General features: G+C 74.2%; 87 protein-coding genes and 2 pseudogenes. 36 read left to right on the top strand and 53 right to left on the bottom strand.

The window, feature by feature from the left end:
• Positions 1-94 precede the first annotated feature (94 nt).
• A complete protein-coding gene (locus tag AB0I11_RS23450; RefSeq protein WP_357324226.1) occupies positions 95-3,520 on the bottom strand; it encodes a hypothetical protein in 3,426 nt (1,141 codons plus the stop codon).
• 148 nt (positions 3,521-3,668) lie between these two features.
• Here AB0I11_RS23450 and AB0I11_RS23445 point away from each other — a divergent pair, with 148 nt between their 5' ends.
• Positions 3,669-4,307, top strand: a complete 639-nt coding sequence (locus AB0I11_RS23445) for a TetR/AcrR family transcriptional regulator (RefSeq protein WP_357324223.1) — start codon at positions 3,669-3,671, stop codon at positions 4,305-4,307.
• 65 nt (positions 4,308-4,372) lie between these two features.
• Positions 4,373-4,600, top strand: coding sequence for a DUF3107 domain-containing protein (locus tag AB0I11_RS23440; protein WP_357324220.1), 228 nt, complete (start codon positions 4,373-4,375; stop codon positions 4,598-4,600).
• Between the two features lie 95 nt (positions 4,601-4,695).
• Here AB0I11_RS23440 and AB0I11_RS23435 read toward each other — a convergent pair whose 3' ends face one another.
• Together AB0I11_RS23435 and AB0I11_RS23430 are read right to left on the bottom strand one after the other, a co-directional pair.
• Positions 4,696-4,827, bottom strand: a complete 132-nt coding sequence (locus AB0I11_RS23435; protein ID WP_357324217.1) for a hypothetical protein — start codon at positions 4,825-4,827, stop codon at positions 4,696-4,698.
• Between the two features lie 42 nt (positions 4,828-4,869).
• The gene (locus AB0I11_RS23430; RefSeq protein WP_357324214.1) at positions 4,870-5,340 is read right to left on the bottom strand and encodes a ferritin-like fold-containing protein; all 471 of its coding nucleotides are present in this window, start codon (positions 5,338-5,340) and stop codon (positions 4,870-4,872) included.
• A 283-nt stretch (positions 5,341-5,623) separates the two neighbouring features.
• On the opposite strand from AB0I11_RS23430, the gene AB0I11_RS23425 reads away from it, so the two are divergent.
• The 3 genes from AB0I11_RS23425 to AB0I11_RS23415 all read left to right on the top strand — a co-directional run bounded on the left by AB0I11_RS23425 (position 5,624) and on the right by AB0I11_RS23415 (position 9,436).
• Complete coding sequence (locus AB0I11_RS23425; RefSeq protein ID WP_357324212.1) at positions 5,624-7,297, top strand: DEAD/DEAH box helicase; 1,674 nt, start codon at positions 5,624-5,626, stop codon at positions 7,295-7,297.
• A 274-nt stretch (positions 7,298-7,571) separates the two neighbouring features.
• Positions 7,572-8,789: an SAM-dependent methyltransferase gene (locus AB0I11_RS23420; RefSeq protein WP_357324209.1), complete on the top strand. Its 1,218-nt coding sequence runs from the start codon at positions 7,572-7,574 to the stop codon at positions 8,787-8,789.
• A 230-nt stretch (positions 8,790-9,019) separates the two neighbouring features.
• Complete coding sequence (locus AB0I11_RS23415) at positions 9,020-9,436, top strand: helix-turn-helix domain-containing protein (protein WP_046562998.1); 417 nt, start codon at positions 9,020-9,022, stop codon at positions 9,434-9,436.
• A gap of 4 nt (positions 9,437-9,440) precedes the next feature.
• Here AB0I11_RS23415 and AB0I11_RS23410 read toward each other — a convergent pair whose 3' ends face one another.
• The 11 genes and pseudogenes from AB0I11_RS23410 to AB0I11_RS23360 all read right to left on the bottom strand — a co-directional run bounded on the left by AB0I11_RS23410 (position 9,441) and on the right by AB0I11_RS23360 (position 19,375).
• Positions 9,441-10,394 (bottom strand): hypothetical protein, encoded by a 954-nt coding sequence (locus tag AB0I11_RS23410; protein WP_357324206.1) that lies wholly within the window; start codon positions 10,392-10,394, stop codon positions 9,441-9,443.
• Positions 10,387-10,617, bottom strand: coding sequence for a heavy metal-associated domain-containing protein (locus AB0I11_RS23405; protein ID WP_357324203.1), 231 nt, complete (start codon positions 10,615-10,617; stop codon positions 10,387-10,389). Before AB0I11_RS23405 ends, AB0I11_RS23410 begins: the two co-directional genes overlap by 8 nt.
• Positions 10,618-10,788: 171 nt before the next feature.
• A complete protein-coding gene (locus AB0I11_RS23400; RefSeq protein ID WP_357324200.1) occupies positions 10,789-12,912 on the bottom strand; it encodes a RecQ family ATP-dependent DNA helicase in 2,124 nt (707 codons plus the stop codon).
• A gap of 95 nt (positions 12,913-13,007) precedes the next feature.
• Positions 13,008-13,757 carry an SDR family oxidoreductase gene (locus AB0I11_RS23395; RefSeq protein ID WP_357324197.1) on the bottom strand — a complete coding sequence of 250 codons (750 nt, stop codon included), beginning with the start codon at positions 13,755-13,757 and terminating at the stop codon, positions 13,008-13,010.
• Positions 13,758-13,886: 129 nt separating this feature from the next.
• Positions 13,887-15,002 carry a branched-chain amino acid ABC transporter permease gene (locus AB0I11_RS23390; protein ID WP_357324194.1) on the bottom strand — a complete coding sequence of 372 codons (1,116 nt, stop codon included), beginning with the start codon at positions 15,000-15,002 and terminating at the stop codon, positions 13,887-13,889.
• A complete protein-coding gene (locus tag AB0I11_RS23385) occupies positions 14,999-15,889 on the bottom strand; it encodes a branched-chain amino acid ABC transporter permease (RefSeq protein ID WP_357324191.1) in 891 nt (296 codons plus the stop codon). The genes AB0I11_RS23390 and AB0I11_RS23385 overlap by 4 nt, the downstream gene beginning before the upstream one ends.
• Positions 15,886-16,671, bottom strand: a complete 786-nt coding sequence (locus AB0I11_RS23380; protein WP_357324187.1) for an ABC transporter ATP-binding protein — start codon at positions 16,669-16,671, stop codon at positions 15,886-15,888. The genes AB0I11_RS23385 and AB0I11_RS23380 overlap by 4 nt, the downstream gene beginning before the upstream one ends.
• Positions 16,668-17,411 (bottom strand): ABC transporter ATP-binding protein, encoded by a 744-nt coding sequence (locus tag AB0I11_RS23375; protein WP_357324184.1) that lies wholly within the window; start codon positions 17,409-17,411, stop codon positions 16,668-16,670. The genes AB0I11_RS23380 and AB0I11_RS23375 overlap by 4 nt, the downstream gene beginning before the upstream one ends.
• A gap of 3 nt (positions 17,412-17,414) precedes the next feature.
• Positions 17,415-18,611, bottom strand: a complete 1,197-nt coding sequence (locus AB0I11_RS23370) for a substrate-binding domain-containing protein (protein WP_357324180.1) — start codon at positions 18,609-18,611, stop codon at positions 17,415-17,417.
• Positions 18,612-18,851: 240 nt separating this feature from the next.
• Positions 18,852-19,085: pseudogene (locus AB0I11_RS23365) on the bottom strand (hypothetical protein); the annotation flags it as partial.
• Positions 19,082-19,375 carry a DivIVA domain-containing protein gene (locus tag AB0I11_RS23360; protein WP_357324247.1) on the bottom strand — a complete coding sequence of 98 codons (294 nt, stop codon included), beginning with the start codon at positions 19,373-19,375 and terminating at the stop codon, positions 19,082-19,084. The gene AB0I11_RS23360 and the pseudogene AB0I11_RS23365, both read right to left, overlap by 4 nt.
• Before the next feature lie 301 nt (positions 19,376-19,676).
• On the opposite strand from AB0I11_RS23360, the gene AB0I11_RS23355 reads away from it, so the two are divergent.
• The gene (locus tag AB0I11_RS23355) at positions 19,677-19,907 is read left to right on the top strand and encodes a winged helix-turn-helix domain-containing protein (protein ID WP_357324244.1); all 231 of its coding nucleotides are present in this window, start codon (positions 19,677-19,679) and stop codon (positions 19,905-19,907) included.
• A gap of 465 nt (positions 19,908-20,372) precedes the next feature.
• On the opposite strand, the gene AB0I11_RS23350 is transcribed toward AB0I11_RS23355, so the two are convergent.
• Positions 20,373-20,816: a helix-turn-helix domain-containing protein gene (locus AB0I11_RS23350; RefSeq protein WP_357324178.1), complete on the bottom strand. Its 444-nt coding sequence runs from the start codon at positions 20,814-20,816 to the stop codon at positions 20,373-20,375.
• Between the two features lie 125 nt (positions 20,817-20,941).
• Between AB0I11_RS23350 and AB0I11_RS23345 the strand changes: the two genes are divergently transcribed.
• The 3 genes from AB0I11_RS23345 (at position 20,942) to AB0I11_RS23335 (ending at position 23,924) form a co-directional block, all read left to right on the top strand.
• A complete protein-coding gene (locus AB0I11_RS23345; RefSeq protein WP_357324175.1) occupies positions 20,942-21,853 on the top strand; it encodes an NADP-dependent oxidoreductase in 912 nt (303 codons plus the stop codon).
• A 78-nt stretch (positions 21,854-21,931) separates the two neighbouring features.
• Positions 21,932-23,266, top strand: a complete 1,335-nt coding sequence (locus AB0I11_RS23340; RefSeq protein ID WP_357324172.1) for a potassium transporter TrkG — start codon at positions 21,932-21,934, stop codon at positions 23,264-23,266.
• Positions 23,256-23,924 carry a TrkA family potassium uptake protein gene (locus AB0I11_RS23335; RefSeq protein WP_357324169.1) on the top strand — a complete coding sequence of 223 codons (669 nt, stop codon included), beginning with the start codon at positions 23,256-23,258 and terminating at the stop codon, positions 23,922-23,924. Before AB0I11_RS23340 ends, AB0I11_RS23335 begins: the two co-directional genes overlap by 11 nt.
• Positions 23,925-23,991: 67 nt before the next feature.
• Here the strand turns inward: AB0I11_RS23335 and AB0I11_RS23330 are convergent, their stop codons facing one another.
• The 7 genes from AB0I11_RS23330 to AB0I11_RS23300 form a co-directional block, all read right to left on the bottom strand.
• Entirely contained in the window at positions 23,992-25,599 is a 1,608-nt protein-coding gene (locus tag AB0I11_RS23330; RefSeq protein ID WP_357324166.1) for a serine/threonine-protein kinase, read from the bottom strand.
• A gap of 71 nt (positions 25,600-25,670) precedes the next feature.
• The gene (locus AB0I11_RS23325) at positions 25,671-27,224 is read right to left on the bottom strand and encodes a fused MFS/spermidine synthase (RefSeq protein ID WP_357324163.1); all 1,554 of its coding nucleotides are present in this window, start codon (positions 27,222-27,224) and stop codon (positions 25,671-25,673) included.
• A 36-nt stretch (positions 27,225-27,260) separates the two neighbouring features.
• Positions 27,261-28,250, bottom strand: a complete 990-nt coding sequence (locus tag AB0I11_RS23320; RefSeq protein ID WP_357324241.1) for a hypothetical protein — start codon at positions 28,248-28,250, stop codon at positions 27,261-27,263.
• Between the two features lie 236 nt (positions 28,251-28,486).
• Positions 28,487-29,296, bottom strand: a complete 810-nt coding sequence (locus AB0I11_RS23315; protein ID WP_357324160.1) for an inositol monophosphatase family protein — start codon at positions 29,294-29,296, stop codon at positions 28,487-28,489.
• Positions 29,289-29,741: a response regulator gene (locus tag AB0I11_RS23310; protein WP_357324157.1), complete on the bottom strand. Its 453-nt coding sequence runs from the start codon at positions 29,739-29,741 to the stop codon at positions 29,289-29,291. Before AB0I11_RS23310 ends, AB0I11_RS23315 begins: the two co-directional genes overlap by 8 nt.
• Complete coding sequence (locus AB0I11_RS23305; RefSeq protein ID WP_357324154.1) at positions 29,738-31,531, bottom strand: ATP-binding protein; 1,794 nt, start codon at positions 31,529-31,531, stop codon at positions 29,738-29,740. Before AB0I11_RS23305 ends, AB0I11_RS23310 begins: the two co-directional genes overlap by 4 nt.
• A 44-nt stretch (positions 31,532-31,575) precedes the next feature.
• Positions 31,576-32,814 carry a fused response regulator/phosphatase gene (locus AB0I11_RS23300; protein ID WP_357324151.1) on the bottom strand — a complete coding sequence of 413 codons (1,239 nt, stop codon included), beginning with the start codon at positions 32,812-32,814 and terminating at the stop codon, positions 31,576-31,578.
• Positions 32,815-33,086: 272 nt separating this feature from the next.
• Between AB0I11_RS23300 and AB0I11_RS23295 the strand changes: the two genes are divergently transcribed.
• A complete protein-coding gene (locus AB0I11_RS23295; protein WP_357324148.1) occupies positions 33,087-35,465 on the top strand; it encodes a M28 family peptidase in 2,379 nt (792 codons plus the stop codon).
• A gap of 90 nt (positions 35,466-35,555) precedes the next feature.
• On the opposite strand, the gene AB0I11_RS23290 is transcribed toward AB0I11_RS23295, so the two are convergent.
• Positions 35,556-36,647 carry a low temperature requirement protein A gene (locus tag AB0I11_RS23290; RefSeq protein ID WP_357324145.1) on the bottom strand — a complete coding sequence of 364 codons (1,092 nt, stop codon included), beginning with the start codon at positions 36,645-36,647 and terminating at the stop codon, positions 35,556-35,558.
• Between the two features lie 206 nt (positions 36,648-36,853).
• Here AB0I11_RS23290 and AB0I11_RS23285 point away from each other — a divergent pair, with 206 nt between their 5' ends.
• Positions 36,854-37,252 (top strand): CrcB family protein, encoded by a 399-nt coding sequence (locus tag AB0I11_RS23285; RefSeq protein WP_357324143.1) that lies wholly within the window; start codon positions 36,854-36,856, stop codon positions 37,250-37,252.
• A gap of 82 nt (positions 37,253-37,334) precedes the next feature.
• On the top strand, positions 37,335-37,646 hold the full coding sequence (locus AB0I11_RS23280) for a CrcB family protein (RefSeq protein ID WP_357324140.1): 312 nt from the start codon (positions 37,335-37,337) through the stop codon (positions 37,644-37,646).
• 75 nt (positions 37,647-37,721) lie between these two features.
• Here the strand turns inward: AB0I11_RS23280 and AB0I11_RS23275 are convergent, their stop codons facing one another.
• Positions 37,722-37,952 carry a hypothetical protein gene (locus AB0I11_RS23275; protein WP_357324137.1) on the bottom strand — a complete coding sequence of 77 codons (231 nt, stop codon included), beginning with the start codon at positions 37,950-37,952 and terminating at the stop codon, positions 37,722-37,724.
• Between the two features lie 93 nt (positions 37,953-38,045).
• Between AB0I11_RS23275 and AB0I11_RS23270 the strand changes: the two genes are divergently transcribed.
• Positions 38,046-38,792, top strand: coding sequence for a GNAT family N-acetyltransferase (locus tag AB0I11_RS23270; protein ID WP_357324134.1), 747 nt, complete (start codon positions 38,046-38,048; stop codon positions 38,790-38,792).
• A 44-nt stretch (positions 38,793-38,836) separates the two neighbouring features.
• Here AB0I11_RS23270 and AB0I11_RS23265 read toward each other — a convergent pair whose 3' ends face one another.
• The 3 genes from AB0I11_RS23265 to AB0I11_RS23255 all read right to left on the bottom strand — a co-directional run bounded on the left by AB0I11_RS23265 (position 38,837) and on the right by AB0I11_RS23255 (position 40,393).
• Positions 38,837-39,091: a Smr/MutS family protein gene (locus AB0I11_RS23265; protein ID WP_046564396.1), complete on the bottom strand. Its 255-nt coding sequence runs from the start codon at positions 39,089-39,091 to the stop codon at positions 38,837-38,839.
• 69 nt (positions 39,092-39,160) lie between these two features.
• Positions 39,161-39,529, bottom strand: a complete 369-nt coding sequence (locus AB0I11_RS23260; RefSeq protein ID WP_357324131.1) for a tetratricopeptide repeat protein — start codon at positions 39,527-39,529, stop codon at positions 39,161-39,163.
• Between the two features lie 93 nt (positions 39,530-39,622).
• The gene (locus AB0I11_RS23255; protein WP_357324128.1) at positions 39,623-40,393 is read right to left on the bottom strand and encodes an ROK family protein; all 771 of its coding nucleotides are present in this window, start codon (positions 40,391-40,393) and stop codon (positions 39,623-39,625) included.
• Between the two features lie 89 nt (positions 40,394-40,482).
• On the opposite strand from AB0I11_RS23255, the gene AB0I11_RS23250 reads away from it, so the two are divergent.
• The 3 genes from AB0I11_RS23250 (at position 40,483) to AB0I11_RS23240 (ending at position 43,381) form a co-directional block, all read left to right on the top strand.
• Positions 40,483-42,120, top strand: coding sequence for an ABC-F family ATP-binding cassette domain-containing protein (locus AB0I11_RS23250; protein WP_357324125.1), 1,638 nt, complete (start codon positions 40,483-40,485; stop codon positions 42,118-42,120).
• 38 nt (positions 42,121-42,158) lie between these two features.
• Positions 42,159-42,479, top strand: coding sequence for a hypothetical protein (locus tag AB0I11_RS23245; RefSeq protein ID WP_357324122.1), 321 nt, complete (start codon positions 42,159-42,161; stop codon positions 42,477-42,479).
• A 176-nt stretch (positions 42,480-42,655) separates the two neighbouring features.
• Positions 42,656-43,381, top strand: coding sequence for a methyltransferase domain-containing protein (locus AB0I11_RS23240; RefSeq protein ID WP_357324118.1), 726 nt, complete (start codon positions 42,656-42,658; stop codon positions 43,379-43,381).
• A gap of 37 nt (positions 43,382-43,418) precedes the next feature.
• Here AB0I11_RS23240 and AB0I11_RS23235 read toward each other — a convergent pair whose 3' ends face one another.
• Positions 43,419-44,429, bottom strand: coding sequence for a LacI family DNA-binding transcriptional regulator (locus tag AB0I11_RS23235; protein ID WP_357324115.1), 1,011 nt, complete (start codon positions 44,427-44,429; stop codon positions 43,419-43,421).
• Between the two features lie 149 nt (positions 44,430-44,578).
• Here AB0I11_RS23235 and AB0I11_RS23230 point away from each other — a divergent pair, with 149 nt between their 5' ends.
• The 7 genes from AB0I11_RS23230 to AB0I11_RS23200 all read left to right on the top strand — a co-directional run bounded on the left by AB0I11_RS23230 (position 44,579) and on the right by AB0I11_RS23200 (position 52,909).
• Positions 44,579-46,090, top strand: a complete 1,512-nt coding sequence (locus tag AB0I11_RS23230) for an alpha-N-arabinofuranosidase (protein ID WP_357324112.1) — start codon at positions 44,579-44,581, stop codon at positions 46,088-46,090.
• Positions 46,091-46,127: 37 nt separating this feature from the next.
• A complete protein-coding gene (locus AB0I11_RS23225; RefSeq protein ID WP_357324109.1) occupies positions 46,128-47,456 on the top strand; it encodes an ABC transporter substrate-binding protein in 1,329 nt (442 codons plus the stop codon).
• A gap of 6 nt (positions 47,457-47,462) precedes the next feature.
• Positions 47,463-48,428 carry a sugar ABC transporter permease gene (locus AB0I11_RS23220; RefSeq protein WP_357324106.1) on the top strand — a complete coding sequence of 322 codons (966 nt, stop codon included), beginning with the start codon at positions 47,463-47,465 and terminating at the stop codon, positions 48,426-48,428.
• A gap of 10 nt (positions 48,429-48,438) precedes the next feature.
• Entirely contained in the window at positions 48,439-49,263 is an 825-nt protein-coding gene (locus AB0I11_RS23215) for a carbohydrate ABC transporter permease (protein ID WP_357324103.1), read from the top strand.
• Positions 49,260-50,276 carry a glycoside hydrolase family 43 protein gene (locus tag AB0I11_RS23210; protein WP_357324099.1) on the top strand — a complete coding sequence of 339 codons (1,017 nt, stop codon included), beginning with the start codon at positions 49,260-49,262 and terminating at the stop codon, positions 50,274-50,276. The genes AB0I11_RS23215 and AB0I11_RS23210 overlap by 4 nt, the downstream gene beginning before the upstream one ends.
• Before the next feature lie 262 nt (positions 50,277-50,538).
• The gene (locus tag AB0I11_RS23205; protein WP_357324096.1) at positions 50,539-52,200 is read left to right on the top strand and encodes a family 10 glycosylhydrolase; all 1,662 of its coding nucleotides are present in this window, start codon (positions 50,539-50,541) and stop codon (positions 52,198-52,200) included.
• Positions 52,201-52,369: 169 nt separating this feature from the next.
• Positions 52,370-52,909, top strand: a complete 540-nt coding sequence (locus tag AB0I11_RS23200) for a phospholipase (RefSeq protein WP_357324093.1) — start codon at positions 52,370-52,372, stop codon at positions 52,907-52,909.
• Positions 52,910-53,017: 108 nt separating this feature from the next.
• Here the strand turns inward: AB0I11_RS23200 and AB0I11_RS23195 are convergent.
• Positions 53,018-55,777: pseudogene (locus tag AB0I11_RS23195) on the bottom strand (adenylate/guanylate cyclase domain-containing protein); the annotation flags it as partial.
• Positions 55,778-55,933: 156 nt separating this feature from the next.
• Positions 55,934-56,155, bottom strand: a complete 222-nt coding sequence (locus AB0I11_RS23190) for a zinc ribbon domain-containing protein (protein WP_357324090.1) — start codon at positions 56,153-56,155, stop codon at positions 55,934-55,936.
• Between the two features lie 56 nt (positions 56,156-56,211).
• Here AB0I11_RS23190 and AB0I11_RS23185 point away from each other — a divergent pair, with 56 nt between their 5' ends.
• The 3 genes from AB0I11_RS23185 to AB0I11_RS23175 all read left to right on the top strand — a co-directional run bounded on the left by AB0I11_RS23185 (position 56,212) and on the right by AB0I11_RS23175 (position 62,053).
• Entirely contained in the window at positions 56,212-57,597 is a 1,386-nt protein-coding gene (locus tag AB0I11_RS23185) for a lytic transglycosylase domain-containing protein (RefSeq protein WP_357324238.1), read from the top strand.
• A gap of 72 nt (positions 57,598-57,669) precedes the next feature.
• Positions 57,670-58,686, top strand: a complete 1,017-nt coding sequence (locus AB0I11_RS23180) for a GNAT family N-acetyltransferase (RefSeq protein WP_357324235.1) — start codon at positions 57,670-57,672, stop codon at positions 58,684-58,686.
• Positions 58,687-58,780: 94 nt separating this feature from the next.
• Positions 58,781-62,053 carry a lamin tail domain-containing protein gene (locus tag AB0I11_RS23175; RefSeq protein WP_357324087.1) on the top strand — a complete coding sequence of 1,091 codons (3,273 nt, stop codon included), beginning with the start codon at positions 58,781-58,783 and terminating at the stop codon, positions 62,051-62,053.
• A 32-nt stretch (positions 62,054-62,085) separates the two neighbouring features.
• On the opposite strand, the gene AB0I11_RS23170 is transcribed toward AB0I11_RS23175, so the two are convergent.
• From AB0I11_RS23170 to AB0I11_RS23145, 6 genes are all read right to left on the bottom strand, one after another.
• Complete coding sequence (locus AB0I11_RS23170; RefSeq protein ID WP_357324084.1) at positions 62,086-62,733, bottom strand: helix-turn-helix transcriptional regulator; 648 nt, start codon at positions 62,731-62,733, stop codon at positions 62,086-62,088.
• Between the two features lie 1,123 nt (positions 62,734-63,856).
• Positions 63,857-64,840, bottom strand: a complete 984-nt coding sequence (gene hemB / locus AB0I11_RS23165; protein ID WP_357324081.1) for a porphobilinogen synthase — start codon at positions 64,838-64,840, stop codon at positions 63,857-63,859.
• A gap of 13 nt (positions 64,841-64,853) precedes the next feature.
• Positions 64,854-66,434, bottom strand: a complete 1,581-nt coding sequence (locus tag AB0I11_RS23160) for a uroporphyrinogen-III synthase (RefSeq protein WP_357324078.1) — start codon at positions 66,432-66,434, stop codon at positions 64,854-64,856.
• Entirely contained in the window at positions 66,431-67,399 is a 969-nt protein-coding gene (gene hemC / locus AB0I11_RS23155; RefSeq protein WP_357324075.1) for a hydroxymethylbilane synthase, read from the bottom strand. Before hemC ends, AB0I11_RS23160 begins: the two co-directional genes overlap by 4 nt.
• Complete coding sequence (locus tag AB0I11_RS23150) at positions 67,396-68,769, bottom strand: glutamyl-tRNA reductase (RefSeq protein ID WP_357324072.1); 1,374 nt, start codon at positions 68,767-68,769, stop codon at positions 67,396-67,398. Before AB0I11_RS23150 ends, hemC begins: the two co-directional genes overlap by 4 nt.
• Entirely contained in the window at positions 68,766-69,536 is a 771-nt protein-coding gene (locus AB0I11_RS23145) for a redox-sensing transcriptional repressor Rex (RefSeq protein WP_357324069.1), read from the bottom strand. Before AB0I11_RS23145 ends, AB0I11_RS23150 begins: the two co-directional genes overlap by 4 nt.
• A 389-nt stretch (positions 69,537-69,925) precedes the next feature.
• Between AB0I11_RS23145 and AB0I11_RS23140 the strand changes: the two genes are divergently transcribed.
• Positions 69,926-71,230, top strand: coding sequence for a sensor histidine kinase (locus AB0I11_RS23140; RefSeq protein WP_357324066.1), 1,305 nt, complete (start codon positions 69,926-69,928; stop codon positions 71,228-71,230).
• Between the two features lie 74 nt (positions 71,231-71,304).
• The gene (locus AB0I11_RS23135) at positions 71,305-71,964 is read left to right on the top strand and encodes a response regulator transcription factor (protein WP_357324232.1); all 660 of its coding nucleotides are present in this window, start codon (positions 71,305-71,307) and stop codon (positions 71,962-71,964) included.
• A 30-nt stretch (positions 71,965-71,994) separates the two neighbouring features.
• On the opposite strand, the gene AB0I11_RS23130 is transcribed toward AB0I11_RS23135, so the two are convergent.
• From AB0I11_RS23130 to AB0I11_RS23120, 3 genes are read right to left on the bottom strand one after another with little or no spacing between them, the layout of a single operon-like run.
• A complete protein-coding gene (locus AB0I11_RS23130; protein WP_357324063.1) occupies positions 71,995-72,645 on the bottom strand; it encodes an HAD hydrolase-like protein in 651 nt (216 codons plus the stop codon).
• Positions 72,646-72,666: 21 nt separating this feature from the next.
• Positions 72,667-72,921, bottom strand: a complete 255-nt coding sequence (locus tag AB0I11_RS23125) for a glutaredoxin family protein (RefSeq protein WP_357324060.1) — start codon at positions 72,919-72,921, stop codon at positions 72,667-72,669.
• Positions 72,911-74,542 carry an AMP-binding protein gene (locus tag AB0I11_RS23120; RefSeq protein ID WP_357324057.1) on the bottom strand — a complete coding sequence of 544 codons (1,632 nt, stop codon included), beginning with the start codon at positions 74,540-74,542 and terminating at the stop codon, positions 72,911-72,913. Before AB0I11_RS23120 ends, AB0I11_RS23125 begins: the two co-directional genes overlap by 11 nt.
• 641 nt (positions 74,543-75,183) lie before the next feature.
• Here AB0I11_RS23120 and AB0I11_RS23115 point away from each other — a divergent pair.
• From AB0I11_RS23115 to AB0I11_RS23105, 3 genes are all read left to right on the top strand, one after another.
• On the top strand, positions 75,184-76,182 hold the full coding sequence (locus AB0I11_RS23115; RefSeq protein ID WP_357324054.1) for an ECF subfamily RNA polymerase sigma factor, BldN family: 999 nt from the start codon (positions 75,184-75,186) through the stop codon (positions 76,180-76,182).
• A gap of 289 nt (positions 76,183-76,471) precedes the next feature.
• Positions 76,472-77,341, top strand: coding sequence for a DUF5667 domain-containing protein (locus AB0I11_RS23110; RefSeq protein WP_357324051.1), 870 nt, complete (start codon positions 76,472-76,474; stop codon positions 77,339-77,341).
• Positions 77,342-77,452: 111 nt separating this feature from the next.
• Positions 77,453-78,331, top strand: coding sequence for an HAD-IB family hydrolase (locus AB0I11_RS23105; protein WP_357324048.1), 879 nt, complete (start codon positions 77,453-77,455; stop codon positions 78,329-78,331).
• Between the two features lie 13 nt (positions 78,332-78,344).
• Here AB0I11_RS23105 and AB0I11_RS23100 read toward each other — a convergent pair whose 3' ends face one another.
• The 11 genes from AB0I11_RS23100 to AB0I11_RS23050 all read right to left on the bottom strand — a co-directional run bounded on the left by AB0I11_RS23100 (position 78,345) and on the right by AB0I11_RS23050 (position 89,106).
• Positions 78,345-79,259, bottom strand: a complete 915-nt coding sequence (locus AB0I11_RS23100) for a lysophospholipid acyltransferase family protein (protein ID WP_357324229.1) — start codon at positions 79,257-79,259, stop codon at positions 78,345-78,347.
• 478 nt (positions 79,260-79,737) lie between these two features.
• Positions 79,738-80,811: an NAD-dependent epimerase/dehydratase family protein gene (locus AB0I11_RS23095; protein ID WP_357324045.1), complete on the bottom strand. Its 1,074-nt coding sequence runs from the start codon at positions 80,809-80,811 to the stop codon at positions 79,738-79,740.
• Positions 80,812-80,931: 120 nt separating this feature from the next.
• Positions 80,932-81,033, bottom strand: a complete 102-nt coding sequence (locus AB0I11_RS23090) for an AURKAIP1/COX24 domain-containing protein (protein ID WP_007465623.1) — start codon at positions 81,031-81,033, stop codon at positions 80,932-80,934.
• 217 nt (positions 81,034-81,250) lie between these two features.
• Positions 81,251-81,460: a helix-turn-helix domain-containing protein gene (locus tag AB0I11_RS23085; RefSeq protein WP_046564428.1), complete on the bottom strand. Its 210-nt coding sequence runs from the start codon at positions 81,458-81,460 to the stop codon at positions 81,251-81,253.
• Between the two features lie 293 nt (positions 81,461-81,753).
• Complete coding sequence (locus AB0I11_RS23080) at positions 81,754-82,938, bottom strand: ABC transporter permease (RefSeq protein WP_357324042.1); 1,185 nt, start codon at positions 82,936-82,938, stop codon at positions 81,754-81,756.
• A complete protein-coding gene (locus tag AB0I11_RS23075; protein ID WP_357324041.1) occupies positions 82,935-83,858 on the bottom strand; it encodes an ABC transporter ATP-binding protein in 924 nt (307 codons plus the stop codon). The genes AB0I11_RS23080 and AB0I11_RS23075 overlap by 4 nt, the downstream gene beginning before the upstream one ends.
• A gap of 34 nt (positions 83,859-83,892) precedes the next feature.
• Positions 83,893-85,287 (bottom strand): HlyD family efflux transporter periplasmic adaptor subunit, encoded by a 1,395-nt coding sequence (locus AB0I11_RS23070; RefSeq protein WP_357324038.1) that lies wholly within the window; start codon positions 85,285-85,287, stop codon positions 83,893-83,895.
• Between the two features lie 56 nt (positions 85,288-85,343).
• Entirely contained in the window at positions 85,344-86,564 is a 1,221-nt protein-coding gene (locus AB0I11_RS23065) for a hypothetical protein (protein ID WP_357324035.1), read from the bottom strand.
• Between the two features lie 853 nt (positions 86,565-87,417).
• Positions 87,418-87,753: a YrdB family protein gene (locus tag AB0I11_RS23060; RefSeq protein WP_357324032.1), complete on the bottom strand. Its 336-nt coding sequence runs from the start codon at positions 87,751-87,753 to the stop codon at positions 87,418-87,420.
• Positions 87,753-88,319 carry a TetR-like C-terminal domain-containing protein gene (locus tag AB0I11_RS23055; RefSeq protein WP_357324029.1) on the bottom strand — a complete coding sequence of 189 codons (567 nt, stop codon included), beginning with the start codon at positions 88,317-88,319 and terminating at the stop codon, positions 87,753-87,755. Before AB0I11_RS23055 ends, AB0I11_RS23060 begins: the two co-directional genes overlap by 1 nt.
• On the bottom strand, positions 88,312-89,106 hold the full coding sequence (locus tag AB0I11_RS23050; protein WP_357324026.1) for an alpha/beta hydrolase: 795 nt from the start codon (positions 89,104-89,106) through the stop codon (positions 88,312-88,314). The genes AB0I11_RS23055 and AB0I11_RS23050 overlap by 8 nt, the downstream gene beginning before the upstream one ends.
• A gap of 77 nt (positions 89,107-89,183) precedes the next feature.
• Between AB0I11_RS23050 and AB0I11_RS23045 the strand changes: the two genes are divergently transcribed.
• Positions 89,184-89,588: a VOC family protein gene (locus tag AB0I11_RS23045; RefSeq protein WP_357324024.1), complete on the top strand. Its 405-nt coding sequence runs from the start codon at positions 89,184-89,186 to the stop codon at positions 89,586-89,588.
• Position 89,589: 1 nt separating this feature from the next.
• On the opposite strand, the gene AB0I11_RS23040 is transcribed toward AB0I11_RS23045, so the two are convergent.
• Entirely contained in the window at positions 89,590-90,510 is a 921-nt protein-coding gene (locus AB0I11_RS23040) for a proline dehydrogenase family protein (protein WP_357324022.1), read from the bottom strand.
• A 126-nt stretch (positions 90,511-90,636) separates the two neighbouring features.
• Between AB0I11_RS23040 and AB0I11_RS23035 the strand changes: the two genes are divergently transcribed.
• From AB0I11_RS23035 to AB0I11_RS23025, 3 genes are read left to right on the top strand one after another with little or no spacing between them, the layout of a single operon-like run.
• A complete protein-coding gene (locus AB0I11_RS23035; protein WP_357324020.1) occupies positions 90,637-90,909 on the top strand; it encodes a hypothetical protein in 273 nt (90 codons plus the stop codon).
• Between the two features lies 1 nt (position 90,910).
• Positions 90,911-92,077 carry a glutathionylspermidine synthase family protein gene (locus AB0I11_RS23030; protein WP_357324017.1) on the top strand — a complete coding sequence of 389 codons (1,167 nt, stop codon included), beginning with the start codon at positions 90,911-90,913 and terminating at the stop codon, positions 92,075-92,077.
• Between the two features lie 19 nt (positions 92,078-92,096).
• A complete protein-coding gene (locus AB0I11_RS23025; protein ID WP_357324015.1) occupies positions 92,097-92,675 on the top strand; it encodes a CGNR zinc finger domain-containing protein in 579 nt (192 codons plus the stop codon).
• A 43-nt stretch (positions 92,676-92,718) separates the two neighbouring features.
• On the opposite strand, the gene AB0I11_RS23020 is transcribed toward AB0I11_RS23025, so the two are convergent.
• Positions 92,719-93,525 carry a sugar phosphate isomerase/epimerase gene (locus tag AB0I11_RS23020; protein ID WP_357324012.1) on the bottom strand — a complete coding sequence of 269 codons (807 nt, stop codon included), beginning with the start codon at positions 93,523-93,525 and terminating at the stop codon, positions 92,719-92,721.
• 76 nt (positions 93,526-93,601) lie between these two features.
• On the bottom strand, positions 93,602-94,546 hold the full coding sequence (locus AB0I11_RS23015; protein WP_357324009.1) for a Ppx/GppA phosphatase family protein: 945 nt from the start codon (positions 94,544-94,546) through the stop codon (positions 93,602-93,604).
• Positions 94,547-94,620: 74 nt separating this feature from the next.
• Here AB0I11_RS23015 and AB0I11_RS23010 point away from each other — a divergent pair, with 74 nt between their 5' ends.
• Positions 94,621-95,430 (top strand): hypothetical protein, encoded by an 810-nt coding sequence (locus AB0I11_RS23010; RefSeq protein WP_357324006.1) that lies wholly within the window; start codon positions 94,621-94,623, stop codon positions 95,428-95,430.
• Positions 95,431-96,011: the final 581 nt, after the last annotated feature.

The following is a 96,011-nucleotide window of genomic DNA, read 5'->3' as shown; positions in this document are numbered from 1 at the left end:
TCAATTGGTGTGGAAACCGTGATCCTCCTGCTCAGGAGCACCCTCATTCACTCGACACGCCCGACACCGAAGCCGAGTACCGGTGGATCCAGGCTCAGGCCAGCAGGGCCTCCAGCCGCCGGTTCACCGCCGCCAGGGTGGCCCGCACCACGGCCTGCCGGGGGTCCCCGGCGACCAGGGCGGACCCGGCAAGCTGCTCCACCCAGCCGTCGCAGACCAGCAGCACCACCACGGTGGCCACCTCGCAGTTGCCGAACGGCACCACGGCGGCGTGCTCCACGAAGCAGCGCCCCCGCTCCCCGGTCCGGACCGCCTGGCCGAGCAACTCGTCCACCGAGGCGGCGGCGGCCACCGCGCAGAGCCGCAGCACGTACCCGTCGACCGCCGGCCCGGTGGCGTGCCCCTCCGCCGTCCGGTCGCCGGCGATCAGCCGTACCTCCACGGTGGCGTCGAGACCGAAGGTGCTGACCTGGACGTGGTCGATCACCGCCCGGGGGCCGGGCAGGCCGCCGGTGTCCAGCGGGCGCGACGGCGCGGTCTCCGTCGTGGTCATCTGCCCACCGGAGTACGACGTGCCGACCGTGGCCGGGCTGCCGGTGGACGTACCGGTCGGGGCCGACGCCAGCGACGACTCCTCCACCGCCGCGCGGCCCCGGTGCGTCGTGCCGGGCCGGCGCCGGCGCGGCGGCTCGCCACCCGGCTCGTCGTCGACCTCGGCGGGCGGCTCGGCGAGCCGGCTCCCGCGCGCCTCGGTGCCGCCGAAGCGCCCCTCGCCGGCCCGGTTCTCCGCGACCCGGCCCTCGGCGGCGCGCCCCGGCCAGGGCCCGGCGGGACCGTCCTCGCCGCCGCGCGACTCGGTCGAGCGCGCCCCGGCGGCCCGGGACTCGGCCGGGCGGGACTCGACGGCCCGGGTGTCGGCGGCCTGGGTGTCGGCGGCGCGGGTGTCGGCGGCGCGCGGCGAGACCGAGCGGCGGCGTACCGGCGGCGGGGTGGCCGGCGTGCCGGGCAGGTTCTGCGGGGCGGCGGCCAGCCCCATCCGCTCCTGGAGCAGGCGGGCCACCATCCGGCTCACGTCGGCCGCGTCGGCGCCGTCGGCGAGGTCGAGCCGGAGGCTGTGCGCGCCGGCCGGGGTACGCCGCAACGCCGCGTCCCGGACGCCGGGCACCTCGCGGACCGCGTCCAGGATGGCGTTGACGTCGAAGCCCTCGGGGCGCTCCCGCAGCGGCGCGGGCTCGTCGTCGCGGCGCAGGTGGGTGGCGATGCGGGCGAGTTCCGGCGTCTCGGCGGACGGTTCCACGGCTGGCGGCTCCGGCACGACGGGCACGTCCGGCTCGGCGGGGACGCGCTGCGGCAGCACCACCGGGGCGGCCTCCGCCGCCTCGGGCTCGGCGACCGGCTCGGCCGGCGGCGCGGTCTCGGGCGCCGACCGGCGGGCCGCGTAGGGCGGGGCAACGGTCGGCTCGGCGGCCGGCACGCGCTCGACGCCGGCCGGGCCGACGGCGGGCGCCGCCGGCTCGCCGGGCGGCTCCGCGACGGCGCGCGGCCGGTACGGGCCGCTGTCGCGCTCCTCGGCCCGCCGGGCGCCGGGAGCGGGCCCGGCCGGCCCGGCGTCGGCGGGCGCCGGGCGAGGAACCGGCGGAGCGCTGGTCGGTGCGGCGTACGGGGGCGCGCCGAACGGGGTCACCGGGACGGGCGGCCCGGCCCAGGACGGGCGCTCCGGGACCTCCCGGGTCGCCGGCTCGGGCACCGGCGCCGGCTCGCCACCGCGGGGCGGCTCGTACGGTCGGCCCGCCTCCGCCCAGGACGGCTCGTATCCCGGGGACGGCTCAGCGCGCACCGGCTCGTACGGCCGCGCCGGCTCGGCGCGCGCCGGCTCGTATCCCGTGGCCGGCTCGTATCCCGTGGCCGGCTGGTATCCCGTGGCCGGCTCGGTCCGGGGCAGCTCGTAGCCCGGAAACCGCTCGGCCCGGGGCGGCTCGTGCCCCGCGGGCTGCTCCGCCGGGCGCGGCTCGTACCCGTCCGGCTGCTCCGCCGGGCGCGGCTCGTATCCGCCGGGCTGCCCCGCCCGCCGCGGTTCGTACCCGCCGGCCGGCTCGGCCCCGGGTGGCTCATATCCCCCGGACCGCTCGGCCCCGGGCTCGTACCCGCCCGACCGCTCCGCCCCGGGCTGCTCGTATCCACCCGACCGCTCGGCGCCCGGCAGCTCGTACCCGCCCGGGCGCTCGGCCCCGGCCGGCGGATATCCAGCGGACCGCTCGCCGCCGGGTGGCTCGTACCCGCCGGGTCGCTCGGGTCTGGGCGGCGCGTACCCCGTGGGCTGCTCGGCGCGGGTCGGCTCGGACGGCTGGGCCGGCCCGGGCGCCCACTCGTCGCGCGCGCGGCGGGCGGCCGGGCCGTCCTCCCGGCCCGTCGCCGCGTCGGCTTCCCGGCCGCCCGGCTGCTGCTCCTCGCCGACGGCGCGGAGCGCGGCCGGTCCGGGCTCGTCGCCGGCCCGGTGGCCGCTGACCGTGTCCGGCCGGCCCCACGGCGGCGCCCAGGCCCCGCTCCTGCTCGGCTGGTTCCAGCTCGGCGCGGCCCAGTCCGGTGCACCGGGCGGGCCGGCCGGCTGCTCGGCGGCCGGGCCGGTGCGCTGCTCGTCGGCGGTGCCGCCCGGCGGGCCGGCCGGGGTCGGGTCGTGCCCCGGCGGGGTGGTGCGGTCGGCCCAGCCCGGCTGGGCGGGCGGCGGGCGGTCGCCCCAACCCTGGGCGGCCGGGGACACCGGAGTGGGGTGCTCCGGGTCGGCCGGCGGCGCGGACGACGGGCGACCGGACCGGTCCGGCTCGGCCGGGGGCGCGGAGGACGGCCGCCCGGCCCACCCGGCGGAGAGCGAGGGCGGCTCGGTCGGGGGCCGGTCGGCCCAGCCCCGGGAGAGCGACGGTGGCTGTTGCTCGGCGGACCGGTCGACGGCCGGGGCGTGGAAGCCGGGCGGCACCTCGAATCCGCTGGCAGCCGCGCCGACCGGCGGCACCTGGAGGGCCGGCGGCGCGGACGACGGGACGCCGCCGTCCGCCCAGCGCCCGGCCGGCGGCTCGTCGGAGGCGTGCCGGGCCGGCCCGGACTCCGCGTCGGCGGCCGGCTGCTCCACCCCGGGCGCCGGCCGCTGGGCCGGTACGACCGGCCGGTCGGTCTCCCGGTGCGGCGGGTCGACGGGTGGGGCACTCACCGGTGCCTGGCGGGTCACGGGCGATTCCTCCCCGGCGTGCGGCACGCCGTTGACGTGTCGACCGTTGACCCGGGCCGACGGCTCCTCGACGGGCAGGGCCGGCAGTGGGGCCGGAAGATCGCCGTAGCGGGGTGAGGAGGCGGCCCAGCCGGTGGCGGGTTCGGACCGGGGCCAGCCACCGGGCGCGTCCGCGCCCCGGGCCCAGCCGGTCGCCGGGGGCGCCCACCCGCTGCCGGTACGGGCCAGGTCGTCCTGCCGACCCGTCCCGTCGCCGTGCTCTCCCGGGGTGGGGGCTCCGGGTTGCCCTGATTCACTCACCGTGCGCTCCTTGGTCGCCCCCGCTGAGGCTACCGTGTGGTGACAGTGGCGATAAGTTACAGCGGCGGGCCAATTCCGGGACGGGTTCACCTACCCCGACCGGTTCGGGTGATAAGTGCCGGCTCGTACTAGGAACTCGGAGGATCCCATGACCGCTGTGGGGAACGGTGCGCAGACCACCGGCCGGCCCACCCGGCTGCCCCGCTCGGCTCGCCGCAAGCAGTTGCTCGCGGCGGCGCAGGAGGTGTTCGTCGCGCAGGGCTACCACGCCGCGGCGATGGACGACATCGCCGAGCGGGCGGGAGTCTCCAAGCCCGTGCTGTACCAGCACTTCCCGGGCAAGATGGAGCTGTACCTGGCGCTGCTGGACACGCACTGCGACGCCATCGTGGCCAAGGTGCACGACGCGATGCGCGGCACCAACGACAACAAGGAGCGGGTCAGCGCAGCGGTGCGCGCCTACTTCGACTTCGTCGACCACGAGAGCGAGGCGTTCCGGCTGGTCTTCGAGTCGGACCTGCGCAACGACCCGGCCGTCCGGCAGCGGGTGGAGCGGGTCGAGCAGGGCTGCATCGCCGCGATCACCGACACCATCATCTCGGACACCGGCGTGAGCCGGGCGCACGCCGAACTGCTCGCCTCGGGTCTGGTGGGGGCGGCCGAGACGGCCGCGCAGTTCTGGCTGGCCGGCGGTCGGCAGGTGCCGAAGGCCGAGGCGGAGGCGCTGGTCGCGGCCCTGTCCTGGCGGGGTATCGCCAGCTTCCCGCTGCAAGGTGAGTCAGCCTGAACATGGGGCCGTCAGATCGGATAGCCTTCCCACGGCGGCACTTTCGCCCCAGTTGAGGAGGCACAGTGGAGGTCAAGATCGGCGTGCAGTACGCGCCGCGGGAGCTGGTCCTGGAGAGCGCGCAGTCGCCGGCCGAGATCGAGCAGATCGTGACCGACGCCCTCGCCAAGGGTGAGGGCAGCCTCTCCCTGACCGACGAGAAGGGCCGGCGGGTCATCGTGCCGGTCGGCAAGGTCGCCTACGTCGAGATCGCGGAGTCCTCGCCCCGCGCGGTCGGGTTCACCGTCCGCTGATTCCCTGCCAGGTGGCCGTGGCGGGGTGACCCGCCACGGCGCCACGGCCCCGCGCCAGGAGTCCTCGCACCGGCCGGGGACGGCGCCACCGGGCCTCAGTTGTTCAGCCCCGCGGCGGTCATCCGCGCGGTGTGCGCGTCGGTGATCCGCCGGAACAGCCCAGGCACGTCCACGCCCTCCCGGCGGGCGATCAGCGCGGTGAGCGCGCCCCGGTCGGCGGCGGCCACCCGTCCGGCCTGCGACAGCGCCTCGCCGAGCAGCCGCCGGGCCTACATCGAGAGCCGGTTGGCGACCCGGGGGTCGGCGGCGATGCCGGCCCGGATCTCGGCGGCGGCGAACTCGGCGTACCGGGTGTCGTGCAGGACGTCGAGGACGAGCCGCCGCTCCGGCCCGTCCAGCCCGTCGGCGATCTCCCGCAGGAAGTCGTCGGTGATCGCGTCCCCCACGTACGCCTTCGTCACCGCCTCCAGCCAGTCCCGCGGCTCGGTCGAGTCGTGGTACGCCTCCAGCGCTTCGGCGTACGGGGCCACGGCGTCCTCGGGCGTGGCGCCGAGCGCGGCGATCCGGTCGGTGATCCACCGGTAGTGGGCGATCCCGGCGGCGGCCAGCTCGCTGAGCGCGGCCCGTCGACGCAGGTCGGGGGCGAGCCGGGCGTCGGCGGCGAGCCGGTCGAAGGCGAGCAGTTCGCCGTACGCCACGAGGCCGAGCAGGTCGACCGCGGCGGGGTCGGGGGCGGGCACGAGGGCAGGCTACCGCCCGGATGATCTGTGGTCCAGGTCACATCTGTCACCCCCGGACGCCGCCCGCTCACCTGGAATGAGGACTGCCCAGGGGTGGTTCAGGTAGGATGAGACAGTTGCCGTGGGCACCGATCCGACCAGCTGAGCTGGTCACCGCCGGTCCCCGGCGCGCGTGCGGCCCGGTCCGGCTCGGCGTACCGCCCCCGACCGTGTGGCCCGCGCCATACCGAACGCGCCCTGAGGACATGAGGGGCGCACCACGAGAGGGCACCCCCACATCCAGATGAGTGAGCAGACTGAAGGCCAGCCACTGGCCCCCACCGCTCCGGTCCGTCCGGAGGCCCCCACATTCGCCGCGCTCGGCGCCCGCCCGGAGACCGTTGAGGCCCTGGCCGCCGCCGGCATCACCCGCGCCTTCGCCATCCAGGAGTACGCGCTGCCGATCGGGCTGCGCGGCGTCGACCTGATCGGCCAGGCGCCGACCGGCACCGGCAAGACCCTCGGCTTCGGCATCCCGCTCCTCGAGCGGGTCTTCGCCCCGGCCGAAGGCAGCGACGGCGTGCCCCAGGCACTGGTCGTCGTCCCCACCCGCGAGCTGGGCCTCCAGGTCGCCAAGGACCTCGACGCCGCGGGCCGCACCCGGGGCGTCCGGGTGCTGCCGATCTACGGCGGCGTGGCGTACGAGCCGCAGGTCGAGGCGCTGCGCAAGGGCGTCGAGATCCTGGTCGGCACCCCGGGCCGGCTGCTGGACCTGCAGAAGCAGAAGCACCTGCGGCTGGACCGGGTGCGCGCGCTGGTGCTCGACGAGGCCGACCGGATGCTCGACCTGGGCTTCCTCGACGACGTCGAGAAGATCCTGGCGATGCTCCCGGAGGACCGCCAGACCATGCTCTTCTCGGCCACCATGCCGGACCCGATCGTGGCACTGTCCCGGCGCTTCCTGCGCCGGCCGGTGACGATCCACGCCGGGCACACCGCCGAGACCGGCCCGTCGCCGCAGACCACGCAGCTCGCCTACCGCACCCACTCGATGAACAAGGTCGAGATCGTGGCGCGAATCCTCCAGGCGGAGGGGCGGGGCCTGACCATGATCTTCACCCGGACCAAGCGGGCCGCCGACCGGGTCGCCGAGGACCTCGACTTCCGTGGCTTCGCGGTCGCCGCCGTCCACGGCGACCTGGGCCAGGGCGCCCGGGAGCGGGCGCTGCGGGCGTTCCGGGCCGGCAAGATCGACACGCTGGTCGCCACCGACGTGGCGGCCCGGGGCATCGACGTCACCGGCGTCACCCACGTCATCAACTACGACTGCCCGGAGGACCAGGACACCTACACCCACCGGATCGGCCGCACCGGCCGGGCCGGGGCGACGGGTGTCGCGGTGACCTTCGTCGACTGGGACGACATGCCCCGCTGGCGGATCATCGACAAGACCCTCGGTCTCGACATGCCCGAGCCGCCGGAGACGTACCACACCTCCCCGCACCTCTACACCGACCTGGACATCTCGCGCGAGATCAGCGGCACCCTGCCGACCGCCGAGCGGACCCGGGCCGGGCTCGCCGCGGAGGTCGAGGAGGACCTCGGCGGCCGGTCGCGGCGCGGTGAGCGCGACCGCGGTGAGCGTGGCGGGCGGCGCGGCGACAGCCGGGGCCGGGAGCCGCGCCGGGGTCGTGGTGGCGATGCGCCCGCGACGCCGGCTGAGGCCCCCGCGACGCCGGCCGAGGCCAACGGTGGCGAGAGCGCCGAGGGCGAGCGCACCCCGCGCCGGCGGCGACGCCGCCGGGCGGGCGAGGCGGTCGCCGGCGAGCCGACCGCGGTGATCTCCAACGACGGCGGTGCCGAGCCGGCCGCGTCGGCCGTCGAGGGCGAGTCGGTGCCGAAGCCGCGCCGCCGCCGGCGCCGTCGTGGTGGCAGCGGATCGGGCAGCGGTACGCCGGCCGAGGCGACCGCCGACTGACAAGCGACAGGTGACGGCCCTCGGACTCCGGTCCGGGGGCCGTCGTCCGTCCCGGGTGATCCACCGTGATCCACCCCCGCCTGCCGCAAATCGGGGCTACCCAACCGCCGGAAGGGCCCGTTCTCCGCGATTCGCGGCCTCCCGACCGGCGGGCAATTCGCGACCTCCCGACCGGGCGGAAGCGCCCGTTCTCCGCAATTCGCGGCCTCCCCACCGGCGGAAGCGCCCGTTCTCCGCAACCCGGGCCGCCCGCCACGACGAGAAAGATCGAGTGATGCCGGAACCGTTGGACGCCGCCCTCACCGAGGTGCGGGCGCTGCTGCTCGACCCCGCCCTGACCCGCGCGGTCGCCGCCGGCCGGCGACGCGGGCAGCGGCCCACCGTGGTCCGGGCCGAACTGCGGCCGGTCACCCTCAAGGCCGGACCCCGGCTCCAGATCTCCACCTCCGACGGCGCCCGCCCGTACACGCGGAACGTGGCGCCGGGCGCGGAGGCCGGCGCGGCGGTCGACGCGCTGCTCGCCGAGCCGTTCGGCAACTGGCACGTGGAGACGGCCGACGCCACGCTCCAACTACGGGTCACCAAGTCCGGCGAGGCGCAGGTGCACCGCGCGGCGGCCAGCCGGCCCGCGCCGGAGCCCGGCGGCCACGACCGGGCCAAGGACTGGCTGCTCGACCCGGGCGACCCGCTCTTCGCCGAGATCGGCGGCTCGGCGGCCAAGCGCCGCCAGGTGGACGCCTTCCTGCGCGCGCTCGCCGCCACCCTGCCGGACGACCTGACCGGGCCGCTGCGGGTGGTCGACCTGGGCTGCGGGAACGCGTACCTGACCTTCGCCGCGTACCGGTTCCTGACCGGGCGCGGGCTGGACGTCGACCTGGTCGGGGTGGACGTCCGCGAGGACCAGCGCCGGCGCAACAGCGAGCTGGCCGGGCGGCTGGGCTGGGCCGAGCGGGTGCGCTTCGTGGCCGGCACCATCGCCGACGCGGTGGTCGAGCCCGCCCCGGATCTGGTGCTGGCGCTGCACGCCTGCGACACCGCCACCGACGAGGCGTTGGCCCGCGCCGTACGGTGGGGCGCCCGGTGGGTGCTCGCCGCTCCCTGCTGCCACCACGATCTCGCGGCCCAGTTGCGGTCCCGGCCCGCGCCCGAGCCGTACGACCTGCTCACCCGGCAGGGCATCCTGCGGGAGCGGTTCGCCGACGTGCTGACCGACGCGCTGCGGGCCGGCCTGCTGCGGCTGCACGGCTACCGGGCCGAGGTGGTGGAGTTCGTCGATTCCCGGCACACCCCGCGCAACCTGCTGATCCGGGCCCGGCTGATCGGGACCGCGCCGACCGACGCGCAGCGCGCCGAGTACCGGGAGCTGGTCGGTCAGTGGGGCGTCACGCCCCGGTTGGCGACCCTGCTCGCCGACCCGCCCAGCCTGACCGCGCCGCACCAGCCCGCCTCGGTCGGCGCCCCGCGTCCCGACTCGCCGACCCGCCGGGCCTGACCGCGCCGGGCCGGCCCGCCTCGGTTGGCGCCCCGCATCCCGACTCGCCGGCCTGACGGCGCCGGGCCGGCCCGCCTCTGCCCACCGCGTGCGGCCGGTACCGCCGGAGCGGCGGATCGAGTCCCGGTCACGGGACCTTCCGACCGATCAGTCAGTTGTTTCCGGGCCCGGCCGTACTACCCTCGATGCGCAGAGTCGAGTGCGCCCGCGGAAGGGGAAGACCCGAAAGGATGGGGTCCGCAGAGGTTTCACCGCAGATGGCCTTCGCGCGGTTCGTGCGGCGCGCGATCGACGACGCCCGCGAGGAGCGCGGCTGGACGGTCACCGACCTGGCCACGCACACCGGCGTGGGGCGCTCCACGGTGTTCCGGTGGCTGGCCGGTGACTGGCAGGACTACCCCGAGCTGGCCAAGGTGCGCGGCTTCTGCGCCGCGCTGGACCTGCCGGTGGCGGCGGCGTTCCGGGCCCTGGGCCTGCCCGACGCCGGCCACGTCCCCCGCCGCCGGGGCGACGACGCGCCGGTGGAGGCGGACGTGCGGGTGATCCTGGAACGGCTCGCCGACCCGACGGTGCCCGCGGAGGAGAAGCACCACATCCGGGACCTGCTCCGCTACCTGGCCCGCCGCCCGGTGCGCCGGGCCGGCTGAGCCCTCAGTCGACGGTCAGGGTGAACGCGGCGGTCCGCACCACGCCGCCCACCTGGAAGTCGAGGAACATCCGGTAGCGACCCGGCCCCGGCGCGGTCATCCAGAACGTCACGCCGCCCGGCTCGGCCTGCGGCCCGGGGTGCACGTGCAGGTAGCCGAGGTCGCCCTCGCGCACCGCGACCAGGTGGCCGTACGAGCCGAGGTAGGGCTCCAGCGGGGCGGGGCCGGTCGCGCCGCGCACGGTGAACCGCACCGGCAGGGTCTCCCCCGCCCGGGGTGTGCCGTCGTACCCGACGGTGAAGCCGTCGACCGTGGTCGAGGTGGCCGGGGCGGGCAGCGGCCGGGGCGCGTACGGGCCGGGCGCGGCCAGGTCGGCGCCGAGCGTGGCGGCGGTCTGCCGGCCGTCGTCGGCGACCACGGTGAAGTCGGCGTACATCCGCCACACCCCGGCCTCGGGCAGGGTCAGCGGCACCGACCAGGTGCCGTCCGCGGCCATCGTCGGGTGCAGGTGCTGGAAGCCGGTGAGGTCGCGGCGCACCACGATCAGGTGCATCGGCTTCTCGTGCACGATCGCGAACCGGGTGGCCGGCCGCCGCCGCGCGTCCCGGATCTGGAAGCGCAGTTCCCCGGCCCGGCCGGGGACGAACCGCACGGTCGACGGGGTCAGCGTGTAGCCGCCCGAGCTGACCGAGAGTCCGCCGGCGTCCGCGCCGCCGGCCTGCGTGACGTCGGCCCCGTCGTGGGAGTGCGCGCCGGTGCCCGGCGGATGGGTGTGCCCCGCGCTCGACGGCGCGGCGCCGGCCGCGCCGGACGCGGCGGTCGGCGGCGGGTTCAGCCGGCCGAGGCCGAAGCCGAGCAGCACCGCGAGCACCAGCCCGCCCACCACCAGCGCGAGCCGCAGCGTGCCCCGGTCCACCCCGAGGGGCGCGTCGGGTGCGCTGGGCGACGGCTCAGGCAATGCCGCCGGCCAGGTCGTAGCCGGCCTCGTCGACGGCGGCCCGGACGGACTCGACGGGCAGCGGTTCGCCGCTGGTGACCGTGGCGGTGCCGGCGGCCAGGTCGATCCGGACCTCCTCCACCCCGGGCAGGGCGGAGAGTTCCGCGGTGACCGCCCGTACGCAGTGCTCGCAGGTCATTCCGGTGACGGCGTACGTCTGGACGACGGGTCGCTGCTCGGTCATGGGACCCACGGTACCGGCCCCCGCCGTGCCGGCTCGCGGACGGTCCGTGACGGTGGCGGCGCTCGCAATCCGGCCGGCCCGGGAACTTCCGCCACCCGTCCGACGACGGATCAGCCGGTCACGGATCAGCCCGGCCACGGATCAGCCGGCCAGGGATCAGCCGGCGACGGATCAGCCGGCCACCGCGAGCGCCAGCGGCAGCACCTCCGGAGCGCCGGTACGGCGCAGCAGCCGGGCCACCATGGCCATCGTCCAGCCCGAGTCGACCAGGTCGTCGACGAGCAGCACCGGCCCGCCCAGCCCGGCCAGGGCGTCGGCCAGCTCGGCGGGCACCGCGAAGGCGTCGTGCAGGGCGCGTACCCGCTGCGCGCTGTTGCCGCGCGGCCCACCGGCCGGCGACGGGCCGGTCGGGACCACCTGGCCGAGCAGCGGCAGCCGGCCCACGGCGGCGATCCGCTCGGCGAGCGACCCGACCAGCGCCGGCCGGGCCCGCGACCCGACGGCGACCACCCCGGCCGGGCGGCGCGGCCAGGGGTCGTCGCCGTGCGCCCACGCCTTCAGCACCTCGACCACCGCCGCCGCCACGTCGTCCGGCACCGGGGCGTCCGGGGCGTCCGGCCCGACCAGGCCGCGCAGCCGCCCGCCCCAACCCAGGTCGGAGAGCCGCCCCACGGCCCGCCCGGGCAGCGCCTGCTCCGCCGGGGGGATGCGGCCCTTCAGGGGTACGCCGACCGCGTCGAGCCCGGTCGGCCAGAGCTTCTTCGGCGGCACCACCACCCCGGGCCGGCCGAGGAAGGTCTGCGCGGCGGTCAGCGCGGCGTCGGACACCTCGGCGGTGAAGAGCGGGCCGGCGCAGGTGTCACACCGCCCGCAGTCCGCCGCGTCGGCGTCGTCCAGGCACTCGCGCAGGTAGCGCAGCCGGCAGCCGGTGGTGGTCGCGTACTCCCGCATGGCCTGCTGCTCGGCGGTGCGCGCCTCGGCGACGCGGCGCAACCGGGCCTGGTCATAGACCCACGGCTCGCCGGTGGCGAGCCAGCCGCCGCGCACCCGGCGGACCGCGCCGTCGACGTCGAGCACCTTGAGCATCAGCTCGAGCCGGGCCCGGCGCAGGTCGACGATCGGTTCGAGGGCCTGGGTGGAGATCGGCCGGTCCGGGTGCAGCGCGGCCAGCACGGCGCGGACCTGCTCCTCGGGCGGAAAGGCGAGCGAGGCGAAGTACCGCCAGATGGCTGCGTCCTCGGTGCCGGGCAGGAGCAGCACCTCGGCGTGCTCGACCGCTCGCCCGGCCCGGCCGACCTGCTGGTAGTAGGCGATCGGCGACGGCGGGGCGCCGAGGTGCACCACGAAGCCGAGGTCTGGCTTGTCGAAGCCCATGCCGAGGGCGCTGGTGGCGACCAGCGCCTTGATCTTGTTGTCGAGCAGGTCCTGCTCGGCCGCCCGCCGGTCCGCGTCCTCGGCCTGCCCGGTGTAGGCGGCGACCGACCAGCCCCGGGCGCGCAGGAACTCGGCCGTCTCGCCGGCCGCCGCCACGGTCAGCGTGTAGATGATCCCGGAGCCGGGGAGCCCGTCCAGGTGGTCGGCGAGCCAGGCCAGCCGGTGCGCCGGGCTGGGCAGGTCGAGCACGGCCAGCCGCAGTGACTCCCGGTCCAGGGTGCCGCGCAGCACGAGCGCGTCACCGAGTTGCTCGGCGACGTCCTGGGTGACCCGGGCGTTGGCGGTGGCCGTGGTGGCCAGCACGGGCGTCCGCTGGGGCAGGTTGCCGAGGAAGGTGCGCAGCCGCCGGTAGTCCGGCCGGAAGTCGTGCCCCCAGTCGGAGACGCAGTGCGCCTCGTCGACCACCAGCAGGCCGGTGGTGGCGGCCAGCTTCGGCAGCACGCCGTCCCGGAAGTCCGGGTTGTTGAGGCGTTCCGGGCTGATCAGCAGCACGTCCACCGCACCGGCGTGGATCTCGGCGGTGATCTCGTCCCACTCGTCGAGGTTGGCCGAGTTGATGGTCCGGGCCCGGATGCCGGCGCGGGCCGCCGACTCGACCTGGTTGCGCATCAGCGCGAGCAGCGGCGAGACGATCACCGTGGGGCCGGCTGGCTCGGTTTGGTCGCGCAGCAGGGCGGTGGCGACGAAGTAGACCGCCGACTTGCCCCACCCGGTGCGCTGCACGCAGAGCACCCGGCGGCGGTCCACCACCAGCGCCTCGATGGCCCGCCACTGGTCCTCGCGGAGCCGGGCGTGCTCACCGGCCAGCCGCCGCAGCACCGCCTCGGCCCGCTCCCGTACGGCTGTCCGATCCTGGCTCATCCGGCATTTCTACCAGGCGCCCGGCCGGCGGCCGGGCGCACGCGGGCTGGGCGGGCGGCAGGAGGAGCAGCACGTCGCGGAGCGTCTCCGCCGGGTCAGCGGCCGAGAACCGAGCCGCCGTTGACGCCGAGGACCTGGCCGGTGACGTAGCCGGCGGCGGGGCTGACCAGGTAGCGGACCGCGGCGGCGATGTCGTCCGGTACGCCGGCGCGGCCGACCAGGGTGGCGGCGACCCGCTTGGCGTGCCCCTCCGAGGTCATCCGGTCGCCGAAGAACTCGGTCTCGGCGACGTAGCCAGGGCTGACCACGTTGACCGTGATCTGGTCCGGGCCGAGCTGCGCGGCCAGGTCGTACGCCCAGCCGTGCAGCGCCGCCTTCGCCGCCGAGTACGGCCCGGCCCCGCCCCGCTGGGCGGCGATCGAGCTGATCAGCAGCACCCGCCCGCCGGGGCGGCGCAGGGCGGGCAGCAGCGCCTCGGTGAGCAGCACGGCGGTGAGCACGTTGGCGTCCAGGTTGGCCCGCCACCAGGTGGCCATGTCGGTGAGCGTGTCGGTCGGCCCGGCCAGGTAGCCGCCGGCGTTGTTGATCACGGCATCGACGGTCCGTTCCCCGACCGCCTCGACGACGGCGGCGAGCTGCGCCGGATCGGTCAGGTCGGCGGTCACCGCGCTGACCGCCTCGGGCCGCCCGGATTCCGCCCCGATCCGTTCCGCGGCGGCCAGCAGCACCTCCGTGCGCCGGCCGACGATCAGCACGTCGTACCCGTCAGCGACGAGTCCCCGCGCGACCGCGGCCCCGATCCCGGTCCCGCCCCCGCTGACAACCGCGAACCTGCTCTCCCCCACGACCCCTCCAGAAGCCCGCCTCGCGCCCGCCGGCGCGCAGCCCGTCTTGATCAAGGAATGTGCGTCATCCTACGGCGGATTCGGACGCAAACTCCTTGATCAACTCGGGCGGCGGCGGGCGGGCGGGGGTCAGCGGCGGCGGAGGGCGGTCAGCAGGGGGTGCAGGCGGGTGCGGAGGCTGGCCAGGCCGCCGGGGAAGAAGTACACCGCCAGGATGAAGACGGTGCCGAGGACGAACAGCGGCTGGGACAGCGGGTGGCTGAGGAACGCCGGCAGGCTGTTCACCGCGTCGCTGCTGCCGAAGGCGGTGAGCCGGTGGTCCAGATACATGTAGAGGACGCCGCCCAGCACCGGGCCCCAGCGGGTGCCGGGCCCGCCCAGCACCACCATGACCAGCAGCGACAAGGTCAGCTCGGAGGAGGTGATGTGCGGGCTGGCGCCGCCGACGATCAGGCAGTAGACCACCCCACCCGCCGCGGCCAGGCCACCGGAGAGGGTGAAGGCGACCAGCTTGAACCGGTACGGGTCCAGCCCGAGCACCCCGATCCGCCGCTCGTCGTCGCGCAGCCCGGCCAGCACCCGCCCGGTCGGCGAGCCACTCACCCGGTGCACCACGAAGACCACCAGGGCCAGGTACGCCAGCGCCAGCCAGTACAGGTTCACCGTGTTGGTGACCCCCACGAGGGCCGCCGGCAGGCCGGAGACGTCCAGCGGCAGCCCTTCCTCGCCGCCGGTGAGCCCGCCGAAGTCCCGGGCCACCAGGATGGCCCCGACCTGGGCGAAGGCGAGCGTCACCATGGCGAACGCGATCCCGACGGTGCGCAGCGCCACCGCGCCGAGCAGCGCCGCGAGGATCGTCCCGCCGGTGACGGTGAGCAGCCCCGCCTGCCACAGCGGCAGCCCGGCCCGGGTGACCAGGATGTCGGTGCCGTACACGCCGGCGGCGAAGTAGAGGGCGTGCCCGAAGGAGAGCATGCCGGTGCGGCCGAAGAGCAGGTCGTAGCCGGCGGCCAGGCCGCCGAAGACCAGGCAGATGGCGAGCAGTTGCAGGGTGCCCGGGGAGTTCAGCGGCCCCTCGAAGATGCCCGGCAGGTTGACCGTCGAGTACGGCAGGATCGCCGCCACCAGCAGCGCCACCAGTGGCGCGTACGGGCGCAGCCCGTGCCAGCGGGCATGCCCGGGGGTCAGCTCGTCGGGCACCCGCGCGGGCGGCGCGGCAACCTCGGGACTCGTCACCTCGGTCATGCGTGAGCCACCTTTCCGGCCAGGCCCTGCGGACGCAGCAGCAGCACCACGGCGAGCAGACCGACCACGCAGACGTCGCCGAGCCCGGAGGTGCCGTAGTAGTTGACGAACTGTTGCAGCAGCCCGACCGCGACCGCCGCGTACGCGGAGCCGACCACCGAGCCCATCCCGCCGATCACCACCACGATGAACGCGAAGATCAGCAGTGAGCCGCCCTGGCCGGGCGAGACCGTGCCGAAGTAGACGCCGCCGAGCGCGCCGGCCAGCGCGGCGGCCGCCCCGCCGATGGCGAAGACCAGGGTGAACGCCTTGCGCACGTCGATGCCGAGCGCGGTGACCATCTCCCGGTTCTCCACGCCGGCCCGGATGATCAGGCCGTACCGGGTGAACTGGAGGAAGGCGAGCAGCCCGGCGAGCACCAGCACGGCGGCGACGATCAGCAGCAGGCCGGCGTTCGGCACGTTGGCGCCGAGCACCGAGGTGACGTTCCGGGTCCAGCCGGGCCGCGGGAAGGTGCGCGCGTCCGCACCCCAGGTGGCCTGGAGCAGCGCCACCCCGGCCAGCGACAGGCCGACGGTGACCAGCACCTGCTCGATGGTGCGGGAGTAGAGCGGCCGGATCAGCACCAGTTCCACCAGCACCGCGACGAGCGCACCGGCGAGCACGCCGAAGGCGACCGCCACCACGAAACCGAAGCCGTCCGAGCCGGCGCCGGGCAGGTTGCCCGCCGCCCACCAGGTGGCGTACGCCCCGACGCCGAGGAACAGGCCGTGGGCGAAGTTGAGCACGTCGGCGAGGCCGAAGACCAGGGACAGGCCGGAGGCGACCAGGAAGTAGAGCGCCGCCAGGCCGAGCCCGGTCAGGGTCAGCAGGATCACCGTGTTCATGCCGCGTCACCCTTCGTTCGTGCCTGCGCGGCGGGCGGACCCGGCTCGCTCCGCGCGCTCACCGGCGCCTCGGAGCCGACGCCGAGCAGGGACTTGGTCAGGGCGGTCTCCAGCAGCAGTTCCTGGGCGTCGCCCGTCCAGGCCACCTGGCCGGCGGAGAGCACCACGGCATCGCGCGCCAGCCGGCGCACCACGGCGAGGTTCTGCTCGACCAGCAGCACCGGCACGGACTCGGCCACCCGTTCCAGCACCTCGGCCACCTCGGTCACCACCTTCGGCGCCAACCCCTTGGTCGGCTCGTCGATCAGCAGTAGCCGGTTGTCGTTGAGCAGCACCCGGCCGATCGCGAGCATCTGCTGCTGCCCGCCGGAGAGCGAGCCGGCCCGTTGCCGCCCGCGCCGGTCCAGCTCGGGGAAGAGCGCGAAGACCTTGTCGTACGCCGGGGTGGTGCCCCGCCGTTCGGCGAGCCGCAGGTTCTCCGCGACGGTGAGTCCGGCGAAGACGCAGCGGTCCTCCGGCACGTAGCCGAGGCCGCCGCGGACCAGCCGGTGGGTCGGGCGGGCCAGCAGGTCCTGCGCGCCCATCCGGACAGTGCCCCGCACCTCCCCGTTGCGCGGCGTGAGGCCGACGATCGCGCGCAGCGTGGTGGTCTTGCCGACGCCGTTGCGGCCGAGCAGCACGGTCACCCCGGTGGGCGCGACGGCGAACGACACGCCCTGCAGGATGTGCAGGCCGGCGATCCGTACGGACAGGTTCTCCACCGACAGGATCGGTTCGGTCATAGCGATTCCCCCAGGTACGCCTCCTGCACGGTGGCGTTGGCCATCACCGTGTCCGGGGTGTCGCAGGCCAGCAGCGCGCCGTGGTGCATCACGGCGATCCGGTCGGCGAGTTCCAGGATCACGTCCATGTGGTGCTCCACCATGAGCACCGCGCGGCCGCTGTCGCCGGTCAGCGACCTGATCACGCTGACCAGTTCGGGCACGTCCTCGGCGCTGACCCCGGCCATCGGCTCGTCCAGCAGCATGACCCGGGGTTCCCCGGCGAGCAGCAGCGCGATCTCCAGCTTCCGCTTCTCGCCGTGGGCCAGGGTGCCGGCGAGCGCCGTACCCCGGTGGTGCAGGCCGACCCGGTCGAGCGCCGCGTCGGCGGCGGCGGCCACCTCCCGGTCGGCCGCCGCCCGCCGCCACAGCTTCATCGAGCCACCCCGGTGCGCCTGTACGGCGAGCCGGACGTTCTCCCGGACCGTCAGCGATCCGAAGACCGAGGACGCCTGGAAGGTGCGCCCGAGCCCGAGGCGGGCCCGCCGGTGCGGAGGGAGGTCGGTGATGTCCTCCCCGTCCAGCAGGATCCGTCCGTCGGTGGGCCGGCGCAGCCCGGTGATCAGGTTGAACAGCGAGGTCTTGCCGGCGCCGTTGGGCCCGATCACGCCGAGGAACTCCCCCGGCGCGAGATCGAGGTAGACGGAGTCGACGATGGCGACCTCACCGATCCGCCAGGTCAGACCGCGGGTGGCGAGCACGGGTCAGCCCTTCATCTGGCCGGCCGGCGGCGCGGCCTCGTCGCCGGTCAGGGTCTTCTGCGCGGTGGCCGTGTAGTTGGTGCCGCTGCCGCTGAGCTTGGCCTGGTACATCGGCTGGAGCAGGGCGTGGTCCGCGGCCCGGATGCTCATCTGGCCCTTGACGCCCTCGAACTGCCAGCCCTCCAGCGCCTTGATCATCTTCTCCACGTCGTCGCCACCCTCCTGCACGGCGCGCACCACCATCTGGGCGGCGGCGAAGCCGTCCGGGTGGAACAGGTCGAGCGTGCCGACCTTGGCCTTCAGCGCCTTGCTGGCCTCGGTGTCGCTGGCCCCGTCGAAGTAGTGCGACAGGAAGGAGATCTTGCTGCCGGCCGCGCCGAAGGTGGGCCAGGAGGCCCGGATGTCGAGGCCGGTGACCACCGTGGTGGAGGCGAGCACGCCCTGCTGGTCGAGGGTCTGCCACATGGCCGGGGCGGTGGTGCCGGCCCAGGCGACGAAGAGCAGGTCGGGCTTGGCCGCCTTGATCTGGCTGGCGAACGGGGTGAACTCGGTCGCGCTGGCCGGGGCCCGGACGCTGCTGACGGTCGCGCCGGCGCCGCCGATGACGGCCTTGACGGCGGCCTCGTTCGCGTCACCGAAGGCGCCGTCCTGGGCGAAGACCACGACCTTCTTGCCCTTCGCGTCGCCGATGAAGGACTTCGCGGTCAGCACGTCCTGGTACGACTGCCGGCCCGAACGGAACGTGTACTTGTTGGCCCCGGTCACCGCGTCGGTGGCCGCCGGACCGGAGATGAACAGCACCTTGTTCTGCGCGGCGATCGGGGCGACCTGGAGGGCCACGCCCGAGGAGGTGGAACCGGCGATGATCTTCGTGCCCTTGCCGATCAGGTCCTTCGCCGCGGAGACCGCCTTCGCCGGGTCGCCCGCGTCGTCGACCTCGGTCACCTCGACCTTGCGGTCGCCGACCTTGCCGGTGCCCTTGGTGGCGAAGTCGAGGCCGGCCCGGAAGCCGTCGATGTACTGCTTGCCGTAGCTGGCCAGCGGGCCGGACTGGGAGTAGACCAGGCCGACCTTGACCGGCGCGGCGTCGCCGCCGCCGGAGGCGGTGTCCTGCGGGCTGCCACAGGCGGTGGCGGCGAGCGCGGCCGCCATCATCGTGGCGGCGGAAAGGAACACCCGTCGCGTGTGCCGGATCGTCATTGCGACTCCAGGTGGGGACAGGGGGATTGTCATGTGACGGCTCACGCTAGAAGTGACGTCACCCACGGGCTATGTGGCCGAAACACACAAGTAACCAGGGTGGGGTGGCCCGACGTTACAGCAGCCCCCGGCCGGTGGATACCTCCCTCACGTCCGGTGGTCGTCGGCCCCATCGACCGGACGGCCGTTGTGTCGCGGCGAGCCATCGAAGGAACCCGACCGGCCGGCACCACGCGGACCGCACCCGCCGTCGTGGTCGGCCGGCAGCGCGCACCGTCGCCCGCCGCCGAGCAACCGGTCACACCAGACCCAGTGGCGTACGCCCTGCGCGTCCTCGGCCGACACGGTCGCGCCGAGCCGTTCGACGTCGGCGAGGAAGCCGAGCGCACGGCAGATCACCCGGGCCAGGCGGCGGGCCCCGTCCAGGTCGGCCGCGAGCACCGGCAGGTGTACGACGAACCGCTTCCGGCTCACCGGTACGCCCCCGGCGTGAACCGGGACTGCCAGCTCTTGAGCGCTCGCTTGATGCGCGTGTTCTCCTCGGCGTGCCGGGCCGCGTCGCGCCGGGCCAGCGCCAGGTCACCGGCGACCCGGTAGAGAAAGGCGTGCACCTCCACCGGGTCCAGCCCGCGCCGGACGGTACGGAACCGCCGCCCACGGACCTGCCCGACGCTCAGCGGCCGGCACGCTTCCGAGCGGTACCAGCCCTCGTTCGGCGGCCGCCCCTTCCCCCGTCGCCGGGACGGTTGGAACAGGTCGAGCACGTTACGCACGCAATCCTCCTCACCGAGCCGTGGAGGCGGCCCGCCCCGCAGACCGAGGACGCCGACCGGGGACGCGGGACGGGCCGCCGGCCCCGCGACCGCAGCCCGTTCGGCGGTGCGACCCCGGAGCCCAATGCGCGTCCGACTCCCGAGGTTTGCCGAACCAACCGGAGCCGGACGCGGGTCAGCCTACCCAAAATACCTGTGTAGGTCGAGCGTCCACATCGGGCGTTCCGCTTGTTGCAGTTACTGGTGTAGGCCCGGCATGATCGGAGGTGCCGAACCGACCGGAGTCCTCACCATGCCTACAGCCGAAGCGCCATACCGTCAGATCGCCAACGAGCTCGCCGCGAAGATCAAGAGCGGCGAACTGAAGCCCGGCGACAAGCTGCCCTCTACCCGCGAACTGGCCGAGACCTACGGCGTCCACATGAACACGGCCTCCCGTGCCCTGTCGCTGCTGCACGATCGCGAGCTGATCACCGGCCAGCCGGGCCGTGGCACCTACGTCGCCGAGCCGCCGGGGCATTAGTCCCCGCCCCCTGTCGAGCTGACGTCAAAAACGACTCACGCACCCGCCAATCTCGGCCTCCCACAGCCAGCGCCACCGCCAAACTGGGCACTGGTGAGTCGTTTCTGATATCAGGTCGAAAGGCAGCAAGCAGGACCCTGCTGTCGCCGCAGAACCGCGACTGGCGCGTGACGGGCGGCAGCTCGCGGCATCCCGGTCCCGGGTAGGCCCGACGTGCCGCAACACGCGAGGCCGCGCATCCCGCGTAGGCCCGACGGGCGGCAGTTCGCGGCATCCCGGTCCCGGGTAGGCCCGACGTGCCGCAACACGCGAGGCCGCGAATCCCGCGTAGGCCCGATGTGCCGCAACACGCGGGGCAGCTCCGCGCGGAGCACGCGGTGTCGGGCTGGTCGGCGGGGGCGCCGGCAGGTGCGCCATGAGGCGTCCTACCACGCGATCGCCCGCCGATCCGGCCGCGATCGACGCTCAGCCGACGCGGGTGTCGTACTTCTCGCGGTTGGCGTGCACCTCGTCCATGTGCGCCTCGGCCCACTCTTTGACGCCGCGCATGAGCTGGTGCAGTGAGAGACCGAGGTCGGTCAGCTCGTACGTGACGGTGACCGGCACGGTGGCGGTCACGGTGCGGGTGACCAGGCCGTCGCGCTCCAGGGAGCGCAGCGTCTGGGTGAGCATCTTCTGGCTGACCCCGGCCAGCCGGCGGGCCAACTCCGAGTAGCGCATCGCGCGCGGCTCACCACCACGGTCCGCCCCGGACCGGCGCGGGCCGTCGCCGCCGAGCGCGGCCAGGATCAGCGCGACCCACTTGTCGGAGATCCGGTCGAGCAGCTGGCGGCTGGGGCAGCCGGCCAGGAACGCGTCGTAGTCCGCCTGCGCCTGCGCCCGTTGCTGGGCCGCGGTGAGCGTTGGCACGGCCGCTCCTTCCTACCCGGTGGTGGCTTACGCACTTCGAGGTGGGTTCTTCCCGGTGGAGAGTTACCCATCCATCGTAGATGCAGCACGACCGTTGCCGACAAGCCGCGAGGAGCCGATCGACCATGGCCACCTTCCGTACCGCCGTCGTCCGTACCCCGGGCGGTCCCGACTCCATCGAGATCATCGACGTTCCCGTCGTCGAGCCCGGACCCGGCGAGGTCCGGGTGGAGATCGCCGCCGCACCGGTCAACCCCGTCGACCTCGGCGTCGCGGGCGGGTTCTTCCACAGCCTGGGGCTGATCAACCAGCCCGAGCGCACCGGCCTTGGCTGGGACTTCGCCGGTGTCGTCATCGCCGGCGGTCCCGGCGTGGACCTGGCCGTCGGTACCCGGGTCGCCGGTGTGGTGGTCGGGTTCGACCGCGACTTCGGCACGTACGCCGAGCAGCTCGTCGTGCCGGCCGCCGACCTCGCCGTCGTGCCCGACGGGCTGGACCTGGTCGCGGCGTCGACGGTACCGCTCAACGGGCTGGCCGCGGCGCAGCTCGTCGACCTGCTCGGCGACGCGCCCACCGGCGGGAACCGGCTGCTGGTGACCGGGGCGGCCGGCGCGGTCGGCGGGTACCTGACCTCGCTCGCGCAGGACCGCGGCTGGCAGGTGACCGGGCTGGCCAGAGCCCAGGACGAGCAGTTCGTCCGCAGCCTCGGCGCCGACTTCACCAGCCGCCCGGAGCCGGGCTGGGACGCGGTCGCCGATGCGGGGGTGCTGCAGGAGCAGGCACTGGCCCTGGTCCGCGACGGCGGCGCCTTCGTCGGCGTCCGGCCCAACGCCGTGCCGGCCACCGAACGCGGGATCACCGTCGCCGTGGTGGTCACCCAGCCGGACGGCCCGCGACTGGGCGACCTGCTCGCCCGTACCGCCTCCGGCGAACTGCCGGCGAGGGTGCACACGGTCCTGCCGCTGGACCGGGTCGCCGACGCCCACCGGGCCATGGCCAAGGGCGGGGTACGCGGTCGCTACGTGCTCCGGCCCTGACCCCCGGCCGGCGCGAGCGGTGCCGGCAGTTGCCCGGTTCCGGACCTGCCGGTGAAGCTCCGGACGGAAGATGACCAGATGCGCCGCCTGCTCCGGAACCCGGTACGGCTGGTGCCGTTCGGGTTCCTGGCGGCGATCCTGCTCGGCACCGCGCTGCTGATGCTGCCCGCGGCCACCAGCAAGCAGGAATACACCCCGTTCGTCACGGCGCTGTTCACCTCGACCTCTGCGGTCTCCGTCACCGGGCTGGCCGTCAACGACACCCCGAACTACTGGAACCCCTTCGGGCTGGCCATGATCACCGTGCTCACCCAGCTCGGTGGCCTGGGCATCCTGTCCATCGCGGCGCTGGTGATCCTGGCCGTCTCCCGGCAGCTCGGGTTGCGCAACCGGCTGCTCGTGCAGGCCGAGACCGCCGAGTTCGGCATCGGCGACGTCGGCTGGCTGCTGGCCCGGATCGCCAGCACGGTCTTCGTCTGCGAGGCCGTGATGACCGCGATCATCGCCGCCCGGCTCTGGCTGACCTACCACTACCCGCCGCGGGTGGCGCTCTGGACGGCCGCGTTCCATGCCATCCAGGCCTTCAACAACGGCGGTTTCACGCTCTACTCCGACGGGCTGCTCGCCTTCTCCCGCGACCCGTGGGTGGCGCTGCCGCTGGCCCTCGGCGCGATCGTCGGCGGGCTCGGCTTCCCGTCGCTCTTCGAGGCGGCCCGCGAGTGGCGGCGGCCGGCCGGCTGGGCGGTGGCCACCAAGCTGACCATCTGGGGCACCGTGGCGCTGCTCCTGCTCGGGTTCGGCTTCCTGCTGCTGGCCGAGTGGACCAACCCGGCGACCATCGGCACCTACGACGCGCCGGGCAAGCTGCTCGCCTCGTTCACCCAGATCGCGCTGAGCCGCACCGGCGGCTTCGACGTGATCAACATCGAGAGGCTCAGGGAGGAGACGTACCCGCTGTTCATCGTGCTGATGTTCATCGGCGGAGGCAGCGCCAGCACCGCCGGCGGCATCAAGGTCTCCACGTTCTTCCTGCTCAGCTTCGTGATCTGGGCCGAGCTGCGCGGCGAACCGGACGTGACGGTGAGCGGCCGGCGGGTCGCCACGGCCAGCCAGCGACAGGCGCTGACCGTCGCGCTGCTCAGCGTGGCACTGGTCGTCGTCGGCACGATCGCCCTGATCCTGCTCGCCGACAACCTGCGCAGCCTCACCGCGATCTTCGAGGTGACCTCCGCGTTCAGCACCACCGGCCTCTCCACCGGCCTCGCCGCCGACCTGTCCCGGCCCGGCCAGTACGTGCTGGTCGTGCTCATGTTCATCGGCCGGGTCGGTCCCCTCACCCTGGGGTCCGCCATCGCGTTGAACACCCGTCGGCGTTTGTACCGCTACCCGGAGGAGCAACCCATTGTCGGCTAGGCGCACGGACGACAGCAGCGTCGTGGTGATCGGGCTGGGCCGGTTCGGTGGCCGGCTGGCCGACTCGCTGCTGCAACTCGGCCACGACGTGCTGGCCGTCGACCACGACCAGGATCGCGTGCAGCACTGGGCCGGCCGGCTGGACCGGGTGGTGCAGGCGGACACCACCGAGGAGAACGTGCTGCGTCAACTCGGCATCGCGAGCTTCCGGCGGGTGCTGGTGGCCATCGGCGCCTCGGTCGAGGCGAGCGTGCTCACCGTGCTGGCCCTCACCGAGTTGCAGGTGCCGCAGATCTGGGCCCGCGCCACCTCGGAGAAGCACGCCAAGATTCTCCACTCGGTGGGCGTGCACCACGTGATCTTCCCGGAGGCGGAGACCGCCGAACGGGTGGCGCACCTGATCGTCAGCAAGATGCTGGACTTCATCGAGTTCGGCGACGACTTCGCGATCGCCAAGGTCCGGGTGCCCCCGCCGCTGGTCGGCCGGTCGCTGCGTGAACTGTCGCCGATGGAGCGGTACGGGGTGTCGGTGGTGGGCGCGAAGCTGCCCGGCGAGCCGTTCCGCTACGCCGCGCCGGACACCGTGCTCCAACCGGACAGTGTGCTCATCGTGGAAGGCGGCATCGAGCGGGTGCAGCGCTTCGCCGCGCTCACCTGAGCGTCACCGCGCTCGGCTGAACGTCACTTCTTGCCCTTGGCCCCGTGATCACCGCCCTTCGGTTGCTTCACCTTGCTTTTCCCTTCGGGTCCTCCTTCGGCTTGCGGGGCTTCTCGGGCTTGGGGTGCGAACCGCCCTTCGGGGCGGTGGCCTTCGGCGGCGTCTTGACGGTCGGCGCCTTGGCCGGGGCCTTCACGGCCGGCACCGTGGTCGGCGCCGAGCCGGCCACCCCCGCGACCTGCACGCCGCAGGTCTCATCGCCGACCTTGAACTCCACCGGCAACTGGTTCACCCCGGTGTACGTCCCGCTCAGCGAGACCTTCTTCGACGCACCGGGAGCCAGCGCGGCATCCGCGGCGGGCGGCTGGAGCAGCACGGTCCGCCCCTGCTGCCGGACCGCCGGCTGGGCCTTCGTCACCGTCTGCTTGCCGGGGAACGTGAAGCTCATCGTCCAGCCCCGCAGTTCCCGCTTACCCGTGTTGGTGAGGGTCAGGTCGGCGGTGAAGTCCTTGCCGGTGTCCCGCCGCAGCACGTAGTCGACGGCGCACGGGGTCGGCTCCGGCAGCGCCATCCGCGCCTCGGTCGGCTCCACCCCGCCGCTGGCCGGGCTCTTCGAGGTCAGCCCCCAGAGCGTGGCGGTGACCGCGACCAGGCCGGCGGCGGCCACCCCGGCCTCCACCCGGCGGCGCCGGGACACGGCCCGACGATTGCGGGTGCGTACGGCCGAGAACGGCAGCGCGTCGGTCGCCGTCGACCAGGGCAGGATCGTGGTGCCGGCGTTCTCCAGCAGCGCCGGGTCGAACTGGCCGAGTGCCGGGGAGACCGGCACGATCGCCGCGATCCCCGCCGCCTCGGCGAGCGTACGGGCCACCTCGGCGGTCGCCGGACGGTCCTCCGGGCGCTTGGCCAGGCAGCGCCGGACCAGCTCGGCGACCTGATCGGGCAGCCCCACCACCGCCGGCATCGGGTCCGGCTCGGTGTACATGTGTGCCCGCAGCATCTGGGTGGTGGTGCTGGCCTGCCAGGGCAGCCGGCCGGTGAGCATCCGGTACAGCAGCAGACCGACCGCGTAGACGTCGGTGGCCGGGGAGACCTGGCCGTCGTCCAGCCGCTCCGGCGCCAGGTAGGCGGGCGTGCCGAGCAGGGCGCCGTCCGGGCCCTTCTCGCTCTCCCCCACCAGCGCCGAGATGCCGAAGTCGACGACCTTCACCCCGGTCGGAGTGAGCATCACGTTGTTCGGCGTGACGTCCCGGTGGACCACCCCCCGGGCGTGCGCGGTGGCCAGCGCCGAGGTCACCTCCGCGCCGATGGTCACCGCCTCCCGCCAGGGCAGCTGCCCGCCGCGCCCCAGCCGGGCGCTCAGCGGGCCGCCGTCCACCAGCTCCATCACCACGTACGGCACGGTCAGGCCGACCTGCTCGGACTCGCCGTAGTCGTACACGTTGGTGATGTTGGGGTGGCAGAGCCGCGCGGCGGCCTGCGCCTCGATCCGGATCCGGTGCCGGAACGCCTTGTCGCTGGCGAGCCGCGAGGCGAGCACCTTGATCGCCACCTGACGGCCGAGCACCTCGTCGTAACCGCGCCAGACCACCGACATGCCACCGGCACCGAGCTGCTCGACCAACCGGTACCGCTCACCCAGCAGCTGCGCGCCGCCCCTGACCGCTGCTCCCATGGTGGGTGCAGTTGCCCCTGGTGAGCCCTCCTACACCTGAAGGGTCGGAATCGGTCAGAAAAGTCACCCGTTCAGGCGGTCGCCAGGAGCTGGTCCACCGGGGCGTAGTCGTCGGTCAGCACCAGGGCGTCACCGACGAACGCGGTCAGCTCGGCGCCGTGCAGCAGCACCGCCTGATCGGGCAGCCGGGGCAGGCCGGCGGCCAGCCGGTCCAGCGGCAGCGGCGCGTCCGAGCCGACGATGAGGAAGTTGGCGCCGGACCGGCCCTCGATCGCCCAGGGCGGCGCGATCAGCGCGACGTTGCGGAACTCGGCCGCCACGGTGGCCAGTTCCGCCCGGATGAACCGGCCCGGCGGGTAGTCGATGACGTTCTGCACGTAGATCCCGCCCGGGCGCAGCACCCGGCGGATGTCCGCGGCCATCTCCCGGGTCGCCAGGTGCCACGGCACCACCAGGTGACCGAAGGCGTCGCCGACGATGAAGTCCCGGCTGTCGGTCGGCTCCCCGCCGAGCAGCACCCGCGCGTCGCCGACCTTCGCCGTCAGCTCCGGGCCGGTCCGCACGCCCAGCTCGCGCCGGTCCAGCTCGACCAGCCCGCCGTCGATCTCGAAGACCAGGCTGCGGGTGCCCGGCCGGGTGGCGGCCAGGTAGCGCGGGATGGTGAAGCCGCCGCCGCCCAGGTGCAGGGCGTCCAGGCGCTGCCCCGGCGCCGCGGCCTGGTCCGCCACCAGCCCGATCCACTGGGTGTACGCGTACTTCAGGTGGCTCGGGTCGCCCAGGTCGACGTAGGAGTGCTCGGCCGAGTTGAGGTAGAGCGTGCGCCCGTCCGGCCACTGCCCGTCCACCTCGACCCGGGCGCAGTGGTAGGCCGTCTCCACGTCGCACGGGTTCGGGGCCACGGTGGCGAACCCGGCGCCGGCCAGGCCGAGCACCGCGAGGGCGGCCTTCGCCCGGGCCGGCGCCGGCAGCCGGGTCCCCGCCCGCCGCCGCAGGTACGCCCCGAGCACCAGCCCGGTCAGCCCGAGCCCGCCGGCCAGCCCGAGCACGATCACCGAGCTGGGCAGGGCGGCCACCAGCACGAAGCCGGTGAGCAGGGTGGCGGTGATCCCGCCGAGGGTGCCGATGCCGGAGAGCCGCCCGACCACCTGACCGGTCCGGCGCAGGTCGGCCAGCTGAAGCTTCACCACCAGCGGGGTGATCCCGGCGAGCAGCGCCGCCGGCAGCAGCACCGCCACCGCGGTCAGCAGCAGCACCGCGCTGACCGCGCCGCCGCGCAGCGCCTCGCCGGCGTACCGGACGACCGGCAGGGTCACCGCGGTGGCGATACCGGCCAGCACCAGGGCCGGGGCGAGCAGGGTACGCGGGTCCCGCCGGTCGGCCAGCCACCCGCCCATCCACGCCCCGTACGCGATGGCGGCCAGCGCCATGCCGATGACCGAGCTGGTCACCTGGAGGGTCACCCCGACGTACGGGCCGACCAGCCGGAGCGAGACGGTCTCCAGCACCAGCACGGCGCCGCTGGAGAGGAAGACCAGGAACGCGGCGAGCCCGTTCGGCAGGGCCCGGGGTGGGGTCGGCGCCGCCGGCGCCGGGTCCACCGCGACATCGGAGGAGGTACTGCTCACCGTCGCGATGCTACGCAGCGTTCCCGGCCGGCAGGGTCAATACATCGAGATGTGAACATGGTTTGTGTGGTCGGCGGCCGGGCTGCCGCCCCCGCTGTACGACCGCCAACCGGTGTTCGGCATCCAGATCTGCCGATACCAGATCACGTACATGATGCCGAGCCGGCTCGCGTTGTTCTTCGCCCAGGTGGCCAGGCGGTCGCCGTACGCCTTGTCCCCGCCGGTGGCCGAGACGTCCTTGAAGCCGCTGGTGGCCGCCGCGAAGTCGCAGGCCCGCCCCTTCGGGTGCTCCCCGTCGCCGCCGCTGCGGTGGCAGGACACGTAGCGCTGGTAGCCGGCCGCCTGGGCCTGCTGGAGCATGTGCAGGGTGCGCGGGGTGATGCAGCCGTCGGCCGGCGTCGGGTCGTTCACCGAGCACGACTCCGACGGCCACGAGCCGTCCGGGTTGCGCGGCGCGGGCTTGGCGGACGCGGAGCCGCCGCCGAAGCCGGCGCCGCTGCCCGAGCTGACCTTGGCCAGCGCCACCTCGGCGTCCCGCTTCTTCCGGGCCAGCACGGCGAGCTGTTTCTGCTGCTCGCGGACCTCGGCGTCGAGGGCCAGCTTGGCCTGGGCCGCCTCGGCCTTCGTCTCGTTCAGGTCGCGCAGCCGCTTGCTGTCCCGCTGCGCCATCACGTCCAACTCGGCGGCGCGCTTGACGAAGGCGTTCGGGCTGGAGCTGGCCAGCAGCATCGACACCGGGGTCAGCCGGCCCACCCGGTAGGACTGCGCGGCCACCTCGCCCACCTGGGCGGTCAGCTCGACCAGGCGTACGTCGAGCTGCTTGAGCTGCCCGGTCAGCGCGGTCTGCCGGCGCTTGGAGTTGTCGAGGCGGGCCTTGGCCTCGATGTGGCCCCGGGCCGCCGCGTCGAGCGCCGCCCGCAGCTGCTTGCTGCCCCCCTCGTCGGGGGCGCTCGGGCTGGGCGCGGCGGCCGCCGGCCCGGCGGTGGCGAGTCCCGCGCCGAGCAGCAGCGCCGTCGCGGCGAGCAGGGCGAGCAGCGCCCGGCGGACGCGCCGCCGGATGAGCCTGGTCCTGGGCACGAAAGCGTCCTTCCGTCGACCGCCGGCCCCCCGGGTCGAACTCTGCGCGGCGGCGGCTCCACCGGCCCCGATCGGCGGCCTGTTGGCGGAAACCGCCGGTCACGATACCGGACCGCGCCCGCCGTGCCAGGCCCACGACCTCGCCCGACGTCGATCGTCGACGCAGCGTGGCGACCCTGTCGCGGTCAGCTGCCGAGCAGGGCCGCGCGGACCTCGTTCCAGATCTCCTCGCTGGCCGCGACCAGCAGGCCACGGCCCTCGTCCGCCGGGTGGTAGTCGGTGCCGTCGAAGCGCCGCGCCACCCCGCCCGCCTCCCGAACCAGCGTCGCGCCGGGGACGTGGTCCCACGGCAGGGTGCGCCAGAAGAGCACGAACTGCTGCTTGCCGGTGAGGATGTCGAGGTACTCCCGGCCCGCGCAGTGCTGGCCGGGCAGCAGCTCGCCGATGCGGGTACCGCCCGCCGACACGCTCCGCCGGGCGTCCGGCGGCAGGAACCGGGTCATCGCGGTGCCCCGCAACGCGCCGACCTCCGGCTGCGCCCCGGTGGTGCGTACCGCCGTCCCGTCCAGCCGGGTGCCTGCCCCGGCGCGGGCGATGGCCATCGTCCCGTCCAGCGGGTCGTACACCCAGGAGGCCACCGGCACGCCGTCGGTCAGCAGGGCGATCATCAGGGCGAACGGCCGCCGGCCGGCGGCGAAGTTGGAGGTGCCGTCGACCGGGTCGACCAGCCAGACGTCGCCGTCGCCGTGCAGGTGGCGCAGCAGGTCGGGGTCCGCGGCGACTGCCTCCTCACCGACCACCACCGAGCCGGGGCGCAGCCGGCGCAGCCCCGCGGAGATCAGTTCCTCGGCCTCGCGGTCGGCGACGGTGACCACCTCGCCGGGTGCCTTCTCGGAGATGTCGGCGTCGTCGAGCCGCCGGAACAGCGGCACCACGATCTCCGCCGCGGCCTGTCGCAGCAGCGCGTCGACATCGTCCAGCAGCTGGTCAGCCACGCGGCGGCAGCTTGACCACGCTGACGAAGAACTCGTCGATCTGGCGGACCACCGAGATGAAGCGATCGAAGTCCACCGGCTTGGTCACGTAGGCGTTGGCGTGCAGCTGGTAGCTGCGCAGGATGTCCTCGTCGGCCTGGGAGGTGGTCAGCACCACCACCGGGATCCGGCAGAGCTGCTCGTCCTTCTTGATCTCCTCCAGCACCTCCCGGCCGTCCCGGCGGGGCAGGTTCAGGTCGAGCAGGATCAGGTCGGGGGTCACCGCGTCCGCGTACTGGCCCTCCTGCCGCAGGTACGCCAGCGCCTCGGCGCCGTCGGAGACGACCGTGAGGCGGTTGCGGAGCTTGTGCTCCTCGAACGCCTCCTGGGTCATCAACACGTCGCCCGGGTCGTCCTCGACGAGCAGGACCTCGATCGGGCTCTTGCCGTCTGCCGGCGCGGTCATCCCACCGTCTCCTTCATGCCACCGGTTGTACCGTGTCCGGCCGCCCCCTCGGGCGGTTCCCCGCCTTCGGCGTGGTCGGCCTGGGCGCCGACGGGCGCCGACCGAAGGGTGTCATCCGCGCCGTCGCCGGTCGTCACCGACTCCCCGCTCGGCTCGCTGGCCGCCCCCGGCTCGTCCGCCTCCGGCTCGTCCGCCTCCGGCTCGTCCGCCTCCGGCTCGGCTGCCGCACGGGCCCGCTCGACGTCCTCGGGCAGGGCGGGGAGGGTGAACCGGATCGCGGTGCCCTCGTCGAGGCCGGTGTCCACCCAGACCCGGCCGCCGTGGTACTCCACGATCTTCTTGACGATCGCCAGGCCGATCCCGGTGCCCGGGTACGCGTCCTTGGCGTGCAGCCGCTGGAAGATGACGAAGATCTTGTCGGCGAACTCCGGCTCGACCCCGATGCCGTTGTCCTGGCAGCTGATCTCCCACTCGTCGTCCACCAGCCGGGCCGACACGTGCACCTTCGGCGCCACGTCGGGCCGGCGGAACTTGATCGAGTTGCTGACCAGGTTGGCCAGCAGGTTGGTCAGCAGCGGCTCCTCGCCGCGGATCACCGGCAGCTGGTCCCAGCTCAGCTCGGCATCGCTGTACTGGCGGGCGGCCTCGGTCTGCCCGGCCACGTCACCCATCACCTTGTTCAGGTCGACCTCGGTGAAACCGGTGGTGAGGCGGCCGATCCGGGAGAACGCGAGCAGGTCGTTGATCAGCCGCTGCATCCGCTGCGCGCCGTCCACGGCGAACGCGATGTACTGGTCGGCGCGCTCGTCGAGCTGACCGGCGTAGCGGCGCTGGAGGAGCTGGCAGAAGCTGGCCACCTTGCGCAGCGGCTCCTGCAGGTCGTGCGAGGCCACGTAGGCGAACTGCTCGAGGTCCCGGTTGGAGCGGGTGAGCTCCTCGGCCTGCTTCTGGAGCTGGCCGTTGACCCATTCGATCCGCTCCCGGGCCTCGCGGACCTCGTCCAGCTCCCGGGCGATCTTCTGCCGCATCAGGTCGATGTCGTCGGCGAGCCGGCGGAACTCCGGCGGGCCGGACCCCTCGATGTGGTGCTGGTAGTCGCCGGCGGCGACCTCCCGCACCTGGCCGACCAGGCCGGCCAGCGGCCGGATCAGGATCCGGTCCAGCGAGAGCAGCATGACCGCGCCGGCGACCGCCACCACCAGCGCCGCGATGATCAGCAGCACCACCAGGACGTTGCTGGTGTCGTTCACGTCGGCGGCGGTCTGCTGCCGGACGATGAGGATCTCGTTCTGGAGCTTGTCCACCGCGACCCGGATGCCGTCGAACCGCTGCCGGGTCTGTTCGGTGATCAGCGCCCGGCCGGCGGCCGGGCCGCTGCGCTCGGTGGTGCTGATCACCGGCGCGGCGACGTCGCGCCGCCACTGCGCGGCCTGCTGCTCCACGACGCCCAGCTCGCGCAGCACGTCCGGGTAGTCGCGGGCCAACCCGCGCATCTCGGCGACGGTGTCCCGCTCCCGCTTCAGGCCGTCCTCGTACGGCGCCAGGTCCTTGCGGTCGGCGTTCACGGCGTACCCGCGGACCGCGGTCTCCTGGTCGAGCAGGGCGCTGAGCAGCTCCTGCGCCTGCACCCGGAGGGGACCGGTCTTCAGCAGGACCGCGTCGATGTTCTGCCGGTTCTTCGCCGCCAGGGTCGCCTCCGCGGCGGCCAGCCCGAGCAGCAGCACCAGCACCACGCTGAGCAGCGCGACGACCCGCCGACGCAGGGTCCAACCCCGCTGGTACGCCTGCACCGAACCACCTTCCGAAGACCGAGAGGACGCCGTCGCGCTCGTGCTCACCGGCCACCGCCGCGGGTGACCAGCAGCATGGCGACGTCGTCGGCGAGCGGGCCGCCGTTGAGCTGCTCGGCCCGGCCGACGAGCCAGGCGGGCAGCTCGGCCAGCGAGACCGCCCGGCTGGCCGGGTCGGCGAGCAGCTCGGTCAGCCCGGACACGTCGAGCCGGTCGTCGCCGCTGCCCACGCGCCCCTCGATCAGGCCGTCGGTGTACATCAGCAGGGACCAGTCCTCGGTCTCGAACTCCAGGTCGAACGCCACCGGCCGGCGCGGCCGTACGCCGAGCAGCAGGCCGCCCCGGGCCGGCACGGGGGCCACCCGCCCGCCGGCGAGCAGCAGCGGCGGCGGGTGACCGGCGAGCCGCACCGTCGCCCGGTTGGCCGCCAGGTCGAGCCGGGTGGTGGCCACCGTGGCGAAGATCTCCTGGAGCCGCCGCTCGCTCATCAGCACCTGCTCCAGGGCGGGCAGCACCTCCTCGTCCGGCACGCCTGCCAGGATCAGCGCCCGCCAGGCCACCCGCAACTCGACGCCGAGGGCCGCCTCGTCGACCCCGTGGCCGCACACGTCACCGACGATCAGGTCGATCCGGTCCGGCCGGGTCTGCACCACGTCGTAGAAGTCGCCGCCGATCAGCGCCGCGTGCCGGCCGGGGCGGTAGAAGGTGTGCACCGCCACCTGGTCGGTGGTCATCAGCGGCTGCGGCAGCAGACCGCGCTCCAGCCGGGCCGACTCGGCCTGGCGCAGCTCCACCTCGCGCAGCCGGCGGGCGTTCACGTCGGCCCGCTTGCGCTCCACGGCGTAGCGCAGGGCGCGGGTCAGCAGCACCCCGTCGACCTGTCCCTTGACCAGGTAGTCCTGCGCGCCCTCGGCGACCGCGACGATGCCCAGGTGCTCGTCGGAGCGGCCGGTCAGCACGCAGACCGCCGCGCCGCTGGCCATGTCCAGCACCTGGCGCAGGCCGTCCAGCCCCTGCGCGTCGGGCAGGCCCAGGTCGAGCAGGACGCAGTCGACCCCCATCACCCGCTGGCGGGCCTCGCTGAGGCTGGTGGCGACGAGCAGGTCGATCATCGAGTTGGTCTCGGCGAGCAGTTCGCCGACCAGGAAGGCGTCGCCCTCGTCGTCCTCGACCAGGAGCACCCGCAGCCGCTCGCCCGGGGGCACGCTCGCGTAGTGCCCGAAACCGGCCTGCGGCACGACCGCGGCGCCGGGCAGACCGGACCCCCGCTGCGGTCGGGTCACCGCCGCGAGACGCGGGAGTTCGCTGGTGATGTCGGGCTCCTTCCGAGTGCCCTGCTGATCCTGTATCAGACAACGGCCGCACACAACACGACAGATACCGGAACGGGCCCGCACCGATATCGACCCACCCGCCGGAGAGCGACCGGGCCGGGTTCCGATGTTACGCGGCCGACCCTGTCCGGCCCGGAACGCACCGGCCGACCGGGGGCTGCCGCGGCCCGCCGCCCGGGGTGCAGGATGATCCCCACCCGACCCATCCCCGAGGAGTTCCCGTGGGCGTACCCCCCTCCCGCCCCGCCGACCGGGCGCTGACCCGGCCCCGCCGGCGACCGCTCGCCGCGCTCGCGGCGCTCGTCGCGCTGCTCGCCGTCGGCGCGGGTGTCCTGGTCGACCTGGCCACCCCGGCGCCGCGCCCGGCGGACGCCCCGGCGGGCGAGTTCAGCGCCGAGCGGGCGTACGAGAACGTGCGGGTCATCGCGACCCGGCCGCACGTGGCCGGCAGCACCGCCAACGACCAGGTCCGCGAACACCTGGTGGGCGTGCTGCGCGGCCTCGGCCTGGAGACCGAGGTGCAGGACGCGGTCGCGCCGGAGGCCGGGCAGCTCAGCGGGGCGGCCGGCGGTGCGACGGTGGCCCGGGTCCGCAACGTGGTGGCCCGGCTGCCCGGCACCGCCTCGACCGGGCGGGTCTTCCTGGTCGCCCACTACGACTCGGTGCAGTCCGGGCCGGGCGGCAACGACGACGCCGCCGGCACCTCCACCATCCTGGAGGTGGCCCGGGCGCTGGCCACCGGTCCGCGCCCCCGCAACGACGTGGTGTTCGTGCTCACCGACGCCGAGGAGGCGTGCCTGTGCGGCGCGTCCGGGTTCGCCGCCGACCACCCGCTGGCCCGCGACGGGGGCGTGGTGCTCAACCTGGAGGCGCGCGGCGCCACCGGCCCGGTGATCATGTTCGAGACGTCCCGGAACAACGCGAAGCTGGTGGACGTCTTCGGCCGGGCCGCACCGCACCCGGTGGGCACCTCCTTCGCCGTGGAGATCTACCGGGCGCTGCCGAACGACACCGACTTCACCGCGTTCCTCGACCACGACTTCGTCGGGCTGAACTCGGCGTACATCGACGGCGGGGCGATCTACCACACGCCGCTGGACACCCCGGCAGCGATGGACCGGGGCAGCCTGCAGATGCACGGCGACAACGCGCTCGGCCTGGCCCGCGAGTTCGGCCGGACCGACCTGCGGCAGCTGCGCTCCGGCCACGACGCCACCTACTTCCCGGTGCCGGGCGGGCTGGTCCGCTACCCCGGCTGGCTGACCCTGCCGCTGGCGCTGGCCGCCCTGCTGGCGGTCGGCGCGCTCGGCTGGCTGCTGCGCCGCCGCGGCCGGGCCACCGCCGGCCGGCTCGCCGCCGGCGTCGGGCTGGCCCTGGTGCCGATCGTCGTCGCCCCGCTCGGCGCGTGGCTGCTCTGGACCGCGATCACCACGGTCCGCCCCGGGTACGCCGAGCTGCTCGACCCGTACCGACCGGTCTGGTACCGGCTGGCCGTGGTGGCGCTCGCCGCCGCGGTCCTGTTCACCTGGTACGCGCTGACCCGCCGCCGGGTCGGTCCGGCCGCGCTGGCGTTCGGCGGGCTGGCCTGGCTGGCCCTGCTCGGGGTGCTGCTCGCCGTGCTGGTGCCCGGCGGCGCGTACCTGACCACGCTGCCGGCGCTGGCCGGCGCGCTCGCCGGCCTGGCGGCGCTGGGCACCCGGCTGGACGGCCCGTGGCCGGTGGTCGCGGCGACCCTGGCCGGCGCGGTGGCCGTGGTGATCCTGCTGCCCCCCGTGGTGCTGCTCTTCCCGGCGCTCGGCATGGCGATGGGCGGGGTGGCCGCGCTCGTCTCCGTGCTGCTCGGCCTGGCCGTGCTGCCGGTGGTCGACCTGCTGCACCCGCAGGCCGGCGGCCAGCGCGGCCTGGTCGCGCTGCGGGCCCGCCGGCTGGGCGCGCTGCCGGCCGGCGCCGCCGCGCTCGCCGCCGTGGTGCTCGCCGGGGTCGGCCTGGCCGTGGACCGCTTCGACGCCGCCCATCCCGTGCCGACCCACCTGATGTACGCCCTGGACGCCGGCACCGGCGCCGCCCGCTGGCTCAGCCACGAGGACGCGCCGCAGCCGTGGACCGACGGGTACGTGGACGGCCGCACCGACGTCTCCGCCGACTTCCCCGGTCTCGGCGACGGCGAGCTGCGCGCCGGCCCGGCCCCGGCCGCCGACGTGCCCGCCCCGAAGCTGGAGACGCTCGCCGACACCCGCGGCGGTGACCAGCGGGTGCTCCGGCTGCGGGTGGTCCCGCAGCGGACGGTACGGCTGCTCACCCTGCACGTGGAGACCGCCACGGCCACGGTCCGGTCGGCCACGGTGGCCGGGCGGGACGTGCCGGTCAAGGCCCGCGACGGGCGGTGGGGTTTCGGGATCGTGTTCCACGCCCCGCCGCCCGAGGGCGTCGAGCTGACGCTCACCCTCGTGCCGAAGGCCGGCCAGGTGAACGTGCGGGTCATGGACGCCAGCGACGGCCTGACCGGGCTGCCCGGCTTCCGCCCGCGGCCCGCCGACGTCGGCGTGGTCGGCTCGCACAGCTCGGAGATGCTCGCGGTGGCCCGCACCTATCCGCTCTGACCCCCGGCCCTGCCGCGGGTCAGCCGGGGCGGCCGCGGAGCGCGGATCGGGTCGGCGACGGGGCCACCGCGTCGCCGACCACCACGCCGGTCAGCACCAGCACGACGAAGGCGGCGACCAGCCGCCCGCCCAGGGGGTCACCGCCGCCAGCGCCAGCAGCCAGGGCACCCGCCGCCACGGGGGCACGCCCAGGACCCGCTGGATGAACAGGCTGCGCCCGATCAGGACCAGCGCGGGCCCGCCGAGGATCAGGACCAGCCAGCGTCCCGGCGTGTCCCCGGTGGGCCGGCCGACGACCAGGTCGAACGCCGCGGCGGTGCAGACGATGCCGGAGAGCATGAGCAGGTGGGTGTACGGCGCCAGCCGGGCCGCCCGCCGCACCAGCGGCGGGGTGGTGGACGCCACGATGGTTCCGGCGCGCAGCACGTAGATCTGCCAGAGCAGCAGCATGACGGCGAAGGCGGCGAGGAAGGCTGCCGACCGGGCGCGGGTGAACTCGGTGGTGTTGATCCGCAGCGTCGGCACCAGCACGATGTCACCGAGCGCGAGGATGACGAACTGCTGGTACCGCTCGGCCAGGTGCTCGCTCGTCTGCTCGTACTGGGCGAGCGGCACCCGGCCGAGTCCGGGCGTCGGGTAGCGCGCCGCGGCCGAGACGTAGTCGGCCACCACCGCGACCGACCAGAGCGCGGTCCGGGCCGGACCGTGCAGCAGCGCGCCGCCCAGCCAGAGGACGCTGGAGGCCAGGAACCAGAAGAGGAACCGGGCCGCCCGCTGCTGGGCCTGGTGCCGGCGCCGGTGCAACACGGTGACCAGCACCAGACCCCGGAACAGGTGCGGGATCACGTACCCGCCGGCGAAGATCAGCGAGTGCGGGTCGGCGGCCAGCGTCGCCGCCATCACCAGGGCGCCGAACATCGTCACCATGAGGATGCTCTGGATCGGCCGCCGGTCCGGGTCGTAGAAGTCGGTGGTGGTCGAGGTGACCGACCAGGTCCACCAGATGGCCATGAGCATGACCGCGACCAGCCAGGTGCCCGGCCATGAGTGCTGTTCGGCGATCCGCATCGAGGCCGCCGCGAGGGCGGCCACGAACACCACGTCGAAGACCAGTTCCAGCAGGGTGGCCCGGGTCGACCCGCCCGGCCGGCGCACCAGTTCGCTGCCGCCTCCGGTCGTCATGCCCGGCCTCCCGCCGCTCCGGCGTCTGCCGGCCCGGTCGACGCCCGCAGCGGGGACGCGCGCCGGGCGGCCGGCCGTACGCGCCCTGCCAGGATTATCGGGGCAGCCGACCCGGTCGCCCGCCGGGCCGCGGGTACCGCCCACCCGATCGGGTGAGACCCTTCCGGCGGGTCCGGCGGCGGCGGACAGCCGTGCAGATTGGAGCGGTGAAGGTTCTCGCGATCCTCCTCGGCGGCGGACTCGGCGCGACCCTGCGGTACGTGCTGTGGCAGAACTTCGCGGCGGCCACCCCACCGCACTTCCCGTGGGTCACCTTCGCGATCAACGTGGTGGGCGCGTTCGCCCTCGCCGCCGTGACGACGCTGGTCGGCGCGCACCTGTTGACCGGCCCCTGGGGCAAGCCGTTCCTCTCGACCGGGCTCATCGCGGGCTTCACCACCTGGTCGCACCTCATCGTCGAGTCCGACCAGTTGATCGGCGCGCGACGGACCGGCTCGGCCATCAGCTACCTGATCCTGAGCATCGTCGGCGGGGTCGTCGCCGCCGCGCTCGGCGCTCGCCTCGCCGAGGTCAAGGTGGGCCGTCCGGCAGCCGGAGGCAGATGATGTGGCTCGGCATCGGGGTGTTCCTGGCCGGCGGGCTGGGCGCGTTGACCCGCGCCGGGGTCGACGCGGCGGTCAAGCCCTGGTGGGCGGCACGGGTTTCCGGCTCCGCCAGGGCGTTCCCGGCCAGCACTTCCTGATCAACGTGTCCGGCGCGCTCGCGCTCGGCATCGTCACCGGCTACGCCGCGAAGCACCTCGGGGCGGGGGCACAGGACTTCGCCACGATCGTCGGGGTCGGCTTCATCGCCGCGTACACCACCTTCTCCACGGAGGAGTGGCACACGCTGGGACTGCTGCGCAGGAACGCCACCGTGGAGGCGGTCAACGTGCTCGGCAGCGTCGGGGTGAGCATGGTGCTGGCCGCGTTCGGCCTCTGGCTCGGCAAGCAGCTCTGAGGGTCGGCACCCGGCGGGGGAGGCCGCTTCCGTTCGGTTCGGTCGCCGCCGCGTGCAGATCGACCAACCGGCAGCTCAACTGTCGAGTTGTGGTGAGCCGAGTTCTTTCCGCAGCTGCCAGACCAGTTTCTGGAAGGCCGCTTCCGCCGCCGCCTCCTGAGCCTCAGCAGAGTCAGGGGTGAGACGGTAGAGCGCCTTCGCGACGTCATTCGCCAGTGACACCGTCGGAGCAACGCAGAGAAGGCTGAGAGTGGACCGAGAGCTCTGCATCCGGCTCCGCCACTCTCGTCGGTCGTCCTGGTCCATGCCCTGCTCGCCCACTCTCCGATACTGAGTGAGCAGATATCGGGTGCTGGTGATGTAGTCGACCGCTCCTCGAAGCTTCTGATCGCGGAGCCAGTGCCGGCGCTCGCGTTGGGCTTGGAGCCAAGCGCCAAGGGCTACGACCACGAGGCTGGCGAGGGCACCGAAGCCCGCCGCGGCAAGGTTCCCCATGGCGGTCGAGACTACGAAACCTTCGATGACAGGGCCAGCCAGCCCTCCATGATCACCTGGCTCGGATCCGGCCCGACCGAGCGGGCAACGGCAAGGATGCCGGAGACCGACGGACGGCGCTTCGGCAGATCCGACCTTGTGTGCGACGCTTCGGCGGTGACCGACCTTGGCATCCGCGCAGCCACCCCGGCTGACTCCGAATTCCTGGCTGACATGCTCGTGGAGGCCGTGAACTGGCTGCCTGAGCGCAACTGGTCTCGCGAGCAGATCCTGACGAATCCCGCACTGGCTCACTACGTCACCGGTTGGATGCGGCCGAACGACTTCGGCCTGGTTGCGGTGGACCCGGCTGATCGGCCAGTCGGCACGGCCTGGTTCCGATACCTGACCGCCGCTGATCCGGGCTACGGGTACGTCAGTGACGACGTACCAGAGCTGACGATCGGCGTGCGGGAAACCTGGCGGGGTCGGGGTGTGGGCCGGATGCTCGTGCGCGCTGTTCTGGACGCCGCCCGAGAACGCGGCATCCGCAGGGTGTCGCTGAGCGTGGAGCGGGCGAACTTCGCTGCGAGGCTGTACGCCGCCGAAGGGTTTCGCACGGTTGAGTCGTTCGAGGACGCGGACACCATGGTCGCTGAGATCGGGGCCTGACACGTGTGGTGCCCCGGTCACCTCACCGCAGGCCAGGCACCTCGCTATTTCCAGCGGAAGTGGACGAAGAGGCGGCCGAAGTTCTTCGAGTCCTTCTCGACCCGGTGGTAGAGCTGCTTCACGTCCTTCTGGTCGAGGAAGCGCAGCACCTTCTTCTTGAGCTGGCCGGAGCCCTTGCCCGGGATGATCTCCACGAGGGTGGCCTTCTTCGCCACCGCCTCGTCCATGATCCCGCGCAGGGCCCGGTCGATGTCGTGGCCCCGGTTGTAGATGTCGTGGAGATCGAGCTTGAGCTTCACCAGCCCATCGTAGAGACGGTGAAGGGCAGCCCGCCGGGCTGCCCTGTCCGTTTCGTACGCTCCTGGGGGTCAGCGACCGCTGCCGACCTTTTCCTCCACCCGGCGCAGGGCCGTGGTGTAGTCGGCGTTGGTCGAGTACATGGCCGCCGCGATGCGCAGGTGCCGCAGCGCGTCGGCCGGCCGGTTCATCCGCTCCAGCGTGCGGCCCAGCACGTGGTGCGCGTAGTGGTCGCTCGGGTCCCGGTCGACCAGCTCGCGCAGCTGCTCCTCGGCCCGGTTCAGCTGGGCCGACTGGAAGTACGCCCGGGCCAGCAGCTGCCGCACCGAGGAGTTGCCGGGCTCCGCCTCGACGATCGGCTCGAGCAGCCGGGCCGCCCCGGTCGGGTCACCCGCTTCGAAGAACATGGTCGCCCGCCGGTAATCCGCCAGAAGATCCACTCGAACCCACCTCCTCGTGTCGCACCGCCCTTAGTCCGACGCTGACACAACACCGGGCGTACCGCGAGTGTTCCTCGGGTGGAAGTTGCGCCCTCAGGGCGTCGGGTCGTACCGGTCGCCCACCAGGTCCCAGGCCCGGACACCACCGACGATGCCGGCCGTGTTCGGCACGACCACGACGTCGTCGCCCATCCGGGCCAGTTGTTCCGGCCGGATCAGCCGGGAGTTGCCACCGCCCAGATAGAGCCGGTCCCAACGGAAGACCGGCCGCAGCCCGTCGACCACCTGCCGGATCCGCCGGGACCAGAACGCGTCACCCAGCCGCCGGCGTTCCGGCTCGCCCACGTACGTGTCGTAGGTGGTGTTCCAGCGCACCGGCGCGTGCGACAGCTCTAGGTGCGGGGCGAGCACCCCGCCGTCGAAGAGGGCGCTGCCCAGCCCGGTGCCGAGGGTCAACACCAGTTCGCAGCCGGTGCCGGCGACCACCCCGGCGCCGTGCACCTCGGCGTCGTTGAGCACCAGCGCCGGCACCCCGAACGCCTCGGCGAGGGCGGTCCGCACGTCGTAGCCGGACCACTCGGCGACCAGCGCCGGATCAACCTTGCTGCGCGGCCCGGACCGGGTCACGTAGTGCGGGGTGGCCACCACCACGCCGTGCCGGATCATGCCGGGCATGCCGACCGTGAGCCGGTCCGCCGCGGGCAGCCGGCCGCCCAGGTCCAGCAGCGTCTTGACGAGGAGCGCGGGCGGCAGGGGGTACGGCGTGGGGACGCGCAGTGGTCGGGCCCGCATGGTCCCCGCGGCGTCCAGCACAGAAGCCTTGATCCCGCCGCCACCGCAGTCGATCGCCAGAGTGGTCACCACGGCTGTGAGTCTCCCTCACCCGGCTTGCGCGCAGCGCCCCGGTTATCCGATTCGCCGCGGGCCGCCCCGGCGGTAGTCTCGATCTCCTGATGAGCGCCACACTGATCGCCAAGGACCTCACCGCTGGGCACGGCGACCGCCTCCTCTTCACCGACCTGGACCTGGTCGTCGCCCCGGGCGACGTGATCGGGCTGGTCGGCGTGAACGGCGCCGGCAAGTCCACGCTGCTGCGTACGCTCGCCGCGCTCCAGCCGCTGGAGCAGGGCTCGGTGGCGTTGAACCCGCCCGCCGCCACCGTCGGCTACCTGCCCCAGGAGCCGGAGCGGCGGCCCGGCGAGACGGTCCGCGACTTCCTGGCCCGGCGTACCGGGGTGAGCGCGGCGCAGTCCGCGCTCGACGCCGCCACCGAGGCGCTGACCGCCGGCGCCGCCGGCGCCGACGACGCGTACGCCACCGCGCTGGAGCGCTGGCTGGACCTGGGCGGCGCGGACCTGGACGAGCGGGCCGAGCAGGTCGCCGCCGAGCTGGGGCTCACCGTCGACCTGGACCACCCGATGACCGGCCTCTCCGGCGGCCAGGCGGCCCGGGCCGGGCTCGCCTCGCTGCTGCTCAGCCGCTACGACATCTTCCTGCTCGACGAGCCCACCAACGACCTCGACCTGGCCGGGCTGGACCGGCTGGAACACTTCGTCACCGGGCTGCGCGCCGGGACCGTGCTGGTCAGCCACGACCGGGAGTTCCTGACCCGTACGGTCACCCGGGTGCTGGAGCTGGACCTGCACCAGGGCCAGGTCAACCACTTCGGCGGTGGCTACGCGGCCTACCTGGAGGAGCGGGAGGTGGCCCGCCGGCACGCCCGCGAGGAGTACGAGGAGTACGCCGACACCCGGGCGGGCCTGGAGGCGCGGGCCAGGATGCAGCGGGCCTGGATGGAGAAGGGCGTGAAGAACGCCCGGCGCAAGGCCACCGACAACGACAAGATCGGCCGCAAGTTCCGGACCGAGTCCACCGAGAAGCAGGCGGCCAAGGCCAAGCAGACCGCGCGGCTGATCGAGCGGCTGGAGGCGGTCGAGGAGCCCCGCCGGGAGTGGGAGCTGCGGATGGAGATCGCCGCCGCGCCCCGCGCCGGCGCCGTGGTGGCGTCGCTCCGCGGTGCGGTGGTACGCCGGGGCGGCTTCACTCTCGGCCCGGTGGACCTCCAGGTCGGCTGGGCGGACCGGGTGGCGATCACCGGCGCGAACGGCTCCGGCAAGAGCACCCTGCTCGCCGCGCTGCTCGGCCGGCTGCCGCTGGACGAGGGGCACGCGGCGCTCGGCCCCGGGGTGGTGGTCGGCGAGGTGGACCAGGCGCGCGGGCTCTTCCTCGGCGGTCAGCCGCTGCTGGACGCCTTCGGCGCCGCCGTACCGGAGCTGACCCCGGCCGAGGTGCGGACGCTGCTGGCCAAGTTCGGCCTGCGGGCCGACCACGTGCTGCGGCCGGCGGCGACCCTCTCCCCCGGCGAGCGGACCCGCGCCGCGCTGGCCCTGTTGCAGGGGCGGGGGGTGAACCTGCTGGTGCTGGACGAGCCGACCAACCACCTGGACCTGCCGGCGATCGAGCAGCTGGAATCGGCGCTGACCGGCTATCCGGGGACGCTGCTGCTGGTCACCCACGACCGGCGGATGCTGGACACGGTGAGCGTGAACCGGCGGCTGCGCGTCACCGACGGGCGGATCGCCGAGGACTGAATCGTGCCGACCCGGTCGCGCGGGGTGAGAATGACGGCATGCTCAAGTGGGAGTACGCGCTGCTGGTCCGCCGCCGCCAGGCCGCCGCCACCGACATCGGGTGGGAGGTCGTCTTCATCTGGTACGGCCCGGACGGCTCGATGGTCGACGTCACCCCGTACGGCGACACCGCGCTGGCCCACCTGAACCGGGCCGGTGACCAGGGTTGGGAACTGGTCGCGATGAGCGAGGACCCGTCCCTGCCGGGCAACAACGAGCTGCACCGGTACCACCTCAAGCGGCCGAAGGCACCGGCTCCCCAGCCGCGCCAGCGGATGCGCGGCGCGGGCCGGACCGCCCGCCGCACCATCGCCGGCTGACCCGCCCGGCGACAGCCGGCCGACCCGCCGGAGCCCCCGGAGGGGCAGCCGGCCGATCTGTCGGAGCGCCCGGAGAGGCAGCCGGCCGATCTGCCAGGGCACCCGGAGGGGCGGCCGGCGGGGCACCCAGGCATACCGGGCGGCGATCCGGGTATCGCGCCGCCCGGAGGTGGCGCATGGTGGTGATGGCGCATTCGGCACCGTCGGCCGAGCGGCTGGCCGTGGTCGACGGGTTCCTCGCCGACGCGTGGACGGACCTGGCCGCGCACGACGACCGGGTGCGTGGCCTCGCCGTCGAGGTGCGCTTCGACCGGGGCGTCGCGCATCTCAGTGGCGAGGTGGCCGACCCGGCCGAGCTACGGCTGGTCCGGGACCTGGTGGGTCGACTCGCCGGTGTGCTGGGCGTGTGGGGCCGGGTGGGCGTGGCCGGGCGGGCGCCGGTGGTGGTGGACCTGGGCTGTGGGGCGACCAAGCAGTGGCCGGGGAATCTGGGGCTGGACATCTACCCGGCGCCGGGGGTGGACGCGGTGGCCGATCTCTCCGGCGCGCTGCCGCTGGCCGACGACTCGGTCGACGTGTTCTTCGCGGTGCACATCCTGGAGCACCTGATCGATTTCCTGCCGCTGCTGGACGACTGCCACCGGGCGCTGCGGCCGGGCGGCGTGCTGCACGTGATGAGCCCCTGGTGGCGGCACGTCAACGCGGTGGCCGACCCGACCCACGTGCGGCTGCTGGACGTGCAGACCTTCAAGGGCATCTGCGGTCAGCGCCCGCCGGGCACCCCGCGCTGGTACCCGCTGCACGTCGGCTGCGACGGCGCCTCCATCTTCGCCGACCTCACTCCCCTCCCACCCGACGCCCCGCCCCCGTCCAAAGCCCACCTGGCCCGCTTCTTCGACTGACCACCCCACCGCTGCGGGGAGCGCGAGGCGGCTGGGGTCAGGGTCGGGCGGGGGCGGATTCGCGGAGGGCGAGGCGGTGGGGGGCGACCAGCTCGCGCGGCGGGGCGTCGCGATCGCCGTCGAGGCGGCCGGCGAGCAGTTCGACGGCGAGGCGGGCGATCCGCTCCTTGTCCGGGGCGACCGTGGTCAGGGTGGGGATGGAGAAGCGGCCGTCCTCGATGTCGTCGAAGCCGGCCACCGCGACGTCGGCGGGCACCCGCAGGCCGGCCTCGTGCAGGGCGCGCAGGGCGCCCAGGGCGAGGGTGTCGTTGAAGCAGAAGACGGCGTCGGGGCGTACGCCGGTGGCCAGCAGGTGCCGGATGGCGGCCGCGCCGTCCGCGCGGTGCCAGGCCGGCGCGGGCGCCACCAGCCGCTCGTCGTAACCGATGCCGGCGTCGGTCAGCGCCTCGGCGTAGCCGGCCAGGCGGAGCCGGGCGCTGGCCCCCTCGGCGGTGCGCTGCGAGCCGATGGCGGCGATCCGGCGGCGGCCGAGGCCGATCAGGTGGGCGGTGGTCTCCCGGGCGGCGGCCACGTTGTCGACCATCACGTGGTCGGCCGGCGCGTGGTCGACCCGCTCGCCGAGCAGCACCATCGGCGTGCCGTGCAGCCCGGTCAGGTCGTCGGCGCTGAGTGCGAGCGGGCTGAAGATGAGCCCGTCGATCAGGTGGTCGCCGATCCCTCTGGCGGCCTTCCGTTCCTGCTCGGGGCCGCCGCCGGTCTGGTCGATCAACACCGTCCAGCCGTGGTCGGCGGCGGCGCTGACCACGTGTCGGGCCAGCTCGGCGAAGTACGGGATGTCCAGCTCGGGCACGGCCAGGGCGATCACCCCGGTCCGGCCCTTGCGCAGGTTGCGCGCGGACAGGTTGGGCCGGTAGTTCAGTTCGGCGATGGCCTGCTCGACCCGGGCCCGGGTGTCCGGCCGGACGTGCTCGTAGCCGTTCACCACGTTGGAGACGGTCTTCACCGACACTCCGGCCCGTTCCGCGACGTCCTTGAGCCTGTGCCGCACTGAGCTTCCCTCCGGGTGACTGCTGGGCCGCACTCTACCGCGTCACGACGATATAACGACCCCTTTACATCGTTGCTTACAACGTTGTAGAAACCAGGGACACCCGGTGGCCCAGCTCACCGGGACAGTACGGAGGAGAGGGTGGGACCGTGCCCAACGCGCAGTTGACGATCGACCCGGCGTTCCGGATCGGGCCGGCGGACCGCCGGCTCTTCGGTTCCTTTGTGGAGCACATGGGGCGTTGCGTCTACGGCGGCATCTACGAGCCCGGGCACCCCACCGCCGACCCGCACGGCTTCCGCCGCGACGTGCTGGAGCTGACCCGCGAGCTGGGCGTCTCGGTGGTCCGCTACCCGGGCGGCAACTTCGTCTCCGGCTACCGCTGGGAGGACGGCGTCGGACCGGTCGGCGACCGGCCCCGCCGGCTCGACCTGGCCTGGAAGACGATCGAGACCAACGCCTTCGGGCTGGACGAGTTCATGATCTGGGCGGCCGAGGCCGGGGTCGAGCCGATGATGGCGGTCAACCTGGGCACCCGGGGCGTGCAGGAGGCCTGCGACCTGCTCGAGTACGCCAACCACCCGGGCGGCACACAGCTGTCCGACCTGCGCCGCAAGCACGGCGCCGAGCAGCCGTACGGGGTGCGGCTCTGGTGCCTCGGCAACGAACTGGACGGGCCCTGGCAGGTCGGCCACAAGACCGCCGAGGAGTACGGCCGGCTCGCCGCCGAGACGGCCCGCGCCATGAAGCTGGTCGACCCGTCGATCAGCCTGGTCGCCTGCGGCAGCTCCAATCGGGGGATGCCGACCTTCGCCTCCTGGGAGGCGACCGTGCTGGAACACACCTACGAGCACGTCGACTACATCTCCGCCCACACCTACTACGACCCCTCGGACGGCGACCGGGCCAGCATCCTCGCCTCCGCCGTGGACATGGACGCCTTCATCACCGAGGTGACGGCCACCGCCGACCACGTCGGCGCCAAGCTGCGGCAGCGGCGCCGGCTGAAGATCTCCTTCGACGAGTGGAACGTCTGGTACCAGTCCCGCATGCAGGCCGACCTGGACCGGCGCGGCTGGGTGGAGGCGCCGGCGCTGATCGAGGACGACTACACCGCCGTCGACGCGGTCGTGGTCGGCGACCTCCTGATCACCCTGCTCCGGCACGCCGACCGGGTCGGCGTGGCCTGCCAGGCGCAGCTCGCCAACGTGATCGCCCCGATCCGGACCCGCGACGGCGGCCCCGCCTGGCGGCAGAGCATCTTCCACCCGTTCGCCCTCACCGCCCGGCACGCCCGGGGCACCGTGCTGCGCACCGAGCCGGTCGGCCCGACCTACGAGACGAAGCGGTACGGCGACGTGCCGGTGCTGGACACCGTCGCCGTGCACGACGAGGAGACCGGCGGGCTGGCCGTCTTCGCGGTCAACCGGGGCCCGCGGGACCTCCCGCTCGACCTCGACCTGCGCGGGCTGCCCGGCCTGCGCGCGGTCGCACACACCACCCTCACCGCCGGGGCCGACCCGGCGGCCCTGAACACCGAGGCGGAGCCCGCCCGGGTGACGCCCCGGGAACTCACCACCCCCACCCTCGACGGCGGCCGGTGCTCCGTGGCGCTGCCCGCCTGCTCCTGGAACCTGCTGCGGTTCGCGCCTCAGCCGTGACCAGGCAATACCGCATCCCGTCCCCCAAGGAGTGAGCATGATCCAGAACGAGATGAGCCGGCGACGGCTGCTCGGCCTCGGCGTCGGGCTCGGCGCCGCGGCCACGCTCTCGCTGGCCGGCTGCGGCGGCGGCAGCGCCACCACGTCCACCGGAGCCGGCAACGGCGGCAAGGACTACACGGGGCCGAAGGTCGACCTGAAGCTGTGGAACGGCTTCACCGGCGGCGACGGCGACATCTTCAAGAAGCTCGTCGAGCAGTTCAACACCGAGCACCAGAACATCGCGGTCAGCGTGGTCACCTACGAGTGGCAGGACTACTACAGCAAGCTGCCCGGCGCGGTCTCCAGCGGCAACGGCCCGGACATCGCGGTCATGCACATGGACCAGCTCGCCACCTTCGCCGCCCGTGGCGTGATCATGGAGCTGGACGACGTGGCCAAGACCCTGGAGCTGAGCGAGGGCGACTTCGCCCCCACGGTCTGGAAGGGCGGCCTCTACCACGACAAGCGGTACGGCATCCCGCTGGACATGCACCCGCTCGGCCTCTACTACAACAAGGCGGTCCTGCAGAAGGGCGGCCTGGACCCGAACAAGCCGCCGACGACGCGGGACGAGTACACCGCGGCGCTGGCCGAGCTGAAGAAGGCCGGCGTGCAGGGCTTCTGGGTCAGCCCGTTCCAGTTCACCGGCGGCATGACCTTCTACAGCCTGCTGCACCAGTGGGGCGGCACCCTCTTCGACGCCGAGGTGGCGAAGGCGACCTTCAACTCGGACCCGGCGGTCGAGGCGTGCAGCTGGCTGGTCGACATGATCAAGCAGGGCTACTCGCCGGCCAACGTCGGCCAGGACGCCGACTACCTGGCGCTGAAGAGCGGCAAGAACGCCTTCAACTGGAACGGCATCTGGCAGATCAACGACCTGAAGAAGAGCCCGGACGTGCAGTGGGGCGTCGCCCCGCTGCCGCAGATCGGCAGCCAGAAGGCCGCCTGGGCGAACTCGCACAACTTCACCATCGTCAAGCAGCGCGCCGCCAACGACAACAAGGCGTCCGGGGCGAAGGTCTTCATCAACTGGCTCAGCCAGCACTCCCTGGACTGGGCCAAGGGCGGCCAGATCCCCGCCCGCAAGGCGGTCCGCGAGGGCGCCGAGTTCAAGGCCCTGCCAGAGATCAGCGCGCTCGCCCCCGAGCTGGAGTACGCGGCGTTCCCGCCGGCCGCGCCGGGCCTCGGCGAGGTCATGACCACCTTCTACAACTCCTTCAACGAGGCGGCGCTGGGCAAGAAGTCGCCGAAGCAGGCGCTGGACGACGGCGTGGCCAAGGCGAACAAGCAGCTCGAGGACAACCGCAAGAAGTACGGGAGCTGATCCGCCGTGGCGGACGTGATCGAGGCCGGGGCGGCGCGTGACGACGCGCCGCCCCCGGCGGGGCGGACCCGCCGCCGGGGCGGGGTCACCGAGCGGGGACACCGGGCGACCCCGTACCTCTTCCTCGCGCCGTACCTGATCCTGTTCCTGGTCTTCGGCCTGGCGCCGATCCTCTTCGGCGCCTGGATCAGCCTGCACCAGTGGGACCTCCAACTGCCGAACCGTCCCTTCATCGGCCTCGGCAACTACCGGGACCTCTTCTCCAGCGACTCGGCGATCTACGGCGACTGGTGGTCCAGCGTCCGGGCAACGGCGATCTTCACGGTGCTCTCCGTGCCGCTGCTGGTGGTCGTCCCGCTCGGGCTGGCGCTGCTGCTCAACCGGTCCTTCCCGGGGCGGACCTTCTTCCGGGCCGCCTTCTTCGCCCCGTACGTCCTCGGCGTCGCGGTGATCGGCCTGCTCTGGCGCTTCCTGCTGGACGCCAACCTCGGCCTGGTCAACCGCCTGCTCGGGGCGGTGGGCCTCCCTTCGGACACCCCGTGGGTGACCGACGTGCCGTGGGCGTGGGTCTCCCTGGTCGGCGTGACGGTCTGGTGGACCTGCGGCTTCAACGCGGTGATCTACCTGGCCGGGCTCCAGGACATCCCGGCGGAGCTGTACGAGGCGGCCCGGGTGGACGGCGCCAACGGCTGGGACCGCTTCCGGCACGTCACCCTGCCGGGGCTGCGGCCGGTGCTGCTCTTCGTGCTCACCACCACGATCCTCGCCTCGGCGAACGTCTTCGGGCAGTCGTTCCTGATCACCCAGGGCGCACCGGGCGAGCAGACCCGCACGGTGGTCTGGCGGATCGTCGACGAAGGGCTGCGCGACTACGACGCGGGCCGGGCGGCCGCGATGAGCGTGCTCTTCGCGCTCATGCTGGCCGTGGTCAGCGTCGTCAACTTCCGGCTGTTCCGCTACCGGGAAGACTGAGGGGGCCACCATGACGACCGTGCGCCGGGTCGGGCGCTACGCCGTGCTGATCGGGATCACCGCGGTGTTCGTGACCCCGCTGGTGTGGATGCTCCTCACCTCGCTCAAGACGTACGCCGACGCGCAGCAGGACCCGCCGAGCTGGCTGCCGGCCCCGTTCTCCACCTACGGCTACGACCAGATCGTCCACAACACCGCCAACCCGGTGCTGCGCTGGTTCGTCAACAGCATGCTGGCGGCCAGCCTGCACACCCTGCTGGTGCTGGCCACCGCGTCGATGGCCGCGTACGCCCTGGCCCGGCTGCGGTTCCACGGCCGGCGGCTGAGCTTCGCGCTGATCGTCGGGACGCTCTTCCTCCCGCCCACCTCGCTGATCATCCCGAACTTCGTGATCGCCGAGCGGTTGGGCTGGATCGACACCCTGACCGTGGTGGTCGTGCCCGGGGCGGCCAGCGCGTTCGGGGTGTTCTTCCTGCGCCAGTTCTTCCTCTCCGTCCCGCGCGAGTTGGAGGAGGCGGCGGTGCTGGACGGGGCGAACCACTGGGAGGTGTTCACCCGGGTGCTGCTGCCGCTGTCGAAGCCGGCCCTGGCCACCCTGGCGGTGCTGTCGTTCCTGACCAACTGGAACGACTTCCTCTGGCCGGTCTACGTGCTGTTCAGCCCCGAGCGGCTGACCCTGCCGGCCGGGCTCGGCCTGCTCCAGGGCGCGTACGTGACCGACTACCCGGTCATCATGGCCGGGGCGGTGCTGGCCAGCGTGCCGGTGCTGATCCTCTTCGTGTTCGCCCAGCGCCACGTCATCCAGGGCGTCTCGCGCAGCGGCCTGAAGGGATGACCGCACCCGGACGGCGGCAAGCCGGCGCGGCGGCGGCCCTCGCCGCCGCGCTGCTCACCGCCGGCTGCGCCGCCGAACCCACCCCGTCGAGTACGCCGGAGGACGGCCCCGTGTTCACCAATCCGGTCATCCGGACCGACGCCCCCGACCCGCAGGCGATCCGGGTCGGCGAGACCTGGTACCTGGTCCACACCAACGCGGGCGGCCGCAACGTGCCCGTGCACACCTCCCCCGACCTGGTCGACTGGACCGCGGCCGGTGACGCCCTGCCGGAGCTGCCGGCCTGGGCCGACCCGGGCCGGACCTGGGCGCCCGAGCTGATCCAGCTCGCCCCGGACCGGTTCGTCCTCTACTACACGGTGGCCGACCGGGCCTCCGGGCGGCAGTGCCTCGGGCGGGCGGTGGCGGCCACCCCGCTGGGTCCGTACCGGGACGACTCGACCGGGCCGCTGGTGTGCCAGGCGGAGCTGGGCGGGTCGATCGACGCCAGCCCGTACCGGGACGCCGACGGCACGCTCTGGCTGCTGTGGAAGAACGACGGCAACGCCATCGGGGTGGACACCTGGCTCTGGTCGCAGCGGCTCAGCGACGACGGCCTGCGCGTGGTGGGCCCGCCGACGAAGTTGCTCAAGCAGACCGAGCCCTGGGAGGGCAGCCTGGTCGAGGGGCCCTTTTTCCACCGGCACGACGGGCGGCTCCACCTCTTCTTCGCCGCGAACGCCTACGACCGGGCGAGCTACGCCGAGGGCTACGCGGTCTGCGCGGGGCCCACCGGTCCGTGTGTGAAGGCCGCGGAGAACCCGATCCTGCGGTCGAACGAGGTCGCCTCCGGCCCGGGCCACGCCTCCATGGTGGAGAAGGACGGCCGCACCTGGCTGCTCTACCACGCCTGGCCGCCGGGCCAGGAGGGCAGCACCGACCCGGGCCGCCAGGTCTGCCTCGACGAGGTGGTGTGGACCGACGGCAGGCCCGTCGTCAAGGGCCCCACCCAGGGCCCGCAGCCCCGCCCCTGACCCGGTGCCGGAGCCGGCGAGCGACCGGATCTCGGCGACGGAAGGTGTCGAACAGGTCACGGATCGGGGTGGGCTTCGCCGCGCCCTCGGATGTTCGGCCCGACCTGCGCATCGATCCGTCACGGGGTCTTGCGCCACCTCCGGATTGATGAAAGTTTCCTACCAGGGACAGATATCGTGCGGCGAATCTTGCCGGATGCGCCGGACGTCCGCCATCACCCGACACCGCCCACCGTGAGCCCCAACGAAGGGACCGCACCGCATGAAGGCAACTCGGCTCAGAGCCGCCGGGCTGGCCGTGGCGCTGCTCGGCACGCTCGTCGCCGCCGCCCCCGCCAGCGCCGCGGAGCGCGACACGGCGACCGATGCCACCGCCACCACCTGCGTCACCGACCCGGCCGTCCCGAAGCGGCAGTTCCGGGCCATGTGGATCGCCTCGGTGACGAACATCGACTGGCCCAGCAAGGACTCCTGGACCGCCCCGGACCAGGTCGCCAAGCAGAAGGCCGAATACCTGGCCTGGCTCGACCTGGCCCAGAAGCTCAACCACAACGCCGTCGTGGTCCAGGTCCGCCCGACCGCCGACGCGTTCTGGCCCTCCCCGGTCGAGCCCTGGTCGGAGTACCTGACCGGGGTGCGCGGCCAGGACCCGGGCTGGGACCCGCTGGCCTTCCTGGTCGAGGAGTCGCACAAGCGCAACCTCGAGTTCCACGCCTGGATGAACCCGTACCGGGTGTCCATGCCGGCCCCCGGCGGCGCGGGCGCCGACATCAGCAAGCTCGCCCCGAACCACCCGGTGCGCCAGCACCCGGACTGGGTGTTCGCGTACCCGCCCGCCGGGGTCGCCGGCAGCCGGCTCTACTACAACCCCGGCATCCCCGAGGTCCGCGAGTTCGTCCAGACCGCGATGATGGACGCCGTCAAGCGGTACGACATCGACGGCATGCACTTCGACGACTACTTCTACCCGTACCCGAGCGGCACGTACCAGTACCCGGACGACGCCACCTTCGCGGCGTACAACCGCGGCTTCACCGACCGGGCCGACTGGCGGCGGGACAACATCAACCTGCTGATCCAGGAGATGGGCGCCAAGATCAAGGCGGCGAAGCCGTGGGTGAAGTTCGGCGTCAGCCCGTTCGGCATCTGGCGCAACAAGTCCGCCGACCCGAACGGCTCGGACACCACCGGCTCCCAGTCGTACGACATCATCTCCGCCGACACCCGCAAGTGGGTCAAGGAGGAGTGGATCGACTACATCGTGCCGCAGCTCTACTGGTACATCGGGCAGTACCCGGCCGCCGACTACGCCCGGCTGGTGCCGTGGTGGGCGGAGACCGTACGCGGCACCAACGTCCAGCTCTACATCGGCCAGGCCGACTACAAGAGCGGTGACCCGGTGTACGGGTCGTTCTGGATGAACCCGCAGGAGCTGTCGAACCACCTCACGCTCAACCGGTCGTACCCGGAGGTGCTCGGCAACGTGCACTTCTCCGCGGTGCAGGTGCGGGCCAACCGGCTCGGCGCCACCGACATCTACGCGGCCGAGCACTACTCCCGCCCCGCGCTGGTGCCCACCATGTCGCAGCTGCCGTCCCGGCCGCTGCTGTTCCCGGTGGTCACCGCGGCGCAGCGGCAGGACGACGGGATCCGGCTGAACTGGCGGCAGCCGGCGAACGGCAAGGGCCCCTTCGGCACCGCCACCAGCTACGCGATCTACCGCTTCGACGGGGTCGTCGCGGCCGGCACGTGCGACTTCGCCGACGCGTCCCACCTGGTCGCCTCGGTGCGCGGCACCGACGACGCCGTGCAGTCCTGGGTGGACACCACGGCTTCGGCCGACAGCCCGTACACCTACTACGTGCGGGCACTGGACCGGTCCTGGAACGAGGGCCCGGTCGGGCCGGCGCGGGTCGTGCGCTGATCCACCGACGAATGCCCCGGACGCCCCGGCGTCCGGGGCATTCGTCTGTTTGGACGCATGTCACCAACCCGTCGACCGGCTCGTCGCCCGGCGCCGGCCATTGATCGACACTGATCGACACCCGGACATCCCCGGTCACCCGTCCCTCGCCCACCCCGCGGAGGTTCCCGTGCCCCGACGTCTCACCACCGCCCTCGCCGCCGGCATGTTCTCCCTGCTCATCGCCCTCGGCGTCGGCTCACCCGCGGCCGCCGCGGTGAGCACCGAACAGAAGCTCTCCGTGCTCTACAGCTGGACCCAGACCAGCGCCGCCAGCTACAACGCCTGGAACGCCGGCCGGCTCAACAAGGCCGCCTGGTCCGAGTACGCCTTCGACTGGTCCACCGACTACTGCTCGTCCAGCCCGGACAACCCGCTCGGCTTCAGCTTCAACCTCTCCTGCTACCGGCATGACTTCGGCTACCGCAACCACAAGGCGATGGGCGTGTTCTCCGCCAACAAGTCCCGGCTGGACAGCGCCTTCTACGCCGACCTGAAGCGGGTCTGCGCCACGTACAACACCGTGGTCCGCCCCGCCTGCTACAGCCTCGCCTGGACCTACTACCAGGCGGTCAGCATCTTCGGCACGGTCGCCGCCGTGCAGCAGGCGGACATCGACCGGGCCGCCCGGATGAAGGCCGACGCCGAACGCCGCGCCGCCGCCCGCTGACCCGCCGGCCACCGCCCCGACCAGGGGGTTCGCGTCCCCCGGGACACCCGGAGCAGGACGCGGACCTCCTGGTCAGCTCGCGCTGGAGCGGCGGGACGCCGGCACGGTGAACCGCGGCGAGTCCGCCGCGAGGTCCGGATGCCCGACGGCCAGGGCCAGCTCGGCGGCGTCCTCGATGGGCAGCTCGGCGCCCGCGCCGTACGCCGCGTCGAACACCTCGTCGCCCAGCGCACGCCGCAGCTCCGCCTGCTGGTGCAGCCAGTACGGCCCGTAGATACCCGGCGTCGCCCGCAGGTACGCCCGGGTGGCCTGGGCCGCCCCGAAGAGCCGGGCCGCGATCAGCAGGTCCCCGCCCAACGCGCAGCGCACCGCGATCGCGTTCAACGTGTCGCAGGCCCGCCCCAGATAGCCGTGACTCATCCGGGACCGGAACGCCACCAGCAGATGCTCGTGCGCGGCGACCAGATCGCCCCGGGCCAGCGCGACCATGCCGAGCAGCATGTCCACCGACCGGCGGCCCCGCTCGACCGGGCGGACCGCCTCCACCGGGCGGGCCGCGCCGAGCAGCTCGGCCGACTCGTCCAGCGCCCCCCGGCGCCAGAGCAGCTCGGCGAGGTTGTAGACGGCGCGCAGCGCATCCGAGACGACGTCCTGCGCGGACGCCCAGTCGATCACCTCACGGCAGACCCGTTCCGCCTCGGCGAACTGTCCCATGTCGACCAGCGGCCCGGCCCGCCCGGCCAGCACCCGGGCCAGCAGCCCCAGGTCGCCGGCCTGCCGGGCGGCCGCCTCCGCGCGCTGCGAGTAGCGCAGCTCCTCGGCGAACTCGCCGTCCGCCCCGGCGTGCAACGAGTGCATGTGGTACGCCGCCGCCAGCTCCGCCTCCGGGATCGCCTCGCCCGTCTCGGCGATCCGGCCGTAGAGCCGGAACAGCCAGAGCCGCCCCTCACGGGCCAGCCCCCGCTCCCGCCACCACTGGTCCAGCCCGCCGGCCAGGTGCAGCCCCGAGCGGGCGCTGCCGCCCGTGGCGCACCAGCGCAGCGCCGCCCGCAGCTCTCCGGCGAGCGGGTCCAGCGCGTACAGGGAGAGCGTGACCGGGCGACCGTCCGAGCCCAGGTGGGCCCGTTCCAGCGCGTGCCGGGACCAGGCCACGTGCCGGTCCCGGGCGGTCCGTTCCTCACCGGCCTCGACCAGCCGGCGCGCCGCGTACGCCCGGATCGGGTCGAGCATCCGGTAGGTGCTGCCCGAGGCGTGCGGCTCGGCCAGCACCATCGACTTGTCCACCAGCACCGAGAGCGGGTCGAGCGGGTCGTCGTCGAGCAGCCACTGCACCGTGGACAGGTCCACCGGCCCGGCGAAGACCGCCAGCCAACGCAGCAGCCGGGCCGAGCGGGCCCCCAGCGTCCGGTAGGACCAGGTGACCGTGGCCTGCATGGTCAGGTGGCGCTCGCTCGCCGAACGCTGCAACTCCCGGCTCGCCGGAGTGGCCGGGGCGGCCCCGGTGGCGGCCGCCACCAGGTCGACGGTGTCCTGCTGGTTGCCGCTCCAGGCGGCCTCCGCCGGCAACGGCTCCGGCTCCGCCCGCCCGGCGTCCAGGGTGCCCAGCATGTCGTCGAGCCGCTCGGCGAGCTGGCCGGCCGAGAGCACCCGCATCCGGGCCGCGGCCAGCTCGATGGCGAGCGGCAGCCCGTCCAGCCGGCGGACCACCCGCCGCAGGTCGGCCTGCTCGGCGGGATCCGGCGCCCGGCCACCCCGGGCGGCCGTCGTCCGGTCCACCAGCAGCGCCACCGCGTCGCTCGCCCCGCCACCCGGGCCCGGGTCGACCGAGAGCGGCGGGATCCGCCAGACCACCTCACCGGGCACCCCGAACGACTCCCGGCTGGTGGCGAGCACCCGCACCCCCCGGCCGCCGGCCAGCAACCGGGAGATCACCTCGGCCGACGCCGCCGGCTGCGCGTCGCAGGTGTCCAGGACGATCAGCATCCGGCGGGCCGCCGCGTACTCGACCAGGGTGTCCACCATCGGGCGGCCCGGCTCCGGGCGCAGCCCGAGCACGGCGGCGATCTCGAACGCCACCAGCCCCGGGTCGGTCACCGCGGCGACGTCGACGAACCACACCCCGTCCGGGTACGCCTCGACGATCCCCGAGGCCAGCTCCACGGCCAGCCGCGTCTTGCCGGCGCCGCCCGCGCCCAGCACGGTCACCAGGCGGTACGTCTCGACCAGCCGGCGCAGCTCGGCCCGCTCCACCTCCCGGCCGACGAACGAGGTGACCTGGGTGGGCAGGTTGTGCGCCACCGCGTCGGCGGTACGCGGCCGCGGGAAGCTCCGCTCCAGCCCGGGCGCCACCAGCTGGAACAGGCGTTCCCGGTCGTCGAAGCCGCGCAACCGGTGCAGCCCCAGGTCCAGCAGGGACGCCCCGTCCGGGAGCGGGTCGGCGTGCCGGGCGGTCGCCGCCGAGCAGAGCACCTGTCCACCGTGGGCGGCGGCGGCCACCCGGGCCGCCCGGTGCACCTCGGGGCTGGCGTACTCGCCGTCGCGGGGCTCGGCGTAGCCGGTGTGCAGGCCCATCCGCACCCGCGGCGCGGCCTCCGGCGTGGGCCAGTCGTGGCTGGCCAGGGCCCGCTGGGCGGTGAGGCAGGCGCTGACCGCCGCGGCGGCGTCGCGGAAGGCGAGGAAGAACGAGTCACCTTCGGTCAGCAGCTCCGCCCCGTCGCTGCCGGCCAACGTGTCCCGCAGCAGCCGGCGGTGTTCCCGCAGTACGGGGCGGTAGCCCGGACCGAGCAGCTGAGCCAGCCGCGTCGAGCTCTCGATGTCGGTGAACACGAACGTCACCCAACCGCTCGGGAGGTGGAACCCTGGCGACATGCGTGGAACCTCCGCCCCTGACGTCGGTCTCATGCTGCCCTATGGTCACGCGGTCACGCATCGTGAGAACGGCCGGGCAGATTCCGACTCAAGGTGCCAAAGGAAAACACCGCCGGCAAGGTACAGATCGACCGGCGAGGGGAGACGGACGGCCGGTCAGCAGCCGCAGGCGCCGCCGCAGCAGCCCCCGCCGGCCGGGGCCGCGCCGCCGCCGGCCCGACCCGCGCCGCCCCGGCCGGTGACCGCGACGGTGGAGAGCAGCTTCACGGTGTCGGTGTGGCCCTGCGGGCAGGACGCGGGCTGGCCGGCCTCGGCCATCGGGCGGTTGACCTCGAAGGTGTCGCCGCAGGCGCGGCAGCGGAAGTCGTAGCGGGGCATGCCCTCAGGGTACGACCGGGCCTGACGTGCCGGCAGGCATGGGTGATACTCGACGGGTGGTGGACGGCGAGGAGCGATCGACGATTCGACCCCTGCGACCGGCCGCGCCGCCCGACGGCGTCGGCCCGGCGCCGCTCCCCCGACCCCGCCGCGCCGACCGCCGCAAGCCGGCCCCCGCCCCGCCGGAGCCGGCCGCCGCTGGTCCCGCCGCCCCCGGCAACGCCCCGGCCGCCGACGCGCCACCGGCCGGCAATACGCCTCCGGCCGGCGAAACCAAGCCCACCGGCACCACCCCGACGCCCCCGGACCCGTCGCCCACCGGCGACCCGGCGGCCACCGGCACCGGGGCCGCCGAGGCGGAGACGGCGGACGACGCGAGGCCCACCGACGCCGCCGCGACCGGCCCCAAGACGGCCACCACGGACGACGCCGCCGCGACCGGCTCGACGGCCGCGGACGACGGCGGGACGGCCGGGGCCGGCAGGGCGGAGAGCCCTCGCCCGGGTCGGCGCCGGCGGGTGCCGTTCGCGCACGCCGTGCGGCTGCCGGGGCCCCGGCAGCTCGTGGTTGGCGCGGCCCGGGCCACCCGGGCCTGGTCCCGCCGCCCGAGCGGGCGGGCAGCCGTGCCGGGCATCTTCCTGCTCGCCCTGGTCGGGGCGACCGCGGCGGCGGGCGCGCTGGTGGTCCCGGCCACCGTGCACCGGTCGCGGCCGGTGGCCGTCGACGTGACCGCGTCCGCCGGCGTACCGCAGGGCGGTCCGACCCCCGGGACGACCGACCTGGGGCTGCCCGGCGGGCCGCTGCCGACCCAGACGGCGCTGCCCGGTGGCGCGCAGCCGACCGGGCCGGGGGTCGGGCTGCCGACCGGCCGGCCGGCGGACGCCCTGGCCGGCTGGGCACAGCAGCTCAGCCCGACGACCGGCATCCCGGTGGTGGCGTTGCAGGCGTACGGCTACGCCGAATGGGTGCTCAGCCAGACCCAGCGCAGCTGCCAGCTCAGCTGGACCACGCTGGCCGCGATCGGGTACGTGGAGTCCCGGCACGGCTCCGCCAACGGCGCGAAGCTCCAGCCCACCGGCGTATCCACCCCGGAGATCGTCGGTGACCCGCTCGACGGCCAGGGTGGCCGGTCCCGGATCCTCGACACCGACCGGGGTGTGCTCGACCACGACACGGTCTACGACCGCGCGCTCGGCCCGATGCAGTTCATCCCGAGCACCTGGCAGGAGATCGGCGCGGACGCCGACGACGACGGCGCGAAGAACCCGCACGACATCGACGACGCGGCCCTCGCGGCGGGCAACTACCTGTGCAAGGGCGGCCGGAACATGACCATCCCCGGCGACTGGTGGGGCGCCATCCTGTCGTACAACGATGTACGCCGGTACGCCCAGGACGTCTTCAGCAAAGCGGACGAGTACGGGCGGCTCAGCGGTACGTGACGTGACGGCTCGCGTACATTCGCGGACTGAGCCCTTCCCCCGGGCACCCGTTACCGGCAAGCTAGACGGGTGATGGTGCGCGAGTGGGACCCCCGGACCGCGTCGTCCGCCGAGATCGCGTCGCTGTTGGACACGCTGAACGCGGTCCTGGCGGCCGATCTGCCGCAGGATCCACCCTGGCGGGAGAGTTCCCTGCGGGAATACCTCTCCGAGGTGATGCCGGGTGAGCGGCGCCTCTCCTGGATCGCCCAGGACGATCCGGCCCCCGACGGCACCCCGGGTGCCGTCCTGGGGCAGGTGCACGTGCTGCTGCTCGGCGGCATCGGCGTGCTGGAGGTGCTGGTCCATCCGTCGGTCCGCCGCACCGGCCTGGGCCGGGAGCTGGTCCGGGTGGCCGCCCGCCGGGTCTGGGACGAGGGTTTCCAGTCCATCGGCGTCGAGGTGGTCGGCGACACCCCGGCCGTGGCGTTCTACGAGTCGCTCGGCTTCGTCCGGGAGTACGTGGAGACCCGCAGCGTGCTCGACCTGGGCGCGGTCGACTGGCCGACGCTGACCGAGATGGCCAGCGGCATCGGGGCCGGCTACCACCTGGAGTTCTGCCCGGGCGGCCTGCCCGACGAGCTGCTCGCGCCGTACGCGCGGGCCAAGGCCGAGGTGCGCGACGTCGACGACGGTGAGCTGCGGCCCAGCTCGTACGACCCGGAGCGGCTGCGGGACAGCCTCGACACCCTGCACCGGCGGGGCATGAAGCCGTACATCGTGCTGGCCCTGCACGAGCGGACCGGCGAGGTGGCCGGGCTGACCGAGGTGGTGGTGCCGGCGCAGCACCCGACCCGGGCCGACCAGTACGACACCATCGTGGTCCGGGACCACCGCGGCTACGGCATCGACCGGGCCATCAAGGCGCGGATGCTGCTGGAGCTGCGCTCGGCCGAGCCGGCGCTGGCCGAGGTGCAGACCTGGAACGCGCAGGCCAACGAGGCCATGCTCAAGGTCAACGCGGAGCTGGGCTACCGCCCCGACCGGGACTGGTGCGAATACAGCGTGGACGTCGCCGAGCTGGTGCATCGGCTCGACGCACACCGATGACAGATATTCACCAAACGGCTGCCCGGGGGATGGACGGCGGGCAGTAACGCCCCTTAACGTGCGTTAGTTCCCGCCCACCCATCGTGGAGGCTTCATGCGCCCGCGCCGCACCCTAGCCGCGCTCGCGACCACCGCCGCCGTCTCCCTGACGGCCATCGGCGTCGCACCCCCCGCGGCCAGCGCCGCGCCCACCGACCTGTTCATCTCCGAGTACGTCGAGGGGTCGTCCAACAACAAGGCCGTCGAGCTGTACAACGGCACCGGCGCCCCGGTCGACCTGGCTGCGGGCGGCTACCAGCTCCAGTTCTTCTTCAACGGCGCCCAGACGTCGACGAACGTGGCGCTGAGTGGCACCGTCGCGGCCGGTGACGTCTTCGTCTTCGCCGCCTCGGCGGCCGCGCCGGCGATCCTGGCCGAGGCGGACCAGACGTACGGCGGCTCGCTCTACAACGGCGACGACGCGGTCGTGCTCCGCAGGGGCGGCACGGTGCTGGACGCGATCGGCCAGGTCGGGGTCGACCCGGGCACCGAGTGGGGCGCCGGGCTCACCAGCACGGCGGACAACACCCTGCGCCGGCTCCCGTCGATCACCTCGGGCGACACCGACCCGTTGGACGCGTTCGACCCGGCCGTGCAGTGGGCCGGCTTCGCCACCGACACCTTCGACGGCCTGGGCAGCCACCACGTCGACGGGGGCGGTCCGGTCGACCAGCCGGCCACGGTGACCTGCGGCGGCGCGCTGACCGTGGAGGCCGGCGGCACGGCGACCCGGCAGGTGAGCGCCACCGACGCCGACGACACCATCACCGACCTGGCGGTCACCGCGGTCGCCCCGGCGCCGGCGGCCGGCTCGGTCAGCCGTACCGCCTTCACCGCCGCCACCGGCGTGGGGGGCACCGCCACCGCGACGCTGACCGCGACCGGCCTCCCGGCCGGCTCCTACGCGGTCACCGTGACCGCGACGGACGCCGAGGGCGGCACCGCCACCTGCACCCTCACCGTGCAGGCCACCGCGCTGCTGTCGGTGGGCGAGGTGCAGGGCCGCACGGGCGACGACGAGAACGGCCGCACCGACCGGTCCCCGCTCGCCCCGGCCAGCGGCAACGGCACCAGCTCCGCCCTGTACGACGTGCGCGGCGTGATCACCCAGAAGTCGCTGACCCGGTCCTCGGCCGGGGCCGACCAGTGGGGCTTCTACCTGCAGAGCCGCATCGGCACCGAGGACGGGGACCCGCTCTCCGCCGACGGCATCTTCGTCTTCATGGGCTCGTTCACCACGCTGATCGGCGGCTACGCGCCGACCGTCGGTGACGAGGTGGTGCTGCGGGGCCGGGTCTCCGAGTACTTCGACCAGACCCAGCTCTCCAGCGCCTCCCTGGTCCGCAAGCTCGACTCCGGCCTGGACGTCGACACCGCGGTGCGGGTGAACGACGCGATCCCGCCGGCCGAGGCGGCGGCCGCCGACCGGTACTGGGAGCGGCACGAGGGTGAGCGGATGCGGGTCCGCTCCGGCAGCGGGGTCTCCGCCCCGCGGCACATCTACGCCTCCACCGCCGACTCGGAGATCTACGTGGTGGACCGCGAGGACCCGATCATGAAGCGGTCCGACCCGTACGCCCGCCGGGTGTTCCGGGACGCGCACCCGCTGGACGACATCCCGGGCACGCTCTTCGACAACGGCAACAACCAGCGGATCCTGCTCGGCGCCGGCGGCGTGAAGGCGACCGCCGGGGACTCGGCCGCGCTGCTGCCCGAGGCCCGCACCTTCGACACGCTGACCGAGGACGCCTACGGCGCCATCTCGTACGCGTTCAGCAAGTACAGCGTGCAGCCGGAGCAGCTGACGCTGACCGGTGGGGTGGAGCCGGCGGAGAACAACCCGCCGCAGCCGGCCGACCGGAACTCCGAGGTCGCGGTCGCCACCTACAACGTGGAGAACCTGTACGACTACCGGGACGACCCGTTCGACGGCTGCGACTTCGCCGGCAACTCGGGCTGCACCGGGGTCAGCCCGCCGTTCGACTACGTGCCGGCCAGCGAGGCGGCGTACACCGAGCGGCTGGGCGTGGAGGCCCGGCAGATCGTGAACGACCTGCACAGCCCTGACCTGGTGCTCGTGCAGGAGGCCGAGGACCAGGACATCTGTACGGTGGCCGACGGCAAACTGGCCTGCGGCGACACCAACAACGCCGACGGCGCGCCGGACACCATCCAGGAGCTGGCGCTGACCATCGCGGCCAACGGCGGGCCCGCCTACGCGGCGGCCTACGACCGGACCGGCGCGGACGCCCGGGGCATCACCTCGGCGTTCCTCTACCGCACCGACCGGCTGACGCTGGCCGAGGCGACCGCCACCGACCCGCTGCTCGGCTCCGCGCCCACGGTCAGCTACCGCTCGGCGGCGCTGCCGTCCAACGCGGACGTACAGAACCCGAAGGCGTTCAACGCGGTGCTGCCGGCCGACGTGGACCGCTCCACCGGCGTGGACGGCAGCAACGTCTACACCCGGGCGGTCCAGCTGGCCAAGTTCACCGTGGCGGCGGCCCCGGGCTCGGCCGAGCACTACACCCTCTGGGCGGCGAGCAACCACTACTCGTCCGGGCCGGACACCCGGGTCGGGCAGCGGCGGGAGCAGGCCGCGTACGGGGCCGCGGTGGTGCAGGCGGTGGAGGCGAGCGACCCGCACGCGCGGGTCGTGTACGGCGGTGACCTGAATGTGTTCCCGCGGCCGGACGACCCGATCGCCACCGGCGAGAACCCGACCCCGTCGGATCAGCTGGGCCCGCTGTACCAGGCCGGCATGCACAACCTCTGGGACGACCTGGTGGCGGACGTGCCGGCGGCGGCCTACTCGTACACCTTCAGCGGGCAGGCTCAGACGCTGGACAACCTCTTTGTCAACGACAAGCTCCACAGCGACCTGGTGCAGGTGCGGGCGGCGCACATCAACGCCGACTACCCGACCGACGCCGAGGGCCTGGGCGACCGGGGGGCCAGTGACCACGACCCGCAGGTGGCCCGGTTCCGCTCCCGCGCGTCGTTGAGTGTGGCCGACGCCGCGGTGGTCGAGGGCGACAAGGGCAACAGCACCATGACGTTCACCGTGACGGTGTCCCGGCCGCTTTCGGTGCCGGCCCTCATCTGCGCCACCACCTACGGCACCACCGCCCAGGCCGGGTCGGACTACGACCCGTACGTGGGCTGCAAGACCCTGGCGGCGGGTCAGACCTCGCTGACCTTCCCGGTGACCGTGCGCGGTGACCGCAAGCGCGAGGCGGACGAGCAGCTCAAGCTGTACGTGGCCGGCGTGCCGGGGCTCCGGCTCGCCGACGTGGTCGGCGTGGGGACCATCCGCAACGACGACTGACGGCTCCACCGCGTATCGGCCCGCCGTCCGGCTCACCAGCCGGACGGCGGGCCGATCTCGTGGACCGCCCGCCGCGGCGTGGGAGGTCGCGGCGCCGCCCGGTACTTGGCCACCCGCACCTCCCACTGACTGAGGCGGCGCAGGGCGTCCCGGACCTCACGGTTGCGGTAGAACGTCTCCGGCGGTCGGGCGAGGCCGTACCGGTCGGCCCACCACTCCCCCGGCTCGGGATCGGTGATGACGTCGAGGTGGGACGGATACCGCCGCTCCGCCCCATCGCGAAGATCGGCACGGTCCCGCATCGGCTTGAGCACCCGACCCGACTCGTCGACCACGACGAGCCGGAGTCCGGCCGCTCCGATGATCCGGAGCAACATCGCGAGGCTCGGAGTGAGCGTGCCCGCCTCGATACGCCCGATGGTCGTCGGATGCACCTGGGCGAACCGCGCCAACTGCCGCTGGCTGGCGTCCGCCCGACGGCGCACCGCACGCACGATGCCGGCCGCCGGCCACGGCACGTCAAGTGGCTCGGTAAGCAACGCCACCGGCTCAACATGCTCGGCCGCCTCGGCGTGCCCGGCCGCCTCGGGCCCGTCGGGCGGCTCGGCCGGCTCGGGCGGCTCGGCCGGCTCGGGCGGCTCGGGCGGCTCGGGCGGCTCGGGCGGGCTGGCCCCGATCATCCCCAGCGCAAGCGGCCCGGAGGGCTCGGCCGGCTCCCGCGGCGTTGGTGGCTCCCATGGTTCGGCCGGCTCCAGCGGCTTTGGCGGTTCCCCTGGCTCCGGCGGCTCCAGCGGCCCGCCTGGCCACGGTGCAGGAGTGGCGACTTCGGTCACCCCGCCACGCTCCCGCCCCGGCCCCACCGACACAACCCCGCACTGCCAAGCTGTGGACAACCCCGGGTCTCCTGTGGAAATCCGACGAGCAACTGCGCCCGAGCGAAGCGATGCCGATCACCTACCGTGATGATGACGCAGCGTTACAGCGCGCGGCTCCCCGGCCTTCCGCGCCGCTACATCAATGCCTTAAACCGGGCAATCCATCCCGTGCGCAGACGGCATCCGACCCACCTCTTCCCGCCTTTGCTCTGCAGCCACCGACGCAGCAGTAACTGAGCGTCCACCGATGCGTGAATGGCTGCAGAGCAAAGGCAGCGAAGGAGGGTGGCCTGCGGGCTCAGGTTCGCTACAGGGAGTGATGGTGGGGCGGTATCGCAGGCGAGGTAGGCGAGGCGCCATCGCAGGGCCCACCGACGTCGCGAGACCTACCTGGCGGCGGCTGTTGGAGCGGGCGGCATCGTTGAGGTGCGTTCGCGTCGCCCTGTCAGCTCAACGGCGCTTTCCTCGGCCCCGGCCGGACCGGCGGCGCGACAACTGGACGACGGCAGAGGCGCACCGTTCGAGGACGTGAGACCCTGCCCGGTGGCACTCACGCGCCGGCGGCGCGTCGTGCGCATCGCTTCCCGGACTGCCGTGACCAGCGGGACTGGCATGGCGATGACCAGCGGGACTGGCATGGCGACCAGGGCCACCGCGGCGGGCAGGGTAGCCACGACGGGCAGGGCGGCTCAAGCCACGGGATCGGCACGGCGGCCGGGACCGGGCCGTCAGCGGCGGCGAGCCGACCGGCGGCCGGTCGCCCCGAATCAGGCCAGCGCGGGTCGCCCCGAATCAGGTCAGCGCCGGTCGCCCCGGATCAGGCCAGCGCGGGTGGCCCTCGACAAGCTGGCGCCGGTCGGGGTGGGTCAGGCCGGTGCCGGGCGACCGGACGAGGGGGTCGAGGCGGCGGGAGCTGGCCTCGCGGCGGTCAGTAGCGGGCGCGGAGCAGCTGGGCCGCCTCGACCGCCCAGTAGGTGAGGATGATCTGCGCGCCCGCCCGGCGGATCGAGGTGAGCGTCTCCAGCATCGTCCGCTCCCGGTCGATCCAGCCGTTCGCGGCGGCGGCCTCGACCATCGCGTACTCGCCGGAGACCTGGTAGGCGGCGACCGGGACGTCCACGGCGGCCCGGACCGCCGACACTACGTCGAGGTAGGGCAGCGCCGGCTTGACCATCACCATGTCGGCGCCCTCGGCCACGTCCAGCTCGACCTCGCGCAGCGACTCCCGCAGGTTCGCCGGGTCCTGTTGGTAGGTGCGCCGGTCACCCTCCAGCGCCGACTCCACCGCGTCCCGGAACGGGCCGTAGAAGGCGGACGCGTACTTCACGGCGTACGCGAGCACCGAGACGTCCTGATGGCCGGCGGCGTCCAGGGCCTGCCGCACCACGCCGACCTGGCCGTCCATCATCCCGGACGGCCCGACCACGTGGACCCCGGCGTCGGCCTGGGCGACCGCCATCTCGGCGTACGCGGCCAGGGTGGCGTCGTTGTCCACTCCGCCGTCGGGAGTGAGCAGGCCGCAGTGCCCGTGCGAGGTGAACTCGTCCAGGCAGAGGTCGCTCATCACCACCGTCGAGTCACCGACCTCGGAGATCACGTCCCGGATGGCGACGTTGAGGATGCCGGCCGGGTCGATGCCCCCGGAGCCGGTCTCGTCCCGCGCTGCCGGCACCCCGAAGAGCATGATGCCGCCCACGCCGGCCTGGACCGCCTCGACGGCGGCCTTGCGCAGCGAGTCCCGGGAGTGCTGGAGCACCCCCGGGAGCGACGCCACGGCGCGCGGCTCGGTCAGCCCTTCCTTGACGAACATCGGCACGACCAACTCGGCCGGGTCGACGCGGGTCTCGGAGACCAGCCGCCGCACGGCGGCGTTGCGACGCAGCCGGCGGGGCCGGATCTCGGGGTACGGCATGAGGAGCCTCCTGTCAGCGGAACCTCAGGGCGGTCGGCCCCTGCACCTTCGAACCGCGGCGCTGCTTGGCCGGCATGGCGGCCAGCTTCTCGCGCAGTTCGACGGCGTAGGCGGCGAGCGCCTCCACCAGGTCGGGCACCGAGGCGTGCGCCGGCTGGACGTCCACCCGCAGGCCGAACTCCGTCGCGGTCTCCGCCGTCTTGGGCCCAATGACCGCAACAACGGTACGCGCGTGCGGCTTCCCGGCGATGCCGACCAGGTTCCGGACCGTGGAGGACGAGGTGAAGAGCACCGCGTCGAACCCGCCGGACTTGATCGCGTCGCGGATCTCGGCCGGCGGCGGCGCGGCCCGGACGGTCCGGTACGCGGTCACGTCGTCGACCTCCCAGCCGCGCTCGGTGAGCCCGGCGGCGAGGGTCTCGGTGGCGATGTCGGCGCGCGGCAGCAGCACCCGGCCGACCGGGTCGAGGATCTCGTCGTGCGGCGAGAACTCGGCCAGCAGGCCCTCCGAGGACTGCTCGCCGGAGGGCACCAGCTCCGGCTGGATGCCGAAGGCGCGGACCGCGTCGGCGGTCGCCTCGCCGATACAGGCGATCTTGACGCCGCCGAAGTGGCGGGCGTCGAGGCCGTGCTCGGCGAACTTCTCCCAGACCGCCCGGACCGCGTTCACCGAGGTGAAGATCACCCAGGCGTACCGGCCGTCGACCAGGCCCTTGACCGCCCGCTCCATCTGGGCCGGGGTGCGCGGCGGCTCGACCGCGATGGTCGGCACCTCGCACGGGATCGCCCCGTACGCCCGCAGCCGCGCGCTCATCACGCCGGCCTGCTCCTTGGTCCGGGGGACCAGCACCTTCCAGCCGTACAGCGGGCGGTTCTCCCACCAGCTCAGCTTGTCCCGGTGGCCGACGCCCTCGCCGACGGTGAGCACCACCCGGCCGGTGAAGCCGAGCGCCGCCGCGACGAAGGAGTCCACGGTCGACGTGGTGGTGTACTGGGTCTCGCCGGTGCCGTCGCCGGTCACCCCGACACCGGTGGTGCCGTCCACCCCGGCGGCCAGCAGCCCGTCCCGGACGGCGGCCAGGTCGCCGGCGTCCACGGCCAGCGCCAACGAGCCCCGGTTGACGGCGGCGGCCAGCGCGTCGAAGTCCAGCGTGGTGACGTCCTCGACGTCGGCCGCGGTCCGTACGCCCGGCAGCGGCACGCCCGCGTAGGTGGCCACCCCCTCGGCCTGGCCGATGCCCGGCACCACCTCGAAGTGGGCGGCGGTACGCGCGACCGCCTGCACCTCCTTGACCACCGAGTCGTGGCCGAACGGGTCCCCGGCGACCAGGTGCACCGCGTTCTGCCCGGCGCGGGCCGCGGAGATCAGCACCTTCGCCACGTCCCCCGGTACGCCCTCGGCCGGGCTGAACTCGGCGTCGGACCGGGCCTGGCCGCGGACGTGCTCGAGCAGCGACTCGGGGACTCCCCGGTCGTAGACCACGTGGTCGGCGTCGACCAGGGCGTCCAGCGCCCGGCGGGTCAGCAGGCCCGGGTCGCCGGGTCCGGCCCCGACGAACGCGATCCGGCCTACGGGCTTACGGGTGCGGGTCATTCTGTGCTCCCAAATTGCTGGGTCCCCGGGCCGGCGTGTCCTTCTTGGCCGAGGATCGAGTCGGCGCCGAGTTCGAGGAGTTCGGCGGCGAGCGCCTTGCCGATCTCCGCCGCGTCGGCGGGCGTTCCGGTGCGGGACAGCCGGAGGTCACGGGTACCGTCCGGGCTGATCACCGCCCCGCGCAGGTAGATCTCTTCACCGGCCTCCCCCTCGGCGAGTTCGCCGTAGGCGGCGACGGGCGCGCTGCACCCGGCCTCCAGGGTGGCCAGCAGGGCCCGCTCCGCGACGACCGCGGCGCGGGACGGTGCGTGGTCGAGCATCGCGAGCAGCTCGACCAGGTCGTGGTCGTCGACCCGGCACTCCACCGCGAGCGCGCCCTGGGCGGGGGCCGGCAGCATCAGCATCGGGTCGAGCGTCTCGGTGATCACGTCGGTCCGGCCGATCCGGGCCAGCCCGGCCCGGGCCAGGACGATGGCGTCGAGGTCGGCGTCCGGGCCGAGCACCCGGCCGAGCCGGGTGTCGATGTTGCCGCGGATCGGGGTGACCTCGAGCTGCAGCCCGAGCGCGTGCAGCTGGGCGATGCGGCGCAGCGCGCCGGTGCCGACCCGCGCGCCGGGCGGCAGCTCGGCGAGGGTACGGCCGTCCCGCGCGACGAGCGCGTCCCGGGGGTCCTGCCGGGCCGGCACCGCGGCGATGTGCAGCCCGGGGGCCGCCGCGGTGGGCAGGTCCTTGTACGAGTGGACGGCGAAGTCGATGGTGCCGGCGGTCAGCGCGTCGCGCAGGGCGGAGACGAAGACGCCGACGCCGAGCCGGTGCACCGGGGCGGTGGAGCGGTCCCCGGCGGTCACCACCTCGACCAGTTCGACCTCGCGGCCGGTGGCCTCGGTGAGGGCCGCGGCCACCTGGCCGGACTGGGCCATCGCCAGGGTGCTGCCCCGGGTGCCGAGGCGCAGGGGGGCGGTCATCGCGCACCTCCGGTGGGCGGGACGTCGACGGCGTCGAACGACGGGCGACCGTCGTTGTCGGACGCCACCACGTCGGGGACGGTGTCGACCGGGGAGGTCTGTGGCACCTCGAGGTCGAACAGCTCGCGGAGCAGGGCCGCGTACTGGTCGCCGCCCGGCTCGGCGGCGAGTTGGCGGACCCGGACGGTCGGCTGGTGCAGCAGCCGCTGCACCACCCGGTGCACGGTGCGGGCGACGTCGGCGCGCTGGTCGTCGCTGAGGTCGGGGCGGCGTTGGGCGAGCCGGCGCAGCTCGGTGCTGACCACGTCCTCGGCGCGCCCGCGCAGGGCGGCCACGGTGGGTGCCACGTCGGCGCCGCGCAGCCAGCTGAGGAACGCCTCGACCTCGGTGGCGACGATCCGGGCCACCTCGGCGGCGTCGGCGGCGGCCGGGCCGTCGGCGAGGATCGTCGCCATCCGGTCGATGTCGATCACCTCGACGCCGGGCAGCGCGGCGACGCCCTCCGCCACGTCGCGCGGCACGGCCAGGTCGAGCAGGACCAGCGGGCCGCGCTCGGCGTCCCGCCGGGCCGACGCCCGGCTCACCACGTCGAGGGTGAGTACCGCCTCGGTGGCGGCGGTGGCGGCCACCACCACGTCGACCGTGGCGAGGGCGTCGACCAGCTCGGCCATCGGCACGGCGTGCGCGCCGTACGACTCGGCCAGCCGGACGGCTCGCTGGGCACCCCGGTTGGTCACGGTGAGCGGCCCGGCGCCCAGCCGGGAGAGGGTGGCCACGCTCAGCGAGCCCATCGCGCCGGCGCCGACGACCATGGCGGGCCGACCGGCCAGGTCCCCGTCGAGCAGCCCGGCAGCCAGGTCGAGGGCGGCGGTGACCACGCTCTGACCGGCCCGGTCGATGTTGGTTTCGGCGTGTGCCCGCTTGCCGACCCGCAGCGCCTGCTGCATCAGCTCGTGCAGCAGCCGGCCGGCGGAGTCGGCGCCGGAGGCGGAGTGGTAGGCGTCCCGGAGCTGGCCGAGGATCTGCGCTTCGCCGACCACCATCGAGTCCAGCCCGGCGGAGACCCGGAAGACGTGGTCGACGGCGGCGGCGTCGTAGTGCACGTAGAGGTGGTTGGCCAGGGCCGCCGGCGGGCAGCCGGCGTGCTCGGCCAGGACGGCGCAGATGTCGCCGAGGCCGCCGTGGAAACCGGACACGGCGGCGTACACCTCCACCCGGTTGCAGGTGGAGACGAGCACCGCCTCGCTGACGTACGGCTGGGCGACCAGGCGGTCCAGGGTGCGGGTGAGGTCCGCGGGCGGGACCGCCAGCCGCTCCAGGGTGGCGACCGGGGCGGTGCGGTAGGACGCGCCGACGACGAGCAGTTTCACGTGCCGATCGCCTCCTGGTTGTCGGTGACCGCGAGGCCGCCGGGCAGGGCGGTGAGGGCGGATCCGCCGGTGGCGGGAAGCGCGGTCAGCGATGCCTTGCGGTGCTCGTGGAAGGACAGGATCTGCAGCTCGATCGCGAGGTCGACCTTGCGCACGTCGACCCCCTCCGGAACCGAGAGTACGCACGGCGCGAAGTTGAGGATGCTGGTCACGCCGACGGCGACGAGTTGGTCGGCGACGCCCTGGGCGGCCAGCGCCGGGGTGGCGATCACGCCGATCGAGATCGACTCCTCGACGGCGACCCGGGGCAGCTCGTCGACGTGCCGGACGACCAGGCCGTTGATCTCCTCGCCGACCCGCGACGGGTCCGCGTCGAAGAGCGCGGCGATCCGGAAGCCGCGGCTGGCGAAGCCGTCGTAGCCGGCCAGGGCGTGACCGAGGTTACCCACGCCGACCAGTGCGACGGCCCGGCACTGGGTGAGCCCGAGCACCGACTCGATCTGGTCGATCAGCAGCGCGACGTCGTAGCCGACCCCGCGGGTGCCGTACGAGCCGAGGTGCGAGAGGTCCTTGCGGAGTTTGGCGGAGTTGACCCCGGCGGAGTTGGCCAGGCCCTCGCTGGAGACCGTCTCGTGTCCGGCGTCGGCGAGCGCGTGCAGGGCACGGAGGTATTCCGGGAGCCGGGCCACGGTCGCCTCGGGCAGGTCCGGGAGCGCCGGTACGGCACCGGCGCGGCCGGGCGCGCCTGGGTGACGGTGCTGACTCATGAGACTCCGTGCGGTGCGATCCTCGACCAGCGACGGTGGCCGGCCGTTCCGGGACTCCCGCTGGCGACCGATGTTGCTGGCTGTGCTAGCAGGGCGCGTCGGGACTACAGAGTAGGCGCTTGTGAAGAGGTGCACAAATCGCGATCTTGCGGACCGGCGACGCGCCTCCACCTGCACCTCCACTCCGACAAGATCGACAACCGCGCTTCCTCGGCGTCGCGTGGCGATTATTGCTCAATCCCGACTTCTCTGACCAATCGCACGTACCTCGTGGCGCTGTGTCACCGGCGCGGCGAGGCGCGTCTCACTCCGGGGTAGGGAGAACCCCACCCCGGAAAGGGCGGCCCGCGGGATGGGTGAGCCGAGGTCGCGGACCATAGCCTCGGGTCATGACCGCCGTCCCGCTGGCCACCGCGCCCGCACCCACCACCCCCGCCCGGGGCCTCGTCCGGCAGCTCCTGCGCGACTCCGGCTACGTCGTGTTCGGCCTGCCCCTGGCGCTGGTCGGGTTCGTGCTGGCCATCGCCGGCATCGCCCTCACCGCCGCCCTGCTGGTCACCACGCTCGGCCTGCCGGTCCTCGCCGGCACCCTGTACGCCGCCCGCGCGCTGGCCGACCTGGAGCGGCTGCGACTGCCCGCCGTGCTCCGCCAGCCCCGGGTCCGCCCGGTCTACCTGGCCCCCGAGCCGCGCTCCGGCTACTGGCGTCGGGTCCTCACCCCGATGCGGGACCCGCAGTCCTGGCTCGACCTGCTGCACGCCTTCATCAAGCTGGTGGTGACGCTCCCCACGTTCGTGCTGGTGCTGGTCTGGTGGGCGCTGGCCGTCACCGGCACCCTCTACGGCGCGTACGACTGGGCGATCCCGCGCGGCCCCGGCGACCAGGACCTGAGCCAGCTCCTCGGGATGGGCGACGGGACCGGGGCGCGGGTCGCCCTGAACACCTCGATCGGGTTGTTCGCCCTGCTCACCCTGCCACTGGTGGCCCGGGCCTGCGCCCGGATCCAGGGCGGCCTGGCCCGCTCGCTGCTGACCGGGGTGGCCGAGATGCGCCAGCGCATCACCACCCTGGAGGACCAGAAGCGCGCCGCCGTGTCCGCCGAGGCGTCCGCCCTGCGCCGGCTGGAGCGCGACATCCACGACGGCCCGCAGCAGCGCCTGGTCCGCCTCGCCATGGACCTCAGCCGGGCCCGCCAGCAGCTCGCCGCCGACCCGGAGGCCGCCGGGCGCACCCTGGACGAGGCGGTCGCGCAGACCCGGGAGACCCTCGACGAGCTGCGGGCCCTGTCCCGGGGCATCGCGCCGCCGATCCTGGTCGACCGGGGCCTGCCCAGCGCGCTGGCCGCCCTCGCCGCCCGCGCCCTGGTCCCCACCGAGCTGCTGGTCGACGACGAGTTGGGCACCGCCGCCGGGCGGCTCGAGCCGGCGCTGGAGAGCACCGCGTACTTCGTCGTGGCCGAGGCGCTGACCAACGTGGCCAAGCACAGCCGGGCCGCCGCCTGCCGGGTCGAGGTGACCCGCAAGGTCGGCCGGCTGGAGATCACCGTGGCCGACGACGGGGTCGGCGGCGCCCATCTGGCCAAGGGGCACGGGCTGACCGGCATCGCCGACCGGGTCCGCGCCGTCGGCGGGACCCTGGAGGTGGACAGCCCGGCCGGCGGCCCGACCCGGATCCACGCGGAACTCCCCCGGTGACACCGCCCCCGGACGGCGCCCCGGAACGACTGCGGGACGCGCTGTGGGTGCAGGACGTGGTAGACACCGGACCCATGCGGATGGTGATCGCGGACGACGCCGTACTGCTCCGGGAGGGGCTGATCCGGCTGCTGACCGAGTCGGGGCACGAGGTGGTGGCCGCCGTCGGTGACGGGGACGCCCTGGTCGAGGCGGTCGTCGCGCACCGACCGGACATCTCGGTGGTGGACGTGCGGATGCCGCCCTCGCACACCGACGAGGGGCTGCGGGCGGCGGTGGAGGCCCGCCGGCGGGTGCCGCGTACGCCGGTCCTGGTGCTCTCCCAGTACGTCGAGGTGTCGTACGCCGATGACCTGCTGGCCACCGCCGGCGGGGCCGGCGGGGGCGGGATCGGCTACCTGCTCAAGGACCGGGTGGCCGCGATCGACGAGTTCCTGGACGCGCTGAACCGGGTGGCCGCCGGCGGCACGGTGCTCGACCCGGAGGTGATCGGCCAGTTGCTGGTCCGCCGGCGGCGCGACGACCCGCTGGCCGCGCTCACCCCGCGCGAGCGGGAGGTGCTGGCGCTGATGGCCGAGGGCCGCTCGAACACCGCCATCGCCCGGGCCCTGGTGGTCAGCGACGGCGCGGTCGAGAAGCACGTCCGCAACATCTTCACCAAGCTCGACCTTCCTGCCGACGCCACCACCCACCACCGCCGCGTCCTGGCCGTGCTGACCCACCTGCGCGCCTGACCTGCGGGCGGGGCCCGGGAGGGACGGGGGTCAGGGGAGGGTGTGGGCGAGGGTCACGGCCTGGGTGAGGGTGTCGGCGGTGGGGTGGCTGGAGGCGCGGAGCAGGGCCGGGTCGGAGAGGCCGCCGGTGTAGAGGACGCAGCGGGCCCCCACCGAGGCGGCCGCGTCGGCGTCGTCCAGCGAGTCACCGATCAGCACCACGTCGTGGCCGGCCAGCCCCAGCTCGGCCAGGTGCTTCTCCAGCCACCCGGCCTTGTGCCCGCCGCCGACCGTGTCCCGCAGCCCGTCCACCCGGGCGAAGTGCGGGGTCAGCCCGTACGTGTGCACGGTGGGCACCAGCTCGTCGTGGAACCACATCGACAGCAGCGACTGGCTGCCCGGCCAGGCGGCGATCGCGTCGGCCGCGTCGGCCGCCAGCGCGCAGCTGGTCAGCCCGGCCCGGTACGCCTCGTGGAAGATCCGGTCCAGCTCGCCGAACGCCGCGTCGTCGATCACCCGCCCCAGCATCTCGGCGTAGTAGTCGGCGATCGGCCGGCGGAACCGCTGCCGGTGCTCCTCGGCGCTGACCGCCGGGCCGCCGGCGCTGGCGAACGCCGTGTTGGTGGCGCGTACCACCAGGTCGAGGTCGTCGAGAAGGGTGCCGTTCCAGTCCCACACCAGGTGGCGCCGTGCGGTGGTCATCGCTGCACTGTAAGGGGCCGCTCAGAGCTGTGGGGTGGTGAGGTCCCCCAGCAGGCGCTCCTCCTCGACCCGCCAGTAGCCGTGCTCCTTGCCGTCCAGCAGCACCACCGGCAGCCGGTCGCCGTACTCGCGCTCCAGTTCGATGTCGTCGGTGACGTCCTTTTCGACCCAGCGGTCGCCGGTCACCGCCACCACCCGGTCCAGTGCCGCCCGGGCGTCCTCGCAGAGGTGGCAGCCAGGCCGGGTGATCAGGGTCAGCCGGGCGTCAGTGGACATCGGGTACCTCCGTGCTTATCTCGGTCCGCGGGGCCGGGGACGGCACCGCGGTCGCCGGGCGGAGCTCGGTCTTGCGTACCTTGCCGATCGCCGAGTGGGGCAGCTGGTCGACGAACTCGACGGCGGTCGGGCACTTGAACCGGGCCAGGTTGCGCGCGCAGTGGCCGAGCAGTTCCTCCTCGGTCACGGTCGAGCCGGCCGCCCGCACCACGTACGCCCGGACAGTCTCGCCGGTCCGCGGGTGCGGCACCCCCAGGACGGCCGACTCGGCCACCCCGGGATGCGCCTCGAGCACCAGCTCCACCTCGTGCGGGTAGACGTTGAAGCCGTTCACCAGGATCAGCTCGCCGAGCCGGTCGACCAGGTAGAGGTCGCCGTCGGCGTCGGCGTACGCGATGTCGCCGGTGGCCCACCAGCCGTCGGCGTCCGGCCCGTCCCGCCCGTCCGGCCAGTAGCCGGCGAAGAGGTTGTCGCCGCGGACCACGATCTGCCCCGGGTCGCTGCCGGACGGGTCGTCGGCCAGGTGCAGCTCGTCGGCGTCCTCCTCGGCCACCGGCACGCCGTCGCGCCACAGGTCCGCGCCGTCCGCGCCGACCAGGCGCAGTTCGACCCCGGGCAGCGGCCGGCCGATCGAGCCGGGCCGGGGTTCCCCGTCGACGAGGGTGGAGGTGAGCACCGGCGCGGTCTCGGTGAGGCCGTACCCGACGTGCACCGGATGCCCGGTGACCTCGGTGAAGCGGCCCGCGACGGCCGGCGGCAGCGGCGCGGCGCCGCAGACGGCGACCCGGACCGAGGCCAGCGCCGCCGCTCCGGCGCGGTCCGCGTCGGCCCAGGTCAGAAACATCGACGGTACGCCGACCAGCACGCTGACCCGGTGCCGGGCGATCTCGGCGAGCGCCCCGGTCGAGCCGAGTTCGTCGACCAGCACCCCGGTGGCGCCGTGGTGCACGACGGCGCCGAGCCCGGAGTTCAGCCCGTACGCGTGGAACAGCGGCAGGGCGAGCAGCACGGTGTCGTCGGGGCCGACCACCGGCGGGGTGATCCGGCCGACCTGCTCGTGGTTGGCGGCCAGGGCGCGGTGCGACAGCATCGCGCCCTTGGGCCGGCCCTCGGTGCCGGAGGTGTAGAGCAGGACGGCGAGGTCGTCGCCGGCCCGGGCGGGGAACTCCGCGGGGTCGTCGGCACCGTCGGTGGTCGGCGGGACGGTGTGCACGGCGGCCAGCGCCGGCAGCTCGCCGACCGGCACCCGGTCCCGGACGTCGGCGGCGCAGACCAGCACGGCGGCGCCCGAGTCGGTCAGCACGTGCCGCAGCTCCCGGCTGGTGAAGCCGGGGTTCACCGGCACCGCCACCAGGCCGGCGCGGAGCGCCGCGAGGTAGCTGACCACGAAGTCGGGGGTGTTGCCGAGGGCGATGGCCACCCGGGGCGGGTGGGCGTCCCGGGGGGACGGTGGGGCCGCGAGGGTCAGCGCGCGGGCGGTGGCGGTGACCGCCGCGTCCAGTTCGGACCAGCTCAGCGTCCGGTCACGCCAGTGCAGCGCGGCGCGGTCGCCGTCGGTGGCGGCCGTCCGGTGGAGCCGGTCGGCGAGGTTCGGCGCGGAGCTGTCGGCTGCGTCCTGCACGATGGCTGAGTCTGGCACAGCCGGGCCCGGCCGGCCACGGCCGACGGGTGGCACGAGGGCCGGCTCGCCGGGTTCCGGACCGGGGGATCCGCGCCTCGCACCGGTGCGGTCGGCGGACGGCCGAGCGTCCCCCCGACGGGACTCGGCGACGGGGTCGACAGGATTACCGCGCGCGGGAACGAACCCCGGTTCAGCCGGCGGGCGCGCGTTCCGGGCGCGCCGGACCGGTGTCCCGGCAGGACCGCCGCGACACGCCGAGCGACGCGAGAAGTTGGCTCCGACCTGGACTTTCCACTCCGGACCAGGTTCCGGCCGGAAAGTCAACCGCACCCGACGGACAACGGGTCCGCCAATTGTGCGACCGGGCGGGAAATACTTCCGCCCTGTGTAACGGACTTGCCACGCGCGGGTGACGTTGGCCCTATCATCACTCGGGTCGGCTCACCCCATTTGCCGTGAGTCGACACCCCTCAGCCCGAGGAGGCCCCCGTGCCTGTGAGCGCATTGGACCCGCACCTCAAGGGGATCTGCCGCCCGTCGGCACGCCCCGCAACGGCCCTGCCCGACCGGGCCGTGCCCGGTCCCGCCGCGACCCCGCGGCACCCGGTGCCGTCTCGTACCGTCCGGATCGGGGAGGCGCGGTGACCACGTTCGGCTACGCGGAGCGCCCCGCCACCGGAGTGACCGGCCCGACCCAGCGGACCCCCGTCAACGAACGGATCGAACCCGCCCCGCGCACCTCGGCCGAAGGGCTGTGGAGCCTCGCGGCGGTGCGGGGCGAGGGGACCCGGCGGGGCCGCAACCGCTCGCACCACAACGAGGCGCCACCGCGCCCGGCGGTGCCCGGGGGGAACGCGAAGTCCGCCACCGGCCGGCTCGGTGCCCCGTCCCGGCCGACCATGCCGGCGCAGGGCCGCCGTGGTGACACCCCGGCCCCGGCGACGCCGGTCGTGACCGAGCCGTCGGCGGCCGAGACCGCCGTGCTGCCCGCCGTACCGGCCGGCGACACGGCCGTCCTGCCGGCGGTGCCCGTCGAGCCGGCCACCGGCTACCCGAGCCGGCCCGACCCGTCGGACCCGGCGACCGAGGTCTGGGCGCTGGTCGAGCGGGCCCAGGCCGGCGAGGCCGAGGCGTTCGGCCTGATCTACGACCGGTACGTGGACACGGTCTTCCGCTTCGTCTACTTCCGGGTCGGCAACCGGCAGCTCGCCGAGGACCTCACCTCCGACACCTTCCTGCGGGCCCTCAAGCGGATCGGCAGCTTCACCTGGCAGGGCCGGGACCTCGGCGCCTGGCTGGTCACCATCGCCCGCAACCTGGTCGCCGACCACTTCAAGTCCGGCCGCTACCGGCTGGAGGTCACCACCGGCGACGTGCTCGACGCGGACCGGGAGGACCGGGGGCCGGAGGGCAGCCCGGAGGCGGCGGTGGTCGAGCACATCACCAACGTCGCGCTGCTCACCGCCGTCAAGCAGCTCAACCCCGAGCAGCAGGAGTGCATCGTGCTCCGCTTCCTCCAGGGCTTCTCGGTGGCCGAGACGGCCCGGACGATGGGTAAGAACGAGGGCGCCATCAAGGCCCTGCAGTACCGCGCGGTCCGGGCCCTGGCCCGCCTCCTGCCCGACGGCTTCCAGCCCTGACCCGTCCCGCCTCGACCCGTCCGGCGACCCGCCGGGCGGGGTACGCGCACCCCTCGGCATCCCGTGGCGCCGATCACGCTTGGTGATTTCGGGACCCTCCGCCCCGTAACCGGCACCCGGCACAAACCGTTTCTTCGGGTGCGACCAGTGGTTGTCCCGGCGTCCCCCGGGCCGCCCGGTCCGGCGGGCTCGGTCGGCCGTCACGGCCGGCCGTCGCCGTCACACTGCCACCGGTCGCTGGTGACCACGACGGCCGCCCGGCCGTGACCAGCGAGAGGGGGTGCCTGCGGTGGACAGCAACCTCTTCTCCCGTCGGCGTGCCGAGCGCTTCGCGCAGCTCCTCGACGAGGCCAACGGCGGCCGGCGGCACCACGTCCGCTCCTCGGCCGACGGGGAACTCGCCGCGCTCGTCGCGGTCAGCCGGCGGCTCACCGCCGAACGGCCGGCCGTCGAGGTGGACCGCGAGTTCCGCACCGGGCTGCGTGCCATGCTGGTGGCCACCGCCGAGCGGGAGGGCATCGGCGCCCCGGCGCAGAGCGCGGCCGGGGCGGCGGCCGGCGGCATCCGCGGTTCGTTGCTGCCGGCGGTGACCGGCCGGCGGGCCCGGGCCCGGGGCGCGATCCTGGTCGGCGTGGCCGCCGGCGCGATCGCCCTCTCCGGCATCTCCGCGGCGAGCGAGAACGCCCTGCCCGGCGACGCCCTGTACGGCATGAAGCGGTCCACCGAACGCGCCCAGCTCGCCCTGGCCAGCTCGGACATCAGCCGGGGGCAGCTCTTCCTCGGCTTCGCCCGGACCCGCCTCGACGAGGCGGCCACGGTCCGCAACGACCGGCTCGGGTTCAGCGCGGTGCTGGACGACATGGACGCCGACACCCGCCAGGGCGTACGCCTGCTGACCACCGTGGCGGCCCAGCGCTCCGACCCGGCCGGCCTGGACGCCATCGACGCGTTCCTGAGTGGGCAGCGGCGGGCGGTCAGCGGGCTGCTGGACCGGGCGGACCACGCCGACCGGGACCGCACCCGCGGCTCGCTGGCGCTGCTCGACGCCGTCGGCAACCGAGCCGACGCCCTCCGCTCCGCGATCGGCTGCGGCCTGCCGGCCCCGGCGGCCAGCGACGCGCTCGGCCCCACCCCGCCGGCCTGCCCCGGCGACCGCTGACCCGGCCGGCGGGACGGTCGCCACACTTCGCCGCGCGGACACCTGGCCGTCACACCCCGCCGGATAGGCTCGGTGGGGAGCCCCACGCGGGCCGACGGGAGGGAGGTCGCCGTGACCGGCACCCGGAAGGTGACCGTCAGCACCGACGTCCACGGGCACACCGCCGGCTGGACGGAGACCCCGGTGGCGTCGCCGGTCACCCCGACACCCGATCCGGCCGCCGCCGCCTTCTTCGACGTGGACAACACGATGATGCAGGGCGCCTCGATCTACTGGTTCGCCCGCGGTCTGGCCGCCCGCAACTACTTCACCGCCGGTGACCTGGCCCGGTTCGCCTGGCGGCAGGCGAAGTTCCGGCTGCTCGCCACCGAGCACGCCGGGGACATGTCGCAGGCCAAGGAGGCGGCGCTCGCCTTCGTCCAGGGCTGGCGGGTGGACGACGTGGAACGGCTCGCGGACGAGATCTTCGACGAGCTGATGGCACCACGGATCTGGGCCGGCACCCGCAAGCTGGCCGAGCGGCACCTGGCCGCCGGGCAGCGGGTCTGGCTGGTCAGCGCCGCGCCGGTGGAGATCGGCCGGGTGATCGCCACCCGCCTCGGGCTGACCGGCGCCATCGGCACGGTCGCCGAGGTGGTCGACGGGGCGTACACCGGACGGCTGGTCGGCGACCTGATGCACGGGCCGGCCAAGGCCGAGGCGGTCGCCCAGCTCGCCGCCGTCGAAGGGCTGGACCTGTCCCGCTGCGCCGCCTACAGCGACTCCGCCAACGACCTGCCGATGCTCTCCGCCGTCGGCCACCCGGTGGCGGTGAACCCCGACCCGGCGCTGCTGCGCCAGGCCCGCGACCGGGGTTGGGACGTCCGCGACTTCCGCACCGGCCGCCGCGCGGTGAAGATCGCCGTGCCGTCCACGGCCGCCGCCGGGCTGCTCGCCGGCGCGGTCACCGCCGGCCTGGCCCTGCACCGGCGCCGCCACCGGCCGGACTGACCGGGGCCCGGCCTCAGGGGCCGAACGGGTCGGGGCGGCGTTCGAGCAGCTTGTGCAGCGTCTGCTGGATCGTCTCCCGCACCTGGTCGGCGAGGTTGAACACGACCAGCGGGTCGTCCGCCGAGTCGCGCAGGTGCGCGGTCGGGATCGGCGGGCAGAACTCGATCAGCCACTTGCTCGGCAGCGGCACCATGCCCAGCGGCCCCAGCCAGGGGAAGGTCGGCGTCACCGGGAAGTACGGCAGTTTGAGTAGCCGGGCGAGCGGCTTGATGTCGGCGAGCATCGGGTAGATCTCCTCGCCGCCGACGATCGCCACCGGCACGATCGGCGTGCCGGTGCGCAGGGCCGCCGAGACGAAGCCGCCCCGCCCGAACCGTTGGAGCTTGTACCGGTCGGAGTAGAGCTTGCCGACGCCCTTGAAGCCCTCCGGGAAGACCCCGACCAGCTCACCGTTGCCGAGCAGCCGTTCCGCGTCCGGGTTGCAGGCCACCGTCCCGCCGGTCTTGCGGGCGATCTCGGAGACCACCGGCATCCGGAAGACCAGGTCCGCGCCGAGCAGCCGCAGGTAGCGGCGGGCCGGGTGCCGGTCGTGCAGCGCGGTGGCGAGCACCAGCGCGTCCAGCGCCACCGTCCCGGAGTGGTTGCCGACCACCAGGCCGGGCCCGTCGGTGGGGACGTTCTCCACCCCGCTCACCTCGGTGCGGAACCAGTCCCGGTAGAGCAGCCGGACCAGCGGGTGGAAGACCGAGTCGGTCAGGTCCGGGTCGAAGCCGAACTCGTCGACCTCGTAGTCGCCGGAGAACCGCCGCCGCAGGAACGCCAGGCCCTTGGCGACCTTCCGGTCCCAGTGGTCGCCCGGCCGGTCCGCGACCGCCGGCCCCGGAGGCGTCCCGGCACCGTCCGCCGTGCCGGCACCGTTGCCGGCCACGTCCGCCTGCTTCGCAACGGCCTTCTTCGCGACCGCCTTCTTCGCGACGGCCTTCTTCGCGACGGCTTTCTTCGCGACGGCCTTCTTCGCCATGGGCCGGTTCGCCACCGGCTGCGCCGGGCCGGCCTGATCCGGCGACTCGGCCGGCTCGCCGGCCGCCGGCTGGTGCCGGCCGGTCCCGCCCGCCGTACCCCGCGCCGGCTCGTCCGCCGAGGTGTCCGGCTCGTCGGCGGCGCCCGGCCCCGACGCGCTCGGCCCGCCGGCGGCCGCCGGGTCCGCGGCCATCCTGGGCGGGGCGGCGGGCGTCGCGCCGCGCCGGTGTCCGTTGCGCCGCGCCGGCTCCGTCTCCGGACCGGGCACGGCCAGCGGTACGTCGTAGCGGGCCTCCCCGCGCTCCTCCCCCGCGCTCACGCCGCCGCCTCGCATCCCGCCGCGGCGGCGCGCGGCGCCGCGCCACCGGTGCTGATCATGCGCGCGCTCACGAGCGCTCCCGGACGGCCGACCGGACCTGCCGGATGCTCTCCAGCACCAGTTGCTCGGCCGACTGGAGCTGATCCCGGGTCACCACCACGCCACCGTGGTGGGCCCGGATGAAGTCGTCGAAGGCGGCGGCCGTCGAGCGGGGCGTGAAGCCGTACTCCCGCTCGAGTCTGCTGGTGTCCACCACCCGACCGTGCACGAAGAGGTCGACCTGGTCCAGCCCGTACCGGCCGAAGCCCATGCTGCGGGCGATCGCGGCCACCCCGGCGAGGCCCGGTTCCAGCACCGGTACGGCCACCCGCCCGGCCCGCCGGATCGCCTGCGACAGCGACAGCACCCCGGGCCCGGCGACGTTGTACGTCCCCGGGTGCTCCTCGGCCACCGACCGGTGCAGCACGGCGAGGGCGTCGTCGAAGTGGACGAACTGCAGGCGCGGGTCCCGGCCGAAGACGGTGGGGACCACGGGCTGGGCGAAGTAGCGGGTGAGCGTGGTGTCCGCGGTGGAACCGATGAACGGCGCGAACCGCAGCACGGTCGCGGTCACGTCGGGGCGCCGGCGGCGGAAGCCCCGGACGTACCCCTCGATGTCGAGGATGTCGCGGCCGAAGCCGCCGCGCGGCACCTCGCGCGGCTCGGTCTCCTCGGTGAAGACGGCCGGGTCCCGGAACGACACCCCGTACGCGGCGGTGGACGAGCGGACCACGAGCTTGCGCAGCCGGGGCGCGCGCTGGCAGGCGGCGAGCAGCTGCATGGTGCCGATCACGTTCTGTTCCTTCATCGCCGGCCGGCCGCCGTGCTGCGGGTCGGGCGCGGTGACCAGGGCGAGGTGGACCAGGGCGTCGACGTCGAGGTCGGCCAGCAGGCCGCCGAGCGAGTCGAGGTCGAGCCGGATCCGCTCGACGCCGGCGAGCAGGTCGGCGAACTCGGGGTTGGGGGTGGCCGGGTCGACCCCGATGACCCGGTCGATCCGGGGGTCGGCGGCGAGGCGGGCGGCGACGTGCGCGCCCAGGTAGCGGCCGACCCCGGTCACGACGACGACCCCCGGAGCACCTGGGGTGCCACCGGGGGTCACGTCGTGCGCCTTGTCCGGCAGGCGGGATCGAGCCGGGGTCTCCCTGGCCTGATCACCTGAGCCTCCGAGGGTCGACAGTTGGCAAGTGCCGCGGAGTGCCGGGCCGCAGCCCGGCCCCGGTCACTTGCCGAGACGGCGACGCTGGACGCGGGTCTTGCGCAGCAGCTTGCGGTGCTTCTTCTTAGCCATGCGCTTGCGGCGCTTCTTGACCACCGAGCCCATACGACAGCCTTTCGATGCAACGTGCGGGGCGGACCGGGAGACACCAGCGGGTGGCGTCGTGACCGCTTGCGGACAACGGACCGGACCTGCGTGGTGGCAGGGCACACCATGGTGCGGTCACGGTCGGGGTCCAGGGTAGCGGGAGTGGGTCAGCAGGACCAACGCGCCCCCGTCGATGCCCCATTCGTCGCAGTCGGCGAGGTGCCTGAGGGGCGCGTCAGGCGGTCTCCTGGAACGCTCCCCGCAGGTATTCGTGCACGGCGTGCTCGGGTACCCGGAACGAGCGACCGACCCGGACCGCGGTCAGCTCGCCGCTGTGCACGAGGCGGTAGACCGTCATCTTGGAGACCCGCATGACCGTCGCCACCTCGGCGACGGTCAGGAACCTGACATCCGACAGCCGTGCGTCGGACTGCGACCCGGCCATGGCTCACCGACCCATTCCCATGCCCGGCGCGAGCCATCGGGCAGGCTGGTTCCGCCACGACGGGCAACGCGCGTGTTACCAGTACGGTAGCGGGGCGGCTGTGACCGGCGCGATCCCTTCCTGTGAATGATCATGGGACATCTGCCGTTTCACCCGCATTGACCTGGCGTTTTCTCCCCGGACGGGCGACCCGTCCCGTTGACCGGAGCCTGCCCCGCCGGCCGGAGCGGCGGGGCGGTGCCGGCGGAACGGGCCGGGCGCCGCCGGCCGGAGCGGCGGAGCCGCGCCGGCGCTCACTCGGCGCGCAGCGCCACCACCGGGTCGAGTCGCCCGGCGCGCTGGGCGGGCACCACGCCGAACACGATGCCCACCGCCGCCGACACCCCGAACGCCAGCGCCAGCGACCACCAGGTGATCGCGGCGGGGATCGGCGAGACCGCCTCGACCAGCAGCGCCGTACCGACCCCGAGCGCCATCCCGGCCAGCCCGCCGATCGAGGTGAGCAGCACCGCCTCCAGCAGGAACTGCACCCCGATGTCCCGGGGCCGGGCGCCGACCGCCTTGCGCAGGCCGATCTCCCGCGTCCGTTCGCGGACCGAGACCAGCATGATGTTGGAGACGCCGACGCCACCGACCAGCAACGAGATCCCCGCGATGGCGGCCAGCACCCCGGTCAGTACGCCGAGGATGTCGCCGAGCACACCGAGGATCTGCTGCTGGGTGACCGCGCTGAACTCGGTGTCCGGGTGCCGGCGGGACAACTCGGCGACGATCCGCTCGCCGAGCTGGTCGATGCGCTCCCGGTCGGGGGCCTTCACCGCGATCCCGTCGATCCGCTGGGTGCCCCAGAGCCGCTGCGCCGCGGTCACCGGGATGTGCACCTCGTCGTCCCGGTCCACGCCCAGGCTCTGCCCGAGCGGGGTGAACACCCCGATCACCCGGAACCGCACCCCGGCCAGGGCGACCTGCTGGCCGAGCGGGTCCCGGTCGGGGAAGAGCGCCCGCGCCACGGACGCGCCGAGCACCGCGACCCGGCGGCTGGTGTCCACGTCCGCCCCGGTGAGGTAGCGGCCGCGGGCCAGCGAACGGGTGAACACCTGCGGCGTGGTCTCCAGGACGCCCTGCACGGTGGTGAAGTCGGAGCGGGTGCCGGCCCGGGCGGTCGCCCCGGACGCCACGGTGACCGCCACCCGGCCCGGGTCGCCGACCACCCGGGAGACCGCGTCGACGTCCTTGAGGTCCAGCGGCGAGACCACCGGGGCGGTGCCGACGTCGATCCGCCCCGGGACGACCAGCAGCAGGTTCGAACCCAACCCCTCGACCTGCCGCTCGACCTGCTGCTTGGTGCCGGTGCCGATGGCCACCAGCACCACCACCGAGGCGACCCCGATGATCACCCCGAGCATGGTCAGCAGGCTGCGCATCCGGTTGGCCCGCAGCGCGTCCAGCGCCACCCGCCAGGCCTCGGCGAGCCTCACCCGGCACCTCCCGAGGCGGTCTCCGCGTCGGGTCGCGGCCCGTGCGCGCGCGCCGGCCCGCCGCTCGTACGCGGAAGGCGTCCGGTGGCTCCGGCGGCGCCACCGGAGCCACCGGACGGGTGCCCCGGACCGCTTCCGGACGCGGACCGGGGCTCCGCGCTGGGAGCGGCGTCCAGTGTCGCAGGTCCACCGTCGCCACCCGACAGCGGTCGATCATGAAAGGTGTCCGAGCGGATCAGGCCGTCCCGCATCGCGATCCGGCGGCGGGCCCGGGCGGCCACCTCCTGGTCGTGGGTCACCATCACCAACGCCACGCCGGACTCGGCGTTCAGCTGTTCGAGCAGCTCCAGCACCGCCTCGCCGGTGCCGGTGTCCAGGTTGCCGGTGGGCTCGTCGGCGAGCAGCACCGCCGGGTCGGTGACCAGGGCCCGGGCGATGGCCACCCGCTGCTGCTCGCCGCCGGAGAGCTGGTTGGGCCGGTGGTCCAGCCGGTGCCCGAGCCCGACCCGGCCGAGCATCGCCGCGGCCCGGTCCCGCCGCTGCCGGGCCCCGATGCCCCGGTAGACCAGGGGCAGCGCCACGTTGTCCACGGCGGACGTCCGGGGCAGCAGGTGGAACGCCTGGAAGACGAAGCCGATGGTGCGGTTGCGCAGCGTCGCCAGCTCGGGCGCGGAGAGGGTGGTCACGTCCCGGCCACCGATCACCAGCCGGCCGCCGCTCGGCCGGTCCAGCCCGCCGAGCAGGTGCATGAGCGTCGACTTGCCCGACCCGGACGGCCCGATCACCGCCACGTACTCGCCCGGGCCGATGGTGAGCGACACCCCACGCAGGGCCGGCACCGACACCCCGTCCAGCTCGTACGTCCGGGACACGTCGACCGCCTCGATCGCCGGCACGCCGGCGGGGAGGGCGCCGGTCACCGGCGGTCCCGCCGGGCGCGAGGCGGCGCGGGGATCACTTCAGCTCCTGGCCGTCGCGAACCTGGTCGGCGCCGCGTACCACGATCCGGTCGCCGGCCCGCACCCCGCTGACGATCTGCACCAGGTCCTGCCCCTGCACGCCGACGACGACCGGCACCCGGTCGGCGTGGCCGTCGCGCAGCACCCACACCGCGTCCCGACCGTCGGCGGAGAACACCGCCGAGGCGGGCACCGCCACGGCGTCCGCCGCCTCCCGGACCCGCAGGTGCACGACCGCGTTCATGCCGGGACGGGGGGTCGGCGCGGCCTCCCCCTCGCCGAGCCGGCCGGCGCCGAGGCTGAGCCGCACCCGGTAGGTGACCCCGCCCCGGGCGGAGGTGGTGGGCAGCACGTCCACCGAGCTGACCGTGGCGTCGTAGGTCGCGCCGGTCACCGCGTCCAGCTCCACCGAGGCGGCCAGGCCGGCCCGGACCAGCAGCACGTCCGTCTCGTCGACCTCGGCGAGCAGGCTGAGCCGGCCGGTGTCCACCACGGTCAGTACGGGGGTGCCGGCGCTGACCCGTCCACCCTGCGGCACCGCGTCGTCGACCCCCGGCGGCGGCCCGCCCGAGGAGGCCCCGCCCAGGCTGGCCGGGTCGACGCCGGGCAGCCCACTGCCGGCCGCACCCAGCAACGCGGAGAGGTCCGTCGGCTGGCCGGCCCGCGTCCCGCCCGGCTGCACCACCCCGCCGATCGGCGCGCGCAGGGTCAGCGCGTCGACGGTCGCCTTCGCCAGGTCGTACGCCTGCTGGGCCTGGAGGCGCTGCGCGGCCGAGAGGGAGCCCACGGCGCTGCTCAGTCCGGCGACGCCGCGCTGCACCGCGGCGACCGCCCGGTCGGCGGCGCGGGCGGCCGACTCGTACTGGCGCTGCGCGGACTCGACCTGGAGCAGCAGCGCGGAGCGCACCTGCGGGTCGCCGATCCGCCCGGCGGCCCGGCGGGCGGCGTCGAACGCGTCGGCGGCCGCCCGGTCGGTGCCGCGCCGGCTGCCGCCCAGGTCGCCGACGCCGATGCCGCGGCCGGCCCGCTGGGCCGCGCGCAGCGCCGCCCGCGCCTGCCGGAGCCGGTCCTGCGCGGCCGGCGAGTCGATCACGGCGAGCACCTGTCCACGGGTGACCCGCTGCCCGGGTCGGACCCGCAGGCTGGCCAGCGTGCCGTCGGCCGGGGCGGTGAGGGTGGCGGCGGCGCGGGCGGCCACCGTGGCGGGGGCGTCGATGACCTCGGCCACCTCGGCACGACCGACCTGCGCGACGGACACGGCGGTGCCGTCGTCGCCACAGGAGGCGGCGGTGGTGCCGGTCAGCGCGACGACGGCGAGCAGGGCGGTGAGCAGGCGGGGGCGGGTGACCGCGGGCAGTCGCGGAGGGTGGATGCGGGCCACCCGGCCCATGCTACGACCCGTCGACGACCGTCGACCCGAGCCGTATCCGCAGCACGAGGCCAGGGTCAGCCGGCGACCGCCCGGACGTACCCGACGCAGTCGTCGTGCAGCGCGGGCCAGGAGTCGCCGAGGATCGCCTCGGCCGCGTCGTCCAGCGGCTTCCGCTCGTGCACCACCGCCCGGAAGAAGTCCCGCACCCGCTGCTCGCCGTACCGGTCGACCAGGTGCCGCACCGCCAGGTAGCCGACCCCGTAGGCACCGCCGACCCGGTCGTCGGCCGCGTCGTCGGCGGGGGCGAGAGAGTCCAGCCGCCCGTTCCACCCGCCGTGGACCAGCCGGCGCACCTCGGCCAGGCCCTCGTACCGGCCCACCGGCTGGCCGTCCGAGCCCGCGTACTCGGCCAGGCCCTCGACCAGCCACCAGCTCGACCGGTCCGAGTAGCCGCCGTCGGGCAGCGACGCGGCGTGGGTCAGCTCGTGCCGGAGCAGCTCGCCGGTTCCGCCTGGGGAGAGGCTCGCCGCGTTGAGCACCACGTCGTGGTGCCCACCGCCGACGCCGACCGCGTAGCCGGCCGTCCACTTCGGCCGCCCGCCGCCGTACCAGCGCTGCCACTCGGTCCGCCCGGCGTAGAAGACCAGATAGCGGTCCGGGGGCCGGCCGGTCACCGCGTACAGGTCGGCGACCGCCGCGGCGGCCTCGGCCTCGGCGAGCAGCCCCGGCAGCTTGCCCCGCAGGGCGGGCGTGGTGGCCACGACGGCCCGCTTCCCCACCGCCACCGCCAGGTCGCCGAGCTCCCAGGGGCGCGCGCCGGCCGGCTTCGCCCGCGACTCCTCGACGGCGACCAGCCGGGGCTCCGCGCCGACGAGCCGCCAGCGGGTACCGAACTCCACGGCGGCCGGGCGGCACGACGGCACCAGGAAGCAGTAGCCGACAGTGACCGGCAGTCGCCACTGACCCGGATGCCCGTCGTCGCCGGTCGGCAGCCCCGCGGCCGCCGGCCGCCAGACGGTCACCCGCAACGCCCGCAGCCCGGCGTACCGCCGGGTGAGCGCCGGACGCGCGGCCGGCTCGGCGATCGCGAGGAACCCGCTCCGGTCACCGCCGAGCAGCGCCGTGGCCTGCCGCTCCAACTGCCCGGCCATCCGCTCGCCGAGGCGCCGCGCGGCCGCCGTGGCCGGGTCGTCACCCGCCGCGGCCGGCCGCCCGGCCGCGTCGCGCACCAGCCCTGGCAGCAGTACGCCCGCCGCGCCGCCCGCCACCAGCACGAACACCAACGTGACCGCCACCCAGCCCCGCCGCCAGCGACGCGTCCCGCCCGCACCGGCCCCACCGACGACCGGCCCTTGCCCGGCCGGCCCTTGCACGACCGGCCCTTGCACGACCGGCCCTTGCCCAGCCGATTCGGTCGCCACCGGCTCTTGCACGACTGGTTCTTGCACGACGGGCCCGGGCACAGCCGACCGGGCCTCGGCGGCCGGGGGCCCGGGAGCGGCAGCGGTCGGGGACGGCACGTCGGCGGCGGCCGTCGCGGCGGGGTGCGGAGCGGGGTGCGGGACGGCGGCCGGGGGCGGCGGAGGGAACGGCGACCCGCCACCGCTGGCGCTCGCGGCAGGCGGTTCGCCGCCGCTCAGCGCCGGGTCGGAAGCCCGCTCGTCACCGTCGGTCACCGGCGAAGGGTACGACCAATCGGGCGTTCCGACCAGAGCCCACCCGCGCGTCGTCCACCCGGGCCAACCGCGCCGCCCGGCGGCTCCTGTTCCGCCGCCCACCGATTTGATGGCGCGGCTGACTCAGCCGCGCACACCCCGCGCCTCCGACAGCCGGCGGGAACAGCGTCGGGACAGAAGCCGGTCGGGACGCCTGGCACCGGGCCGGGTTGGCGGACCGGAACGGTGATTCGTTCGCCACATCACGTCGGTAGGCGACCACAACCCATGACCGTCCCTGAAGGCCGGCCACCATTCGCATCGTTCCGCCGACAACCCCACCAACCACCTGACCCGGAAGTCGACCATCCGCACCATTCCGCTCGGCAACCCGACCAACACCCCGGTCCCGAAACCCGCGCCGCGCGCCGCCGGCGGTGCCCCGTACCCGTCGGGGAGCGCCCGCCGGGACCGGCCGGTGTGCGGACGGGCGCTACACCGATTCGCCGGAATGCAGCAGGAGGGCCTTGTCGAGCGCCCAGAGGGCGGCCAGCAGCGCCCCTGGCACGGGCCGGCCGGCCAGCGCGAGGAGCAGCCCGCCGGTGACGAAGCAGGCGGCCTGCACGCTGAGCTTGGCCGGCGCGGGCAGCACGACGGTGGCCTTCGGCGAGCAGAACGCGCCCCACACGACGGCGATCAGCAGCGGCGCGCCGAGCCCGGCGAGCAGGCGGAGCGGCCAGCCGGCGTCGAGCGTGAACCCCCACGTGGCGGCGGCCGCGAGCAGGGCCAGCTCGAGCAGGAAGATGAGCCCGATCAGCACGACCTTCATCAGGATCTCCAGTTCCGGTACGCGGTGTCCAGGCCGGCCACCAGCTGGTCGAAGGAGCGATCGACGTCGCGCGGCAGCCCGAACCCGCCGGCCGCCTCGAGGGTGACGAAGCCGTGCACCGCGGCCCGGAACATCCGGGTGGCGTCCACGGCGGCGTCGCCGCTGAGGCCGTACCCGCGCAGGATCGCGTAGACGGCGCCGACGGCCTGCTCGCCGGCGGCGAGGTGCTCCGGGTCCGCCGGGTCGGGGGCCCGCTGGGTGGCCGGGTAGCGGCCGGGGTGCCGGCGGGCGTACGACCGGAAGGCGGCGGCGACCGCGCGCAGCGCGTCGTCGCCGGCCCGGCCCGCGGCGGCTCTGGTCAGCTCGGCGGCCACCTCGGCGGTGGCCAGCGCGGACAGCTTCTGGTGCAGCGCGTCGATCCCCTTGACGTGCTTGTAGAGGCTGGGCAGCGCCACGCCGAGCCGGGCGGCGAGGGCGGCCAGGGTGAGCCGGTCGTGCCCGACCTCGTCGGCGAGCACGGCCGCCTCGCGGACCACCGTCTGCGGGGTCAGGCCGGCCCTAGGCACCGGTGGTCACCGCCAGGAACTTGACCAGGTCCGCGGCGGTGGCGTCGGGCTGGTCGGCGTGCGGGTAGTGGCCCGAGTCGGCGATCATGCGGGCCTCGGCGGTGGCGAAGAGCCGCCGGGCGGCCCGCGCCTCGGCGCCCGGGTCCGGGAAGTCCGGGTCCTTCGTACCCATCAGCACCAGCACCGGCTGGCGGACCGCCGCGGCCCGCGCGGTCCAGTGCGGCTCGACCGGCGCGACCACGCCGCGCACCGCGGCCATCCGGCCGCGCAGCCGGGCGACCATCTCCTTCCGGTACGCGGCGTCGTCGGCCGGCCGGCCGCACGGAAAGAGCGTGCGGTGGAACATCCCGAACAGCCGCGGGCTGCGCAGCACCAGCGCCTGCGCGACCCGCATGGCCGGGTTCGGCTTCGGCTGCGCGACGAACGGGCTGACCTGCACGACGCCGCTGACCAGGTCCGGCGCGTCGGCGGCGGCGAAGACCACCGCGGCGCCGCTGGACGAGCTGCCGACCAGGGTGGCCGGGCCGCCACCGAGGGCCCGGACCACGGCGAGCAGGTCGCCGCCGACCTCGGCCGGGGCGTACGTGGGCCAGTGCGGGCTGGAGTCGCCGTGCCCGCGCACGTCGACCGAGGCCACCCGGTAGCCGGCCGCCACCAGCCGGGGCACCAGGTGCCGGAAGGAGGCCCGGTTCTCCCCCATGCCGTGCGCGAGGACCACGAGGGGCCCGGCCCCGTGCGCCTCGTACGCGATGCTGCCGCCGTCCCGCGCCACCTGGCTAATCGTCATAGCCGTAAAGCTAATACTATTAGCTTTGCGGGTCAAGAGTTGACCTCAAGTCGGGTGCAGGTCGGAGGATCTTGCGCATGCCACTCTCCGCAGACACCCACGTACGCCTGGCCCGCCCGAGCCGCGACCTCGCCGCCGCCGAGCGGTTCTGGGCCGACGGCCTCGGCCTGGACGTGCTCTACCGGGGCGCCGGCGACGGGCCGGGCGAGCACGACCTGGTGATGCTGGGCTGGCCGGGGGCGGGCTGGCACCTGGAGCTGGTCGGCGGCGACCAGCTCGCCGTCACCCCACGCCCCACCGAAGAGGACCTGTTCGTGCTCTACCTCGACGGCCCGGCCGATCCCGAGCTGGCCGACAGACTGGTACGGGCCGGCGGGACCAGGGTCTCCGCCGGCCCGTACTGGGACCGCTGGGGCATGACGTTCGCCGACCCGGACGGCTACCGCCTGGTGCTCTGCACCCGGGCCTGGTCGAACGCGTGACTCACTTCTTCGACGCCAAGGCGCGGCCGAAGAACACCAGGTTCGCCGGGCGCTCGGCCAACCGGCGCATCAGGTAGCCGTACCACTGGTCGCCGTAGGGGACGTAGGTGCGCACCGTGTGGCCCTCGCCCACCAGGCGCTGCTGCTCCTCGGGGCGGATGCCGTACAGCATCTGGAACTCGAACCGGTCGGGGTCGCGGTCGAACCAGCGGGCCCGGTCCTCGCCGATGGCGATCAGCCGCGGGTCGTGGGTGGCCAGCATCGGGTAGCCGTCCCCGGACATCAGCACGTTCATGCAGCGCACGTAGGACTTGTCCACCTCGCGGGCGGACTGGTAGGCCACCGACTCGGGCTCGGAGTACGCGCCCTTGCACAACCGCACCCGGGACCCGGCGCCGGACAGCTCACGGCAGTCCGACTCGGTCCGCCGCAGGTACGCCTGGAGCACCGCCCCGGTCGACGGGTAGTCCTTGCGCAGCTTGACCAGGACGTCCAGGGTCGAGTCGGTGGTGGTGTGGTCCTCCATGTCGAGGGTGACCGTGGTGCCGGCCGCGTCGGCCGCCGCGCAGATCGCCCGCGCGTTGTCGTACGCGAGCTGCTCGTCGAAGAGCTGGCCGAGGGCGGAGAGCTTCACGCTCACCTCGGCGGCCGGGGTGAGCTCGGCGGCGGCGAGCAGCCGCAGCAGTTTGAGGTACTCGTCCCGGGTGGCGTTCGCCTGCTCGGGAGTGGTGGTGTCCTCGCCCAGGTAGTCGAGGGTCACAGCCTGGCCGTCGTCGACGAGTACGCGGGTCGCGCGCAGCGCGTCGTCGGTGCCGGCGCCGGCGACGAACCGGCGGACGACGTCCCGGGTGAACGGGGCCGTCGCGACGAGCCGCTCCACCTGGGATGACCGGGAGGCGGCGAGGATGACGGAACGGAGCATGAGCCGAGCGTAACGCCCGGGGGTGGGCCCGCGCCGGGGGGCGGCGGGGCAACGTCACGCTCCGTTCCGGCGCCGGCGGGCCGTCCGGCTACGGTCGGCTGGCGGCGGTCGGCTACAAACGATCATGTGGATCGACACCCCCGCCGCCGGCTCCGGTCGGCCACCGTGCAGCTCGGCGCGCTGACCGCACTGGCGCTCGCCCTCTCCGGCTGCAACAACGGCTACGACGACGATGACGACTGCGCCCTCGGCCCGGCCGGTGGGGGTGGCGGCGACACGGTGGCCCTCGCCCTGCGCGTCGCCGCGCCCGCCGCCGCCCGGGACACGCCGGCGCCGGTCGCCGGGCCGCTGCCCGAGCGGGGCGGCTTCGGCACCCACCTCGCCTCCTGCGGCGGCTGACGTGCGGCGCGAGGCGAGTGATCCGCGCCCCGACTGGGACGCGACCGTCCGGGCCCAGGGCCTCGTGTACGTCGACACCGAGCTGCCCGACGGCGGGATCATGTCGTACTGGGACGAGACCGCCGCATACGCGTTCGAGCTGGACGAGGTGCTCCGGCTGGAGGAGGCCACCGAGGAGCTGCACCGGATGTCGGTGGCCGCCGCCGAGCACGTGGTGGCCCGCCACCGGTACGCCGAGTTCGGCATCCCCGCCTGGGCCGCCGAGGCGGTCGCCCGCTCGCTGCGCGAGGCACCGCCCAGCCTGTACGGCCGCTTCGACCTCTGGTACGACGGCAGCTGGCCGCCGAAGCTGCTGGAGTACAACGCCGACACCCCCACCGCGCTGGTCGAGGCGAGCATCGTGCAGTGGTACTGGCTGGAGCACACCCGACCGGCGGCGGACCAGTGGAACAGCCTGCACGAGCGGCTGGTCGGCGCCTGGGCGAAGATCGGCGCCGGCCTGCACGACCCCCGGGTGCACGTGGTCTGGTCCGCCGAGGAGGAGTCGGGCGAGGACCAGATCACCGCCGGCTACCTGGCCGAGACGGCCCGCCAGGCCGGGCTGGACGCCACGCTCATGCCGATCCAGCGGATCGGTTGGGACGGGCGGCGCTTCGTCGACGGCGCGGACCGGCCGATCACCACCTGCTTCAAGCTCTACCCCTGGGAGTGGATGCTGGCCGAGCCGTACGGGCCGCCGGCGCTGGCGCCGGGCACCCCGACCACCTGGATCGAGCCGGCCTGGAAGCTGCTGCTGTCGAACAAGGCGCTGCTGGCGGTGCTCTGGGAGCTGTACCCGGGCCACGAGCTGCTGCTGCCCGCGTACCTGGACTCGCCGCGCGGAATGTCGGAATACGTGGCCAAGCCGCTGCTCGGCCGGGAGGGCGCCTCGGTCCGCATCGTGACCGGCGGCACCGAGCTGATCAACCCGGGCAGCTACGGCGACGAGGGCTTCTGCTACCAGGAGTTCCGCGCGCTGCCCGAATTCGCGGGCAGCCGGATGGTGCTGGGCAGCTGGATCGTCGACGGCGAGTCGGCCGGCGCCGGGATACGCGAGAGCGAGAGCCTCATCACGGACGGTTACGCGCGGTTCCTGCCCCACTACATCGACGCGCCGCGCACCCCGTGAGTCGTCTACCGTTGGTGTCGTGAACTTCGACGCGTACGCCCGGACCGGTGTTGATCTCGTCAACGCCCGTCTGGACGACCTCGACGACCTGCGGGCCATCTTTCCCGACGACAACGCCTGGATGCGCGACGAGGTGGCGGAACGGGACCTGGCCATCTTCCGGCGGGCGCAGAAGCGCCTGCGTGACGTCTTCGAATACGGCACCTCGGGCCGGGACGGCGACGCGGTGACCGAGCTGAACGCGCTGCTGGAGGCGTTCCCGGTGCAGCCGCGCATCTCCGGCCACGACTCCAGCGACTGGCACATGCACGTGACCAGCCGGGGCGCCTCGGTCTCGTCGGAATACCTGGCCGGCGCGGTCTGGGGCCTCTCCGTCTGGCTCTGCGAGTACGGCAGCGCCCGGTTCGGCGTCTGCGCCGACGAGCGGTGCGGCAACGTCTACCTCGACACCTCGTCGAACTGCTGCCGGCGGTTCTGCTCGGAGCGCTGCGCCACCCGCTCGCACGTGGCGGCGCACCGGGCCCGCAAGCGCGCCGCGGTCGGCGAGCAGGTCCCGGCCCCCGCCCAGCCGGCGGAGACCCTCACCCCGGTCAGCTGACCAGGCCGCCCTCGCCGGTGCGGCGGCGAGCCGCCCCGGCGGCTCAGGCGTCGACCGGGGACGGGGCGGTCAGGTTGGCGCGGGCGAACTCCAGCGCCTCGCGCAGGTCGGCCTCGCGCACGGCGCGGCTCTTCGCGCCCCGGGTGGTCACCTCCACGGCGACCGAGCCGGTGAAGCCCCGGCCGGCCAGCGAGCGGAGCAGCTCCGCGCAAGGCTGAGCGCCCCGGCCCGGCACCAGGTGCTGGTCGCGCCCCTCACCGGTGCCGTCACCCAGGTGCACGTGGGCCAGGCCGGCGCCCATCCGATCCGCCATCGCGAGGGCGTCGGTGTGCGAGGCGGAGCAGTGCGACAGGTCCAGCGTGTACGACGAGTAGCCCGCGTCGGTCGGGTCCCAGCCCGGGACGTACGGCACGAACTGCCGGCCCGCCATCCGGACCGGGAACATGTTCTCCACCGCGAACCGCAGGCCACCGAACTGCCCGGCGATGGCGTCCAGGCCCTCGGTGAAGTTCCGCGCGTAGTCCCGCTGCCAGGTGAACGGCGGGTGCACCACGACGGTCGGCGCCTCCAGCGTCTCGGCCAGCTCGGCGGCCTTGCGCAGCCGCTCCCACGGGTCCGGGCTCCACACCCGCTGGGTGACCAGCAGGCAGGGCGCGTGCACCGAGAGGACCGGGACGCCGTAGTGGTCGGCCAGCCCGCGCAGCGCACCCGGGTCCTGGCTCACCACGTCGGTCCAGACCATCACCTCGACGCCGTCGTAGCCGAGCGCCGCGGCCAGCTGGAACGCCGCCGCGGTCCGCTCAGGGAAGACCGAGGAACTGGACAGGAGCACCGGGACGTGGGAAGTCACACCCCTCAGGGTAGCCGCCCCCGTCGCCCGACATCGGGACGAGCAGCCGCAAAGCGGGCGACGACTCCCGCCCGGATCACATCGGCGCGAGCTGATCCAGCCGGCGGAGGATGACCCCTTCCCGCAGCGCCCACGGGCAGATGTCCAGGCTCTCCACGTCGAGCCGGCGCAGCACCGCCTCGGCCACCACCGCCCCGGCGAGGAGCTGGTGGGCCCGTCCGGCACTCACCCCCTCCAGCTCCTGCAACTGGCTCGGCGGGATGTGCCGGATGAAGCCGAGCACCTGCCGCAGCCCGGTGCGGGTGAGGCTGCGCCGCGCCCACAGCCCGGCCCCGGAGGGCGCCGCGCCGGCCAGCCGGGCCAGCATCCGGAACGTCTTCGAGGTCGCCACCGGTCGCTCCCAGCCCACCTCGGTGAGCTGGGCCAGCACCCCGTCGAGCCGGCCGTCGACGTACTCCCGCAGCTCCTCGACGGTCTCGGCGGCCGGCGGCACCACGCTGGCCGGGTCGACCGCCAGCCGCTCCCGGCTCAACCGCCCGGCGCCGAGCGGCAGCGAGATCGCGACGTCCGGGTCCTCGTCGATGCCGGCGGCCAACTCCAGCGAGCCGCCGCCGATGTCCAGCACCAGCAGCCGGCCGGCGGACCAACCGAACCACCGCCGCACCGCCAGGAAGGTCATCCGCGCCTCGTCCGCACCGGAGAGCACCTCCAGGCGTACGCCGGTCTCGTCGCGGACCCGGGCCAGCACCTCGCCGGCGTTGGTGGCCTCCCGGACCGCACTGGTCGCGAAGGCCAACAGGTCGTCGGTGGCCATCCCGTCCGCGGCGGCCCGGGCCATCCCGACGGCCTTGACCAGCCCTTCCGCGCCCGCGTCGGTGAGCGCGCCGTCCGGGCCGATCTGCTCGGCCAGCCGGAGCACCACCTTCTCCGAGTGCGCCGGCCAGGGGTGCGCGCCGTGGTGGGCGTCGACCACCAGCAGGTGCACCGTGTTGGAACCGACGTCGAGCACACCGAGTCGCATGATGACGACCCTAGGGCCAACACGTTTCGTCGGCTCGCCGGCCGGCGAGGGTCACCGCGCGTACGCTGGTCCGGGTGACAGGGCAGATCGAGCTTCACGTGCTGGTGGACGACCCGGACGACCCGCGCAGCCGCGAGGTGGGGCTGGACTTCCCCCGGGAGTGGATCGAGTTCGTCGACCCGGCCGACGCCAAACACGTGGTCCGAGCCGACCTCACCTGGCTGCTCTCCCGCTGGACGTGCATCTTCGGCAAGGGCTGTCCCGGCATCGTGGCCGGCCGGGCAGCCGACGGCTGCTGCTCGCACGGCGCGTTCTTCACCGACGGCGACGACGAGAAGCGGGTCCGGGCAGCGGTCAAGCGGCTCACCCCGCAGACCTGGCAGCACTTCCGTCGCGGCTTCAAGAACTGGACCGAGAGCGACACGATCGACGGGAAGAGCCCGGCCCGGCGCACGGCCACCCGGGACGTCGACGCGCCCTGCGTCTTCCTCAACGACGCCGACTTCCCCGCCGGGGGCGGCTGCGCGCTGCACGCCCAGGCGCTGCGGGACGGGGTGCACCCGCTGGAATACAAGCCGGACGTCTGCTGGCAGCTGCCGATCCGCCGGGACCAGGACTGGCACAAGCGGCCCGACAACACCAAGGTGCTCATCTCCACGCTCGCCGAGTTCGACCGGCGGGGCTGGGGCGCGGGCGGGCACGACCTGGACTGGTGGTGCACCTCCTCGACCGACGCGCACGTCGGCGCCGAGCCGATGTACATCTCCTACGGCCCGGAGCTGACCGCGCTGATCGGCGCCCCGGCGTACGCGAAGCTCGCCGAGCTGTGCGCGGCGCGGCTCCGGCAGGGGCAGGTGGCGCCGCACCCGGCCAGCTCTGGCTGATCGCTGGTTGCGCGCCTTGTTTCCTGGTTGCGCCTTGTTGCTGGTTGCGCCTTGTTGCTGGTTGCGGCTGCGTGCTGGTTGCGCTTGGGGCTGGGGGCGAGGGTGACCGGCTCCGGGCGGTCAGGCTTGATCCCTGCGCCGGTCACCCTCGCCCCCAGCCCGTCGTGGGCCTTCGCCGTCCGGCGGTGACCGGCTGTGCTTGCTCAGGCGGTTGTGCTGGGCCGCCGGTTCGGCAGGCGGCCTCACCCCTTCGGCCCGTGGTGGGCCTTCGCCGGCCGGCGGTGACCGCTCTGCGCGCTCAGCCCGTCGGGCTCGACCGTCGTTCGGCAGGCGGCCTCACCCCTTCGGCCCGTGGTGGGCCTTCGCCGGCTGGCGGTGACCGCTCTGCGCGCTCAGCCCGTCGGGCTCGGCTTGGGGGAGACGCCGCTGGCCGGCACCCGTTGTCGGGTGCCGGCCAGTGTGCGCTTGGTGCTTGATGGCTGGCGCTTGGTGGTCAGCTGTTCCAGTGGTGGGCGACGATGTCGGCGGCCTGCTGCTCCCACTGGGCGTAGGCGTCCGGGTAGGCGGAGACCTGCACGGTC

The sequence above is a fragment of the Micromonospora sp. NPDC050495 genome, from assembly GCF_040655175.1.
GTDB lineage: Bacteria > Actinomycetota > Actinomycetes > Mycobacteriales > Micromonosporaceae > Micromonospora.
This window is presented reverse-complemented; position numbering and strand designations above follow the sequence as displayed.

What these genes read in the sequence shown, in the direction of transcription:
- AB0I11_RS23355 (WP_357324244.1), top strand. Translation starts at nt 19,677, where the DNA reads ATGCCTACAGCCGAAGCGCCATACCGTCAGATCGCCAACGAGCTCGCC.
- AB0I11_RS23405 (WP_357324203.1), bottom strand. Translation starts at nt 10,617, where the DNA reads ATGACCGAGCAGCGACCCGTCGTCCAGACGTACGCCGTCACCGGAATG.
- hemB (WP_357324081.1), bottom strand. Translation starts at nt 64,840, where the DNA reads ATGCCGTACCCCGAGATCCGGCCCCGCCGGCTGCGTCGCAACGCCGCC.
- AB0I11_RS23330 (WP_357324166.1), bottom strand. Translation starts at nt 25,599, where the DNA reads ATGGGAGCAGCGGTCAGGGGCGGCGCGCAGCTGCTGGGTGAGCGGTAC.
- AB0I11_RS23390 (WP_357324194.1), bottom strand. Translation starts at nt 15,002, where the DNA reads ATGACCGAGGTGACGAGTCCCGAGGTTGCCGCGCCGCCCGCGCGGGTG.
- AB0I11_RS23145 (WP_357324069.1), bottom strand. Translation starts at nt 69,536, where the DNA reads ATGAGTCAGCACCGTCACCCAGGCGCGCCCGGCCGCGCCGGTGCCGTA.
- AB0I11_RS23045 (WP_357324024.1), top strand. Translation starts at nt 89,184, where the DNA reads ATGCCACTCTCCGCAGACACCCACGTACGCCTGGCCCGCCCGAGCCGC.
- AB0I11_RS23140 (WP_357324066.1), top strand. Translation starts at nt 69,926, where the DNA reads ATGACCGCCGTCCCGCTGGCCACCGCGCCCGCACCCACCACCCCCGCC.
- AB0I11_RS23245 (WP_357324122.1), top strand. Translation starts at nt 42,159, where the DNA reads ATGCTCAAGTGGGAGTACGCGCTGCTGGTCCGCCGCCGCCAGGCCGCC.
- AB0I11_RS23170 (WP_357324084.1), bottom strand. Translation starts at nt 62,733, where the DNA reads ATGATCGGGGCCAGCCCGCCCGAGCCGCCCGAGCCGCCCGAGCCGCCC.
- AB0I11_RS23345 (WP_357324175.1), top strand. Translation starts at nt 20,942, where the DNA reads ATGGCCACCTTCCGTACCGCCGTCGTCCGTACCCCGGGCGGTCCCGAC.
- AB0I11_RS23210 (WP_357324099.1), top strand. Translation starts at nt 49,260, where the DNA reads ATGACCGCACCCGGACGGCGGCAAGCCGGCGCGGCGGCGGCCCTCGCC.
- AB0I11_RS23385 (WP_357324191.1), bottom strand. Translation starts at nt 15,889, where the DNA reads ATGAACACGGTGATCCTGCTGACCCTGACCGGGCTCGGCCTGGCGGCG.
- AB0I11_RS23085 (WP_046564428.1), bottom strand. Translation starts at nt 81,460, where the DNA reads ATGGCCGGGTCGCAGTCCGACGCACGGCTGTCGGATGTCAGGTTCCTG.
- AB0I11_RS23175 (WP_357324087.1), top strand. Translation starts at nt 58,781, where the DNA reads ATGCGCCCGCGCCGCACCCTAGCCGCGCTCGCGACCACCGCCGCCGTC.
- AB0I11_RS23445 (WP_357324223.1), top strand. Translation starts at nt 3,669, where the DNA reads ATGACCGCTGTGGGGAACGGTGCGCAGACCACCGGCCGGCCCACCCGG.
- AB0I11_RS23370 (WP_357324180.1), bottom strand. Translation starts at nt 18,611, where the DNA reads ATGACGATCCGGCACACGCGACGGGTGTTCCTTTCCGCCGCCACGATG.
- hemC (WP_357324075.1), bottom strand. Translation starts at nt 67,399, where the DNA reads ATGACCGCCCCCCTGCGCCTCGGCACCCGGGGCAGCACCCTGGCGATG.
- AB0I11_RS23070 (WP_357324038.1), bottom strand. Translation starts at nt 85,287, where the DNA reads ATGGGCCGGGTGGCCCGCATCCACCCTCCGCGACTGCCCGCGGTCACC.
- AB0I11_RS23380 (WP_357324187.1), bottom strand. Translation starts at nt 16,671, where the DNA reads ATGACCGAACCGATCCTGTCGGTGGAGAACCTGTCCGTACGGATCGCC.
- AB0I11_RS23130 (WP_357324063.1), bottom strand. Translation starts at nt 72,645, where the DNA reads ATGACCACCGCACGGCGCCACCTGGTGTGGGACTGGAACGGCACCCTT.
- AB0I11_RS23340 (WP_357324172.1), top strand. Translation starts at nt 21,932, where the DNA reads ATGCGCCGCCTGCTCCGGAACCCGGTACGGCTGGTGCCGTTCGGGTTC.
- AB0I11_RS23250 (WP_357324125.1), top strand. Translation starts at nt 40,483, where the DNA reads ATGAGCGCCACACTGATCGCCAAGGACCTCACCGCTGGGCACGGCGAC.
- AB0I11_RS23060 (WP_357324032.1), bottom strand. Translation starts at nt 87,753, where the DNA reads ATGAAGGTCGTGCTGATCGGGCTCATCTTCCTGCTCGAGCTGGCCCTG.
- AB0I11_RS23215 (WP_357324103.1), top strand. Translation starts at nt 48,439, where the DNA reads ATGACGACCGTGCGCCGGGTCGGGCGCTACGCCGTGCTGATCGGGATC.
- AB0I11_RS23420 (WP_357324209.1), top strand. Translation starts at nt 7,572, where the DNA reads ATGCCGGAACCGTTGGACGCCGCCCTCACCGAGGTGCGGGCGCTGCTG.
- AB0I11_RS23400 (WP_357324200.1), bottom strand. Translation starts at nt 12,912, where the DNA reads ATGAGCCAGGATCGGACAGCCGTACGGGAGCGGGCCGAGGCGGTGCTG.
- AB0I11_RS23125 (WP_357324060.1), bottom strand. Translation starts at nt 72,921, where the DNA reads ATGTCCACTGACGCCCGGCTGACCCTGATCACCCGGCCTGGCTGCCAC.
- AB0I11_RS23160 (WP_357324078.1), bottom strand. Translation starts at nt 66,434, where the DNA reads ATGACCCGCACCCGTAAGCCCGTAGGCCGGATCGCGTTCGTCGGGGCC.
- AB0I11_RS23190 (WP_357324090.1), bottom strand. Translation starts at nt 56,155, where the DNA reads ATGCCCCGCTACGACTTCCGCTGCCGCGCCTGCGGCGACACCTTCGAG.
- AB0I11_RS23310 (WP_357324157.1), bottom strand. Translation starts at nt 29,741, where the DNA reads ATGACCGCGCCGGCAGACGGCAAGAGCCCGATCGAGGTCCTGCTCGTC.
- AB0I11_RS23040 (WP_357324022.1), bottom strand. Translation starts at nt 90,510, where the DNA reads ATGCTCCGTTCCGTCATCCTCGCCGCCTCCCGGTCATCCCAGGTGGAG.
- AB0I11_RS23205 (WP_357324096.1), top strand. Translation starts at nt 50,539, where the DNA reads ATGAAGGCAACTCGGCTCAGAGCCGCCGGGCTGGCCGTGGCGCTGCTC.
- AB0I11_RS23290 (WP_357324145.1), bottom strand. Translation starts at nt 36,647, where the DNA reads ATGACGACCGGAGGCGGCAGCGAACTGGTGCGCCGGCCGGGCGGGTCG.
- AB0I11_RS23240 (WP_357324118.1), top strand. Translation starts at nt 42,656, where the DNA reads ATGGTGGTGATGGCGCATTCGGCACCGTCGGCCGAGCGGCTGGCCGTG.
- AB0I11_RS23425 (WP_357324212.1), top strand. Translation starts at nt 5,624, where the DNA reads ATGAGTGAGCAGACTGAAGGCCAGCCACTGGCCCCCACCGCTCCGGTC.
- AB0I11_RS23050 (WP_357324026.1), bottom strand. Translation starts at nt 89,106, where the DNA reads ATGACGATTAGCCAGGTGGCGCGGGACGGCGGCAGCATCGCGTACGAG.
- AB0I11_RS23275 (WP_357324137.1), bottom strand. Translation starts at nt 37,952, where the DNA reads ATGGACCAGGACGACCGACGAGAGTGGCGGAGCCGGATGCAGAGCTCT.
- AB0I11_RS23015 (WP_357324009.1), bottom strand. Translation starts at nt 94,546, where the DNA reads ATGCGACTCGGTGTGCTCGACGTCGGTTCCAACACGGTGCACCTGCTG.
- AB0I11_RS23135 (WP_357324232.1), top strand. Translation starts at nt 71,305, where the DNA reads ATGCGGATGGTGATCGCGGACGACGCCGTACTGCTCCGGGAGGGGCTG.
- AB0I11_RS23415 (WP_046562998.1), top strand. Translation starts at nt 9,020, where the DNA reads ATGGGGTCCGCAGAGGTTTCACCGCAGATGGCCTTCGCGCGGTTCGTG.
- AB0I11_RS23225 (WP_357324109.1), top strand. Translation starts at nt 46,128, where the DNA reads ATGATCCAGAACGAGATGAGCCGGCGACGGCTGCTCGGCCTCGGCGTC.
- AB0I11_RS23180 (WP_357324235.1), top strand. Translation starts at nt 57,670, where the DNA reads ATGGTGCGCGAGTGGGACCCCCGGACCGCGTCGTCCGCCGAGATCGCG.
- AB0I11_RS23090 (WP_007465623.1), bottom strand. Translation starts at nt 81,033, where the DNA reads ATGGGCTCGGTGGTCAAGAAGCGCCGCAAGCGCATGGCTAAGAAGAAG.